At 55.0% G+C, this 113536-nt stretch carries 107 protein-coding genes and 2 tRNA genes (2 of these 109 cut by a window edge); 66 read left to right on the top strand and 43 right to left on the bottom strand.

Annotated elements, in window-relative coordinates; translation table 11 throughout:
- The 4 genes from aroQ to ACQG0S_RS20120 form a co-directional block, all read right to left on the bottom strand.
- Nucleotides 1-341, bottom strand: partial view of a type II 3-dehydroquinate dehydratase gene (gene aroQ, locus ACQG0S_RS20135; RefSeq protein WP_022649568.1) — the 5' portion only. It extends 112 nt beyond the left edge of the window; only the first 341 of its 453 coding nucleotides appear in the window; it begins with the start codon at nucleotides 339-341; its stop codon lies beyond the left edge, outside the window.
- A 234-nt stretch (nucleotides 342-575) separates the two neighbouring features.
- Nucleotides 576-1175, bottom strand: coding sequence for a protein-methionine-sulfoxide reductase heme-binding subunit MsrQ (gene msrQ / locus ACQG0S_RS20130; RefSeq protein ID WP_022649567.1), 600 nt, complete (start codon nucleotides 1173-1175; stop codon nucleotides 576-578).
- Nucleotides 1176-2177, bottom strand: a complete 1002-nt coding sequence (gene msrP, locus ACQG0S_RS20125; RefSeq protein ID WP_032626457.1) for a protein-methionine-sulfoxide reductase catalytic subunit MsrP — start codon at nucleotides 2175-2177, stop codon at nucleotides 1176-1178.
- Nucleotides 2178-2254: 77 nt separating this feature from the next.
- Nucleotides 2255-3229, bottom strand: coding sequence for an MDR family oxidoreductase (locus tag ACQG0S_RS20120; protein WP_023298743.1), 975 nt, complete (start codon nucleotides 3227-3229; stop codon nucleotides 2255-2257).
- Nucleotides 3230-3412: 183 nt separating this feature from the next.
- Between ACQG0S_RS20120 and csrD the strand changes: the two genes are divergently transcribed.
- The 8 genes from csrD to tldD all read left to right on the top strand — a co-directional run bounded on the left by csrD (nucleotide 3413) and on the right by tldD (nucleotide 15686).
- Entirely contained in the window at nucleotides 3413-5353 is a 1941-nt protein-coding gene (gene csrD / locus ACQG0S_RS20115; protein ID WP_022649564.1) for an RNase E specificity factor CsrD, read from the top strand.
- Nucleotides 5354-5635: 282 nt separating this feature from the next.
- Nucleotides 5636-6679 (top strand): rod shape-determining protein MreB, encoded by a 1044-nt coding sequence (gene mreB, locus ACQG0S_RS20110; RefSeq protein WP_000913396.1) that lies wholly within the window; start codon nucleotides 5636-5638, stop codon nucleotides 6677-6679.
- A 62-nt stretch (nucleotides 6680-6741) separates the two neighbouring features.
- On the top strand, nucleotides 6742-7758 hold the full coding sequence (mreC, locus tag ACQG0S_RS20105) for a rod shape-determining protein MreC (RefSeq protein WP_426750725.1): 1017 nt from the start codon (nucleotides 6742-6744) through the stop codon (nucleotides 7756-7758).
- The gene (gene mreD / locus ACQG0S_RS20100; protein WP_003860402.1) at nucleotides 7758-8246 is read left to right on the top strand and encodes a rod shape-determining protein MreD; all 489 of its coding nucleotides are present in this window, start codon (nucleotides 7758-7760) and stop codon (nucleotides 8244-8246) included. Before mreC ends, mreD begins: the two co-directional genes overlap by 1 nt.
- A 9-nt stretch (nucleotides 8247-8255) precedes the next feature.
- Nucleotides 8256-8849, top strand: coding sequence for a Maf family protein (locus ACQG0S_RS20095; RefSeq protein ID WP_003860403.1), 594 nt, complete (start codon nucleotides 8256-8258; stop codon nucleotides 8847-8849).
- Nucleotides 8839-10308, top strand: coding sequence for a ribonuclease G (gene rng / locus ACQG0S_RS20090; protein WP_003860405.1), 1470 nt, complete (start codon nucleotides 8839-8841; stop codon nucleotides 10306-10308). Before ACQG0S_RS20095 ends, rng begins: the two co-directional genes overlap by 11 nt.
- A 42-nt stretch (nucleotides 10309-10350) precedes the next feature.
- Nucleotides 10351-14157, top strand: coding sequence for an AsmA2 domain-containing protein YhdP (gene yhdP, locus ACQG0S_RS20085; RefSeq protein WP_048966787.1), 3807 nt, complete (start codon nucleotides 10351-10353; stop codon nucleotides 14155-14157).
- An 83-nt stretch (nucleotides 14158-14240) separates the two neighbouring features.
- Nucleotides 14241-15686, top strand: a complete 1446-nt coding sequence (tldD, locus tag ACQG0S_RS20080) for a metalloprotease TldD (RefSeq protein ID WP_426750723.1) — start codon at nucleotides 14241-14243, stop codon at nucleotides 15684-15686.
- A 113-nt stretch (nucleotides 15687-15799) separates the two neighbouring features.
- Here the strand turns inward: tldD and aaeR are convergent, their stop codons facing one another.
- Nucleotides 15800-16726, bottom strand: coding sequence for an HTH-type transcriptional activator AaeR (gene aaeR, locus ACQG0S_RS20075; RefSeq protein WP_022649561.1), 927 nt, complete (start codon nucleotides 16724-16726; stop codon nucleotides 15800-15802).
- Between the two features lie 178 nt (nucleotides 16727-16904).
- Between aaeR and aaeX the strand changes: the two genes are divergently transcribed.
- From aaeX to ACQG0S_RS20050, 5 genes are all read left to right on the top strand, one after another.
- The gene (gene aaeX / locus ACQG0S_RS20070; RefSeq protein ID WP_003860416.1) at nucleotides 16905-17108 is read left to right on the top strand and encodes a p-hydroxybenzoic acid efflux pump operon protein AaeX; all 204 of its coding nucleotides are present in this window, start codon (nucleotides 16905-16907) and stop codon (nucleotides 17106-17108) included.
- Between the two features lie 7 nt (nucleotides 17109-17115).
- On the top strand, nucleotides 17116-18048 hold the full coding sequence (aaeA, locus tag ACQG0S_RS20065) for a p-hydroxybenzoic acid efflux pump subunit AaeA (RefSeq protein ID WP_023298740.1): 933 nt from the start codon (nucleotides 17116-17118) through the stop codon (nucleotides 18046-18048).
- A 5-nt stretch (nucleotides 18049-18053) separates the two neighbouring features.
- On the top strand, nucleotides 18054-20021 hold the full coding sequence (aaeB, locus tag ACQG0S_RS20060; RefSeq protein WP_023298739.1) for a p-hydroxybenzoic acid efflux pump subunit AaeB: 1968 nt from the start codon (nucleotides 18054-18056) through the stop codon (nucleotides 20019-20021).
- An 86-nt stretch (nucleotides 20022-20107) separates the two neighbouring features.
- On the top strand, nucleotides 20108-21562 hold the full coding sequence (locus ACQG0S_RS20055; RefSeq protein WP_048966786.1) for an NAD-dependent succinate-semialdehyde dehydrogenase: 1455 nt from the start codon (nucleotides 20108-20110) through the stop codon (nucleotides 21560-21562).
- 45 nt (nucleotides 21563-21607) lie between these two features.
- The gene (locus tag ACQG0S_RS20050; protein ID WP_022649557.1) at nucleotides 21608-21880 is read left to right on the top strand and encodes a barstar family protein; all 273 of its coding nucleotides are present in this window, start codon (nucleotides 21608-21610) and stop codon (nucleotides 21878-21880) included.
- A 59-nt stretch (nucleotides 21881-21939) separates the two neighbouring features.
- Here the strand turns inward: ACQG0S_RS20050 and yhcN are convergent, their stop codons facing one another.
- Both yhcN and argR read right to left on the bottom strand, forming a co-directional pair.
- Nucleotides 21940-22203 (bottom strand): peroxide/acid stress response protein YhcN, encoded by a 264-nt coding sequence (yhcN, locus tag ACQG0S_RS20045; RefSeq protein ID WP_006812160.1) that lies wholly within the window; start codon nucleotides 22201-22203, stop codon nucleotides 21940-21942.
- A 378-nt stretch (nucleotides 22204-22581) separates the two neighbouring features.
- Nucleotides 22582-23052, bottom strand: a complete 471-nt coding sequence (argR, locus tag ACQG0S_RS20040) for a transcriptional regulator ArgR (protein WP_003860428.1) — start codon at nucleotides 23050-23052, stop codon at nucleotides 22582-22584.
- A 397-nt stretch (nucleotides 23053-23449) separates the two neighbouring features.
- Between argR and mdh the strand changes: the two genes are divergently transcribed.
- On the top strand, nucleotides 23450-24388 hold the full coding sequence (gene mdh / locus ACQG0S_RS20035) for a malate dehydrogenase (protein WP_023298737.1): 939 nt from the start codon (nucleotides 23450-23452) through the stop codon (nucleotides 24386-24388).
- A gap of 51 nt (nucleotides 24389-24439) precedes the next feature.
- Here mdh and degS read toward each other — a convergent pair whose 3' ends face one another.
- The 3 genes from degS to zapG all read right to left on the bottom strand — a co-directional run bounded on the left by degS (nucleotide 24440) and on the right by zapG (nucleotide 27536).
- Nucleotides 24440-25507 carry an outer membrane-stress sensor serine endopeptidase DegS gene (gene degS / locus ACQG0S_RS20030; RefSeq protein WP_003860430.1) on the bottom strand — a complete coding sequence of 356 codons (1068 nt, stop codon included), beginning with the start codon at nucleotides 25505-25507 and terminating at the stop codon, nucleotides 24440-24442.
- A 92-nt stretch (nucleotides 25508-25599) separates the two neighbouring features.
- Complete coding sequence (gene degQ, locus ACQG0S_RS20025; protein WP_022649555.1) at nucleotides 25600-26967, bottom strand: serine endoprotease DegQ; 1368 nt, start codon at nucleotides 26965-26967, stop codon at nucleotides 25600-25602.
- Between the two features lie 170 nt (nucleotides 26968-27137).
- The gene (zapG, locus tag ACQG0S_RS20020; RefSeq protein WP_022649554.1) at nucleotides 27138-27536 is read right to left on the bottom strand and encodes a Z-ring associated protein ZapG; all 399 of its coding nucleotides are present in this window, start codon (nucleotides 27534-27536) and stop codon (nucleotides 27138-27140) included.
- A 189-nt stretch (nucleotides 27537-27725) separates the two neighbouring features.
- On the opposite strand from zapG, the gene zapE reads away from it, so the two are divergent.
- The 11 genes from zapE (at nucleotide 27726) to ACQG0S_RS19965 (ending at nucleotide 37747) form a co-directional block, all read left to right on the top strand.
- Nucleotides 27726-28850, top strand: coding sequence for a cell division protein ZapE (gene zapE / locus ACQG0S_RS20015; protein WP_022649553.1), 1125 nt, complete (start codon nucleotides 27726-27728; stop codon nucleotides 28848-28850).
- Between the two features lie 346 nt (nucleotides 28851-29196).
- Nucleotides 29197-29625 (top strand): 50S ribosomal protein L13, encoded by a 429-nt coding sequence (gene rplM / locus ACQG0S_RS20010; protein WP_003860434.1) that lies wholly within the window; start codon nucleotides 29197-29199, stop codon nucleotides 29623-29625.
- Nucleotides 29626-29640: 15 nt separating this feature from the next.
- Nucleotides 29641-30033, top strand: a complete 393-nt coding sequence (gene rpsI / locus ACQG0S_RS20005) for a 30S ribosomal protein S9 (protein ID WP_003860436.1) — start codon at nucleotides 29641-29643, stop codon at nucleotides 30031-30033.
- A gap of 307 nt (nucleotides 30034-30340) precedes the next feature.
- A complete protein-coding gene (sspA, locus tag ACQG0S_RS20000; RefSeq protein WP_003860438.1) occupies nucleotides 30341-30979 on the top strand; it encodes a stringent starvation protein SspA in 639 nt (212 codons plus the stop codon).
- A 5-nt stretch (nucleotides 30980-30984) separates the two neighbouring features.
- Nucleotides 30985-31482 carry a ClpXP protease specificity-enhancing factor gene (sspB, locus tag ACQG0S_RS19995; RefSeq protein WP_032622090.1) on the top strand — a complete coding sequence of 166 codons (498 nt, stop codon included), beginning with the start codon at nucleotides 30985-30987 and terminating at the stop codon, nucleotides 31480-31482.
- A 269-nt stretch (nucleotides 31483-31751) separates the two neighbouring features.
- Nucleotides 31752-32492, top strand: coding sequence for a DUF1120 domain-containing protein (locus ACQG0S_RS19990; RefSeq protein ID WP_022649551.1), 741 nt, complete (start codon nucleotides 31752-31754; stop codon nucleotides 32490-32492).
- 49 nt (nucleotides 32493-32541) lie between these two features.
- Nucleotides 32542-33288 (top strand): DUF1120 domain-containing protein, encoded by a 747-nt coding sequence (locus tag ACQG0S_RS19985; RefSeq protein ID WP_022649550.1) that lies wholly within the window; start codon nucleotides 32542-32544, stop codon nucleotides 33286-33288.
- A gap of 147 nt (nucleotides 33289-33435) precedes the next feature.
- Complete coding sequence (locus ACQG0S_RS19980) at nucleotides 33436-34107, top strand: fimbria/pilus chaperone family protein (protein WP_022649549.1); 672 nt, start codon at nucleotides 33436-33438, stop codon at nucleotides 34105-34107.
- A gap of 24 nt (nucleotides 34108-34131) precedes the next feature.
- Nucleotides 34132-36519, top strand: coding sequence for a fimbrial biogenesis usher protein (locus ACQG0S_RS19975; RefSeq protein ID WP_023298733.1), 2388 nt, complete (start codon nucleotides 34132-34134; stop codon nucleotides 36517-36519).
- Complete coding sequence (locus ACQG0S_RS19970) at nucleotides 36516-37046, top strand: hypothetical protein (RefSeq protein ID WP_045308045.1); 531 nt, start codon at nucleotides 36516-36518, stop codon at nucleotides 37044-37046. The genes ACQG0S_RS19975 and ACQG0S_RS19970 overlap by 4 nt, the downstream gene beginning before the upstream one ends.
- Nucleotides 37043-37747, top strand: coding sequence for a DUF1120 domain-containing protein (locus tag ACQG0S_RS19965; RefSeq protein ID WP_022649546.1), 705 nt, complete (start codon nucleotides 37043-37045; stop codon nucleotides 37745-37747). The genes ACQG0S_RS19970 and ACQG0S_RS19965 overlap by 4 nt, the downstream gene beginning before the upstream one ends.
- A gap of 150 nt (nucleotides 37748-37897) precedes the next feature.
- Here the strand turns inward: ACQG0S_RS19965 and codA are convergent, their stop codons facing one another.
- The 4 genes from codA to gltB form a co-directional block, all read right to left on the bottom strand.
- The gene (gene codA, locus ACQG0S_RS19960) at nucleotides 37898-39178 is read right to left on the bottom strand and encodes a cytosine/isoguanine deaminase (RefSeq protein ID WP_038416801.1); all 1281 of its coding nucleotides are present in this window, start codon (nucleotides 39176-39178) and stop codon (nucleotides 37898-37900) included.
- A complete protein-coding gene (gene codB, locus ACQG0S_RS19955; protein WP_058677027.1) occupies nucleotides 39168-40418 on the bottom strand; it encodes a cytosine permease in 1251 nt (416 codons plus the stop codon). Before codB ends, codA begins: the two co-directional genes overlap by 11 nt.
- Before the next feature lie 187 nt (nucleotides 40419-40605).
- On the bottom strand, nucleotides 40606-42024 hold the full coding sequence (gene gltD / locus ACQG0S_RS19950) for a glutamate synthase subunit GltD (protein WP_032626441.1): 1419 nt from the start codon (nucleotides 42022-42024) through the stop codon (nucleotides 40606-40608).
- Between the two features lie 9 nt (nucleotides 42025-42033).
- Nucleotides 42034-46494, bottom strand: a complete 4461-nt coding sequence (gltB, locus tag ACQG0S_RS19945) for a glutamate synthase large subunit (RefSeq protein ID WP_046620899.1) — start codon at nucleotides 46492-46494, stop codon at nucleotides 42034-42036.
- A gap of 687 nt (nucleotides 46495-47181) precedes the next feature.
- Here gltB and ACQG0S_RS19940 point away from each other — a divergent pair.
- The gene (locus ACQG0S_RS19940) at nucleotides 47182-48123 is read left to right on the top strand and encodes a TIGR01212 family radical SAM protein (protein ID WP_096147825.1); all 942 of its coding nucleotides are present in this window, start codon (nucleotides 47182-47184) and stop codon (nucleotides 48121-48123) included.
- On the opposite strand, the gene ACQG0S_RS19935 is transcribed toward ACQG0S_RS19940, so the two are convergent.
- A complete protein-coding gene (locus ACQG0S_RS19935) occupies nucleotides 48103-49605 on the bottom strand; it encodes a helicase HerA-like C-terminal domain-containing protein (protein ID WP_022649540.1) in 1503 nt (500 codons plus the stop codon). The two genes, ACQG0S_RS19940 and ACQG0S_RS19935, sit on opposite strands and share 21 nt — an antisense overlap.
- A gap of 137 nt (nucleotides 49606-49742) precedes the next feature.
- Between ACQG0S_RS19935 and ACQG0S_RS19930 the strand changes: the two genes are divergently transcribed.
- Nucleotides 49743-51383: a dihydroxyacetone kinase subunit DhaK gene (locus ACQG0S_RS19930; RefSeq protein WP_045308041.1), complete on the top strand. Its 1641-nt coding sequence runs from the start codon at nucleotides 49743-49745 to the stop codon at nucleotides 51381-51383.
- 43 nt (nucleotides 51384-51426) lie between these two features.
- Here the strand turns inward: ACQG0S_RS19930 and ahr are convergent, their stop codons facing one another.
- The 5 genes from ahr to pepA form a co-directional block, all read right to left on the bottom strand.
- Entirely contained in the window at nucleotides 51427-52446 is a 1020-nt protein-coding gene (ahr, locus tag ACQG0S_RS19925) for an NADPH-dependent aldehyde reductase Ahr (protein ID WP_022649538.1), read from the bottom strand.
- Between the two features lie 83 nt (nucleotides 52447-52529).
- Nucleotides 52530-53033, bottom strand: a complete 504-nt coding sequence (locus ACQG0S_RS19920) for a GNAT family N-acetyltransferase (protein WP_048966236.1) — start codon at nucleotides 53031-53033, stop codon at nucleotides 52530-52532.
- A gap of 123 nt (nucleotides 53034-53156) precedes the next feature.
- A complete protein-coding gene (locus ACQG0S_RS19915; protein WP_023298725.1) occupies nucleotides 53157-56012 on the bottom strand; it encodes a valine--tRNA ligase in 2856 nt (951 codons plus the stop codon).
- Nucleotides 56012-56455 (bottom strand): DNA polymerase III subunit chi, encoded by a 444-nt coding sequence (gene holC / locus ACQG0S_RS19910; protein ID WP_003861884.1) that lies wholly within the window; start codon nucleotides 56453-56455, stop codon nucleotides 56012-56014. The genes ACQG0S_RS19915 and holC overlap by 1 nt, the downstream gene beginning before the upstream one ends.
- Nucleotides 56456-56573: 118 nt before the next feature.
- Nucleotides 56574-58085, bottom strand: coding sequence for a leucyl aminopeptidase (gene pepA / locus ACQG0S_RS19905; protein ID WP_003861882.1), 1512 nt, complete (start codon nucleotides 58083-58085; stop codon nucleotides 56574-56576).
- Between the two features lie 265 nt (nucleotides 58086-58350).
- Here pepA and lptF point away from each other — a divergent pair, with 265 nt between their 5' ends.
- The 5 genes from lptF (at nucleotide 58351) to mtgA (ending at nucleotide 64612) form a co-directional block, all read left to right on the top strand.
- Nucleotides 58351-59451 (top strand): LPS export ABC transporter permease LptF, encoded by a 1101-nt coding sequence (lptF, locus tag ACQG0S_RS19900; RefSeq protein WP_023307066.1) that lies wholly within the window; start codon nucleotides 58351-58353, stop codon nucleotides 59449-59451.
- The gene (gene lptG, locus ACQG0S_RS19895) at nucleotides 59451-60533 is read left to right on the top strand and encodes an LPS export ABC transporter permease LptG (RefSeq protein ID WP_022649534.1); all 1083 of its coding nucleotides are present in this window, start codon (nucleotides 59451-59453) and stop codon (nucleotides 60531-60533) included. The genes lptF and lptG overlap by 1 nt, the downstream gene beginning before the upstream one ends.
- Before the next feature lie 137 nt (nucleotides 60534-60670).
- Entirely contained in the window at nucleotides 60671-63004 is a 2334-nt protein-coding gene (arcB, locus tag ACQG0S_RS19890; RefSeq protein ID WP_048966237.1) for an aerobic respiration two-component sensor histidine kinase ArcB, read from the top strand.
- A 232-nt stretch (nucleotides 63005-63236) separates the two neighbouring features.
- Nucleotides 63237-63890: an isoprenoid biosynthesis glyoxalase ElbB gene (gene elbB, locus ACQG0S_RS19885; RefSeq protein ID WP_038416794.1), complete on the top strand. Its 654-nt coding sequence runs from the start codon at nucleotides 63237-63239 to the stop codon at nucleotides 63888-63890.
- On the top strand, nucleotides 63887-64612 hold the full coding sequence (gene mtgA, locus ACQG0S_RS19880; protein WP_048966238.1) for a monofunctional biosynthetic peptidoglycan transglycosylase: 726 nt from the start codon (nucleotides 63887-63889) through the stop codon (nucleotides 64610-64612). Before elbB ends, mtgA begins: the two co-directional genes overlap by 4 nt.
- 39 nt (nucleotides 64613-64651) lie before the next feature.
- On the opposite strand, the gene npr is transcribed toward mtgA, so the two are convergent.
- The 11 genes from npr to ACQG0S_RS19825 form a co-directional block, all read right to left on the bottom strand.
- Nucleotides 64652-64924, bottom strand: a complete 273-nt coding sequence (npr, locus tag ACQG0S_RS19875) for a PTS phosphocarrier protein NPr (RefSeq protein WP_003861872.1) — start codon at nucleotides 64922-64924, stop codon at nucleotides 64652-64654.
- Nucleotides 64921-65775 (bottom strand): RNase adapter RapZ, encoded by an 855-nt coding sequence (gene rapZ, locus ACQG0S_RS19870; protein WP_003861870.1) that lies wholly within the window; start codon nucleotides 65773-65775, stop codon nucleotides 64921-64923. The genes npr and rapZ overlap by 4 nt, the downstream gene beginning before the upstream one ends.
- Nucleotides 65776-65820: 45 nt before the next feature.
- Entirely contained in the window at nucleotides 65821-66312 is a 492-nt protein-coding gene (gene ptsN, locus ACQG0S_RS19865; RefSeq protein ID WP_003861869.1) for a PTS IIA-like nitrogen regulatory protein PtsN, read from the bottom strand.
- An 82-nt stretch (nucleotides 66313-66394) separates the two neighbouring features.
- Nucleotides 66395-66682 (bottom strand): ribosome hibernation promoting factor, encoded by a 288-nt coding sequence (gene hpf / locus ACQG0S_RS19860; protein ID WP_014171818.1) that lies wholly within the window; start codon nucleotides 66680-66682, stop codon nucleotides 66395-66397.
- Nucleotides 66683-66704: 22 nt separating this feature from the next.
- Nucleotides 66705-68138 (bottom strand): RNA polymerase factor sigma-54, encoded by a 1434-nt coding sequence (gene rpoN / locus ACQG0S_RS19855; protein ID WP_022649530.1) that lies wholly within the window; start codon nucleotides 68136-68138, stop codon nucleotides 66705-66707.
- Nucleotides 68139-68185: 47 nt separating this feature from the next.
- Nucleotides 68186-68911 carry an LPS export ABC transporter ATP-binding protein gene (gene lptB / locus ACQG0S_RS19850; RefSeq protein ID WP_003861862.1) on the bottom strand — a complete coding sequence of 242 codons (726 nt, stop codon included), beginning with the start codon at nucleotides 68909-68911 and terminating at the stop codon, nucleotides 68186-68188.
- A 6-nt stretch (nucleotides 68912-68917) separates the two neighbouring features.
- Nucleotides 68918-69472, bottom strand: a complete 555-nt coding sequence (gene lptA, locus ACQG0S_RS19845; RefSeq protein ID WP_006812136.1) for a lipopolysaccharide ABC transporter substrate-binding protein LptA — start codon at nucleotides 69470-69472, stop codon at nucleotides 68918-68920.
- Nucleotides 69441-70016 (bottom strand): LPS export ABC transporter periplasmic protein LptC, encoded by a 576-nt coding sequence (gene lptC / locus ACQG0S_RS19840; RefSeq protein ID WP_022649529.1) that lies wholly within the window; start codon nucleotides 70014-70016, stop codon nucleotides 69441-69443. The genes lptA and lptC overlap by 32 nt, the downstream gene beginning before the upstream one ends.
- Nucleotides 70013-70579, bottom strand: coding sequence for a 3-deoxy-manno-octulosonate-8-phosphatase KdsC (gene kdsC, locus ACQG0S_RS19835; protein WP_048966239.1), 567 nt, complete (start codon nucleotides 70577-70579; stop codon nucleotides 70013-70015). The genes lptC and kdsC overlap by 4 nt, the downstream gene beginning before the upstream one ends.
- 14 nt (nucleotides 70580-70593) lie before the next feature.
- Nucleotides 70594-71580 carry an arabinose-5-phosphate isomerase KdsD gene (gene kdsD / locus ACQG0S_RS19830; protein ID WP_003861853.1) on the bottom strand — a complete coding sequence of 329 codons (987 nt, stop codon included), beginning with the start codon at nucleotides 71578-71580 and terminating at the stop codon, nucleotides 70594-70596.
- A 13-nt stretch (nucleotides 71581-71593) separates the two neighbouring features.
- Nucleotides 71594-72571 carry a calcium/sodium antiporter gene (locus tag ACQG0S_RS19825; protein WP_003861852.1) on the bottom strand — a complete coding sequence of 326 codons (978 nt, stop codon included), beginning with the start codon at nucleotides 72569-72571 and terminating at the stop codon, nucleotides 71594-71596.
- 227 nt (nucleotides 72572-72798) lie between these two features.
- Between ACQG0S_RS19825 and mlaF the strand changes: the two genes are divergently transcribed.
- The 7 genes from mlaF (at nucleotide 72799) to murA (ending at nucleotide 77592) form a co-directional block, all read left to right on the top strand.
- Complete coding sequence (mlaF, locus tag ACQG0S_RS19820; protein ID WP_022649527.1) at nucleotides 72799-73611, top strand: phospholipid ABC transporter ATP-binding protein MlaF; 813 nt, start codon at nucleotides 72799-72801, stop codon at nucleotides 73609-73611.
- A 7-nt stretch (nucleotides 73612-73618) separates the two neighbouring features.
- Nucleotides 73619-74401, top strand: coding sequence for a lipid asymmetry maintenance ABC transporter permease subunit MlaE (gene mlaE / locus ACQG0S_RS19815; RefSeq protein ID WP_003861848.1), 783 nt, complete (start codon nucleotides 73619-73621; stop codon nucleotides 74399-74401).
- Between the two features lie 4 nt (nucleotides 74402-74405).
- Complete coding sequence (gene mlaD / locus ACQG0S_RS19810) at nucleotides 74406-74954, top strand: outer membrane lipid asymmetry maintenance protein MlaD (protein WP_022649526.1); 549 nt, start codon at nucleotides 74406-74408, stop codon at nucleotides 74952-74954.
- 18 nt (nucleotides 74955-74972) lie between these two features.
- The gene (gene mlaC / locus ACQG0S_RS19805; protein WP_006812130.1) at nucleotides 74973-75608 is read left to right on the top strand and encodes a phospholipid-binding protein MlaC; all 636 of its coding nucleotides are present in this window, start codon (nucleotides 74973-74975) and stop codon (nucleotides 75606-75608) included.
- The gene (gene mlaB, locus ACQG0S_RS19800) at nucleotides 75608-75901 is read left to right on the top strand and encodes a lipid asymmetry maintenance protein MlaB (RefSeq protein WP_022649525.1); all 294 of its coding nucleotides are present in this window, start codon (nucleotides 75608-75610) and stop codon (nucleotides 75899-75901) included. The genes mlaC and mlaB overlap by 1 nt, the downstream gene beginning before the upstream one ends.
- Nucleotides 75902-76027: 126 nt before the next feature.
- Nucleotides 76028-76282, top strand: a complete 255-nt coding sequence (ibaG, locus tag ACQG0S_RS19795) for a BolA family iron metabolism protein IbaG (protein WP_003861840.1) — start codon at nucleotides 76028-76030, stop codon at nucleotides 76280-76282.
- Between the two features lie 50 nt (nucleotides 76283-76332).
- Nucleotides 76333-77592 carry a UDP-N-acetylglucosamine 1-carboxyvinyltransferase gene (gene murA, locus ACQG0S_RS19790; RefSeq protein ID WP_006812128.1) on the top strand — a complete coding sequence of 420 codons (1260 nt, stop codon included), beginning with the start codon at nucleotides 76333-76335 and terminating at the stop codon, nucleotides 77590-77592.
- Nucleotides 77593-77655: 63 nt separating this feature from the next.
- Here the strand turns inward: murA and sfsB are convergent, their stop codons facing one another.
- Together sfsB and ispB are read right to left on the bottom strand one after the other, a co-directional pair.
- Nucleotides 77656-77943 carry a DNA-binding transcriptional regulator SfsB gene (gene sfsB / locus ACQG0S_RS19785; RefSeq protein WP_022649524.1) on the bottom strand — a complete coding sequence of 96 codons (288 nt, stop codon included), beginning with the start codon at nucleotides 77941-77943 and terminating at the stop codon, nucleotides 77656-77658.
- A 229-nt stretch (nucleotides 77944-78172) separates the two neighbouring features.
- Nucleotides 78173-79144 (bottom strand): octaprenyl diphosphate synthase, encoded by a 972-nt coding sequence (gene ispB / locus ACQG0S_RS19780; protein WP_006812126.1) that lies wholly within the window; start codon nucleotides 79142-79144, stop codon nucleotides 78173-78175.
- Nucleotides 79145-79401: 257 nt separating this feature from the next.
- Here ispB and rplU point away from each other — a divergent pair, with 257 nt between their 5' ends.
- The 4 genes from rplU to cgtA all read left to right on the top strand — a co-directional run bounded on the left by rplU (nucleotide 79402) and on the right by cgtA (nucleotide 82242).
- A complete protein-coding gene (gene rplU / locus ACQG0S_RS19775) occupies nucleotides 79402-79713 on the top strand; it encodes a 50S ribosomal protein L21 (protein ID WP_003025032.1) in 312 nt (103 codons plus the stop codon).
- A gap of 19 nt (nucleotides 79714-79732) precedes the next feature.
- Nucleotides 79733-79990, top strand: coding sequence for a 50S ribosomal protein L27 (gene rpmA, locus ACQG0S_RS19770; protein WP_003861831.1), 258 nt, complete (start codon nucleotides 79733-79735; stop codon nucleotides 79988-79990).
- A gap of 95 nt (nucleotides 79991-80085) precedes the next feature.
- Complete coding sequence (locus ACQG0S_RS19765; protein ID WP_003861826.1) at nucleotides 80086-81051, top strand: DMT family transporter; 966 nt, start codon at nucleotides 80086-80088, stop codon at nucleotides 81049-81051.
- A gap of 15 nt (nucleotides 81052-81066) precedes the next feature.
- On the top strand, nucleotides 81067-82242 hold the full coding sequence (gene cgtA / locus ACQG0S_RS19760) for an Obg family GTPase CgtA (protein WP_003861823.1): 1176 nt from the start codon (nucleotides 81067-81069) through the stop codon (nucleotides 82240-82242).
- 34 nt (nucleotides 82243-82276) lie between these two features.
- On the opposite strand, the gene pmrB is transcribed toward cgtA, so the two are convergent.
- From pmrB to dacB, 3 genes are read right to left on the bottom strand one after another with little or no spacing between them, the layout of a single operon-like run.
- Entirely contained in the window at nucleotides 82277-83320 is a 1044-nt protein-coding gene (gene pmrB / locus ACQG0S_RS19755; protein ID WP_063137987.1) for a two-component system sensor histidine kinase PmrB, read from the bottom strand.
- Nucleotides 83317-83979 (bottom strand): two-component system response regulator PmrA, encoded by a 663-nt coding sequence (pmrA, locus tag ACQG0S_RS19750; protein ID WP_046620875.1) that lies wholly within the window; start codon nucleotides 83977-83979, stop codon nucleotides 83317-83319. Before pmrA ends, pmrB begins: the two co-directional genes overlap by 4 nt.
- A 2-nt stretch (nucleotides 83980-83981) precedes the next feature.
- Nucleotides 83982-85415: a serine-type D-Ala-D-Ala carboxypeptidase gene (gene dacB, locus ACQG0S_RS19745; protein WP_003861817.1), complete on the bottom strand. Its 1434-nt coding sequence runs from the start codon at nucleotides 85413-85415 to the stop codon at nucleotides 83982-83984.
- A 228-nt stretch (nucleotides 85416-85643) separates the two neighbouring features.
- Here dacB and greA point away from each other — a divergent pair, with 228 nt between their 5' ends.
- Nucleotides 85644-86120, top strand: a complete 477-nt coding sequence (greA, locus tag ACQG0S_RS19740) for a transcription elongation factor GreA (RefSeq protein WP_014171793.1) — start codon at nucleotides 85644-85646, stop codon at nucleotides 86118-86120.
- A gap of 151 nt (nucleotides 86121-86271) precedes the next feature.
- Here greA and yhbY read toward each other — a convergent pair whose 3' ends face one another.
- Nucleotides 86272-86565: a ribosome assembly RNA-binding protein YhbY gene (gene yhbY / locus ACQG0S_RS19735; RefSeq protein WP_003861814.1), complete on the bottom strand. Its 294-nt coding sequence runs from the start codon at nucleotides 86563-86565 to the stop codon at nucleotides 86272-86274.
- A 127-nt stretch (nucleotides 86566-86692) separates the two neighbouring features.
- Between yhbY and rlmE the strand changes: the two genes are divergently transcribed.
- From rlmE to ACQG0S_RS19705, 6 genes are all read left to right on the top strand, one after another.
- Nucleotides 86693-87319 (top strand): 23S rRNA (uridine(2552)-2'-O)-methyltransferase RlmE, encoded by a 627-nt coding sequence (gene rlmE, locus ACQG0S_RS19730; RefSeq protein WP_003861812.1) that lies wholly within the window; start codon nucleotides 86693-86695, stop codon nucleotides 87317-87319.
- 102 nt (nucleotides 87320-87421) lie between these two features.
- A complete protein-coding gene (ftsH, locus tag ACQG0S_RS19725; protein ID WP_003861810.1) occupies nucleotides 87422-89356 on the top strand; it encodes an ATP-dependent zinc metalloprotease FtsH in 1935 nt (644 codons plus the stop codon).
- A 98-nt stretch (nucleotides 89357-89454) separates the two neighbouring features.
- Nucleotides 89455-90303, top strand: coding sequence for a dihydropteroate synthase (gene folP / locus ACQG0S_RS19720; RefSeq protein WP_022649520.1), 849 nt, complete (start codon nucleotides 89455-89457; stop codon nucleotides 90301-90303).
- The gene (glmM, locus tag ACQG0S_RS19715; RefSeq protein WP_003861804.1) at nucleotides 90296-91633 is read left to right on the top strand and encodes a phosphoglucosamine mutase; all 1338 of its coding nucleotides are present in this window, start codon (nucleotides 90296-90298) and stop codon (nucleotides 91631-91633) included. Before folP ends, glmM begins: the two co-directional genes overlap by 8 nt.
- 222 nt (nucleotides 91634-91855) lie before the next feature.
- A complete protein-coding gene (gene secG / locus ACQG0S_RS19710; protein WP_003861803.1) occupies nucleotides 91856-92188 on the top strand; it encodes a preprotein translocase subunit SecG in 333 nt (110 codons plus the stop codon).
- A gap of 9 nt (nucleotides 92189-92197) precedes the next feature.
- Nucleotides 92198-92284 (top strand) — tRNA-Leu (locus ACQG0S_RS19705).
- 187 nt (nucleotides 92285-92471) lie between these two features.
- Here ACQG0S_RS19705 and argG read toward each other — a convergent pair.
- The gene (argG, locus tag ACQG0S_RS19700; RefSeq protein WP_022649518.1) at nucleotides 92472-93818 is read right to left on the bottom strand and encodes an argininosuccinate synthase; all 1347 of its coding nucleotides are present in this window, start codon (nucleotides 93816-93818) and stop codon (nucleotides 92472-92474) included.
- A 287-nt stretch (nucleotides 93819-94105) separates the two neighbouring features.
- On the opposite strand from argG, the gene ACQG0S_RS19695 reads away from it, so the two are divergent.
- The 12 genes from ACQG0S_RS19695 (at nucleotide 94106) to mtr (ending at nucleotide 107809) form a co-directional block, all read left to right on the top strand.
- A tRNA-Met gene (locus ACQG0S_RS19695) sits at nucleotides 94106-94182 on the top strand.
- Nucleotides 94183-94389: 207 nt separating this feature from the next.
- On the top strand, nucleotides 94390-94842 hold the full coding sequence (gene rimP, locus ACQG0S_RS19690) for a ribosome maturation factor RimP (protein WP_014833432.1): 453 nt from the start codon (nucleotides 94390-94392) through the stop codon (nucleotides 94840-94842).
- A gap of 28 nt (nucleotides 94843-94870) precedes the next feature.
- The gene (gene nusA / locus ACQG0S_RS19685; RefSeq protein WP_003861798.1) at nucleotides 94871-96373 is read left to right on the top strand and encodes a transcription termination factor NusA; all 1503 of its coding nucleotides are present in this window, start codon (nucleotides 94871-94873) and stop codon (nucleotides 96371-96373) included.
- A 24-nt stretch (nucleotides 96374-96397) separates the two neighbouring features.
- Nucleotides 96398-99085 (top strand): translation initiation factor IF-2, encoded by a 2688-nt coding sequence (infB, locus tag ACQG0S_RS19680; protein ID WP_022649517.1) that lies wholly within the window; start codon nucleotides 96398-96400, stop codon nucleotides 99083-99085.
- 106 nt (nucleotides 99086-99191) lie between these two features.
- A complete protein-coding gene (rbfA, locus tag ACQG0S_RS19675) occupies nucleotides 99192-99596 on the top strand; it encodes a 30S ribosome-binding factor RbfA (protein WP_003861793.1) in 405 nt (134 codons plus the stop codon).
- On the top strand, nucleotides 99596-100546 hold the full coding sequence (gene truB, locus ACQG0S_RS19670; protein WP_023298718.1) for a tRNA pseudouridine(55) synthase TruB: 951 nt from the start codon (nucleotides 99596-99598) through the stop codon (nucleotides 100544-100546). The genes rbfA and truB overlap by 1 nt, the downstream gene beginning before the upstream one ends.
- A gap of 154 nt (nucleotides 100547-100700) precedes the next feature.
- The gene (gene rpsO, locus ACQG0S_RS19665; protein WP_003861789.1) at nucleotides 100701-100970 is read left to right on the top strand and encodes a 30S ribosomal protein S15; all 270 of its coding nucleotides are present in this window, start codon (nucleotides 100701-100703) and stop codon (nucleotides 100968-100970) included.
- A 242-nt stretch (nucleotides 100971-101212) separates the two neighbouring features.
- Nucleotides 101213-103351, top strand: a complete 2139-nt coding sequence (gene pnp / locus ACQG0S_RS19660; protein WP_022649515.1) for a polyribonucleotide nucleotidyltransferase — start codon at nucleotides 101213-101215, stop codon at nucleotides 103349-103351.
- Between the two features lie 110 nt (nucleotides 103352-103461).
- Nucleotides 103462-104346, top strand: coding sequence for a lipoprotein NlpI (gene nlpI, locus ACQG0S_RS19655; RefSeq protein WP_003861782.1), 885 nt, complete (start codon nucleotides 103462-103464; stop codon nucleotides 104344-104346).
- A gap of 107 nt (nucleotides 104347-104453) precedes the next feature.
- Nucleotides 104454-104534, top strand: a complete 81-nt coding sequence (yrbN, locus tag ACQG0S_RS19650; protein WP_097397692.1) for a protein YrbN — start codon at nucleotides 104454-104456, stop codon at nucleotides 104532-104534.
- Nucleotides 104527-106422 carry a DEAD/DEAH family ATP-dependent RNA helicase gene (locus ACQG0S_RS19645; protein WP_022649514.1) on the top strand — a complete coding sequence of 632 codons (1896 nt, stop codon included), beginning with the start codon at nucleotides 104527-104529 and terminating at the stop codon, nucleotides 106420-106422. Before yrbN ends, ACQG0S_RS19645 begins: the two co-directional genes overlap by 8 nt.
- 142 nt (nucleotides 106423-106564) lie before the next feature.
- Nucleotides 106565-107809 carry a tryptophan permease gene (mtr, locus tag ACQG0S_RS19640; RefSeq protein WP_048965975.1) on the top strand — a complete coding sequence of 415 codons (1245 nt, stop codon included), beginning with the start codon at nucleotides 106565-106567 and terminating at the stop codon, nucleotides 107807-107809.
- An 84-nt stretch (nucleotides 107810-107893) separates the two neighbouring features.
- Here mtr and ACQG0S_RS19635 read toward each other — a convergent pair whose 3' ends face one another.
- The 3 genes from ACQG0S_RS19635 to ubiU all read right to left on the bottom strand — a co-directional run bounded on the left by ACQG0S_RS19635 (nucleotide 107894) and on the right by ubiU (nucleotide 110860).
- Complete coding sequence (locus tag ACQG0S_RS19635) at nucleotides 107894-108901, bottom strand: luciferase-like monooxygenase (protein WP_022649512.1); 1008 nt, start codon at nucleotides 108899-108901, stop codon at nucleotides 107894-107896.
- Nucleotides 108902-108978: 77 nt separating this feature from the next.
- Nucleotides 108979-109857 carry a U32 family peptidase gene (locus ACQG0S_RS19630; protein ID WP_048965974.1) on the bottom strand — a complete coding sequence of 293 codons (879 nt, stop codon included), beginning with the start codon at nucleotides 109855-109857 and terminating at the stop codon, nucleotides 108979-108981.
- A 7-nt stretch (nucleotides 109858-109864) separates the two neighbouring features.
- A complete protein-coding gene (gene ubiU, locus ACQG0S_RS19625; protein WP_048965973.1) occupies nucleotides 109865-110860 on the bottom strand; it encodes a ubiquinone anaerobic biosynthesis protein UbiU in 996 nt (331 codons plus the stop codon).
- Nucleotides 110861-111081: 221 nt separating this feature from the next.
- On the opposite strand from ubiU, the gene ubiT reads away from it, so the two are divergent.
- Both ubiT and ACQG0S_RS19615 read left to right on the top strand, forming a co-directional pair.
- A complete protein-coding gene (gene ubiT, locus ACQG0S_RS19620) occupies nucleotides 111082-111606 on the top strand; it encodes a ubiquinone anaerobic biosynthesis accessory factor UbiT (protein WP_023307057.1) in 525 nt (174 codons plus the stop codon).
- Nucleotides 111600-112103: a GNAT family N-acetyltransferase gene (locus ACQG0S_RS19615; RefSeq protein ID WP_022649509.1), complete on the top strand. Its 504-nt coding sequence runs from the start codon at nucleotides 111600-111602 to the stop codon at nucleotides 112101-112103. Before ubiT ends, ACQG0S_RS19615 begins: the two co-directional genes overlap by 7 nt.
- Here ACQG0S_RS19615 and ACQG0S_RS19610 read toward each other — a convergent pair.
- The gene (locus tag ACQG0S_RS19610) at nucleotides 112090-112419 is read right to left on the bottom strand and encodes a GIY-YIG nuclease family protein (protein ID WP_003861768.1); all 330 of its coding nucleotides are present in this window, start codon (nucleotides 112417-112419) and stop codon (nucleotides 112090-112092) included. The two genes, ACQG0S_RS19615 and ACQG0S_RS19610, sit on opposite strands and share 14 nt — an antisense overlap.
- Nucleotides 112420-112433: 14 nt before the next feature.
- Between ACQG0S_RS19610 and ACQG0S_RS19605 the strand changes: the two genes are divergently transcribed.
- Nucleotides 112434-112868 (top strand): YhbP family protein, encoded by a 435-nt coding sequence (locus tag ACQG0S_RS19605; RefSeq protein WP_022649508.1) that lies wholly within the window; start codon nucleotides 112434-112436, stop codon nucleotides 112866-112868.
- Here ACQG0S_RS19605 and ACQG0S_RS19600 read toward each other — a convergent pair.
- Entirely contained in the window at nucleotides 112848-113366 is a 519-nt protein-coding gene (locus ACQG0S_RS19600; protein WP_015571965.1) for a type 1 glutamine amidotransferase domain-containing protein, read from the bottom strand. The genes ACQG0S_RS19605 and ACQG0S_RS19600 overlap by 21 nt on opposite strands.
- A gap of 128 nt (nucleotides 113367-113494) precedes the next feature.
- Between ACQG0S_RS19600 and ACQG0S_RS19595 the strand changes: the two genes are divergently transcribed.
- Nucleotides 113495-113536 carry the start of an NAD(P)H-binding protein gene (locus ACQG0S_RS19595; protein ID WP_022649507.1) on the top strand. Its footprint extends 603 nt past the window's final position, so the window shows 42 of its 645 coding nt (coding positions 1-42); it begins with the start codon at nucleotides 113495-113497; its stop codon lies beyond the right edge, outside the window.

Genomic DNA, 113536 nt, shown 5'->3' with positions numbered 1-113536 from the left:
CGGAACGGCTCTCGGGCGTGCACGTTACTCAGATGGATCTCGATAAACGGGATACTCACCGCGAGCAGTGCGTCGCGTATAGCAACACTGGTGTGCGTAAACGCGGCCGGATTGATCAGGATATAGTCCACAGTGTCTTTAGCCTGATGAATACGGTCGATGATTGCGTACTCCGCGTTTGACTGAAAATGGTCCAAATCCACATTCAGCGAGGCTGCTTCCGTACCCAGACGGTTAACAATTTCGCTCAATGTCAGCGTGCCGTACTTCTCTGGCTCACGGGTGCCGAGCATGTTCAGGTTCGGTCCGTTCAATACTAAAATTTGGAATTTGTCAGCCATTGTGCCGCTATCTCCTGCGATTTTCGGGTAAAAAACAACATATACCCTCAACACGCAATTGTCACCCTTTCAGAGGCCAAAAACCCCTGTCCGGAAAACCGAAGTCGCACATTATAACGATTTCGTAGCATTTGGCAGCTAAATACTGGTCTTATCAGGGAAGATTATCAACCGCTATCCGAAAAAGATTCGCGGCTGATAAATAATCTGCGGGAAAACGCACAGTTTCGTGGACTATCGTACCCACTGGCGGAACTTCTTGTAACGCCATGCTAAAAGGGCCAATGCCAGCAGGGCGTAGATGACCGGCTGAGGAGATAAAATCTTCACCGACCACAGGTAATGGATGGGCGCGAGGATCGCGACAAGATAGACGAAGTTGTGCAGCAGTTGCCAGCGCCGTCCCATTTTTCGCTGCGCGTACTGCGTGGATGTCAGCGTCAGCGCCAGCAAAACCAGCCAGCTTACGATACCCAGCGTCAGATAAGGACGCGTAACCAGTTCGCTACCAAGGAGTGCCAGGTTGTTAATGCCCAGTTCCAGCAGGGCGTAACTGGTGAGATGCAGCGTCGCCCAGGCAAAACACCATAGCCCCAAAAGCCGACGGGTACGTATTAGCAATGGCTGTTTAGCGTAGCGCGCAAGCGGTGAGACGAGCAAGGTCGCCAGCAAAAATTTCAGAGCCATCCGACCCGTAAAATGCTGAATATCTTTAGCCGGATCGGCACTGAACTGTCCCTGGCTGGCTGCCCAAAAGAGCCAGATAAAGGGGAGCAATCCGGCTAAATGCAGGAGTACCTTCAGCCAGGTTATCTGCTTTGCCGTTAAACGCACTTAGAAGTTCTCCCGTAAATTCAGCCCACGATAGAGGGATGCCACCTCATCTGCATAGCCGTTAAACAGCAGCGTTGGCTGGCGTTTAACATCCAGCGCGCCGCCGGAACCGATAAAACGTTCCGTCGCTTGCGACCAGCGTGGATGATCAACGTGCGGGTTAACGTTGGCAAAAAAACCATACTCATCTGGCGCTGCGAGGTTCCAGGTGGTGGGTGGGCGTTCACGGGTAAGCTTAATGCTGACGATCGATTTGATGCCCTTGAAACCGTATTTCCACGGTACGGTCAGGCGAATGGGCGCCCCGTTTTGCGGCGGCAGCGCTTTGCCGTAAACCCCGACGGTGAGCAGCGTAAGCGGATGCATGGCTTCGTCGAGACGTAAACCTTCAACGTAGGGATACTCCAGCCCGCCGCCGATAAACCGATCCTTCTGGCCTGGCATCTCGTCCGGGGCATAGCGCGTCTGGAAAGAAACATACTTCGCGTTGCTGGTGGGCTCAACCAGCGCCAGCAGTTTATGCAAAGGGAAACCTACCCACGGCACCACCATCGACCAGGCTTCCACACAGCGCATACGGTAAATGCGTTCTTCAAGTGGGAAGCGGGTGGTGAGGTCATGATGATCCAGCGTCAGCGGCTTTGCCACTTCGCCATCAATCTTCAGCGTCCAGGGATCGGTTTTCATGCTCCCGGCGTTGGCGGCAGGATCGGCCTTATCGAGCCCAAACTCATAGAAGTTGTTATAGCCGGTGACTTTATCTTCCGGCGTCAACGTCAGTTTATTCTGCCACTGCGCCGGTTTGGTGAAGTTAAGCGGTGCGCCAGAGGGGGCTTTCGGGCGGTCGTTGCCCTTAAACCAGTCGAGCAGATCGGCGTGGGCCGCAGGGGTGAGCGTCAGGGCAGTGGCGCTGATGCCAAGCATTTTCAGGATCTGGCGACGCTGTAGCATAAAGACAGACTCGGACGTTACGTCGGCTTCCGTCAGTTTTCGGGTTTTCATGGCATCCTCCGTCAGGCGTTTTTCTAAGCATGACGGAGGAGGAGGGTTAGCGCGAATATGTCACGAAAATTTGAAGATTAGGCGATTTTAACCAGCGCACGACCGTGGAACTGGTTGTCCATGATTTTATTGGCGTACTCTGGCGCCTGGCTCAGGGTAATCTCAGTGGCGCTCTGCTCATAGAATGAGGCTGGCAGATCCCGCGCCAGACGTTCCCAGGCCTCAGCCCGCCGCTCGGCTGGGGTCATGACCGAATCGACACCCTGAAGACGCACGTTACGCAGAATAAATGGCATCACCGTCGTCGGCAGGGCAAAACCACCCGCCAGACCACAGGCCGCCACGCAGCCACCGTAATTCATTTGCGCCAGCACCTTCGCCAGCACTTTGTCGCCGACGGTATCTACAGCGCCAGCCCAGACCTGTTTTTCCAGCGGACGGGTCTCGGCGAATTCGTCGCGGCTCAGAATACGGCTTGCGCCCAACTGACGTAGATAATCATGCGTACTTTCGCGGCCAGAGACGGCGGCGACCTGGTACCCCAGCTTGTGCAGCAGCGTGACGGCCGTGCTGCCCACGCCACCGCTGGCGCCGGTCACGACAATTTCGCCAGAGTCAGGACGGATCCCGGCCTCTTCCAGCGCCATCACGCAGAGCATGGCGGTGAAACCTGCCGTGCCGACGATCATCGCCTTACGGCCGTCCAGGCCTTTCGGCATCGGGACCAGCCAGTCACCTTTTACGCGCGCCTGCGCTGCCAGTCCTCCCCAGTGGTTTTCACCTACGCCCCAGCCGGTGAGCAGCACCTGCTGTCCGGCGTGAAAACGCGGATCTTCACTGGTATGCACGCGGCCAGCCAAGTCGATGCCTGGCACCATTGGGAAATTTCGGATGATTTTACCTTTTCCCGTAATGGCCAGTGCATCTTTATAGTTCAGGCTTGACCAGTCGATATCTACGGTCACGTCGCCCTCCGGCAGGCGGCTCTCGTCAATGGCTTGCACCGAGGCAACAGTTTTGCCGTCCTGCTGTTCTAAGATCAAAGCCTGCATACAGGGTCCTCACTAGGATTGATGATGGGAAAATATGTACTGAAGACTATACTCGCTCAATGAAACGCAGTGCCGATTTAACGCAATAAATTGCCAGATACACCAGGTTTGGTAGTATGCCGCATTTGAAATGCAAGTTAGCGCTCACTTGCGACCCCTTCAACCCACGGAGTAATCTCAAGGATGCGATTAACGACGAAGTTCTCAGCTTTTATCACCTTGCTGACGGGACTGACCATATTTGTCACGCTAATCGGCTGCTCGCTGAGCTTTTATAATGCCATCCAGGATAAGCTGGTTAACCGGGTAGAATCGGTTGCATCGGTTATCGACACTCGCCTGATTACAACCTCCTTCCCGGCACTTTCGCGTGAACTGGATGAGTTAATGGTGCCTGTGGATATCGTGCAGATCGACATTAAACAGGGGAAGCAGACCGTTTTCAGCCATACCCGTCAGGGCAGCTACCGTCCTGCCGGCACGGTAGATCAGTATCGGGACATAACGGTACGCTCACTTAAACATCCGGGTATGACAATCCATCTGATGTACCAGGATCCGATGAGCAACTATTTACGCTCGCTCATGACCACCGCGCCCTTAACCATCGCCGTTGCCTTGATCGTCCTGCTGATTTTCCTCGCCGTTCGCTGGCAGCGTCGTCAACTTTCCGGCCAGGAACTGCTGGAAACACGCTCGGTGCGAATACTGAATGGCGAGCGGGGTCCGCAGGTACGGGGATCGGTTTATGAATGGCCATCACGTACCAGTAGCGCCCTGGACGTGCTGCTCTCCGAAATCCAGTTTGCCAGCGATCAGCGTAGCCGTATGGACACGTTGATTCGCTCCTACGCCGCGCAGGATAACAAAACGGGCCTTAACAACCGTCTCTTCTTTGATAATCAGCTGGCTACGCTTCTTGATGACCCCGAAAAGGTGGGGACGCATGGCGTGGTAATGATGATTCGCCTGCCCGACTTCGATCTGCTCCGTGATACCTGGGGCCAGCGCGTGGCGGAAGAGAACCTCTTCACGCTGATTAACCTGCTGTCCACCTTTATTATGCGCTACCCCGGCGCGTTACTGGCACGCTACCACCGCAGCGACTTTGCCGTCTTGCTGCCGCATCGCACCTTAAAGGAGTCCGAGAGTATCGCCAGCCAGCTGTTGAAAGCCGTCGATGCGCTACCCCAGAGCAAAATGCTCGACCGCGACGACATGGTGCATATGGGCATCTGTGCCTGGCGCGGCGGTCAGTCGACGGAGCAGGTGATGGAACATGCAGAAGCGGCCACGCGCAACGCCGTATTGCAGGGGGCGAACGGCTGGGCGGTCTATGATGATACGCTACCGGAAAAAGGGCGCGGCAACGTACGCTGGCGAACCCTGATTGAACAGATGCTGAGCCGGGGTGGACCGCGCATCTATCAAAAACCGGCGGTCATAAAAAATGGTCATGTCCATCATCGTGAACTGATGTGCCGTATTTTTGATGGGACCGAGGAGGTTATCTCCGCAGAGTATTTGCCGATGGTGCTGCAATTCGGATTGTCCGAAGAGTATGACCGCCAGCAAATCACCCGCCTCATTCCGTTTTTATCGTACTGGCCTGAAGAAAATCTGGCTTTACAGGTGACCGTCGAATCGCTGATCCGTCCGCGTTTTCAGCGTTGGTTACGTGACACGTTAATGCAATGCGAAAAATCGCAACGCAAACGCATTATTTTTGAACTTGCAGAGGCAGATGTAGGTCAACACATCAGCCGGTTGCGCTCGGTTGTGCGTTTAATCAATGCGCTTGGGGCTCGCGTGGCGGTAACACAGGCGGGTCTTACCCTGGTCAGCACCAGCTGGATCAAAGAGCTGGATGTCGAATTATTGAAGCTGCATCCGGGTCTGGTAAGGAATATCGAAAAGCGCACGGAAAACCAGCTGCTGGTACAAAGCCTGGTGGAGGCGTGCAAAGGAACGCAAACGCAAGTATTTGCCGCAGGCGTACGTTCACGCAGTGAATGGCAGATGTTGACAGAGCGCGGCGTGACGGGCGGTCAGGGGGATTTTTTTGCCGCCTCTCAGCCGCTTGACACCAATGTGAAAAAATATTTGCAAAGATACTCTGTTTGACCTGCCGTTTACTTTGTTTTCACGTAGAATATCGCGCCTGTAGCTTTGAGTAAGACGAGCATAAAAGCCAGTGAACGACCTTTTATAGGTTACAAGTGAAAGTGAGGGACGCTGCTGTTTACTCAGCCCTGAGGGATTCAGGGGATGAATTTGTAACAAAGGAAACGTGCTGCACTAATTTTCACCGTAGCAGACGATTTTTGCGCCTTGTCGCTGCTGCGTGTGGTTGGTAAAGTAAGCGGATTTTGTTTTCCGCCCCAGCTTTCAGGATTATCCCTTAGTATGTTGAAAAAATTTCGTGGCATGTTTTCCAATGACCTGTCCATTGACCTGGGTACCGCGAATACCCTTATCTATGTAAAAGGACAAGGCATCGTATTGAATGAGCCTTCCGTTGTGGCCATTCGTCAGGATCGTGCTGGCTCGCCAAAAAGCGTGGCCGCAGTAGGCCATGATGCGAAGCAGATGCTGGGCCGTACGCCGGGCAACATTGCCGCGATCCGCCCAATGAAAGATGGCGTTATTGCTGACTTCTTCGTGACCGAAAAAATGCTTCAGCACTTCATCAAGCAGGTTCATAGCAACAGCTTTATGCGCCCAAGCCCGCGCGTACTGGTGTGTGTGCCGGTTGGCGCAACCCAGGTTGAACGCCGTGCAATCCGTGAATCCGCTCAGGGTGCCGGTGCGCGTGAAGTGTTCCTGATTGAAGAACCGATGGCTGCGGCAATTGGTGCGGGTCTGCCGGTTTCTGAAGCAACCGGTTCTATGGTGGTGGATATCGGTGGCGGTACCACTGAAGTGGCCGTTATCTCCCTGAACGGCGTGGTGTACTCCTCTTCCGTGCGTATCGGCGGCGACCGTTTCGACGAAGCCATCATCAATTACGTTCGCCGTAACTACGGCTCTCTGATCGGTGAAGCGACCGCAGAGCGCATCAAGCATGAAATTGGTTCTGCCTATCCGGGTGATGAAGTTCGCGAGATCGAAGTTCGCGGTCGTAACCTGGCAGAAGGCGTGCCACGCGGATTCACCCTGAACTCCAACGAAATCCTGGAAGCGTTGCAGGAGCCGCTGACCGGCATCGTGAGCGCGGTGATGGTTGCGCTGGAACAGTGCCCGCCAGAGCTGGCCTCCGATATCTCCGAGCGCGGTATGGTTCTGACCGGTGGTGGTGCGCTGCTGCGTAACCTCGACCGCCTGTTAATGGAAGAGACAGGTATTCCTGTCGTAGTTGCAGAAGATCCACTGACTTGCGTCGCCCGTGGTGGTGGCAAGGCGCTGGAAATGATCGACATGCACGGCGGCGACTTGTTTAGCGAAGAGTAGTCGGGTGTGAGAGGGTAGCAAATGGCTACCCTTTCTCTCTGACGCGAGAATACGCATAGCCTATGAAGCCAATTTTTAGCCGTGGCCCGTCGCTACAGTTTCGCCTGATCCTGGCGGTTCTGGTGGCGCTCGGGGTCATTATTGCCGATAGCCGCCTCGGTACGTTCGGCCAGATCCGAACGTACATGGATACCGCCGTCAGTCCTTTCTACTTTATTTCAAATGGTCCCCGTGAACTGCTCGACTCCGTGTCGCAAACGCTTTCATCGCGTGACCAGCTCGAACTCGAAAACCGTGCATTACGCCAGGAACTGCTGCTGAAAAACAGCGAGCTACTGATGCTGGGGCAATATAAGCAGGAAAACGCGCGTCTGCGGGAACTGCTTGGCTCGCCGCTGCGCCAGGATGAACAGAAAATGGTCACCCAGGTGATCTCCACCGTAAACGATCCATACAGCGATCAGGTGGTGATTGATAAAGGCAGCGTGAACGGCGTATACGAAGGTCAGCCTGTCATCAGCGATAAAGGCGTTGTGGGCCAGGTCGTGGCGGTTGCCAAACTGACCAGCCGTGTGCTGCTGATTTGCGATGCCACCCATGCACTGCCGATTCAGGTGCTGCGTAACGATATTCGCGTAATTGCCGCCGGTAATGGTTGTACGGACGATCTGCAACTGGAACACCTGCCCGCCAACACGGATATCCGCGTGGGTGACGTGCTGGTGACGTCTGGTCTGGGCGGTCGTTTCCCTGAAGGCTACCCGGTTGCGGTTGTCTCTTCCGTGAAGCTCGACACTCAACGTGCCTACACCGTGATCCAGGCGCGTCCAACGGCTGGCTTGCAGCGTTTACGCTACCTGCTGCTGCTATGGGGCGCCGATCGCAACGGCGCTAACCCGATGACGCCGGAAGATGTGCATCGCGTGGCCAATGAGCGCCTGATGCAGATGATGCCGCAGGTGCTGCCTGCGCCGGATGCAATGGGGCCACCTGCGCCCGTACCGGCTCCGGCGACGGGGTTAACGCAGCCGCTACCGGATGCGCCGCCACCGCCGCAAGTCTCGGGTGGAGGGCAGTAGTGGCCAGTTATCGTAGCCAGGGGCGCTGGGTAATCTGGCTCTCATTCCTCGTTGCATTGTTGCTGCAAATTATGCCCTGGCCGGACGACATTCTTGTTTTCCGGCCAAACTGGGTATTACTCATTTTGCTCTACTGGATCCTTGCCCTGCCGCACCGCGTAAATGTCGGCACAGGTTTTGTGATGGGTGCCATACTGGATCTTATCAGTGGCTCTACGCTTGGCGTCCGCGCCTTATCCATGAGCATTATTGCGTATCTCGTTGCACTCAAATTCCAGCTCTTTCGTAACCTTGCGCTCTGGCAACAGGCGCTGGTGGTGATGTTGTTGTCGCTCGCTGCGGATATCGTTGTTTTCTGGGCAGAGTTTTTAGTGATCAACGTCTCTTTCCGACCGGAAGTGTTCTGGAGTAGTGTAGTAAACGGTGTGCTCTGGCCGTGGCTGTTCCTGCTGATGCGTAAAATTCGCCAGCAGTTTGCCGTGCAATAAAAGGTTTCTATGACGTCTTTGTATCTTGCCTCCGGTTCTCCGCGTCGCCAGGAACTGCTCGCGCAGTTGGGTGTATCCTTCGAACGCATCGTTACCGGTATCGAAGAAAAACGTGCTGAGGGCGAAAGCGCTCAGCAGTATGTCTCCCGTCTGGCGCGTGAAAAAGCGCAGGCGGGCGTTGCATGCGTGCCGCGTGACTTACCGGTGCTGGGGGCCGATACCATCGTCATCCTCAATGGTGAGGTGCTTGAGAAACCCCGCGACGCAGACCATGCTGCGCGGATGCTGCGTAACATGTCCGGACAAACCCATCAGGTGATGACGGCGGTAGCGCTGGCAGACAGCCAGTACGTTCTGGATTGCCTTGTGGTAACGGAAGTGACGTTCAGAGTCCTCACCGACGAGGAGATCGCCGGCTATATCGCCAGCGGTGAACCTATGGATAAAGCAGGTGCATACGGTATTCAAGGGTTGGGTGGCTGTTTTGTCAGGAAGATAAATGGCAGCTATCACGCCGTAGTCGGCTTACCGCTGGTGGAAACGTATGAGTTGCTGAGCAATTTTAACTCACTGCGTGAGGGAAGGGATAATTATGACGGCTGAATTGTTGGTAAACGTAACGCCATCGGAAACCCGTGTGGCCTACATTGATGGTGGCATTCTTCAGGAAATTCATATTGAGCGTGAAGCGCGGCGCGGAATCGTAGGCAATATCTACAAAGGTCGTGTCAGTCGTGTACTGCCGGGTATGCAGGCGGCTTTTGTAGATATTGGGCTCGATAAAGCGGCGTTTTTGCACGCCTCCGACATCATGCCGCATACCGAATGCGTGGCAGGCGAAGAGCAAAAACAGTTTGCCGTGCGCGACATCTCTGAGCTGGTGCGTCAGGGCCAGGATCTGATGGTGCAGGTGGTAAAAGATCCGCTGGGCACCAAAGGCGCGCGTCTGACCACCGACATCACCCTTCCTTCACGTTATCTGGTCTTTATGCCGGGGGCGTCGCACGTCGGCGTGTCACAGCGTATTGAGAGCGAAAGCGAGCGTGAACGCCTGAAAAAGGTGGTCAGCGCCTACTGCGACGAGCAGGGCGGGTTTATTATCCGTACCGCAGCGGAAGGGATCAGCGAAGAAGACCTGGCCTCGGATGCGGCCTATCTGAAGCGCGTCTGGACCAAAGTGATGGAGCGTAAAAAACGCAACCAGACCCGCTACCGGCTGTACGGTGAGCTGGCGCTCGCTCAGCGCGTATTACGTGATTTCGCCGATGCGCAGCTCGACCGAATCCGCGTGGACTCCCGTCTGACGTACGAAGCCTTACTGGAGTTCACCGCCGAGTACATCCCGGAAATGCCGGGGCTGCTGGAGCATTACACCGGACGCCAGCCGATATTTGATCTCTATGACGTTGAAAACGAAATCCAGCGTGCGCTGGAGCGTAAGGTTGAGCTGAAATCGGGTGGCTATCTGATCATCGATCAAACCGAAGCGATGACCACCGTCGACATCAACACCGGCGCGTTTGTCGGCCATCGCAACCTCGATGACACCATCTTTAATACCAATATAGAAGCGACGCAGGCCATCGCACGCCAGCTTCGCCTGCGTAATCTGGGCGGTATTATCATCATCGACTTTATCGATATGAATAATGAAGACCATCGCCGTCGCGTGCTGCACTCCCTGGAGCAGGCGCTGAGTAAAGATCGCGTGAAAACCAGCATCAATGGCTTCTCGCAGCTCGGTCTGGTGGAAATGACCCGGAAACGGACCCGCGAAAGCGTGGAACATGTCCTGTGTAATGAGTGTCCAACCTGCCATGGACGCGGAACGGTAAAGACGGTGGAGACGGTCTGCTACGAGATCATGCGTGAGATTGTCCGTGTCCATCATGCCTACGACTCAGACCGTTTTCTGGTCTATGCTTCCCCTGCGGTGGCGGAGGCCCTGAAAGGGGAAGAGTCGCACGCGCTGGCGGAAGTGGAAATCTTTGTCGGCAAACAGGTAAAAGTGCAAATTGAGCCGCTCTATAACCAGGAGCAGTTTGACGTCGTCATGATGTAAACGCAGTTCGCTGCGAGATTTAAGGCTGACAAGGAGAGACGCGTGAGGCGATTGCCGGGGATTTTACTGCTTACAGGGGCAACGCTGGTCGTGATTGTCGCGTTGCTCGTGAGCGGGCTGCGTCTCGCCTTGCCGCATCTGGACAGCTGGCGGCCGCAGATCCTGGCAAAAATCGAATCTGCCACCGGTCTACCGGTGGACGTGAGCCATATCGAGGCAAGCTGGCAGAACTTTGGCCCGACGCTTGATGCGCGGGATATCAGCGCCAGCCTGAAAGATGGCGGCCATCTTAAAATCAAACGCGTCACTCTGGCGCTGGATGTCTGGCAAAGCCTGCTGCATCTGCGCTGGCAGTTTCGCGATCTCACCTTCTGGCAACTTCAGCTGATGACCAACACGCCGCTGCAAAGCGGCGACAGCGATCGTGGGCTGGAAACCAGCCGTATCAGCGATCTCTTCCTGCGTCAGTTCGATCATTTCGATCTCCGCGACAGCGAAGTGAGCTTTATAACCCTTTCCGGACAGCGCGCTGAGTTGGCGATCCCACAGCTGACCTGGCTAAACGGGAAAGATCGCCACCGCGCCGAGGGGCAGGTGAATCTCTCCAGCCTGAACGGGCAGCACGGCGTTATGCAGGTGCGGATGGATCTGCGCGACGACAATGGCCTGCTGAACAACGGCAGGGTGTGGCTACAGGCGGACGACGTGGACGTGAAGCCGTGGCTGGGTGAGTGGCTACAGCAGAACATGCAGCTGGAAACCGCGCGCTTCAGCCTGGAAGGCTGGATGACCCTGACGAACGGGGCGTTCGCCAGCGGCGATATCTGGCTTAAGCAGGGGGGCGCGAGCTGGAAGGGGGAAAACCATCAGCATCAGCTTTCCGTCGATAACCTCACCGCACACGTGACGCAGGATAAAGGCGGCTGGCAGTTCGCTATTCCGGATACGCGCATCTCCATGGATAACAAACCCTGGCCGCGCGGCGCACTGACGCTGGCGTGGATGCCGGAGCAGGACGTCGGCGGGATAAACGGTAAACGCAGCGATGAGCTGCGTATCCGCGCCAGTAACCTGGATCTGACGGCGATCGAAGGGCTGCGTTCAATGGCCGCAAAACTCTCCCCGGAGCTGGGCGAAATCTGGCTGGCGACGCAGCCGAGCGGGCAGATAAACCGGCTGGCGCTGGATATTCCGCTCCAGGCCACGGAAAAGACGCGTTTTCAGGCGGCATGGAAAAATCTCGCATGGAAACAGTGGAAGCTGCTGCCGGGTGCCGAGCACTTCAGCGGTAAACTGGAAGGAAGCGTGGAAAACGGCAGGCTGACGGCAGAAATGCAGGAAGCAAAAATGCCGTACGAAACGGTCTTCCGTGCGCCACTGGAGATCGAAAAGGGAAACGCCACCCTCAACTGGCTGAAGAATGACAAAGGTTTTCAGCTCGATGGTCGCGATATTGATGTAAAAGCCAAAGCGGTACATGCCCGCGGTAATTTCCGTTATCTACAGCCTGAAGGCGATGAGCCGTGGCTGGGCATTCTGGCGGGCATCAGCACGGATGACGGTTCGCAGGCGTGGCGCTACTTCCCGGAAAACCTGATGGGGAAAGCGCTGGTAGACTATCTCAGCGGCGCCATTCAGGGCGGTCAGGCGGATAACGCCACGCTGGTCTACGGCGGCAATCCGCACCTGTTCCCGTATAAGCATAACGAAGGCCAGTTCCAGGTTCTGGTGCCGCTACGCAACGCCACCTATGCCTTCCAGCCGGACTGGCCCGCGCTGAAGAATCTGAATATCGAACTCAACTTCCTGAATGACGGCTTGTGGATGAAGACGGACAGCGTTGCGCTGGGCGGCGTAACGGCAAGCAACCTGACGGCAAACATCCCGGATTACTCCAAAGAGAAACTGCTGATTGATGCGGATATTAATGGGCCGGGTAAAGCGGTTGGCCCATATTTTGAAGATACGCCGCTGGATGACTCCCTGGCGGCCACTCTCCAGCAGTTGCAGTTAGATGGTGATGTGAATGCTCGCTTACATCTGGATATCCCGCTCGACGGTGAAATGACCACCGCCAAAGGCGACGTTCGTCTGAACAATAACAGTCTCTATATCAAGCCGCTGGACAGCACGCTGAAAAACCTTAGCGGTCAGTTCAGCTTTGTTAACGGCAATCTGAAAAGTAAGCCGCTGAAAGCGACCTGGTTCAATCAACCCGTCAATATCGATTTCTCCACCACCGAGGGCGATAAAGCCTACCAGGTGGCGGTCAATATGGACGCGAACTGGCAGCCGTCACGCATGGATGTTCTGCCGAAGCCGATTGAGAATGCGGTGGACGGCGCGGTGTCATGGAATGGCAAGGTCGCCATCGACCTGCCTTATCATGCCGGTGCGCGCTATAACGTCGACATTACGGGCGATCTAAAAAACCTCAGTAGCCAGCTTCCCGCACCGCTGAACAAGAAAAGCGGTGAAGCACTGCCCGTCAACGTAAAGGTTGCGGGCAACCTCAACAGCTTCGATTTAACCGGAAACGCTGGCGGAACAAACCACTTCAACAGCCGCTGGCTGCTTAACCGCAAGCTGACGCTGGACAGGGCGATCTGGACGACGGACAGCCGTACCACGCCGCCGCTGCCGGAGCAGGCAGGCATTGAACTGAATCTCCCGCCGATGGATGGCGCAGAGTGGCTGGCACTGTTTCAGAAAGGTGTCGGGCAAAACGTCGATCAAACGGCGCAGTTCCCGCAGTCCATTACCTTGCGCACGCCTGCGCTGACGCTAGGTGGGCAGCAGTGGAACAACCTGAGTATTGTCTCCCGGCCGACGGTGAACGGCTCAAAGGTCGAGGCGCAGGGGCGTGAAATTAACGGTTCGTTGACGATGCGCGATAACGCGCCATGGCAGGCGGCTATCCGTTATCTCTATTACAACCCGACCTTTACGGCGTCTAAAACACAGTCGACAAGTACGTCTCCTTTCAGCAGCAGTGGAACGTCGCGCGTGGATTTCAGCAACTGGCCCGATCTCCAGCTGCGCTGTGCGGAGTGCTGGCTGTGGGGACAGAAATATGGCCGTATCGACGGTGATTTTGCTATTCAGGGCAATACGCTGAGCCTCTCTGGTGGGCTGGTGGATACCGGCTTTGGCCGCATGACTGCCGCTGGCGAGTGGGTGAACAAACCGGGTGAACAGCGCACCTCGCTGAAGGGCGATATTAAAGGCAACAAGCTGGACTCCGCGGCTAACTTCTTTGGGATCAGCACGCCGCTTCGCGGATCGTCCTTCGATGTGAATTACGATCTGCACTGGCGCGCGGCACCGTGGCAGCCGGACGTTGCCTCGCTGAACGGTATCCTCAGAACCCGTTTTGGTAAGGGACAAATTGCCGATGTTAGCACCGGTCATGCAGGGCAAATACTGCGCCTGCTGAGCTTTGACGCGCTGCTGCGCAAGCTGCGCTTCGATTTCAGCGATACCTTCAACGACGGTTTCTATTATGACTCCATTCGCGGAACGGCCTGGATCAAGGACGGCGTGATGCATACCGATGATACGCTGCTGGACGGCCTGGAAGCGGACATCGCCATGAAAGGATCAGTGAACCTCGTGCGCCGGGAGCTGGATATGGAAGCGGTTGTTGCCCCGGAAATCTCCGCTACAGTGGGTGTTGCTACCGCTTTTGTGGTCAATCCGATAATCGGCGCGGCGGTATTTGCCGCCAGCAAAGTGCTGGGGCCGCTCTGGAGCAAAGTCTCGATTCTGCGCTACCGCATTACGGGCCCAATCGATAAACCGCAGATTAATGAAGTGCTGCGCCAGCCGCGCAAAGAAGCACAGCAATGATTTGACGTGGGCAGGTAATTGCCTCACTCTCAATAATATTGATTTTATACCGCCACTGGCGGCAACGAACGAGTAGCAATACGATGAGTCTGAACCTGGTAAGTGAACATTTGCTCGCAGCGAACGGCCTGAGCCATCAGGACCTGTTCTCCATTCTTGGTCAACTGACCGAACGCCGCCTCGACTACGGCGATCTCTATTTCCAGTCGAGCTATCACGAATCCTGGGTTTTAGAAGACAGCATCATTAAAGATGGTTCTTATAACATTGACCAGGGCGTCGGCGTGCGCGCCGTCAGCGGCGAAAAAACCGGTTTTGCTTATGCAGACCAGATAAGCCTGGCCGCGCTGGAGCAGAGCGCGCAGGCGGCGCGAACCATTGTGCGTGATACCGGCGACGGTCGCGTGAAAACCCTGGGTGAAGTGCAGCACGCTGCGCTTTATACCAGCATCGACCCACTGCAAAGCATGAGCCGCGAAGAGAAGCTGGACATCCTGCGTCGCGTGGACAAAGTGGCTCGCGCGGCGGATAAACGCGTGCAGGAAGTTTCTGCCAGCCTGAGCGGTGTTTATGAACTGATCCTGGTGGCGGCGACGGACGGTACGCTGGCCGCCGACGTGCGTCCGCTTGTGCGCCTCTCTATCAGCGTGCAGGTGGAAGACGACGGCAAGCGCGAGCGCGGCTCAAGCGGTGGCGGCGGTCGTTTTGGCTACGACTGGTTCCTCGGCGACGTTGACGGCGAAGCGCGCGCGGATGCGTGGGCAAAAGAAGCCGTGCGCATGGCGCTGGTCAACCTGTCTGCCGTGGCGGCACCTGCCGGTACGCTGCCGGTGGTTCTGGGCGCAGGCTGGCCTGGCGTGCTGCTGCACGAAGCGGTCGGTCACGGCCTGGAGGGGGATTTCAACCGTCGCGGGACGTCCGTATTCAGCGGTCAGATGGGGCAGCTTGTCTCCTCCGAGCTGTGTACCGTGGTGGATGATGGCACCATGCTCGACCGTCGCGGCTCGATTTCTATCGACGATGAAGGCACGCCGGGCCAGTACAACGTGCTGATCGAAAATGGCGTACTGAAAGGTTACATGCAGGACAAGCTTAACGCGCGTCTGATGGGCGTTGCGCCAACGGGTAACGGTCGTCGCGAATCCTACGCGCACCTGCCGATGCCGCGCATGACCAACACCTACATGCTGCCGGGTAAATCCACGCCGCAGGAGATTATCGAATCCGTTGATTACGGGATCTTCGCGCCGAATTTTGGCGGCGGCCAGGTGGATATCACCTCCGGTAAATTTGTCTTCTCTACCTCAGAGGCGTATCTGATTGAGAAGGGCAAAGTGACCAAAGCGGTAAAAGGGGCGACGCTGATCGGATCCGGGATTGAAGCAATGCAGCAGATCTCCATGGTCGGTAACGATCTGAAGCTGGATAACGGCGTGGGCGTCTGCAGCAAAGAAGGTCAGAGCCTGCCGGTAGGCGTGGGCCAGCCAACCCTGAAGGTCGATAACCTGACGGTGGGCGGCACGGCGTAATTTTTTCATTTTCCCCTCACCCTAACCCTCTCCCCAACGGGGAGAGGGGACTGCTCCGTGCCGTCTTTTCTCCCTCGCACCTTTGGGGAGAGGGCCGGGGTGAGGGGGGAGGCCTACTCTTTCCTTCTTCCCCGCATCCCCTGAAACAGCTCTGCCACTTCCACAAAATAGTCCGTCAGATAGTTAATACAGACCTGCACCTTCAGCGGCAGCTTGTCCTTTTCGGTATAGAGCGCGTACACCGGGCGCGGATCCGACTGGTAGCGCGGGAAGAGGATCTCCAGTTCGCCGCTGTTGATCTCGTTGATCACCCACATCAGCGGCACGTAGGCGATCCCGGCCCCGGCCACCAGCCAGCGTGAGATGGTCATCGGATCGTTGGTCACGAAGCGGCCTTCAGGCAGCAGTTTGGTGGAAAGCCCTTCTGGCGCGATCAGTTCAAATTCGTTATCTGGGCGAACGCTGTATTCCAGCCACGAGTGGTTGCTCAGGTCGGCAGGTTTTTCCGGTACGCCATACTGTGCCAGATAGCTTTTCGAAGCGCAGACCACCATCGGCATGCTGCCCAGTCGACGCGAGAACAGGCTCGAGTCCTGCAATGCGCCAACGCGGATCACCACGTCTAACCCATCGGCAATCAGATCCGGTGCCGGAATACCCGTTACCAGATTAACGGTTAAACCGGGATACTCTTTCAGCATTTCCGCCGTCATGGCAGCGAGAACATTTTGTGCCATAGTTGAAGAACACCCGATACGCAGCGTGCCGATAGGCGTGTTGTTAAAGGCGTAGAGCTGCTCGTGAACATCCTGCACTTCATGCAGCATTCGACGGCAGCCCTGATAGTAAATTTTACCCGCTTCCGTCAGCCCAATGCTGCGGGTGCTGCGGTTGAGCAGCTTCACCTGGAGCTCATCTTCCAGTTTTGACACTGTCTGGCTAATGGATGAGACGCTCATTTGTAGCTGACGTGCTGCGGCGGTAAAAGAACCTTGCTCAACCACTTTCGCAAAGACGGACATGCGTTTTAGACGTTCCATTATTCACTCTGGCTTAAAAGTGATTTAGATCACATATGATAGATAACAGCATAACAGTTACGTTAATATATTATTAATTACATAACGGCTGCGCCACTCTCGCCCGGCAATTCATGCTCTCCTGCGGCGGCGTGAGCTTAATAATCCAGTAACCTGCATCTCTTTAATCAAGGTCAACATGAGTCTGTTTCCCGTTATCGTGGTGTTCGGTCTGTCGTTCCCACCGATATTTTTCGAGCTTCTTTTATCACTGGCGATCTTCTGGCTGGTGCGCAAGGTGCTGGTCCCTACCGGGATTTATGATTTCGTCTGGCATCCTGCATTGTTTAATACCGCGCTGTATTGCTGCCTGTTCTATTTAATATCGCGCATGTTTGTCTGAGGTTGATGTGAAAACGCTAACAAGAAAAATCTCCCGCACTGCCATCACTATGGCGCTGGTCATCCTGGCGTTCATCGCTATTTTTCGCGCCTGGGTTTATTACACCGAATCCCCGTGGACGCGCGATGCGCGTTTCAGCGCGGAGGTGGTCGCGATAGCGCCCGATGTCGCCGGTCTCATTACGGCGGTCAATGTCCACGATAACCAGCTGGTGAAAAAAGATCAGGTACTGTTCACTATCGACCAGCCGCGCTATCAAAAAGCGCTGGAAGAAGCGGAAGCCGACGTAGCGTATTACAACGCGCTGGCCGCTGAAAAACGCCGTGAAGCAGGACGTCGTAACAAGCTGGGCATCCAGGCCATGTCCCGGGAAGAGATTGATCAGTCCAATAACGTGCTGCAAACCGTGCTGCATCAGCTGGCAAAAGCGCAGGCGACGCGCGATCTGGCGAAGCTCGATCTGGAACGTACCGTTATCCGCGCCCCGTCCGATGGCTGGGTAACCAACCTCAACGTCTATGCGGGTGAGTTTATCACGCGCGGCTCTACGGCCGTGGCGCTGGTGAAACAGAACTCTTTCTACGTCCTCGCCTATATGGAAGAGACCAAGCTGGAAGGCGTGCGTCCGGGCTATCGCGCCGAAATCACGCCGCTCGGCAGCAACCGGGTCCTGAAAGGAACCGTGGACAGCGTGGCCGCGGGGGTGACCAACGCCAGCAGTACCAATGATTCAAAAGGGATGGCGACCGTCGATTCTAACCTCGAGTGGGTTCGTCTGGCGCAGCGCGTACCGGTACGCATTCGTCTGGATGAGCAGCAGAGCAACCTCTGGCCCGCAGGCACCACGGCGACGGTAGTGATCACCGGTGAAAAAGACCGTGATGCCAGCCAGGACTCTATCTTCCGTCAAATCGCCCATCGCCTGCGCGAGTTTGGTTGATCGCTATGGGCATTTTTTCCATCGCCAGCCAGCACATCCGCTTCGCCGTGAAGCTGGCATGCGCCATTGTGCTGGCGCTGTTTGTTGGCTTCCATTTCCAGCTTGAAACGCCGCGCTGGGCTGTTCTGACCGCCGCGATCGTCGCCGCCGGTCCTGCCTTCGCGGCGGGTGGCGAACCTTACTCCGGGGCAATTCGCTATCGCGGGATGCTGCGTATTATCGGTACCTTTATCGGCTGTATCGCCGCCCTGACCATTATCATCCTGATGATCCGCACGCCGCTGCTGATGCTGATTGTATGCTGTATCTGGGCGGGTTTTTGCACCTGGGTCTCTTCGCTGGTGAAGGTGGAGAACTCGTACGCCTGGGGCCTGGCGGGATATACCGCGCTGATTATTATCATCACCATTCAGAGTGAACCGCTGCTTGCTCCGCAGTTCGCCGTGGAACGTTGCAGCGAGATTGTCATTGGTATCGTCTGCGCGATTGTCGCCGATCTGCTCTTCTCTCCGCGATCCATCAAGCAGGAAGTCGATCGTGAGCTGGACGCGCTGATTGTTGCCCAGTACCAGCTCATGCAGCTGTGCATTAAGCACGGCGACAGCGAAGAGGTCGACAAGGCCTGGAGCGCGCTGGTGCGCCGCACGCAGGCGCTGGAAGGGATGCGCAGTAATCTCAATATGGAGTCTTCCCGCTGGGAGCGTGCCAATCGTCGTCTGAAAGCGATCAATACCGTCTCGTTAACGCTGATCACCCAGGCGTGTGAAACCTACCTGATTCAGAACACTCGCCCCGAAGTGGTAACGGATACCTTCCGCGAACTGTTTGATGAGCCTGTGGAGACGGTGCAGGACGTGCATCGACAGCTTAAACGCATGCGTCGTGTGATTGCCTGGACGGGCGAACGGGATACGCCAGTCACCATTTATACCTGGGTTGGCGCCGCAACGCGCTACCTGCTTCTGAAACGCGGCGTGATTAGCAACACCAAAATCAGTGCGGCGGAAGAAGAGGTGTTACAGGGCGAAGTGGTGATCAAACCGGAATCCGCCGAGCGTCATCATGCGATGGTTAACTTCTGGCGTACCACCCTGGCCTGTATACTCGGCACGCTGTTCTGGCTGTGGACCGGCTGGACGTCCGGCAGCGGCGCGATGGTGATGATTGCCGTCGTTACCGCGCTGGCGATGCGTCTGCCCAACCCGCGCATGGTCGCTATTGATTTTCTGTACGGCACCATTGCGGCGTTACCCATTGGCGCGCTCTACTTCCTGGTAATCATCCCCTCGACGCAGCAAAGCATGCTTTTGCTCTGTATCAGCCTGGCGGTGATGGCGTTCTTTATCGGGATTGAGGTACAAAAACGCCGTCTGGGATCGTTAGGTGCGCTGGCGAGTACGATTAACATCCTCGTGCTGGATAACCCGATGACCTTCCATTTCAGCCAGTTCCTGGATAGCGCATTAGGCCAGCTGGTGGGCTGTTTCCTGGCGATGATGGTGATCCTGCTGGTGCGGGATAACTCTCAGGCGCGGACAGGGCGCGTGCTGCTCAATCAGTTTGTGTCGGCCGCCGTATCGTCCTTGACCACCAACACCGCGCGGCGCAAGCAGAACCACCTTCCGGCCCTTTACCAGCAACTGTTCCTGCTGTTGAATAAATTCCCGGGCGATGTCGCTCGCTTCCGTCTGGCGTTAACCATGATTATCGCGCACCAGCGTCTGCGGAACGCGCCAGTGCCGATCAACGACGATTTGTCCGCTTTCCACCGCCAGCTACGGCGAACGGCGGACCATGTGATATCGGCATCCAGTGATGACAAACGTCGCCGCTACTTTAAGCAACTGCTGGAGGAGCTGGATATCTACCAGGAGAAACTGCGAGTCTGGGAAGCGCCGCCGCAGGTTACCGAGCCGGTAGAGCGGCTGGTGTTTATGCTGCACCGCTACCAGAATGCGCTGACAGACAGCTAACGAAGAGAAAACCGACGCCAAAAGCGTCGGTTTTTTTGTGGCTATACTTATTCTTGCAGGTTCAAACATTCAGGAAGGGAGGACACATGACAACCCAGGCTCTTCAGGACAGTATTCTTTTTCAGACCGGGTATCTGGTTAACGGTATCTGGAAAACACTCGACACCACGTTTGATGTGCTAAACCCGGCCACGGGCGAGGTGGTTGCGAAAGTGGCGAAAGCAGGGAAAGCCGAAACCGAAGAGGCCATTGCGGCCGCGACGAAAGCCTTTCCCGCATGGCGCGCAAAAACGGCAAAAGAGCGTTCCGCGATCCTCTATCGCTGGTATGAACTGATTATCGAGAACAAAAGCTGGCTCGGGCGGCTGATGACCACCGAGCAGGGCAAGCCGCTGAAAGAGGCTGAGGGCGAGGTGGACTACGCTGCCAGCTTTATTCAGTGGTTTGCGGAGCAGGCCAAGCGCGCTAACGGTGAAATCATTCCTCCGGTTAAACCCGGCTCCCGTATTCTGGCCACTCGTGAACCTGTTGGGGTGGTTGCTGCTATCACGCCATGGAATTTCCCGATGGCTATGCTCACCCGTAAGCTCGGCCCGGCGCTGGCAGCAGGATGTACCGGCGTCATCAAGCCTGCAAACAACACGCCGCTGAGCGCCTTTGCGCTGCTGACGCTGGCGAAGCAGGCCGGTGTGCCGGATGGTGTGCTGAATGCGGTCGCGGGGAGCACCTCAGAAATTAGCGACGCCATTATGGCCAGCCATGACGTGCGCAAAATCTCGTTTACGGGGTCAACCGCCGTCGGGAAAACGCTGGTTCGCAATTCCGCTGAGACCATGAAAAAGGTATCGATGGAGCTGGGCGGCAATGCGCCGTATATCGTTTTCGAGGACGCGGATATTGAGGCCGCCGTCAAAGGCGCCATCGGCAATAAATTCCGTAACGCCGGGCAGGTCTGCGTCAGCGTAAACCGTTTCTATATTCAGGAGACGGTCTATGACAAGTTTGTCAATCAGCTTGCCGATGCGGTGAAGGCGCTGAAGGTGGGTAACGGTCTGGACGAGGGCGTCGTTGTCGGCCCGCTGATTGAGCCTTCGGCTGTCGAGAAAGTCCGTGAGCACGTCGAAGATGCGGTAGCGAAGGGGGCCACGGTGCTGGCTGGGGGTAAACCGCACGAACTTGGCGGCAACTTCTGGATGCCAACCGTACTCGGTGACTGCCATGAAGGCATGAAGCTGGCAGAAGAGGAGACCTTTGGTCCCGTTGCCGCCTGCTTCCGCTTCACGTCGGAAGACGAAGTGGTTATGCGCGCTAACAATACGCCTTACGGGCTGGCGGCCTACTTTTATACCCAGAATCTCTCGCGCGTGTTCCGCGTCTCACAGGCCATTGAGAGCGGCATGATCGGAATTAATGAATGTGCGGTCTCGACCGAGCTGGGTCCGTTTGGGGGCGTAAAAGAGTCCGGGCTGGGACGCGAGGGGTCCGTGCTGGGGCTGGAGGAGTTTCTGGAAGTTAAAACCCTGCATATCGGGGGCTTATAATAGACAGGGCGGCATCTGCCGCCCGCCTGTACCGGGTGGCTGGCAATGAAAATTTATACCTTTGATTTTGACGAAATTGATAGTCAGGAAGACTTCTACCGCGAGTTTATCCGGGCGTTCGACCTGGAGCGGGGCAGCGTAAACAATCTTGATATGCTGTGGGATGTGGTTACCGGCGACAGGCTGCCGTTACCGCTGGAGATCGAATTTACCCATCTGCCTGAAAAACTGCGCAGACGCTTTGGCGCATTGATTTTATTGTTTGATGAAGCGGAGGAGGAGCTGGAAGGGCAACTGCGTTTCAACGTGCGCCAGTGATAAAAAAGCCCCTGACCGGGAGGTCAGGGGCAAGTCGTATGATGAGATACGACGAGGGTTTATTTGTACAGTTCTGCGGTAGCGTGCCAGTGGTCGCCACTGCGCGCTTCGATGATGCGATAAGATGACGCACCCTGTTCTTCCGCTTTTTTGTTCAGCATTTCGTGCATGTCCATCGGAGAAGTACCGATGGCACCAACAGAAACGGTCCCGATAGCCTGACGGGATTGTGCCTGTTCGGCGTTAATAGTGTCGGCTGCAAACGCACCGAATGACAGGACTGACAGTACGCTCAGGGCAGCTACAGTGGTTTTAATTTTCATGATTATTTACCTCGTCAATTATTTTACTGGGGTCTTTGTTCTGTGACCCTCATCACAAAATCAAGTATACACTAATCACGCAAAAAATTAATACCAGACTAATGGTTTCGCCTGTTATTACGTGTTAAAAACATCATTTTTTATAACGGGAATGAATAAAAAAGGGCGTTACTCTGCAGGTGTTATGATTTTTTCTTATGTAAATCAATTGGATAGGTGGCTTTGATTTTTAGTGCGATTTTACGGCAGATCATTCACTGAATGAATGTTAACAGGCGGTAAAAAGCACTATTTGCAAAAGCAGCAGGCAGAGAAAAGCAGGGTAAAACGAGGCGGCAGCAGAATAATCCCCGCAGCCAGGCGCTACGGGGCAGAAGATTACAGCTCCTGTTCGAACAGGACCAGAATCGCTTCGTAGAGGTCTTTCACCGAGAAACCATTTGCCGGGGTCGTAAAAATGGTGTCATCGCCGGCGATGGTCCCGAGGATCCCCTCTGCTTTACCCAGCGAGTCCAGCAGGCGGGCAATCAGCTGGGCTGCACCCGGGCTGGTGTGGATCACGACCACGGCATCATTATAGTCAATGTCCAGAACCAGGTTTTTCAGCGGGCTGGAGGTCGTTGGCACGCCAAGTTCAGCAGGCAGGCAATAAACCATCTCCATTTTGGCGTTGCGCGTACGCACTGCACCAAACTTGGTTAACATGCGGGAGACCTTCGACTGGTTGATGTTGTCGAAGCCTTGCTCCTGCAACGCCTGAACAATTTCTCCCTGAGAACTGAATTTCTCTTCTTTGAGTAGCGCTTTAAACGCTTTCACTAATTCTTCTTGCTTAGACGAGCTTCGCATAAGTCACCCGGAATATGACGATAGAAACAACATTATTATGCATGTGGATGAATTTTTATGCAAATTATCTACCTGGCACCAGGCTGAAATAATGTTATGAAAGGGAGAGATTTTATCAGATTTCGTTATCAGAAAACATGCCTGGGTCACGCCGCGCAAATAAGCTTAAAAGTAAATTAAATGTTATCAAAATGATGTTGTTTTGGTGGCGTGGCAGGGTGTATTGTAACCCCCTCTTAATTCGTTGTTGCCCACAGCCTGATAGCATTCGGGTGAAGGTCAAAGACGTGCGACCTCAAATTCTTTAGCGATGAAAATTGTAATTAATGACGTGCTGAATTATGGTCGCCGCAACGGAGTTACAGATACTTAAGTTAACCATAATAAGGAGTTTAGGATGAAAGTCGCAGTCCTCGGCGCTGCTGGTGGTATCGGCCAGGCGCTTGCCCTACTACTGAAAACCCAACTGCCTTCAGGCTCAGAACTCTCCCTGTACGATATTGCTCCGGTAACCCCAGGTGTGGCGGTTGACCTGAGCCACATCCCGACAGCTGTGAAAATCAAAGGCTTCTCCGGTGAAGATGCGCGTCCTGCGTTGCAGGGTGCCGATGTGGTGCTGATCTCCGCGGGTGTTGCACGTAAACCGGGTATGGATCGTTCAGACCTGTTCAACGTCAACGCGGGCATCGTGAAAAACCTGGTTCAGCAGATCGCTGAAACCTGCCCGAAAGCGTGCATCGGTATCATCACCAACCCGGTGAACACCACCGTTGCCATCGCAGCAGAAGTGCTGAAGAAAGCGGGCGTTTACGACAAGAACAAACTGTTCGGCGTAACTACGCTGGATATCATCCGTTCCAATACCTTCGTGGCTGAGCTGAAAGGCAAGCAGCCAACGGAAGTGGAAGTGCCGGTTATCGGCGGACACTCTGGCGTGACCATCCTGCCTCTGCTGTCGCAGATCCCGGGCGTGAGCTTCACCGAGCAGGAAGTGGCTGACCTGACCAAACGTATTCAGAATGCAGGCACCGAAGTGGTGGAAGCGAAGGCGGGTGGCGGTTCTGCAACCCTGTCTATGGGCCAGGCGGCGGCGCGTTTCGGCCTGTCTCTGGTTCGCGCGCTGCAGGGCGAGAAAAACGTGGTTGAATGCGCTTACGTAGAAGGCGACGGTGAACACGCGCGCTTCTTCTCTCAGCCGCTGCTGCTGGGTAAAAACGGCGTTGAAGAGCGTAAGTCTATCGGCACGCTGAGCGCGTTTGAGCAAAACGCGATGGAAGGCATGCTGGATACGCTGAAGAAAGACATCACGCTGGGCGAAGAGTTCGTTAACAAGTGATCTTGTCCCGGTAAAAAAAACGGAGCGCTAAGCTCCGTTTTTTTATGCCCGTCAGTTAGTGGCCGGGTATTCCTGGATGGTGACCTGAATCGTGAGCTTCTTGTCATTACGCATGACTTCTACGGGGATGATAGAGCCCGGTCGAATTTCCGCCACCTGGTCCATCGTTTCAAGCGCAGAGACCGCCGGCGTGCCGTTGACGGAAAGAATAACGTCGTTCACCTGGATACCTGCATTGGCCGCCGGGCCGCCAGGTGCCACTTCGTTGACCACAATCCCCTGGATCTGATCGATACCACCGCCCTGCGTATGCATCGGCGCGATTTCACGCCCGCCAATACCGATGTAGCCACGGATCACGCGGCCATCGCGGATCAGCTTGTCCATGATCTTGGTCGCCAGCTGGAACGGAATGGCAAAGCCAATCCCTTCCGGTGTTTCACCATCGTTGCTCTTGTCGAAGGAGAGGGTATTAATGCCCATCAGTTCGCCCAGAGAGTTCACCAGCGCACCGCCGGAGTTACCGTGGTTGATCGAGGCATCGGTTTGCAGGAAGTTCTGCCGCCCTGACGGGTTCAGTCCAATTCGACCTGTCGCGCTGATGATCCCCTGAGTGATGGTCTGGCCCAGGTTGTACGGGTTACCGATCGCCAGCACCACATCGCCGATATGCGGCGTTCGTTTGCGATTAATCGGGATAGTCGGCAGACCGCCCGTGGCGTTGATCTTCAGCACCGCCAGATCGGTCAGGCTGTCCGACCCCACCAGCAGGGCTTCAAACACGCGGCCATCCTGCAAGGCGACGATAATCTGGTCGGCATCGTTGATCACGTGTTTATTGGTGATGATGTAACCCCGGTCATCCATGATCACACCGGAACCGAGCGTGCGGATCTCCAGCTGGTTATGAGCGGAACTGTTAAGCCCGCGGTTATAGACGTTAACCACGGCGGGGGCGGCACGGCGTACCGCCTGATTGTACGTTGCAGGCGTTTCATCCGTGCTGTCGAACTGAGGAGCCGACAGTTTGTTGAACTGGCGTAAAGATGGCATAGCCACCAGCAGCAGACCGGCAACGATCAAACCAATGACAATTGAACGAAAGAGCTTTAAAAGCATGATGCGTGTGTCGTTAAAAAAGGAACGGTTTGCAGCATAACATGAGTTATCCGGACATCACACGCAGCGGCGATGCCCGGAGTCGCAAATGGTTAACGCAGTAAAATGTAGAGGGTGTCGTTGCCACGGATAATTTGCAGGGCAATGACCGCCGGTTTACTCTCCAGCACCTTGCGCATTTCGGCAATAGACTGCACGCGAGTGCGGTTCACGCCCACGATCACGTCGTCCTGATGTAAACCTGCCTGCGCGGCTGGACTGCTTTTCTCAACGGCAGTGACAGAAATGCCTTTCGTGCCGTCTTTAAGCTGACCGTCGCTCAGCGTTGCGCCCTGTAGCGCCGGGGAGATCTGTTCTGCACTGGCGGAAGAGGAAGTGCTCTTGTCCAGTGTCACTTCCACGGTCAGCGGTTTGCCCTCGCGGATCAGGCCCAGCTTCACTTTAGCGCCAGGCTCCGTGGTGGCAATACGCGAACGTAATTCAGCGAAGCTGCTCAGCGGTTTATCGTTCAGGCTGACAATAACGTCACCGGATTTCACGCCCGCTTTCGCAGATCCTGAGTTGGGCAGCACTTCGCTGACAAACGCCCCGCGCTGGACGTTGAGCTTAAAGGCTTTGGCGATATCAGCGCTCATCTCCATGCCTTTAATGCCCAGCAGCCCGCGCTTAACCTCGCCAAACTGTATCAGCTGTTGAGACAGGGTTTTCGCCATGTTACTCGGAATGGCAAAACCAATTCCGATGCTGCCGCCGCCTGGTGCGAGGATAGCGGTATTAATGCCGATCAGTTCGCCGTTCAGGTTAAGCAGCGCACCGCCGGAGTTGCCCCGGTTGATGGAGGCATCGGTCTGGATGAAATTTTCCAGCCCTTCGAGATTTAGGCCGCTGCGCCCCAGGGCAGAGACAATCCCGGAGGTGGCGGTCTGCCCTAAACCGAACGGATTACCGACCGCGACGGCAAAATCACCCACGCGCAGCTTATCGGAATCGGCGATGGCGATCTGGGTCAGGTTGCTGGGGTTTTGCACCTGTAGCAGGGCGATATCACTCTGATCGTCACCGCCGATCAGTTTGGCGTCAAACTCCCGGCCATCGTTCAGCTGAACGCTGATTTTATCAGCCTGGCTGATCACGTGGTTATTGGTCAGGATATAGCCTTTGGCCGCGTCGATAATCACGCCCGAACCAAGGCCTTCAAACGGCTGAGCCTGCTGATCCGGCGCCTCTTCGCCAAAATATTTCTTCAGCTCTTCGGGAATACGCTGGCTTTGGCGTGCCGTCCCTTCCACCTGAACGCTGACTACCGCAGGCAGGACTTTTTCAAGCATCGGCGCAAGGCTGGGAATGGCTTCTTGTCCTGGCACCTGCGAAGGTAGTGCCGCACTGGCGGGGAAGGACGCCGAGAGAGATAACCCGACACTTAACGCTAAGGCGCTCAACAGCTGGTTTTTTTTCTTCATCGATGCTGACTCTCGTATCCTGGAATGAAAAAGAACGGCCCCAAAAACATCTTGATGTTATTGAATTTTCAACCGCTGAACAATGAGGTGTTTGACTAAATAATAGCTGGGGACGGGAAGAAAGGACGGGCGCATAAGGTGCGCCCGTAAAATTTATTCAGGTTGTGCGATTAATCGCGTTTTACGCCACCGCGCAGCAGGCCGGACGCGCCGTCTGAATAGTCGCGTGGCATCTGAACCGGTGCCTGATCGTTACCGGCTTCAGAGTCCGCCAGACGATTGCGGAAGGGGTTGCTCTCCGCGGTCATTTCCGGCAGCAGGCTGCTGGAGCTTTTCGCCATGTGCTGGTAGAGCTGGCGATAATCTGTCGCCATGTTGTCCAGCAGCTCAGCGCTACGGGCAAAGTGGCTGACCAGCTCTTCGCGGTATTCTTCCAGTTCGGCTTTGTTCTTTTCCAGTTCGTATTGCAGTGACTGCTGCTGACGCAATTTGCGGTTACCGAAACGCATGGCCACAGCACCAATGATGATGCCGACGACTAAACCGATTAGCGCATATTCCCAGGTCATGAACTTCTCCCGTTGTCTTGTTGTTCCGTAGGGTGTTGGCTCGGCTCCTGCCTGTGCCTGATTATGCCACTATAACCGCTATTTCCGCAGAAGTGGAATCCTGACGTATCATCGCGTAGTGTAGAACGGCCTTTTTTTCATCAGCCACGGCCGCTGATGAGGTTTAACTAAAGGAATAACAATAACATCATGCAAAACCTGTCCCCATCGTCGCGTTACCAACTCGCCCTGAGTGAGGGCACACACCAGCCGGATGATGTCCAGCGTGAAGCGGTAAACCGCCTGGACACGATTTACCAGGAGCTTCTGGCGAAACCCGCCGATGCGGTGCAGAGCAGTGGGCTGAAGGCGGCATTCGGCCGTTTACTGGGCAAAAAAGAGCCCACGGTAAACGCACCGGTTCGTGGCTTATATATGTGGGGCGGCGTTGGGCGGGGTAAGACCTGGCTGATGGACATGTTCTACCAGAGCCTGCCCGGCACGCGTAAGCAGCGTCTGCACTTTCACCGTTTTATGCTGCGGGTTCATGAGGAGTTGACGGCGCTCCAGGGCGAAACCGACCCGCTGGAAATCGTGGCGGACCGCTTCAAGGCGGAAACGGACGTACTCTGCTTCGACGAATTCTTTGTTTCCGATATTACGGACGCGATGCTGCTGGGGGGGCTGATGAAAGCGCTGTTTGCGCGTGGGATCACCCTGGTGGCGACCTCAAATATCCCGCCGGATGAGCTTTATCGCAACGGTCTCCAGCGGGCGCGTTTCCTGCCAGCCATAGATGCCATTAAGCAGCACTGCGACATCATGAATGTCGACGCTGGCGTCGACTATCGTTTGCGCACGCTGACGCAGGCGCACCTGTGGCTTTCACCGCTGAACGCCGACACAGCCAGCGAGATGGATAAACTCTGGCTGGCGCTGGCAGGGGCGCCGCGGGATAACGCGCCAGCGCTGGAGATTAATCATCGTCCGTTGCCGACGCTTGGCGTAGAGAACCAGACGCTGGCCGTCTCGTTTGCAACGCTCTGCGTGGACGCCCGCAGCCAGCATGACTACATTGCGCTTTCGCGACTGTTCCATACCGTTATGTTATGGGATGTGCCCGTCATGACCCCTCTCATGGAGAGCGAAGCGCGCCGCTTCATCGCGCTGGTGGACGAGTTTTATGAGCGCCACGTCAAGCTGGTAGTCAGTGCCGAGGTGCCTTTATATGAGATCTATCAGGGCGAGCGCCTGAAGTTTGAGTTCCAGCGCTGCCTGTCGCGCCTGCAAGAGATGCAGAGCGAAGAGTACCTTAAGCGTGAGCATATGCCATAAATGCTACCCTCTCCCCGTGGGAGAGGGGCTGGGGGTGAGGGCACCAGGCCTTAACAAACGCTACCCTCTCCCTGTGGGAGAGGGGCTGGGGGTGAGGGCACCAGACCGCACAATACGCAACCCCGAAAAACCCATCCCAAATCACATTTAAGGGTCGATCTTTGACCTCAACTTCTCTATAATCTTGCGACCCCACGTTACGAGAAGGTTTTTTTCCCGAAACTTTCTATGTGTCGGCATGTGCTATTCGAAGGGGTAGGTTTGCCGGACTTTGTCGTGTGAACCTCAACTGACTAAACGTTTGGGTGTTCACCAACGTGTAACTTATTATTTGGGTAAGCTTTTAATGAAAACTTTTACAGCTAAACCAGAAACCGTACAGCGCGACTGGTATGTTGTTGACGCGACCGGTAAAACTCTGGGCCGTCTGGCTACTGAACTGGCTCGTCGCCTGCGCGGTAAGCATAAAGCGGAATATACTCCGCACGTTGATACCGGTGATTACATCATCGTTCTGAACGCTGACAAAGTTGCTGTTACCGGCAACAAGCGTACTGACAAAATGTACTACCACCACACCGGCCACATCGGTGGTATCAAAGAAGCGACCTTTGAAGAGATGATTGCCCGCCGTCCTGAGCGTGTGATTGAAATCGCGGTTAAAGGCATGCTGCCAAAAGGCCCGCTGGGTCGTGCTATGTTCCGTAAACTGAAAGTTTACGCAGGCAACGAGCACAACCACGCGGCACAGCAACCGCAAGTTCTTGACATCTAATCGGGATTATAGGCAATGGCTGAAAATCAATACTACGGCACTGGTCGCCGCAAAAGTTCCGCAGCTCGCGTTTTCATTAAACCGGGCAGTGGTAAAATCGTAATTAACCAGCGTTCTCTGGAACAATACTTCGGTCGCGAAACTGCCCGCATGGTAGTTCGCCAGCCGCTGGAACTGGTTGATATGGTAGAAAAACTGGATCTGTACATCACCGTTAAAGGTGGTGGTATCTCCGGTCAGGCAGGTGCGATCCGTCACGGTATCACCCGCGCGCTGATGGAGTACGACGAATCCCTGCGTTCTGAACTGCGTAAAGCTGGCTTCGTTACTCGTGACGCTCGTCAGGTTGAACGTAAGAAAGTGGGTCTGCGTAAAGCACGTCGTCGTCCACAGTTCTCCAAACGTTAATCTATTCTGCTTACGCAGAACGATTGGCGAAAAACCCGCTTCGGCGGGTTTTTTTATGGATAATGCGCAGGTTATCCACAGTAACATTTCATATATCTTCTCTTTTTCCACATTTCCGGCATCCCCTCACCACAAAGCCATCAAAATCTGGTAAACTATCATCCAATTTTATGCCCAAATATCGGTGAATACTCGATTTTTGTTCGATTCTTGAACAATGTGTTTTCTCTGGGATGGGCGATACATCATCTGGCTGGCCCCGTTGGGCTGGTAGCAGTAAAAATTCTGAATATACCTGGAGGTTTTCATGGCTGTCGCTGCCAACAAACGTTCGGTAATGACGCTGTTTTCTGGTCCTACTGACATTTATAGCCATCAGGTTCGTATCGTGCTGGCCGAGAAGGGTGTCAGTTTTGAGATCGAGCATGTGGAAAAGGATAACCCGCCTCAGGATCTGATCGATCTCAACCCGAGCCAAAGCGTACCGACGCTGGTGGATCGCGAGCTGACCCTGTGGGAATCCCGTATCATTATGGAATACCTGGATGAGCGTTTCCCGCATCCGCCGCTGATGCCTGTTTACCCTGTTGCGCGTGGTGAAAGCCGCCTGTACATGCAGCGTATCGAGAAAGACTGGTACTCGCTGATGAACGTTATCGTTAACGGTTCCTCTTCAGAAGCGGATGCTGCGCGTAAACAGCTGCGTGAAGAGCTGCTGGCGATTGCGCCGGTATTTGGTCAAAAACCTTTCTTCCTGAGCGATGAGTTCAGCCTGGTAGATTGCTACCTGGCACCGCTGCTGTGGCGCCTGCCAACCCTGGGCGTAGAATTCAGCGGTCCTGGCGCGAAAGAGCTGAAAGGCTACATGACTCGCGTATTCGAACGCGACTCTTTCCTGGCATCCTTAACTGAACCGGAGCGCGAAATGCGTCTCGGCCGAGGCTAATGACTGTGGAAATGTCACAACTTTCACCACGCCGTCCGTATCTGCTGCGCGCCTTCTATGAATGGCTGCTGGATAACCAGCTCACGCCGCACCTGGTTGTGGATGTGACGTTGCCGGGCGTGCAGGTTCCAATGGAATACGCACGCGACGGACAGATTGTACTGAATATTGCGCCACGTGCAGTGGGTAACCTGGAACTGGCGAACGACGAAGTGCGCTTTAATGCGCGTTTCGGCGGCGTGCCGCGTCAGGTTTCCGTTCCGCTGGCTGCGGTTCTGGCTATCTACGCCCGTGAAAACGGTGCAGGTACCATGTTCGAACCGGAAGCGGCTTATGATGAAGAGGTCGCCAGCCTGAACGATGATGGGACATCCGATGAACGTGAAAGCGACACGGTAATGTCTGTGATTGATGGCGATAAACCCGACCATCACGACGACAATGACCCTGATGACGATCCGCCTCCGCGCGGTGGTCGTCCGGCACTCCGTGTCGTCAAATAAACTTCATAAAGCACAATATTTTTTCCGAACCTGCACAACTGTGCAGGTTTTTTTATTTTCTGCATAAAATTACTCTCTAAAAAACTTGTGTCTTTGCAAAAGATATAGGTCTATTAATTGGCATGGGATTAATCTTGTTGGGTTATTTTCTGTAGGACAGTTAAATTTATCTTCAATAATGTTTTATTTTAATTTGATTGTATCCGATATCACCCTGTGAAAATATATATGTGCGTTAACAAAAACGGATTTTCTTTTAAGGACAAATTATGAATATCACTTTTAAAAAATTATTTTCATCTGCTGCTATTTGTGCAGCCCTCGCCATGTCAAATGCACACGCGGCTAATGATGTGACGTTGAAAGTTATTGGTAATATCGTTCCTGGTTCCTGCGTACCCTCACTGCCAAACGGTGGAGTGGTAGATTATGGCACAATGCCAGCTTCTACCATCAATCCAACTGGCACGGCGAATACACTGGTTCAGTTGGGGGCTAAAAGTATTACTCTCACTATTACCTGTGACAGCGATACCAGCGTTGGGGTGACTTCTACGGATAACCGCCATGATACTCGTGTGGGCCTGGGGAGCGCCGCTTATATTGAAAATGGGTTTTTCGATAATGTAAATGCTAACGCTTCAGGAAACGCCTATGGCTTGGGTAAAACGAGTGCGGGTGTGAATATTGGCTCCTATGTCATTGCAGCAGATCCCGTTAATACAACAACAGATGGTGTTGTCGCTGATCTCATTGCAGCCACAGGTACCGATACATCAAATTATACCTGGGTAAAATCCAGTACGGGTGCTTTTGCACCAGTTAACAGTGGCACAGGCCAGACACGTGTCTTTACGGCTGCTGCATCGGGAACCACCACACCAAAAGCTTTTAAAGTTATGAATATGCCGTTACGCATTACAACTGCGCTTCAGGACAACACTGTATTGGGTACAGGCGATACTATCACGCTTGACGGTAATGCCACGCTGAGCCTTGTTTATCTTTGATATTCGTTATTGCTAAATGCTGTAGAAAATAAATCGGGAAATGAAAATAATGGAATTTAAAAAAGTACTCTCGGCAGCAACCGTCGCCGTAGCCTTCGGTTTATCCGCTTTTGCTGCCCAGGCCGCTAACGATGTTACGCTGAAAGTTGTCGGTACGATTAACCCGGCTGCATGTACGCCGACCCTGCCTGATGGCGGCGTTGTAGATTATGGAACGGTACTGAACCAAAATATTGCACCGACCGGTGCGACAAACAAGCTGGTACAATTGGGGCAGAAAAGCATCACGCTAAATATCAGTTGCGAAAGCAACATGAGCGTTGCTTTTACCTCCACCGATAACCGCCTGGACAGTCGCGTTAACCTGTCTTCAACCGCGTTTATCGCAGGTAGCGGTACGGATAAATCAGACTTCAGCAACACCGCTGGTGCCTTTGGTCTGGGTAAAACCACCGCTGGCGTGAGCATTGGTGCTTACACCGTTGCCATCAATACTGAAGCGGTCACAGCGGATGGCGCGAATGTTGACACCCTGGTAACAGGGAGCATCACTGAAGGCCAGCGTTCCTGGGAGAAAGTTGCGCCAGGCCTGGGTTACCTCTGCTCGCTTAATGGCTGCACGGGCTACCAAAAAGCGAATACCGTAGCAACAGCCGGTACCACGCAGCCAAAAGCCTTCAAACAGCTTAGCGTGCCGTTGCTGGTTACCTCTGCAGTGCAGGATAACTCGGTATTAGGTACGACTGACGTAATTACGCTGGACGGTAACGCAACCATTAGTCTGGTATATCTCTAATAATTTAACGCTTAATTAACGTGGCAATGGTTAGAGTATTTAAAAGCCATTGTCACGCTTTTTTTGCATTAAAATAGCTTTCTCTGCCGCAAGAATAATAAAAATAATGCCGGTATGATTTTTATTTATTTATGTGAGTGGAAAGTCATGAAGAAAATTCTATATCTTGCGTTGTTGGCTGTAGCGACAAAGTGTTGTGCCACCGGTATGGTTCCAGAAACATCGGTTTTATTAGTCGATGCACAAAAAGGCGAAGCCAGTATGAATGTTAAAAATACGGATTCGCAACCTGCATTGCTTTATACAAACATTGTAGATTTACCTGATAGCGATAAATCTATTCGTTTAATCGTTTCTCAACCTGTAGTCCGTGTCGACGCCGGGGAAACACAGCGAATGCGTTTTCTGCTGCAAACCAGCAAACCCATGAAGTATGAAGAACTTAAACGCGTCACGTTCGAAGGCATTCCTCCAAAGGAGAAAGGAGAAGATAAAGTTGCGTTGACTATCCGCCAGGATCTTCCTGTTGTAATTCATCCTGCGGGTCTACCTGAGGAGACGCAGCCATGGAAATTTTTGACATGGAACAAAAAGGGTGATGGCCTGGTTATCAACAATCCCAGCGATTACGTTGTTCGTATAACGGCATCCTTTAAAACATTACCCTCAGGAAAAGCGGGTGTGCTGGATAAGACCTACATCCTTCCTCACACCTCGATAAAAACAACATTACCAAATTTCTCTGATAATAAAGTTGAATTCTATCCGGCGAGTCGTTACGGCTATAAAGGGGATCGCTTTACTACAGATTTGAAGTAAGCCTCTATAAGGACAGCAAAGGATATGCAGCAAAAAACGTTACTCGCCTGTCTCATTGGCCTGGTCTGTTCTGGCCAGGCGATGGCTCAGCAGATGGAGACTGCTGCCATTAATTTTGATCAGGAAACGCTTCGTTCACTGGGGATAAACCCGGACGTATCAAATTATTTCTCCCGCAAGACGAAGTATTTACCGGGTAGCGTTTCCGTCGCTCTGAAGGTGAATGGTGATAATAAAGGCAACGTTATTGCTCGTTTCGACAACAACGGCGATCTCTGTTTCGACAAACCTTTTATGGAGCAGGCAGGATTAAAAGTTCCCTCTGACTATGAGTCCGGCTGCTACGATTATACCGGTCATATCCCGAGCGCTATTGTGGAGGCTTCGCCTGCGCAAGAATCTCTAAGTCTGGTTGTACCGGCGGATCGGGTAGCAAACAGCGAATCGGATATCGGAGCTTATACTTCCGGTGGCACTGCTGCGCTGTTGAATTATTCTCTTCTCTCCTCGCGCAATGAGTTTGGTGACGGGCACTCTGACTATTCACAGGCCATGCTGGACGGTGGGGTCAATTTCGACGACTGGATCTTACGTACTCAGCAACTGCTGAGCCGGAGCGACGGAGAATTCGAGAGTAATAACTCGTCGACCTATTTGCAGCATACTTTTGTCCCCCTGAAAAGTACCCTAAGGGCGGGCGAGGTCAATATCAATAACTCCCTTCTTCAGGGAACGGGAATTTATGGTATCGAGCTTTCACCGGAGAGCGCCTTACAACAGGGCGGTAGCGGAGTGAGCGTGTCCGGTATCGCCAATACGCCTCAGGCCCGTATTGAAGTGCGTCAGCAAAATGTTCTGGTGTACAGCACACTGGTGCCGGTCGGGCCGTTTAATCTCACCGATGTGCCGGTACGTAACGGCGTTAGCGATCTGAACGTGACGGTAGTGGAAACCGATGGCAGCCAGCACAGCTATGTGGTGCCCGCAGCGCTGTATAACCAGAGCGCAGGGGCGCCTTCAGGATATCACTTCGCGCTGGGACGAGTGAGCGATAGCTATAGTGAAACGCCATGGGTAGCCAGCCTTTCTGGAGGCTGGAAACTAAGCGAACGGGTGAATGTCAACGCAGGCTCAATCGTAGGCGAAGATTACCAGGCTGTCGCCACCAGCCTTGATACAGTGCCGCTACCAGCCTGGCTTGTTTCACTCCAGGCGAACCAGTCCAACGATTCGAAAGATTCACTGAAAGGGCAGAGGTACACGCTATCGGCAACATGGAGTTCTGACCCCGCATTTGGCATGGGGGCTAACGCCTCTGTTACGCATAAATCGCAAGACTATCGCGAACTTTTTGAAGCACTGGATGATGATTTCGACAGCGGTAATAAAAATGAGTATTCCGCCGGGCTGACCTGGAGTGTGCCCTACTTAGGCACGCTTAGCACCAGCTACTACCAAACGCAGGGTTATGATAAGTCAGATGATTCCCGCTTCATCTCTGCGGGTTGGAACAAGTCATTCAAGTACGCCACGATTTCCATGAACTGGCAACATCAGTTGAGTGCAGATGAGGAGAATGAGGATGATGGCGATCTGTTCTACGTCAACCTCAGTATTCCTTTTGGTGCCAGCAATAGCGTAAGCCTGTACAGCCGTCATGATGACCATAAAACGCGGTATGGCGCCTCTGCGCTTGGCGTTGTAAGTGATACCACATCCTGGTCGCTGGGAGCTGAACACGATCAGGCCACGAATCGCGATAATGTAAACGGTGGGATAAGCAGCAACCTTCACTATACGCAGCTTGGCCTGAGCGCCAGTTCGGATAACGAGAATAGCCGCAGCTATTCAGGATCGCTACAGGGGGGCATCGCGGTTCATGGACAAGGCGTTACGTTCTCTCCATGGGCGATCCGCGACACGTTCGCGATCGCTGCTCTGGATAAACCCGTCTCCGGTGTGAGGATTGACACGCCCCAGGGGCCGGTATGGACCGACTTCCGTGGTCAGGCAGTGGTACCGTCAGTGGGAGCCTGGCGCCCAGCGCGGGTAGAAGTGGATACGGAAACATTGCCGAAAAATATGGATATCGGGAATGGAACCCGTGTCGTCACGCTTGGCAAAGGAGCGGTAGGGCATCTTGATTTTACTGCGTTAACCCAGCGACGTGCACTGGTGAACGTTACCCTGGCAAACGGTAAAAAGCTGCCGAAAGGGATCGCCCTTGAGGATTCGCACGGAAATTATCTTACGACCTCAGTGGATGACGGCGTGGTCTTTTTTAACGATGTTGAACCTGCTCAACAGGTGGTGGCAAAACTGGATAACGGCACCTGTGCATTTGGTCTGAAGCTTCCGAAAGAGGCAAATACCGATACATTCTATGAAACTGTCAATGAGGTGTGTAAATGAAGGCGCTTATTTTAGCCGTGTGCGCAATGGCGTTTTCTCTGCATGCTATGGCTGACTGCCAGTTAGTATCAAGCCAGCAAAAACTCAGCTATGGCCGTATGAGTGCCGCAGAGCGCCAGGCGGAAGGGAACACGTTGATTGAGATGCCGGAGAAACAGATTGTCCTGAACGTGATATGCGATGAACCGTCGCGTATTCGTCTCTTTCTGGGCAGTAACGTACCGAAAGGGCATGAATTTGGTTTTGGTGATAACGGCGTCATGCGCGTTACTGCCGCGCAGGCAACGGTGGACGATCGTACAGTCAATCTGGCGGCTATCCATGCCGGCGACCCGTGGGTTACCAATGGCGGCGTGAGAGAGATCGCGCCAGCGCTTAACGAAGGGATTGCGTTTATCAACGGTCAGGAGCTGCGGGGAAAAACGGCGTCTGTCACGCTTACCATCAAACCGCGCTTCAAAAGTAACCATATTACGGACAGAGAAGTGTGGCGCGGAAATTTACGCGTAAGGATGGATGTACAATGAAAAAGCGTATAGCGCTATTACTCTGCGGAATGTCTGCCGCTTCAGCGGTATGGGCAACTGATACGGTCAATATTGATGTGGATGTCACCGTTGACGCTGCCGCCTGTACACCGGCGTTGAGCAATGGCGGTGTGGCAGATTTCGGCACGCGCTATGCGGGGTCGCTCTCCTCCAGCGCATTCACACAGCTTGGTACTCGCGATCTTACACTATCGGTGACGTGTGAATCTTCTACGGGAGTTGCGATTACCGCGCGTGATACCCGCGCCAGTTCCGTGGTCGTTGGCAAAGATAAATCCGGGCAAGAAGGGGTAAAATTCCAGATAAATAACGGTGCCTATGTGCGTGATACGACCCGCCTGTTTGGTTTAGGATTGACCAGCGAGCAGAAGCCGATTGGCAGTTATGGGGTACAAATTAACGCGGCAGGCGTGACGGCAGCCGACGAAAGTGCCGCTGTTCAGGTGGAGATCGCCGGGGCCGCGACCAAAAATGGTCCATGGACGCGCACGACGCTATTGCCCTTGCCGACCCAGCAGGACTTTTTCTATACGTTTGTGCAAAAAGGCACGGATATTCCGCAGCCGATCTCATCGGCGGTTGTTCCGCTACAGGTGAGCGCCGCTGTCGCCAACGGGCTTGGCAGCGGGCAAGAGATCAAGCTGGACGGCGAGGCGGTGATTACGCTGGTCTATTTATAATCTCTTTTCTGTAAAAGAATATCGAAAATAGACGCGCCAGTTCACCACTGGCGCCGCGCTTACCAGGTCTGCAAAGAGGCTGCGATTTGTAGACCTGATAAAGCGTAAACAGGCTGATACGTCTCCGGATGAGATTTCCTGAAGCGATAATTACCGTTTAAAGGTCACCGCTTCCGGCTGCGTCAGATGCAGCGTTGTCTGGCTGGGTACCGTCTCGGCGATAACCCGCCCGTGACGAACAGAATAACGCGCAGGCGTCTGGCGACGAACCGCATCAAAGCCATTTTCGGCCGGTAAAACAACCAGGTTCGCAGAATTACCCACCTTCACGCCGTAGTCCTGCAGGTTGAGCGTTTTCGCGCTGTGGGTGGTGATCAGATTCAGCCCGTCGTTAATCTGCCCGTACCCCATCAGCTGGCAGACGTGTAAACCCATATGCAGCACCTGCAACATATTGGCGGTGCCCAGGGGATACCACGGATCGAAAACGTCATCATGCCCAAAGCAGACGTTGATCCCCGCCTCCAGCATCTCTTTCACGCGCGTTACGCCGCGGCGCTTAGGATAGGTGTCGAAACGGCCCTGAAGGTGGATGTTCACCAGCGGATTGGCGACGAAGTTGATGCCCGACATTTTCAGCAAACGAAACAGGCGGGACGCGTAGGCGCCATTATAGGAGTGCATCGCTGTGGTATGGCTGGCGGTAACGCGCGCGCCCATCCCATCACGGTGCGCCAGCGCGGCGACGGTTTCCACGAAGCGCGACTGTTCATCATCGATTTCGTCGCAGTGTACGTCGATCAGCCTGTCGTACTTCTGCGCCAGTGCGAAGGTTTTGTGCAACGACTCCACACCATACTCGCGGGTAAATTCAAAGTGCGGAATTGCGCCAATAACGTCCGCCCCCATACGCACCGCCTCTTCCAGCAACGCTTCACCGTTGGGATAAGAAAGAATGCCCTCCTGGGGGAACGCCACGATTTGCAGATCGACCCACGGGGCGACCTCCTGCTTCACTTCCAGCATCGCTTTCAGCGCCGTCAGCGTGGGATCGGAGACGTCAACGTGAGTACGCACATGCTGAATGCCGTTGGCCATCTGCCACTTCAGCGTCTGCATTGCGCGGGTCTTAACATCTTCGTGGGTGAGCAGCGCCTTACGTTCAGCCCAGCGCTCAATCCCCTCGAATAAGGTACCAGACTGGTTCCAGCTCGGTTCACCAGCCGTTTGAGTGGTATCCAGATGGATATGCGGCTCAACGAAAGGGGGAATGACCAGCCCGCCTTCAGCATCAAGCACCTGGCCCACAGGTGACGATGCCGCGTCCTGCGGTTCAATACGGCTAAAGCGCCCGTTTTCAATTGCGATCTGCCATAACCCCTCTTGCCCCTGTAAACGGGCCTGACGAATGGTGAGGGTATTATTCTGCATGTGGAGCCTCCGGGGCGGTAGCAAAGGTACGTCTGACTAAGGGGGTTAACAGAAGGTAGCTGAATACGCCGCCGAGGACCGCATTCACCGGCACTATACCGGGAATAATATTCCCGGCAGCCACGCCGAGCGCGACCGAAAGAATGGCTACCCAGTTGACCGGCACAAAGGTAGCGCTATGGAAGCTGGCGTAGCGGCGGCGGTTGATCAGATAGTCGGCGATAATCACCCCACCGACGGGAGGGATCGCCGCCGACAGAAAGGTGAGCCAGCCGACAAAGTTATTGTACAGCCACAGCGCGCAGAGCGTGCCGATAATACCGTTAACCACCGACAGCGTGCGGCTGGAAAGGCCGGTCACGTTGGCAAAGCCCAGACCCGACGCATAGAGCGCGTTGTCGTTGGTTGTCCAGATGTTCAGGCCGAGAACGATAATGGCGGGCAGCAGTAGCCCCTGAGCGATCATCACGTCCGAGATATCCGCCTGTCCAACTGCCGCGGCGCCTGCCGCACCGAAGATAAACATCAGCGAGTTGCCAAGGAAAAACGCCACCATTGCCACCACCACGGCGCCTTTCGCGTTACGCCCAAAGCGGACGAAGTCGGCGGTCAGCGTTCCGGCGCTGATGAAGGAGCCGACGACCAGCGCCAGCGCGCCTGAAAAATTGAGCGGGGTCTGTGGCACCATCGCTTTTAAATGATCCAGCCCGCCCACGCCGTGCACCGCCAGCCAGACGGAGTAGCTGCCGAGGATAACTATCGCGGGAACGGCGATGATCGACAGAATCGTCAGCGCTGAGATACCAAAGAAGATGGTCATGGTCATCAACAGACCGGATACCGCGATCAGGATATTGACGTCGATGCCCGTGGCTTTACTCACCGGGATGGCAAACATCGCTACGCCGACGCCAAACCATCCTACCTGCGTACCGCCTAAAAGCATGGAGGGAAGCCAGGAACCTTTTATACCGAACGAGTAACGCGCAAGAAGATGGGTTGAGAGGCCGGTTTTTGCGCCAATGTAGCCAAGAAAAGCAGTGTAAATACCGAGGAGGAGATTGCCGAAGAGAACTGCGAGGAAGAAATCATTATAGGAAAGACCAGTACCGAGCGTACCTCCGGTCCACATACTGGCGGAAAAAAAGGTTAACCCTAACATCACAAAAGTGAGTGGAATCACGCCTTTCCGCGCCGCCAGAGGGACGGGGCCCTGGCTATAATTGTTATCTTGCGACACAACGCCTCCTTGAATTTTGGCCAAAAAATCCGCCGCATAATATACAGTTTTTTCATGAAAGCAAACGTTTACGTCAGGATTTACGCTGCTTTTTTGCTTAAAAAGGTATTATTAACTTAAGGGCAGGCTACTGAAAACAGGCTCCCCAGCGTTCCGCTTTATGCTTCTGCCGGGGAGTCAGAGGGGCTTACACTTCCAGGAAGTTCATGATCCCGTCAGCCGCTTTACGGCCTTCGGCAATCGCCGTCACCACCAGGTCAGAGCCGCGAACGATGTCGCCACCGGCGAAGATTTTCGGGTTGCTGGTCTGGAACGCGTTGTCGCTGCCTTCCGGCGCAATTATGCGGCCCTGAGAGTCCAGCTCTACGCTGTGCTTCGCCAGCCACTCCATGCTGTGAGGACGGAAACCAAACGCCATCACCACGGCGTCAGCCGGGATCACGTGTTCAGAACCGGCCACGATCTCCGCGCGACGACGGCCTTTCGCATCCGGCGCGCCCATCTCCGTGCGCGCCATCTTCACGCCGCTCACTCTACCGTTGGCATTCACCTCAATACCCAGAGGCTGGATGTTGAACTGGAACTCCACGCCCTCTTCACGCGCGTTTTTCACTTCGCGCTTAGAGCCCGGCATGTTCTCTTCGTCACGACGGTAAGCACAGATGACGTGCGCCGCGTTCTGACGAATGGAGGTACGCACGCAGTCCATCGCGGTATCACCGCCGCCCAGCACCACCACGCGTTTGCCTTCCATGCTGACGAACGGCTCATCGGCGGTCTCACCGTAGCCCATGATCTGCCTGGTGTTGGCAATCAGGAACGGCAGCGCGTCGTACACGCCCGGCGCATCTTCGTTCTCCAGACCACCGCGCATGGACTGATAAGTACCCACGCCCAGGAACACGGCGTCGTAATCCTTCAGCAGGTCGTCGAGCTGCACGTCACGGCCCACTTCCACGTTCAGTTTGAACTCAATGCCCATGCCGGTGAAGATTTCGCGGCGGCGGGTCATCACCTCTTTCTCCAGCTTGAAGGCCGGGATACCGAAGGTCAGCAGGCCGCCAATCTCCGGGTGGCGATCAAAGACCACCGCTTTCACGCCGTTACGGGTCAGCACGTCCGCACAGGCAAGGCCTGCCGGGCCCGCGCCAATAATCGCCACGCGCTTGTCGGTTTGACGCACACCGGTCATATCCGGACGCCAGCCCATTTCGAACGCTTTATCGTTGATATAACGTTCGATGTTGCCGATGGTCACCGCGCCAAACTCGTCGTTCAGCGTACAGGAGCCTTCACACAGACGATCCTGAGGGCACACGCGGCCGCACACTTCCGGCAGGGTGTTGGTCTGATGAGACAGCTCGGCGGCTTCAAAAATACGCCCTTCGTTGGCCAGCTTCAGCCAGTTCGGGATGTAGTTATGGACCGGACACTTCCATTCGCAGTAAGGGTTACCGCAGGACAGGCAGCGGTCTGCCTGTGCTTTGGCCTGGCCTTCTGAAAACGGCTCGTAGATTTCAACAAATTCAATTTTACGGATCTTCAGCGGTTTCTTTGGCGGATCAACACGCTGAAGGTCGATAAACTGGTAAACGTTCTGGCTCATCTGAATTCCTTACTGCGCCTGCACGCGCAGCTCTGCTGCGCTACGACTACGGTGACCCAACAGGGCTTTAACATCGCTGGACTTCGGCTTAACCAGCGCAAATTTCGCAGAGAACGCCGGCCAGTTCGCCAGGATCTCTTCGCCGCGCGAAGAACCGGTATGCTGCACGTGTTCGGTAATTAAGCCGCGCAGGTGTTCTTCGTGGATGGCCAGCGTATCAACGTCCAGCACTTCCACCAGTTCCGGGTTCACGCGTTTGCGGAACTCACCGTCTTCATCCAGGACGTAGGCAAAACCGCCCGTCATGCCCGCGCCAAAGTTCACGCCGGTTTTACCCAGGACGCACACAATTCCGCCCGTCATGTATTCACAGCCGTTATCGCCGATGCCTTCCACCACGGTGATGGCACCGGAGTTACGCACCGCAAAACGCTCGCCCGCACGGCCCGCGGCAAACAGACGACCGCCGGTTGCACCGTACAGACAGGTATTGCCGATGATGCTTGCTTCATGGCTGCGGAAGGCTGAACCAACCGGAGGTCGCACCGCCAGCAGACCGCCCGCCATGCCTTTTCCGACGTAGTCGTTGGCATCACCGGTCAGGTATAACTCAACGCCGCCCGCGTTCCACACACCGAAGCTCTGACCCGCGGTACCGCTGAAGTGCGCGGTAATCGGATCCGACGCCAGGCCCTGGTCACCGTGCGTTTGCGCGATGTAACCGGAGAGGGATGCACCCACGGAACGATCGGTGTTGCGGATATCAAACCAGAACGTTTTGCTCTGCTTCTCATCCACGTACGGCTTCGCCTGTTGCAGCAGCTGCGCGTTCAGCACGCCGTTGTCGAACGGCGGGTTGTTCTCGGTGCAGTAAACCGCTTTGCCAGGATGCGGCTGAGCGGTTTCCAGCAGCTTAGACAGCTCCAGCTTCTGCTGCTTGGCCGTGAAGCCCTCAAGCTCTTTCAGCAGGTCGGTACGGCCAATCAGATCCACCAGACGCTTCACGCCCAGCTGCGCCATCAGCTCGCGGGTTTCACGGGCGATGAAGTCAAAGTAGTTAGTCACTTTGAACGGGAGGCCGTGATAGTGATTCTTACGCAGCTTTTCGTCCTGGGTAGCAACGCCCGTTGCGCAGTTGTTCAGGTGGCAAATACGCAGGTATTTACAGCCGAGCGCAACCATCGGGCCGGTACCGAAGCCGAAGCTTTCCGCACCCAGAATCGCCGCTTTGATGATGTCGAGGCCGGTTTTCAGCCCGCCGTCTACCTGCAAACGGATTTTGTGACGCAGGCCGTTGGCGACCAGCGCCTGCTGGGTTTCCACCAGGCCAAGCTCCCACGGACAACCCGCGTATTTTACGGAGGAGAGCGGGCTTGCGCCGGTGCCGCCGTCGTAGCCGGCGATGGTGATCAGATCCGCATAGGCTTTCGCCACGCCGGTGGCGATGGTGCCAACGCCCGGCTCGGAAACCAGCTTCACGGAGATCATCGCTTTCGGGTTGACCTGTTTCAGGTCGAAAATCAGCTGCGCCAGATCCTCGATAGAGTAAATATCGTGGTGCGGCGGCGGGGAGATCAGCGTCACGCCCGGCACCGAGTAGCGAAGCTTAGCGATGTACGGGGTGACTTTATCACCCGGCAGCTGACCGCCTTCACCCGGTTTTGCCCCCTGCGCGACCTTAATCTGGATCACGTCGGCGTTAACCAGGTACGCAGGCGTTACGCCGAAACGGCCGGACGCTACCTGCTTGATACGGGACACTTTATTGGTGCCGTAACGGGCAGGATCTTCACCGCCTTCGCCGGAGTTGGAGTTGCCGCCGATGCTGTTCATGGCTTCCGCCAGCGCTTCGTGGGCTTCCGGGCTCAGCGCGCCGATGGACATCGCCGCGGTATCGAAACGTTTGAACAGCTCAGATGCGGGTTCAACCTCGTCAATGCTGACCGCTTCCTCACCCGGATTGAGGGCAATGAGATCGCGCAGCGTCGCCGCCGGACGGTTGTTCACCAGATCAGCATACTGCTGATAATCGCTGTACTCGCCGCTTTGCACCGCCTGTTGCAGTGTGCGCACCACGTCCGGGTTATAAGCGTGATACTCACCCCCGTGAACGTATTTCAGCAGACCGCCCTGTTCCAGCGGCTTACGTGCCAGCCAGGCGCGTTTCGACAGGTTCACCAGATCCTGCTGGAAGTCAGCAAAGCCTGCGCCACCAATACGGCTGATCACGCCCTGGAAGCAGAGGTTGGCAACGTCGTCATGCAGACCGACCGCTTCAAACAGCTTCGAGCAGCGGTATGAGGCGATGGTCGAGATGCCCATTTTGGACATGATCTTGTACAGACCTTTGTTGATGCCGTTACGGTAGTTCAGCATCACAGCACGGTAGTCTTTGTCGATCGCGCGGGTATCCACCAGGCGGGCCAGTGTTTCGTAAGCCAGATACGGGTAGATCGCCGTGGCGCCAAAGCCTAACAGCACCGCAAAGTGGTGCGGGTCGCGCGCGCTCGCAGTTTCAACGATGATGTTGGCATCGCAGCGCAGGCTCTTGTCCACCAGACGCGTCTGGATAGCCCCCACCGCCATGGGTGCAGGCACCGGCAGACGGTTTTTCGCGATGTTGCGGTCAGACAGCACCAGCAGAACGGTGCCGTTACGCACCATCTGCTCGGCTTTGTCGCACAGCGCGTTCACCGTCTCTTCGAGGCTCGTTTCGGTCACGTCGAAGGTGATATCGAGCGTGTCGGCGCGATAGTGCTCCTCGGTCATGGTGGTGAGCTGTTTGAAATCGGAGTACAGCAGGATCGGTGATTTAAAGGTCAGACGGTGCGCCTGGCCTTCGGCTTCACAGAATACGTTCATCTCACGGCCGATGCTGGTGGCCAGCGACATGACGTGGGCTTCGCGCAGCGGATCGATTGGCGGGTTGGTTACCTGCGCAAACTGCTGACGGAAATAGTCGTAAATAATGCGTGGCTGGCTGGAGAGCACAGCAAACGGGGTATCGTCACCCATTGAGCCGACCGCTTCCTGGCCGTTTTCGCCGAGCACGCGAATAACCGAGTCCAGCTCTTCCGCGCTGTAGTTAAACTGCTTCTGGAAGCTCGCGAGGGTGTCATCGTCCAGCTCGCGGCTACCCACTTCTTCGTCTGACAGATCTTCAAACGGCACCAGACGACGCACGTTTTTCTCCATCCACTCTTTGTACGGATGGCGGCTCTTCAGATCGTTGTCGGTTTCAGCAGAGTGCAGAATACGCCCACCGCGGGTGTCAATCACCATCAGCTCGCCCGGTCCGACGCGGCCCTTCTCGACCACTTCGTCTGGCTGGTAATCCCAGATACCCACTTCAGAGGCACAGGTGATGAGCTTGTCTTTGGTAATGACATAGCGCGCCGGACGCAGACCGTTACGGTCCAGGTTACAGGCGGCAAAACGTCCGTCGGACATAACGATGCCTGCCGGGCCATCCCACGGCTCCATGTGCATGGAGTTAAAGTCAAAGAACGCGCGCAGCTCAGGGTCCATATCCGGGTTGTTCTGCCAGGCCGGCGGTACAAGCAGACGCATGGCGCGCACGATATCCATCCCGCCCGCCAGCAGCAGTTCCAGCATGTTATCCATTGAGCTGGAGTCCGAGCCGGTTTCGTTCACGAACGGCGCGGCATCGTGCAGGTCCGGGATCAGCGGGGTCTGGAACTTATAGGTACGGGCGCGGGCCCACTGGCGGTTACCGGTGATGGTGTTGATCTCACCGTTGTGCGCCAGGTAGCGGAACGGCTGAGCCAGCGGCCAGCGTGGAACGGTGTTGGTGGAGAAGCGCTGGTGGAACAGGCAAATGGCCGATTCCAGACGCAGATCCGCCAGGTCCAGGTAGAAGCGCGGCAGGTCAGCCGGCATGCACAGACCTTTATAGATGTTCACCAGGTTAGAGAGGCTACAGACGTAGAACTCTTTATCGTCCTGAAGACGTTTTTCAATGCGGCGGCGGGCAATAAACAGACGGCGTTCCATATCACGCGGACGCCAGCCCGCAGGCGCGTTGACGAAAATCTGTTCAATACGAGGCAGCGAGGAGAGGGCGATTTCACCGAGCACCCCTTCGTTGGTTGGCACATCGCGCCAGCCGACAATCGACAGGGTTTCACGCTGAAGTTCTTCTTCAACGATGCGGCGTGACGCGGCAGCTTTTTCAGGATCCTGATTCAGGAACAGCATACCGACAGCGTAGTTTTTAGCTAAACGCCAGCCGCGCTCTTCCGCCACGATGCGGAAGAAACGATCCGGTTTTTGCAGCAGCAGACCGCAACCGTCGCCGGTTTTACCATCGGCAAGGATGGCGCCACGGTGCTGCATACGGGCCAGTGCGTGAATAGCAGTACGCACTACCTTGTGGCTAGGTTCGCCTTCTATGTGGGCGATCAGGCCGAAACCACAGTTATCCTTCTCAAGGGATTTATCGTACAACATATCAGTGAACCTCCCCAGGCTCGTCGGGCTTCCCACTGAACTTTACCGTGGCGCACAGGCGCAGAAAGAGCATGGCGACGGGGTTAGCGTTTCATACGCGGACCTCGCATTCGCCCTCTTTTTCATCCTTTCGCGCAGGTAAACAAGTTTGAGGACTTGCTTCAGAGGGAATCTCAATTACTGCATAAATATGATGAGCAGGCCGCTCATCCAGAAAGCTTCCAGCGGATTTCCAACTTATCGGGAATTGGTACACAGGTCAAATGGCAATCTTATTTATACAAAAATGTGCTAAAGAGTGCTCATATTGTTGTTTTTATTGATTATTTCACTATTTTTACAACCACTTAAAGCGCCGGGAAGGTGCAGGGGAGTGTGATCTGACTCACTATATGAAAGCGGTATTATCAATGCAGCGTGCTGAAATGCAGATTTATAGCAGAATAATAATCTGGGGTGGCATTCAAACCCGCATAAAATCACTGTTTTTCAGACCTGGCGCTATAAATGAAAAAAACCATCAGAACATAAGGAAAAGTAATTACGTGCAGGGTGAATGAAATCTCGGTAATCGTGATTATTTATTCAAATAGATAAAGGCCGTCCAGGGCGATTGATCCAGGTCATCGCCGACAGAGGCTAAAAATGGCAGGCTTGTCCCCTTTCTTCGGGACGGTCTATCAGATTATGCAGTTACAGAAATTAGTCAATATGTTTGGTGGGGATCTTTTGCAGCGCTACGGACAAAAGGTTCACAAACTGACGCTGCACGGCGGCTTTAGCTGTCCGAACCGCGATGGCACCATCGGGCGTGGTGGCTGCACCTTCTGTAACGTGGCCTCGTTTGCTGATGAAGCTCAACAGCATAAATCTATCGCTGAACAGCTCGCCCATCAGGCGAGTCTGGTGAACCGCGCGAAGCAATATCTGGCCTATTTCCAGGCCTACACCAGCACGTGGGCGGAGGTGCAGGTGCTGCGCGCTATGTATCAACAGGCGGTTGCTCAAGCGAACATTGTCGGGCTGTGCGTGGGGACGCGTCCGGACTGCGTGCCGGACGCCGTGCTGGATTTACTTAGCGAGTACAAAGAGAAGGGCTACGAGATCTGGCTGGAGCTGGGCTTGCAGACCGCGCACGACAAAACCCTGCACCGTATCAATCGCGGGCATGATTTTGCCTGCTACCAGCGCACCACGCGTCTCGCCCGCGAGCGTGGATTAAAAGTCTGCTCGCATCTGATTGTCGGCTTGCCGGGAGAAGGGCAGCAGCATGGTCTTGAAACGCTGGAAAAAGTCGTCGAGACCGGCGTGGACGGCATTAAGCTGCACCCGCTGCATATTGTTACGGGAAGCATTATGGCGAAAGCCTGGGAAGCGGGGCGGTTAAGTGGTATCGAACTCGACGACTATACGGTGACGGCGGGGGAGATGATTCGCCACACGCCGCCGGAGATTGTTTACCACCGCATCTCGGCAAGCGCCCGCCGCCCAACGCTTCTGGCACCGCTCTGGTGTGAGAACCGCTGGACGGGGATGCTGGAAATCGACCGCTATCTACAGGAGAACGGCGTACAGGGGTCGGCGCTTGGCCGCCCGTGGGTTCCACCGCTACCGGCGACGGCCGCCTAACAGACTTCCCAGCATGCCGCGCACTATCTGGTTGGTAATCTGACGCGTCGCGCTTTTTGCCATGGTCTGCACCACGCCATCGCGTTTGCCGCCGCGCGGCCCGGTGCTGCCGAACAGAATATCTTTCAGCCCGCCGAGAATGCCGTCGTCCACGGCTACAGATTGCCCTTTGGCGGCAGGCGCATTCTGCGATTCGGCAGTCGCCTGCACCCCTTTTTGCAGCATCTCGAACGCGGATTCGCGATCCACCTCGTCTTCATACTTCCCGTACACCGGGGAGTGGTTGATCAGGCCGTTGCGTTCATCGTCCGTTACTGGCCCCATGCGCGAGCAGGGCGCAATCACCATCGCGCGCTCGACAACTGTCGGGCTGCCTTTTGCATCGAGGAACGAAATCAGCGCTTCACCGGTGCCCAGCGCCTGAATGGCGGTTTCGGTATCAAAGGCCGGATTGGCACGCATGGTTTGCGCCGCGGCTTTCACCGCTTTTTGATCTTTCGGCGTAAAGGCGCGCAGGGCGTGCTGCACGCGGTTACCCAGTTGCCCCAGTACGTTGTCCGGAATATCCGACGGGTTTTGCGACACAAACCAGACCCCGACGCCTTTGGAGCGGATCAGGCGGATAACCTGTTCAATTTTATCCAGCAGCACCTGCGGCGCGTCGTTAAACAACAGGTGCGCTTCGTCAAAGAAGAACACCAGTTTGGGTTTTTCCAGATCGCCTGCTTCCGGCAGTTGTTCGTAGAGTTCAGAGAGCATCCACAGCAGGCTGGCGGCGTAGAGCTTCGGCATCTGGTAGAGCTTCTCTGCGCTCAGAATGTTGATGATGCCTTTGCCGCTGCTGTCGGTGCGCATCCAGTCTTTGATATCCAGCATTGGCTCGCCGAAGAAATGCTCGGCGCCCTGTTGCTCCAGCGTCAGGAGCCCGCGCTGAATGGCGCCCACCGAGGCGCTGCTGATATTGCCGTACTGGTTCTGGAAGGATTTGGCGTTATCGCCAATGTACTGGGTGATGGCGCGCAGATCTTTGAAGTCGAGCAGCAGTAAGCCCTGATCGTCGGCGATACGGAAAATAATGTTCAGCACCCCGGACTGCACGTCGTTAAGATTAAGCAGACGGGCCAGCAGCAAAGGGCCGAGGTCGGAGACGGTGGCGCGCACCGGATGCCCTTTTTCGCCGAAGATATCCCAGACCACCACTGGATTACCGTGCGGCGTCCAGTCCGTGATGCCGATATTTTTCAGGCGCTCGAGCAGTTTTTCTGACGCCGTGCCTTCCTGAGCCACCCCGGTTAAATCGCCCTTCACGTCAGCCATAAAAACCGGCACGCCAGCCTCGGACAACGACTCAGCCAGCTTTTGCAGGGTGACGGTTTTTCCCGTCCCGGTCGCGCCGGTGATCAGGCCATGACGGTTCGCCATCGCGGGCAGTAAAAACAGCTCTTTTTCCAGCGTCCTGGCGATTAACAATGGTGTACTCATGATGCACGTCCTCTCGTAGTCCTGGGTGGAGTATAGGCAACCTGACGGCAAAACGTCTGCGTAAATTCCTCACTTTGCGGCGCATTATCCAGTGCGGACTATGCTTTTGCATACGGTAAACAAAATTTTGGGAAACTATGTCCAGATTCTTTTTTAACGACCGCAAACAGCTTGTCAACGATGCCATTGAAGGCATACTTCTCTCCGCGCCGCACGGTAATCTCGTCAAACTGGATATCGATCCGGCCATCCGCGTGGTGGCACGCGGCGACTGGGATAAAAGCCGCGTGGCGGTGATCTCCGGTGGCGGCTCCGGCCATGAACCGGCACATGCCGGGTTCGTCGGTAAAGGCATGCTTACCGCAGCGGTGTGTGGCGATTTGTTCGCCTCCCCAAGCGTGGATGCGGTCCTCAATGCCATTGTGGCGGTGACGGGCGATCGTGGCTGCCTGCTAATTGTGAAAAACTACACCGGCGACCGGCTTAACTTTGGCCTGGCAGCGGAAAAAGCCAAACGCTACGGCCTGAAGGTGGAGATGGTTATCGTCGCGGATGATATTGCCCTGCCGGATAACAAGCAGCCGCGTGGTATCGCGGGAACGGCGCTGGTGCATAAGATTGCGGGATATGCGGCAGAGCAGGGGAAATCGCTAAACGACGTGCGGGATATAGCGCAACAGGCCTGCGATAACCTCTGGAGCCTGGGCGTGGCGATGCAAACGTGCAACCTGCCGGGCAGCGATGATGAAGAGGGGCGCATAAAACAAGGCCATGTCGAGCTGGGTTTGGGCATTCACGGCGAGCCGGGAGCTTCCGTCGTGGATACGCAAAACAGCAAAGCCATTATCGACACGCTGGTGACGCCGTTACGCGCGCAGGCGGGGGACGGGCGCTTTGCGGTGCTGATCAACAACCTCGGCGGCGTGTCAGCGCTGGAGATGGCTCTGCTCACCAAAGAGCTGGCGCATTCGGCGCTGAAAGAGAACATTGCGTATCTGATTGGCCCGGCGCCGCTGGTGAGTGCGCTGGATATGAAAGGGTTTTCGCTAACGCTGCTGAAGCTCAACGATTTCTTCGAGAAGGCGATTCACGCCGAGGTCGAGACGCTGGGCTGGCAGAAGCCCGTCGCGTTCGCGCCCCTGCGTACCGTCCCCCATAGCGCCCTTCGTGACCGCGTGGAATATACCCCATCGGACAATCCGCAGGTGAGCGAGGCCGTCGCTTCGGTAACGAAGACATTGATCCAGCTGGAAAACCGCCTCAACGCGCTGGATGCCAAAGTAGGCGATGGCGATACGGGCTCCACCTTTGCGCAAGGGGCGCGGGATATTGCGCAGCGACTTGAGGAGAACAACCTGCCCCTTAACGACGTGCCGACATTACTCCTGCTGGTGGGGGAGCGGCTGGCTACGGTAATGGGCGGGTCGAGCGGGGTGCTGATGTCGATCTTCTTCACGGCGGCAGGACAAAAGCTTCACGATGGACAGCCGCTACCAGAAGCATTGTTGAGCGGACTGGCGCAGATGAAGCAGTATGGCGGGGCCGATCTTGGGGATCGCACGCTGATCGACGCCCTGCAACCGGCGCTGGAGGCGTTAAGGGATGGCGATCTGCGGACGGCGGCGCAGGCTGCGCAGCAGGGCGCCGAAGCAACGGCAAAAATGGCGAAAGCCGGCGCGGGACGCTCGTCGTATGTCAATAAAGAGAACCTGGATGGGGTGATGGATCCGGGAGCGGTCGCGGTGGCAGAAGTACTTAACGTATTGGCGCGGCAGTGAAAGTAGGCCGGGTCAGGCGAAGCCGCCACCCGGCAAACTCACATCAGAAATCCGCTTTCAACACCACGCGGTAGCGGGCTTTGCCGTCGCGCACGTGCTGGATTGCTTCGTTGATTTTTGACATCGGATACAGTTCGGTGGTCGGCGCCACTTTTGTGCGTCCGGCAAACTTCATCAGCTTGCGTAACTCATATGGCGTGCCGGTAGCAGATCCGGATACGCTGCGATCGCCGCCGATCAGGGTAAACGCCGGAACCGGCAGCGGCTTCATCACCGCACCCACGGTGTGGAAGTTACCGCCGTAGGCCAGGGCCTCAAAGTATGGCTGCCAGTCGAGATCGACGTTGACGGTGTTGATGATCAGGTCAAACTGACCTGCCAGAGCGGTGAGCGCCTCGGGATCGCGACTGTTCACCACTTTATCCGCACCCATCGCCAGCACTTCCTGCTCTTTCGCCGGGTTCGAGCTGAACGCCGTCACTTCACAGCCCATCGCGTGCAGCAGTTTGATGGCAATATGCCCCAGCCCGCCAATACCGATCACGCCCACGCGGCTGGTGGCAGTTACGTGATGCATCAGCAGCGGTTTAAATACGGTGATACCGCCACACAGCAGCGGACCTGCTGATTCAATATCAATGCTGTCCGGCAGCGGGATAACCCATTGCCAGTCGGCGCGTAGTTTATCGGCGAAACCACCCTTGTTCAGGATGGTCGGCGTAGCGCCCTCAAGGCAGTTGATCTGGTTACCGCTAATACAGGCGTCGCAGTGGCCGCAGCTGCGTGCCGTCCAGCCGATACCCACGCGCTGGCCCACTTTCAGCCCTTTGTCCTGCGCGGCGCTGCCGAGCGCCACGACGCGGCCAATGACTTCGTGCCCGGCAACCAGCGGATAGCTGGAAAAGCCCCATTCATTGTCGATCATCGAGAGATCCGAGTGGCAGATCCCGCAGTAATCCACCTGTACTTCGACGTCTTCCGCTTTTAGTTCGCCCGCATCGTACTCGTACAGCTCAAGTTCTGCACCCGCCTGCGGTGCGGCGTAGCTTTTTATCTTCGACATCGCGTTTCCCCTGTTTTGGTGTGAACTGTGAGTGTAGAGCATTCAGTTTACAGACGCTTAACAGAAGACGGCAGGAACAAAACTTACAGACTTTTCAGCATCCTGACTTCGCAGTCCACGTGGCCCGTGCAGCCCAGTGGCGCATCGATATGCTTAAAGCCCAGATGTTCATAAAGGCCAATGGCCTCTTTAAGGAAAGCGGTGGTTTCAAGGTAGCAACGTTTAAAGCCCTGTGAACGTGCATGTTCCAGGGCGACCAGCGCCAGCTTTTTCGCCAGGCCTTGTCCGCGTATCGTTGGCAGGAAATACATTTTCTGGAGTTCACAGATATCCGGCTCGCTGCAGAGCAGGGGGGCAATGCCGCCGCCGCCCACGACCTGGCCGTCCTGCTCGATGACCCAATAGGCATGGCCCGGCTGGCTGTACAGCTGAAAAAGTTCGTCCAGATTGGGATCGGCCACGGTGTAGCCTTTGTCGGCGGTCAGGCCATATTCGGCCGATACCGTGCGGATAACGGCGGCGATAGCCGGGTTGTCCTGCTCAGTGATCCGACGCATTGTCGTCGCGACGGGGGTAATCACGCTCATAGCATTACTCATGACAAAAATTGACACACAACTGCTGTTAATAGCACCGCAGAAAGGGGAGTGCAAGCGAGGAGTTTTCAGGAAGGATACCCCTTACGCCCTGAAGCGTAAGGGGTAAAAGCATTACAGGGCTGCAATAACCGCCTGCTGCTCGATCAGTTTGGTCTTCGCATCGGCGAAGGCAACCAGACGCTCACGCTCTTTGGCGATGACCGCTTCCGGCGCGCGGGCCACAAAGCCCTCGTTCGCCAGTTTGCTTTCGATTTTGCCAATTTCCACGTCGACTTTCGCCACTTCTTTCGCCAGACGAGCCAGCTCAGCGTCTTTGTCGATCAGGCCCGCCATCGGGATCAACAGCTCCGCGCCGTCGATAATTTTGGTCACGGAAACCGGACCTTTATCATCGGCAGGCAGCACGGTGATGCTTTCCAGACGCGCCATGGTTTTCAGGAAGGTGTTGTTCTCGGTGACGCGACGAACGGCAGCTTCGCTGCAACCGCGCAGCAGCAGCTCCAGTGGTTTACCCGGAGCGATATTCATTTCTGCACGAATGTTACGTACCGCAACGATCGCCTGTTTCAGCCACTCGGTATCCGCAGACGCGGCTTCATCCACTTTCGCGGCATCGAATGCCGGGAACGGCTGGAGCATGATGGTATCGGCGTTTATACCGGCAATCACCTTCACGCGCTGCCAGATGGTTTCGGTGATGAACGGAATGATCGGGTGCGCAAGGCGCAGCAGACCTTCCAGGACGGTAATCAGCGTATTACGCGTACCGCGCAGCTCCGCCTCAGTGCCGCCGTTCATGACCGGCTTCGCCAGCTCCAGATACCAGTCACAGAACTGGTTCCAGGTGAATTCGTACAGGATGCCTGCCGCGATGTCGAAGCGGTAACTGTCCAGCGCGTCGCGGAACGATTTCACCGTCTGGTTAAATTCCGCCAGGATCCAGCGGTCTGCCAGAGACAGGGTCATTTCGCCGCCGTTAAAGCCGCAATCCTGATCTTCGGTGTTCATCAGCACGAAGCGGCTGGCGTTCCACAGCTTGTTACAGAAGTTACGGTAACCTTCGAGACGCTTCATATCCCAGTTGATGTCACGACCGGTGGAGGCCAGCGCCGCCAGGGTGAAGCGCAGGGCGTCGGTACCGTGAGATTCGATCCCGTTCGGGAACTGCTTCTCGGTACGCTTGCGGATTTTCTCCGCCAGCTGCGGCTGCATCATGTTGCCGGTACGTTTTTCCAGCAGCTCTTCCAGAGAGATACCATCAACCATGTCCAGCGGGTCGATAACGTTACCCTTGGATTTGGACATCTTCTGGCCTTCGTCGTCGCGGATCAGGCCGGTCATGTAGACGGTATGGAACGGAACCTGCGGCTTGCCATCTTCGTCTTTGATGAAGTGCATGGTCATCATGATCATGCGGGCGATCCAGAAGAAGATGATGTCGAAGCCGGAGACCATCACGCTGGTTGGGTGGAACTGACGCAGCGCGTCGGTGTTTTCCGGCCAGCCGAGGGTCGAGAAGGTCCACAGCGCGGAAGAGAACCAGGTATCCAGCACGTCTTCGTCCTGGCGCAGCGCAACGTCAGCGCCCAGGTTGTTTTCCTGACGCACTTCCTCTTCGGTGCGGCCAACGTAGACGTTGCCTTCATTGTCGTACCACGCCGGGATACGGTGACCCCACCACAGCTGACGGGAGATACACCAGTCCTGAATATCGCGCATCCAGGAGAAGTACATGTTTTCGTACTGCTTCGGCACGAACTGAATGCTGCCGTTCTCAACCGCTTCCACAGCCGGTTTCGCCAGCACGTCGGCACGCACGTACCACTGGTCGGTCAGCATTGGCTCGATAACCACGCCGCCACGGTCGCCGTACGGCACGGTCAGATCGTGAGGTTTAATCTCTTCCAGCAGGCCGAGCGCGTCCACGGCGGCTACGACGGCTTTACGCGCGGCAAAGCGCTCCAGCTTCTGGAACTCAGCCGGGATGTCGCTGGAATAAACGTCGGATTCGTTGCCTTTGGTATCGTACACTTCTGCGCTTTCGCGGATATCGCCGTCGAAGGTCAGAATGTTGATCATCGGAAGTTGATGACGACGACCGACTTCATAGTCGTTAAAGTCGTGCGCCGGGGTAATTTTCACGCAGCCGGTGCCTTTTTCCATGTCGGCGTGTTCGTCGCCCACAATCGGAATACGGCGGTTCACCAGCGGCAGCACCACAAATTTGCCGATCAGATCTTTATAGCGCGGATCTTCCGGGTTAACGGCCACGCCGGTATCGCCCAGCAGGGTTTCCGGACGGGTGGTCGCCACCACCAGGTAATCTTTACCGTCGGCGGTTTTCGCGCCGTCGGCCAGCGGATAGCGGATGTGCCACATGGAGCCTTTAGACTCGCGGTTTTCCACTTCCAGGTCAGAGATGGCGGTACGCAGTTTCGGGTCCCAGTTGACCAGGCGTTTGCCACGGTAAATCAGGTCTTCTTTGTACAGGCGCACGAAGACTTCTTTCACGGCGTTGGACAGGCCTTCATCCATGGTGAAGCGCTCACGCTCCCAGTCCACGGAGTTGCCGAGACGGCGCATCTGACGGGTAATAGTGCCGCCGGATTCCGCTTTCCACTGCCAGATTTTGTCGATAAACGCGTCGCGACCGTAGTCGTGGCGGGTTTTACCCTCTTCAGCGGCAATTTTACGCTCAACCACCATCTGGGTCGCGATACCCGCGTGGTCAGTCCCCGCCTGCCACAGGGTGTTTTTACCCTGCATACGCTGGTAGCGGATCATGGTATCCATGATGGTCTGCTGGAAAGCATGCCCCATATGCAAACTGCCGGTGACGTTCGGCGGCGGGATCATGATGCAGAAGGACTCTTTGCTTTCGTCGCCGTTAGGCTTGAAATAGCCCTGCTGTTCCCAGTGCTCGTAAAGCGGCTGTTCGATATCGCGTGGGTTATATGTCTTTTCCATTATTTCCAGGTTGCCGTATTCAGGTTAAAACCGGCCAGGCGGTACGCTTTGTAGCGTTCGCGCGCCAGCTGTTTCAAAGATTCTTCGTAAGGGACAAAGTCTACCACTTCTGTGAAAGCGGTGGCAAAATCTGCAAAGTCTGTCCGCAGGCTAATGAGAATGTCGCGCGCGCTGCTGTTGCGTTTTTGCGGCCAGGCAATCTCCACCGGTGCCCCGCCGCGTGGACCTTCGCCCGACAGGTTATGCGGAACAAAACTCTCCGGCGGGCGCGCCCATAGCGCTTCATCCAGACGAATCGCCTGCTGCTCATCTTCACAGGCAATCAGGACGCGTTTACCTGCGCGCCAACGTTCTGCGGCAATTTCACACACCAGTTGTTCAACGGCGCTGAGGCCATCCTGATGGGTGTCATTGTCCAGAAGGTAGAACGTTGCATTCTTCATATATGGGGTTTCTTGTCGTGGATTTAAATGCAAAGCCGGGTGGCGCTACGCTTACCCGGCCTACGGTTGAGTGACGTTGTAGGCCGGGTAAGGCGAAGCCGCTACCCGGCGTTTTTCATCACTCGTCGCCGTTAAAACCCGCGCGATTGAGCAGGAACTGCGACAGCAGCGCCACCGGACGTCCGGTCGCGCCTTTGGCTTTACCGGAGCGCCATGCGGTCCCCGCGATGTCCAGGTGCGCCCAGTTGTACTTGCGGGTGAAGCGCGCCAGGAAGCAGCCTGCGGTAATTGCGCCGCCAGGACGACCACCAATGTTCGCCATATCCGCGAAGTTAGACTCCAGCTGTTCCTGGAACTCGTCCCCCAGCGGCAGACGCCACGCGCGGTCGCCAGCCTGTTCGGACGCGCCGATCAGCTCATGCGCCAGCGGATTGTGGTTCGACATCAGGCCGGTGATGTGATGCCCCAGCGCAATCACGCAGGCGCCGGTCAGGGTAGCTACGTCGATAACCGCTTCAGGTTCGAAACGCTCAACGTAGGTCAGCACGTCGCACAGCACCAGACGGCCTTCGGCGTCGGTGTTCAGCACTTCAACGGTCTGGCCGGACATGGTAGTCAGCACATCACCCGGGCGATAAGCGCGGCCGCCAGGCATGTTTTCGCAGCCCGCCAGCACGCCGATCACGTTGATGGGCAACTGAAGTTCCGCGACCATGCGCATGACGCCGTAAACCGCCGCCGCGCCACACATGTCGTACTTCATCTCATCCATGCCTTCTGAAGGCTTGATGGAGATACCGCCGGAGTCGAAGGTCAGCCCTTTGCCAACGAGCACGATCGGACGCGCGTCTTCAGACGGATTGCCTTTGTATTCGATGACCGACATCAGGGATTCGTTCTGGGAGCCGTTACCGACCGCCAGATAAGAGTGCATCCCCAGCTCTTTCATCTGCTGTTCGCCGATAACGCGGGTGATGACGTTCTTGCTGTAGGCGTCAGCCAGCTGGCGCGCCTGTGACGCCAGGTACGCGGCGTTACAGATGTTTGGCGGCATATTGCCAAGATCTTTTGCCGCTTTAATACCGGCAGCAATCGCCAGACCGTGCTGAATGGCGCGCTCGCCGCTGGTCAGCTCGCGACGGGTCGGCACGTTAAAGACCATTTTACGCAGCGGGCGACGCGGCTCGCTTTTGGTGGTCTTCAACTGATCAAAGCTGTAGAGGCTCTCTTTTGCGGTTTCGACGGCCTGGCGTACTTTCCAGTACGTGTTGCGGCCCTTAACGTGCAGCTCTGTGAGGAAGCAGACGGCTTCCATCGAACCAGTATCATTCAGTGTATTAATGGTTTTCTGAATAACCTGCTTGTACTGGCGCTCATCAAGCTCACGTTCTTTACCGCAGCCAATCAGCAGAATACGCTCGGACAGGACGTTTGGAACGTGGTGCAGCAACAGGGTCTGCCCTGGTTTGCCTTCCAGTTCGCCACGGCGCAGCAGGGCGCTGATATAGCCGTCGCTGATTTTATCGAGTTGCTCGGCGATCGGGGAGAGTCGGCGTGGTTCAAAGACGCCCACAACGATGCAGGCACTCCGCTGTTTCTCCGGGCTACCGCTTTTTACACTGAACTCCATGCACTACGCTCCTGAATCTTAAAGACAACGGCGGCGGCTACGGATAGAATTGAAACCTTTCGTAACTCATGTCCGCCGTTGTGGTGACTTCGTGTTAATCTTACGTTACTACGGTTTCGACACGTCAATAAATGTCATGAAGCGCGAATCCGCCGGGTTTTTTAATCTTAGCGATGATTTCGACGACTCAAGAGAATAAATGACGTTTAAGCCATGAAACAAGCTAAATTCCTGCATAAGACGAGTTTTAACGGGCGTATTTAAAGTGATAATCATAAGATATCTGGTTCGGGAGACGCTGAAGAGCCAACTGGCGATCCTCTTTATCCTCCTTCTGATCTTTTTCTGTCAGAAGCTGGTCAGGATCCTCGGCGCGGCAGTTGATGGCGAAATCCCAACGAATCTGGTGCTTTCCCTGCTCGGGCTTGGCGTGCCGGAAATGGCGCAGCTTATCCTGCCGTTAAGCCTGTTCCTTGGTCTGCTGATGACCCTGGGTAAGCTCTATACCGAAAGTGAAATCACCGTGATGCATGCCTGCGGCCTCAGTAAGGCCGTACTGGTAAAGGCAGCCATGGTGCTGGCGCTGTTTACGGGCATTGTTGCCGCGGTTAACGTCATGTGGGCGGGGCCGACCTCGTCCCGTCATCAGGATGAGGTGCTGGCGGAAGCAAAAGCTAACCCGGGGCTGGCGGCGCTGGCGCAGGGGCAGTTCCAGCAGGCGACCGACGGTAACTCCGTGCTGTTTATCGAAAGCGTCGATGGCAGCCGCTTCAATGACGTGTTTCTTGCTCAACTGCGCCCGAAAGGTAACGCTCGCCCTTCTGTGGTAGTGGCGGATTCCGGTCAGCTGGCGCAGCGTAAAGACGGCTCTCAGGTTGTCACGCTGAACAAAGGAACGCGTTTCGAAGGCACGGCTATGCTGCGTGACTTCCGTATCACCGATTTCCAGAACTACCAGGCCATTATTGGTCACCAGGCCGTCGCGCTCGATCCAACGGATACCGAGCAGATGGATATGCGCACCTTAATGAATACTGATACCGATCGTGCGCGTGCTGAACTGCACTGGCGTATCACGCTGGTATTCACCGTATTTATGATGGCGCTGATGGTGGTTCCGTTGAGCGTGGTAAACCCGCGCCAGGGCCGCGTGCTGTCGATGCTGCCAGCGATGCTGCTGTATCTGGTGTTCTTCCTGCTGCAAACCTCAATCAAGTCTAACGGCGGGAAAGGAAAAATTGACCCGATGATCTGGACCTGGGTCGTGAATGGTTTGTATCTGCTGCTGGCAGTCGGACTCAACTTGTGGGACACGGTGCCTGTGCGTCGTCTTCGTGCCCGGTTTACGCGTAAAGGAGCCATCTAATGCAGGCGTTTGGCGTACTTGACCGCTATATCGGTAAAACAATTTTTACCACCATCATGATGACCCTGTTCATGCTGGTGTCGCTCTCGGGCATTATCAAATTTGTCGACCAGCTGAAAAAAGCCGGGCAGGGGAGTTACGACGCGTTGGGCGCCGGGATGTACACCCTGCTCAGCGTACCAAAAGATGTGCAGATCTTCTTCCCGATGGCGGCCCTGCTGGGTGCGCTGCTGGGCCTGGGGATGCTGGCTCAGCGTAGCGAACTGGTGGTGATGCAGGCATCGGGCTTTACCCGTATGCAGGTTGCGCTGTCGGTGATGAAAACCGCGATCCCGCTGGTGCTGCTGACCATGGCGATCGGCGAATGGGTCGCGCCGCAGGGCGAACAGATGGCGCGTAACTACCGTGCTCAGGCGATGTACGGCGGTTCTCTGCTCTCCACGCAGCAGGGATTATGGGCGAAAGATGGCCAGAACTTCGTCTATATCGAACGCGTGAAAGGGGATGACGAGCTGGGTGGCGTGAGTATCTATGCTTTCAATAACGATCGTCGTTTGCAGTCAGTGCGTTATGCCGCCTCTGCTAAATTTGATGCAAACAACAAGCTGTGGCGGTTATCCCAGGTTGATGAATCTGACCTGACTAACCCGAAACAGATCACCGGTTCGCAGACCGTTAGCGGTACCTGGAAAACCGACCTGACGCCGGACAAGCTCGGCGTCGTGGCGCTTGATCCCGATGCGCTCTCCATCAGCGGTCTGCATAACTACGTGAAGTATCTGAAATCGAGCGGGCAGGATGCGGGGCGTTACCAGCTCAACATGTGGAGCAAAATCTTCCAGCCGCTGTCCGTGGCGGTGATGATGCTGATGGCGCTGTCGTTCATCTTTGGACCGCTACGTAGCGTGCCGATGGGGGTTCGCGTGGTAACCGGTATCAGCTTTGGTTTCGTGTTCTATGTCCTCGATCAGATTTTTGGTCCGCTGACGCTGGTGTATGGCATTCCGCCAATTATCGGCGCGCTGTTGCCGAGCGCCAGTTTCTTCCTGATCAGCCTCTGGATGCTGCTAAAACGCTCCTGATAAACCTTCTTCCTCGCTCCCGCTTGCCCGGGGGCGAGGCTAATCTCCTGTTTCACCCCGCACTTTTTCTCACAACCTTCAACGCCTCGCCGTGAATTTGAGTATTATTGAGCGATAAAGTCGTGAAGGGATCCTCTATGAAGCAAATTCGAATGCTGGCCCAGTACTACGTCGACCTGATGATGAAGCTCGGGCTGGTGCGTTTTTCCATGCTGCTGGCGCTGGCGCTGGTCGTTCTGGCCATCGTCGTGCAAATGGCCGTGACCATGGTTCTGCATGGTCAGGTCGAGAGCATCGACGTGATCCGCTCTATTTTCTTTGGCCTGCTGATCACCCCATGGGCGGTCTATTTCCTCTCCGTGGTGGTTGAGCAGCTAGAAGAGTCCCGACAGCGTTTATCGAAACTGGTGGATAAGCTGGAAGAGATGCGCGAGCGCGATCTTAAACTCAACGTTCAGCTCAAGGACAACATTGCCCAGCTGAATCAGGAAATTTCAGACCGTGAGAAGGCGGAAGCCGAGCGTCAGACCACGCTGGAGCAGCTGAAAATTGAGATGAAAGAGCGTGAGGTCACGCAGATCCAGCTTGAACAGCAATCCTCTTTCCTGCGCTCGTTCCTCGATGCGTCGCCGGATCTGGTGTTCTACCGTAATGAAGATAAAGAGTTCTCCGGCTGTAACCGGGCCATGGAACTGTTGACCGGGAAAAGCGAAAAGCAGCTGATACACCTGAAACCTCAGGATGTCTATTCCGAAGAGGCGGCGGCAAAAGTGATGGAGACGGATGAAAAGGTCTTCCGCCATAACGTCTCGTTGACCTATGAGCAGTGGCTGGATTATCCCGACGGGCGCAAAGCCTGCTTTGAAATCCGCAAAGTGCCTTATTACGACCGGGTGGGTAAACGTCATGGTCTGATGGGCTTTGGCCGTGATATCACCGAGCGTAAGCGATATCAGGATGCGCTGGAGCGCGCCAGTCGTGACAAGACCACCTTCATCTCCACCATCAGCCATGAGCTTCGTACGCCGCTAAACGGTATCGTGGGGCTGAGCCGTATTCTGCTGGATACCGACCTGACCAGTGAGCAGGAAAAATACCTCAAAACGATCCACGTTTCGGCGGTCACGCTTGGCAATATCTTCAATGATATTATCGACATGGATAAGATGGAGCGCCGTAAAGTTCAGCTCGACAACCAGCCGGTTGATTTTACCGGCTTCCTCGCAGACCTGGAGAACCTGTCAGGTTTGCAGGCCCAGCAGAAAGGGTTGAGCTTCGTGATGGAACCGACGCTGCCGCTGCCGCATAAAGTGGTGACGGACGGCACGCGTCTGCGTCAGATCCTGTGGAATCTCATCAGCAACGCCGTGAAGTTTACCCAGAAGGGACAGGTTGCGGTGCGCATTCGCTATGATGAGGGGGACATGCTGCACTTTGAAGTTGAGGACTCGGGTATCGGCATTCCTCAGGATGAGCAGGATAAGATCTTCGCCATGTATTATCAGGTTAAAGACAGCCACGGCGGTAAACCGGCGACCGGCACGGGCATTGGCCTGGCGGTGTCGAAACGTCTGGCGAAAAGTATGGGTGGGGATATCACCGTTGCCAGCCAGCCGGGTAAAGGCTCCACCTTTACGCTTACCGTCCACGCCCCTGCTGTTGCTGAAGAAGTGGAAGATACGTTTGAGAACGACGATATGCCGCTTCCAGCCCTGCACGTCCTGCTGGTTGAAGATATTGAGCTGAACGTCATTGTCGCCCGGTCGGTACTGGAAAAACTCGGTAACAGCGTGGATGTCGCGATGACCGGCAAAGCCGCGCTGGAGATGTTCACGCCGGGCGAGTACGACCTGGTGCTGCTCGATATTCAGCTACCGGACATGACCGGGCTGGATATCTCCCGCGAGCTGACGCACAAATATGCTCCTGACGAGCTGCCGCCTCTGGTTGCGTTGACCGCAAACGTGTTGAAAGATAAAAAAGAGTACCTCGAGGCCGGTATGGACGACGTGCTCAGCAAGCCGCTGGCGGTACCTGCCCTGACGGCGATGATCAAGAAGTTCTGGGATACCTGTGATGAAGAGGAGAGCACCATGACGTCTGTTGATAGCGCCAAAACCCAAACGATACTGGATACCGCCATGCTGGAGCAGTATATCGATCTGGTGGGACCCAAACTGATCACCGATGGCCTGGCCGTGTTCGAAAAAATGATGCCGGGCTATCTGAACGTGCTCGAATCCAACCTGACGGCGCGTGACCAGAAGGGCATCGTCGAAGAGGGACATAAAATCAAAGGCGCAGCTGGTTCAGTCGGGTTACGCCATCTCCAGCAACTGGGCCAACAGATTCAGTCGCCTGATTTACCTGCCTGGGAAGATAACGTAGGTGATTGGGTTGAAGAGATGAAACAAGAGTGGCAAAACGATGTGGCAGTGCTGAAAGCCTGGGTAGAATCCCGAAAAAAATGACCCCGGCTATACCGGGGTGCGCGAATACTGCGCCAACACCAGGGAAATCGTGGCTGCGCCTGATTTTTATGGGTTGTTTTCGCATGGACGCCGCCTGAAAATTAAGGCCGCACGCAGATAAGATAGCAAATCTTAAACAGTTTGTTACATGAATCAGTGAAATGTGTGAAGCATAGCGTTTTAATCAGAATTTTTAATGTGCTTCAGCGAGTTGCATAGAAGGATCGTCAGAATGAAGAAAGTGGGTGTCGTGCTGAGCGGATGTGGCGTTTACGATGGTTCAGAGATACATGAAACCGTGTTAACGCTGCTGGCATTATCGCGCCAGGGGGCCGACGTTATCTGCTTCGCTCCGGATAAAACGCAGGCAGACGTGGTTAATCATCTTACCGGCGAGCCAATGGCGGAAAGCCGTAACGTGCTGATTGAAGCGGCGCGTATTGTGCGCGGGGATATTCATCCGCTGGTACAGGCCGATGCGGCTGAGCTAGATGCGCTCATCGTGCCGGGCGGCTTTGGCGCGGCGAAAAACCTGAGCACGTTTGCAACGCAAGGCGCGGCGTGTCAGGTCGAGCCCGACTTAAAAGCGCTATCGCTGGCGATGCATGCGGCGGGTAAGCCGCAGGGCTTTATCTGCATTGCGCCAGCCATGCTGCCGAAAATTTTTGATTTCCCGCTGCGGCTCACGATCGGAACCGACATTGATACTGCTGAAATTGTCGAAGATATGGGCGGCGAACACGTGCCATGTCCGGTAGACGACATTGTGGTGGATGAGGACAATAAAATCGTCACCACGCCGGCGTATATGCTGGCGCAGAACATTGCCGAGGCTGCTGCAGGCATTGAAAAGCTGGTGGACAGAGTGCTGGTTCTTACCGAATGAGTCGTAAATTATCCCCTGGCGGGTGGTTAAAACGGATCCTGCTGCGTATTGTGCTGGTCCTGGCCGTTTTTTGGGGCGGAGGCATTGCGCTGTTCAGCATCCTGCCCGTCCCGTTCTCGGCCGTGATGGCAGAGCGGCAGATTAGCGCCTGGCTCTCGGGTGATTTTGGCTATGTTGCCCACTTAGACTGGGTCGGCATGGATGAAATCTCCCCGTGGATGGGGCTGGCGGTCATTGCGTCAGAAGATCAGAAATTCCCGGAGCACTGGGGTTTTGACGTGGCGGCTATCGAGAAGGCGCTGGATCATAATGAACGTCATGAAAACCGCGTCCGCGGTGCGTCGACGCTTTCTCAGCAGACGGTAAAAAATCTGTTCTTATGGGACGGTCGCAGCTGGGTGAGAAAAGGGCTGGAGGCCGGGCTGACGCTGGGCGTCGAGACGGTGTGGAGCAAAAAACGCATTTTGACCGTCTACCTGAATATCGCGGAGTTTGGTGACGGCGTGTTTGGCGTCGAATCGGCATCGCAGCGCTATTTTGGCAAGCCCGCCAGCAGGCTGACTATGTCCGAAGCGGCACTGCTTGCCGCCGTGCTGCCGAACCCGCTGCGTTTTAAGGCCAGCGCGCCGTCAGGCTACGTGCGAAGCCGCCAGGCGTGGATTATGCGCCAGATGCGTCAGCTGGGTGGGGAAGGGTTTATGGAGCGAAATAATCTTATGTAAAGCGGGTAAGCGCAGCGCTACCCGCCGACGTGGCGAACGTTAATCTTCGTCAAACCCGGCGTTAAACAGGGCAATCACTGCCGCCAGCGCTTCTTCTTCCTGCGGGCCGGTGGCTTCAACTTCAATCTGGCGGCCTTTGGCAGAATCCAGCATCAGCAGCGCAATCACGCTGTTGGCTTCTGCCTCGGTTCCCTCATCGTTGCGCAGCAGCACCTCAGCATCAAAACCCTGCATCAGTTCAAACAGCTTCATCGCCGGGCGCGCATGCATGCCCAGCTTATTGGTGATTTCGACGGTCTGTTTTACGGTCATGTTTTGCGTTTTTCCAGCGTGCGATGACGGGACTGAACGTTCTTCCCGCGTGAGCGGAAGTAATCGGCCAGCTGTTCGGCAATGTAGACCGAACGATGTTTACCGCCGGTACAGCCAATCGCCACCGTCAGGTAGCTACGATTGTTTGTCTCCAGCATAGGTAACCATAGCTCAAGGTAGCTTCGCGTCTGGTAGATAAAATTGTGTACTTCTGTGTGTCGGTCGAGGAACGCCGCCACCGGCTTATCCAGACCGGTCATCGGACGCAGTTTCGGATCCCAGTGTGGGTTCGGCAGGAAACGCACATCAAAAACGTAATCCGCATCGATAGGGATACCGTGCTTAAAGCCGAAGGATTCAAACACCATCGTCAGTTCGCGCTCGCGCTTGCCGAGTAAGCGAGTACGCAGCATTTCCGCCAGCTCGTGGACGGACATTTCTGAAGTGTCGACAATCAGGTCGGCCCGGGAACGCAGCGGCTCAAGCAGATCGCTCTCTTTATCAATGGCGCTTTCCAGCGAAAGATTTTTACTCGAGAGCGGATGCAAACGACGTGTATCGCTGTAACGGCGGATCAGCGTGTTGCGGTCAGCATCCAGGAACAAGAGCTGAGGCGAGAAGCACTCCGGCAGACTGTTCATTGCCTGCTCGAAGATTTCCGGCGATTCCGGCATGTTACGCACGTCAATACTGACGGCGGCAGAGATTTGCCTGTCCGCCAGCGTCCGCGCCAGATCGGGTAACAGCACTACCGGCAGGTTATCTACGCAGTAAAATCCCATGTCTTCCAGCGCGCGCAGGGCCACGGACTTCCCGGACCCCGAACGACCGCTGACGATCATCAGCACCATGTTCCGTTTCTCCTCAGGGCAGCCGTTCTGAAGGCCCTTTCCCGATTATGCCTCATCCTGATTGCCTTCTGCTTCAGTGATAATTTGATAAAGCTCTTCATCACTTTGAGCTGAGCGCAGTCGACGACAAATGGTTTTATCCGCCAGACGTTTGGCAACCAGCGACAGCGTGTGCAGGTGGGTTTTGGTCTGATCGGCAGGAACCAGCAGCGCGAAGAGCAGATCCACAGGCTGGTTATCGATGGCGTCAAAAGCGATAGGCGTTTCCAGTTGCACAAACACCCCCACGGCACGCAGCGTATCTTCTTCCAGCTTGCCATGCGGGATCGCAATGCCATTGCCGATGCCGGTACTGCCCATTTTTTCACGGGTCAGAATGGCTTCAAACACGATCTGCGGCGGCAGACCCAGCTGTTTTGCGGCCAGCTCACTGATGATTTCCAGCGCACGTTTTTTGCTCTGGCAGTGAACGCCACTGCGGGTACAATCCTGGTTAAGGACATTGCTCAGTTGAAGAGCGGAATCGTTGTTTATCATAATTTCACCTAAGCGCTAACTGTACAAATGGCCTGTTGTGTTTCACAACAGGCCGTCCTGCACCCGTTAACTGCCCGGACAATTAGTGTTGTTTCAGTTTATCTTTATGTTTATTGAGCTGTCTCGCAAGCTTATCAATCAAGCCGTCGATAGCCGCGTACATGTCTTGCCCTTCCGCACTGGCATGAAGTTCCCCTCCGTTGACGTGCAGGGTCGCATCCGAGATATGCGTCACTTTCTCCACTTTCAACACAACATAGACCTGGTTGATCCTCTCGAAATACTGCTCGAGTTTCGCGAACTTAGCGTTTACAAAATCGCGTAAAGCCTCAGTAATTTCGACGTTATGTCCGGTGATATTGAGCTGCATAGTGTCTTCCTTATCGGTTGTGTCAAACCAGTTGTTTACGCTGGTTAGACGGCGGAATGGATAAAGACTCTCGATACTTCGCGACAGTACGGCGTGCCACCATAATACCCTGATCGGACAGCATGGTGGTTAACTTACTGTCACTGAGTGGCTTCGCGGGGTTCTCCGCGGCGATCAACTTCTTCACCAGGGCGCGAATAGCCGTTGACGAGGCTTCGCCGCCGCCTTCGGTGTTCACGTGGCTGGAGAAGAAATACTTAAGCTCAAAAATACCGCGTGGGCTGTGCAGATACTTCTGCGTGGTCACGCGGGAAATGGTTGATTCATGCATCTCGACGGCCTGGGCGATGTCCGCCAGCACCATCGGTTTCATAAACTCTTCGCCCTGCTCAAAGAATGCCTGCTGCTGTTCGACAATACAGCGGCTGACGCGCAGCAGCGTGTCATTACGGCTTTCCAGACTCTTAATCAACCAGCGTGCTTCCTGAAGGTTGCTGCGAATGTATTGATTATCAGCGTCGTTACGGGCGCTGGTGCACATGGAGGCGTATTGCTGGTTGATTTGCAGGCGAGGAATGCTGTCGGCGTTCAGTTCAACGACCCAGCGGCCATTGTGTTTTCTCACCAGCACATCAGGAATAACGTATTCCGGTTCGCTGGTCTGGATCGATTGCCCCGGACGCGGATCGAGTGACTGGATCAGATTTACCGCTTCCTTCAGCACCTCTTCTTTGAGGCGCGTGACGCGCATCAGGGTGCGGAAGTCGTGATTTGCCAGCAAATCCAGATGCTCGCTGATGATGAGCCGGGCTTCATCAATCCACGGTGTCTCTTTGGCAAACTGCGAAAGCTGGATCAGAAGGCAGTCGCGCAGATCTTTCGCGGCGACGCCAATCGGGTCGAAACGCTGAACGCGTTTCAGGACGGCTTCGATCTCTTCCAGTTCAATCTCGTCATCGCCGATGCTTTCCAGAATCTCGTCCAGCGTCACGGTCAAATAGCCCGTGTCGTCAACGGCATCGACAATCGAGGTGGCAATGGCGCGATCGGTATCGGAGAAAGGCGTCAGCTCCACCTGCCACATCAGGTAGTCCTGAAGCGACTGGGTAGTTTCGCCCTGGTAGACCGGGAGTTCATCGTCCTGGTAATCTGCACGCGTCCCGGAAGGGGTACCCGCGGTGTAGATTTCATCCCAGCTGGCATCCAGCGGCAGTTCCTCCGGCATCTCTTTCTGTTCGAGCGCATCTACGGAGTCGAGCGTTTCTGTGTCCTGCGTCTGCTGAGCGTCTACCTCGTCATGAAGATCGGTTTGCTCCAGCAGCGGATTGCTGTCCAGCGCCTGCTGGAGCTCCTGCTGGAGTTCTAACGTGGACAGCTGCAACAGACGGATTGCCTGTTGTAGCTGCGGCGTCATGGCCAGTTGCTGGCTGAGCCGTAATTGCAAACCTTGCTTCATGTTCAGAGCGTTTTTCTCCGGTTCGGCGTGACTTAACCTCTACCCTATCAGAGTCTGAAGTCTTCCCCAAGGTACACGCGCTTAACATGCTCATCTTCGAGGATTTGCTGCGGCGTACCGTGGGCAATCAGATGGCCCTGGCTCACTATGTAGGCGCGCTCACACACGGCCAGCGTTTCGCGAACGTTGTGGTCCGTGATCAGTACGCCAAGCCCGCTGTCGCGCAGGTGCTCAATAATACGTTTGATATCGATAACGGAGATGGGGTCAACGCCCGCAAACGGTTCATCCAGGAGGATAAATTTCGGGTTTGCTGCCAGCGCGCGCGCAATCTCAACGCGGCGGCGTTCACCACCGGACAGCGCCTGACCGAGGCTGTCACGCAGATGTTCAATATGAAACTCTTCCATCAGCTCGTTCGCACGGTCAGTGCGCTGCTCGCTGGTCAGATCGTCACGGATCTGGAGCACGGCCATCAGGTTGTCGAACACGCTTAAGCGGCGGAAGATAGAGGCTTCCTGCGGCAGATAGCCGATGCCACGACGCGCGCGGGCATGCAGTGGCAGCAGACTGATATCTTCATCATCGATGATGATGTTGCCGGCGTCACGCGGGACGATGCCCACCACCATGTAGAAAGTCGTGGTTTTACCCGCCCCGTTAGGGCCAAGCAAACCCACGATTTCGCCGGAGTTGACGGTCAGACTGACATCTTCGACGACGCGGCGGCCCTTATACGCTTTCGCGAGGTTTTTTGCAGTTAAAGTTGCCATAACGAATTAGTTACTCTTTTTCTGTGCCGGAGCCTGGCCGTTGTTCTTGTCCTGCAATTGCGAAGGCACAAGAACGGTCGTGACGCGTTTGCCTTTTTCACTGGAGGCCTGCATTTTCTGCTCTTTCACCAGATAAGTGATCTTGTCGCCTTTGATATTGCTGTCCAGCTGTTCCAGGTAAGCATTACCGGTCAGGATGACCAGATCCTTCGCCAGTTCATAGTGCATATGCGAGGCATGGCCTTTCACCGGCTTGCCGTTGTCCTGCATCTGGTAGAAGGTGGCCGGGTTGCCATAACCATCGATAATCTCTTTGCCCTGCTCGCCGCCCGGTCGGGTAACGACCACTTTGTCGGCGTTGATTTTGATGGTGCCCTGGGTCATGACCACGTTGCCGGTAAAGGTGACGACGTTACCCTGCATATCCAGAGACTGGGTATCGGATTCAATATGAATCGGCTGTTCGGTGTCGCCAGTCACAGCAAGCGCGGGAAGACTGGCCGCCAGCAGCGCGCTGGCGATAACAACTTTAAGGCTGAGTTTGTTTGTTTTGAATTTCATAGGAGGTTCTAACCTTTTCAATCAGCTCGGCGTTTTTGCTGCGTAAGTTCCCGCGCATTCTTAAACCGCTGGAATTAAATGTTGTGCCATACAGGGTGACTAAATCCTGCGACGTGACATCCTGGGTGACCAGGTTGATCTGGGCGTTATCCGTCGTAATTTTTCGCAGTTGCGCGTCAGCGGTCAGGGCGTTGACTTCAACGTGACCATACAGGTAAAGCATACGGTCATTTGTCAGTTTTGCCCGGTCAGACTTGATAGACCACGTCGGCACTTTGTCCGTATCAAAGGTGGTCATGACCGGTTGGGTAAACCACGAAGTACCGTCATCTGAAAAATATTCTACATGCTGAGCAACGAGGCGATAGTTCAGCGCGCCTTCCGGGCTATAGACCACGGTGTCGCTGTGATCGCTTTTATAGGTCGGGTCGCTCGTGTTAACCACTTCCGCTTGCGTATCTTCGCGGTCAGCGAGGTTTACGCCAATCAGTACCAGGGCGACAAGCGCAAGCAGAATGATAACCCAACGTCTGGTTTTACTCATATCGATTGCCCTTTCGCCTCATCAAGCTTGCCCTGCGCCAGCAGAAGCAGATCGCAGACTTCGCGGACGGCGCCGCGGCCACCGTGAATATGGGTAACATAATCAGCACGCGGGATCAGCAGCGGGTGCGCGTCAGCCACGGCGATGCTCAGACCCACCTCCGCCATGACTGGCCAGTCGATCAAATCATCCCCGACGTATGCCACATTCTCTGGTGCAATGGCCAGTTTTCCCAACAGATCCCGGAAGGCTACCATCTTATCAGACTGCCCCTGATAGAGATGGGTAATGCCCAGCGTTTCACACCGATCTTCTACCAGTTTAGCTTTCCGCCCGGTGATGATTGCAACTTCAATACCGGACGTGAGCACACAGCGGATACCGTAACCGTCGCGAACGTTAAAGGCTTTCAGCTCTTCGCCGTTATTGCCCATATAAATCAGACCGTCGGAGAGCACACCATCCACATCGAGGATCAGCAGGCGGATATTTTCCGCCTTTGCCATCATGTGGGCGCTCACCGGGCCATAACAGGTTGCAAGGGATGCACCCGCATTACTCATTGTCTTATCCTTCATTACACTACGCCAGCGCGCAGCAGATCATGCATATGTACCACACCCAGCAGTTGGTCGCCATCGGCAACCATCACTGAGGTAATATGACGGGACTGCATCAGGTTCAGTACATCTACCGCCAGCGTGCCCGGACGGACGCGGATCCCGCCGGGTGTCATTACATCAGCGATGCCCAGCGTTCGGACATCCACACCCATATCGAATACCCGGCGCAGGTCGCCGTCGGTGAAAATGCCCTGAATCTTCATCAGATCGTCGCAGATAACCGTCATGCCCAGGTTTTTACGGGTGATCTCCAGTAACGCGTCGCGCAAAGAGGCCTCTTTGCTGACGTGCGGGATCTCATCCCCGGTGTGCATAATATCGTTGACCCGCAGCAGCAGTTTGCGCCCGAGCGCGCCGCCGGGGTGAGACAGAGCGAAATCTTCAGGCGTAAAACCGCGGGCTTCCAGCAGCGCAACGGCAAGGGCATCGCCCATCACCAGCGCGGCGGTTGTGCTGGAGGTCGGCGCCAGCCCCAGCGGACAGGCTTCTTTCGGCACCTTCACGCACAGGTGAATATCTGCCGCACGCGCCATGCTGCTTTCCGGGCGGCTGGTCATGCAAATCAGCGGTACGTGCAGACGCTTCAGCACCGGGATCAACGCCAGGATTTCATTCGATTCCCCGGAGTTGGACAGCGCAATAACCACGTCCTGCGGCGTAACCATGCCGAGGTCACCGTGCGCGGCTTCACCGGGATGAACGAAGAATGACGACGTGCCGGTACTGGCAAAGGTCGCCGCCATTTTGCGCCCGATATGGCCGGATTTGCCCATCCCCATCACCACGACTTTACCGGCGCAGTAGAACATCTTCTCACAGGCCAGACTAAAATCCTGATTAATGTACTGATCTAACTGCGCCAGACCTTCACGTTCAATCTCCAGAACGTCTTTGCCTGCTTTCTGAAAGTCAAAACCCGGCTGCAATTCTATTTGCGACATAATGCGTTTCCGTTTACCCAGAGAGAAGTGGCGAGAGCCAGTACAGCATCGCCAGCCATACGATAAATCCACCCGTCAGCAGCGCGCCCGCGCCTTTGCCGATCTGCTCTTTTCGCCGCCAGCAGAGCAGGGCGAAAATTACGCTGACCAGTAGCATCACACCGTAATCGCGCGTGAAGACCATAGGGTTAAACGGCCCCGGTGAGATTAATGCCGGCAGCCCCGTCACGATCGCGATATTGAAAATATTCGAGCCAATGATATTGCCGATGGCGATATCATCTTCCCCTTTACGTGCCCCGGCGATGGCGGTAGCCAGCTCTGGCAGGCTGGTGCCGATGGCGATGACCGTCAGACCGATTGTCAGTTCGCTCATCGCAAACGCGTTCGCCAGCACCGTCGCGTTATCGACCACCATCCGCGTGGCCATTGGCATTATAATCAGCGCGACGCCCAGCCACAGCAGGGCGACGGGTAAGGTCCCTTCCCGTGGCAGTTCGGCGAGATGCTCACGCGTGAGGCTATCGTTACCCTGTTTTTCCGCCAGACGTGCGATCTTCACGCTGTAAAGCAACCAGATCACGGCCAGGGCGAGCAGGAATATACCGTCACCGACGCTCAGCACCCCGTCATAAAGCACATAGCCTGCCAGCAGACTGACGACTAACATTAGCGGCAATTCACGACGCAAAACATCGGAATGTACGCGAAATGGATGCAGTAATGCGGCTAAGCCTAAAATCAGCAAGATATTGACGATGTTAGAGCCAATCGCAGTGCCAATAGCGAGGTCGACCTGGCCATGCAACGAGGCTGAAACAGAAACGATGATTTCAGGAAGCGATGTGCCTACACTGACCACCGTCATCCCAATAATGATGGGCGGCATGCCAATGAGTCGACAGAGAATGGATGCGGCAAAGACCAAACGGTCAGCACTGTAGACCACCAATAGTAAACCAATTATTAACAGTGCTGTTGCTAAAAGCATCAAAAGTCCTTTCTTCAGGTATACTCGCTGGTCCACTGCGCACGAATTTTAGCGCCAGATGAAGTCTGAGACGTGACGAATTCCTAATTTTGACTTTATGCGCCGGAAAAGTAAAACAAATGCCAGCTTTCGCTAACCCCAATAGTGAATATTCTGTAAAAATGCGGGGTTTAGGGCTGATTTACGCTTCATGCCAGCAGTGAAGCAAGGTAAGTAAGGAACCATAAATGAGCCAAACGATGGCGAATATAGTCGATGTCCGGGGCGTCAGTTTTTCTCGCGGCAACCGGGTGATATTTGATGATATTTCGCTGACCGTGCCGCGCGGTAAAATCACCGCCATCATGGGGCCGTCAGGGATCGGTAAAACGACGTTGCTGCGTCTTATCGGCGGGCAAATCCCCCCTGATAGCGGCGAAATTCTCTTCGACGGTGAAAACGTCCCGGAGATGTCTCGCTCGCGCCTCTACACGGTTCGCAAACGAATGAGCATGCTCTTTCAGTCGGGTGCGCTATTCACCGATATGAACGTATTTGACAATGTGGCCTATCCGCTGCGTGAGCATACCCATCTTCCTCCTGCGCTGTTGCACAGCACGGTGATGATGAAGCTCGAAGCCGTGGGGTTGCGGGGGGCTGCGAAACTTATGCCGTCCGAACTCTCGGGTGGGATGGCGCGCCGCGCCGCGCTGGCGCGTGCTATTGCCCTGGAACCCGATTTAATCATGTTCGATGAACCGTTCGTCGGGCAGGACCCTATCACCATGGGCGTGCTGGTGAAGTTAATCTCGGAGCTGAACAGCGCCCTTGGCGTCACCTGCGTGGTGGTTTCCCACGACGTGCCGGAAGTGCTGAGTATTGCTGATTACGCCTATATTGTGGCTGACAAAAAGATCGTCGCCCACGGCAGCGCTCAGGCGTTGCAGGAGAATGGCGATCCGCGCGTGCGGCAGTTCCTGGACGGTATCGCAGATGGGCCGGTGCCTTTCCGCTATCCGGCGGGCGACTATCATGACGATTTACTGGGAATAGGGAGTTAATCCACTCATGCTGTTAAATGCGTTGGCGGGTCTTGGACACCGTGGCCTAAAAACCATCAGTACGTTCGGGCGTGCCGGATTAATGTTGTTCAACGCGCTGGTTGGCAAACCGGAGTTCCGCAAGCATGCGCCGTTACTGGTGCGGCAGCTTTATAACGTCGGCGTGCTGTCGATGCTTATCATCATCGTGTCGGGTCTGTTTATTGGCATGGTGCTGGGGTTGCAGGGGTATCTGGTGCTGACAACCTACAGCGCGGAAACCAGCCTTGGCATGCTGGTGGCGCTCTCGCTGCTGCGTGAACTCGGGCCGGTTGTAGCAGCGCTGCTGTTCGCCGGGCGTGCCGGATCAGCGCTGACGGCTGAAATAGGCCTGATGCGCGCCACAGAGCAGCTCTCCAGTATGGAGATGATGGCGGTCGATCCGCTGCGCCGGGTGATCTCGCCGCGCTTCTGGGCCGGGGTTATCTCCTTACCGTTACTGACTATCCTCTTTGTGGCGGTAGGTATCTGGGGAGGCGCGCTGGTTGGCGTCAACTGGAAAGGCATTGATGCCGGGTTCTTCTGGTCTGCCATGCAGGACGCCATCGATCTGCGGATGGATCTGGTGAACTGTCTGATCAAGAGCGTGGTTTTCGCTGTGACGGTTACCTGGATTGCGTTGTTTAATGGTTACGATGCCATTCCGACGTCGGCGGGCATTAGCCGTGCAACGACGCGTACTGTCGTACATTCGTCGCTGGCCGTTTTAGGTCTGGATTTTGTGCTCACCGCACTGATGTTTGGGAATTGAGTTCATGCAAACGAGAAAAAATGAAATTTGGGTTGGCGTGTTTTTGCTTCTGGCGCTGCTGGCCGCGCTGTTTATCTGCCTGCGCGCGGCGGACATCACCTCTGTTCGCACCGAGCCGACGTATCGCGTCTACGCGACTTTCGATAATATCGGCGGCCTGAAGGCGCGCTCACCGGTCCGTATTGGTGGCGTCGTTATTGGACGTGTCGCTGACATTACGCTTGATGAGAAAACCTATCTGCCGCGCGTCGCAATGGATATCGAAGAACGCTATAACCACATTCCGGACACCAGCTCGCTCTCTATCCGCACCTCTGGCCTGCTGGGGGAGCAATATCTGGCCCTTAACGTTGGTTTTGAAGATCCTGAGCTGGGAACGTCTATCCTTAAAGACGGTAGCGTAATCCAGGATACCAAGTCAGCGATGGTGCTGGAAGATATGATTGGTCAGTTCCTTTACAACAGTAAAGGGGATGATAAAAAGTCTGACGATGCCCCTGCGCAGAGTGAAGACCACACCAACGTCGAACCGACGCCAGGCGCGACGAATTAATTTCAGGAGAAGTCATTCATGTTTAAACGACTGTTAATGGTTGCCATGCTGGTCATTGCCCCTCTAACCGCGGCGCACGCTGCGGATCAGAGTAACCCGTACAAACTGATGGATGAGGCCGCGAAGAAAACCTTCGACCGTCTTAAAAACGAACAGCCCAAAATCCGTTCTAACCCTGATTATCTGCGTGATGTGGTGGATCAGGAGCTGCTGCCGTATGTGCAGATCAAGTACGCGGGCGCACTGGTGCTGGGCCGTTACTACAAAGACGCGACCCCGGCGCAGCGCGAGGCTTACTTTGCGGCGTTCCGTGAATACCTGAAACAGGCTTACGGCCAGGCGCTGGCGATGTACCACGGGCAGACCTATCAGATTGCCCCTGAACAGCCGCTGGGCGATGCCACCATCATTCCTATCCGCGTGACGATTATCGATCCAAACGGTCGTCCACCGGTACGCCTGGACTTCCAGTGGCGTAAAAACAGCCAGACCGGAAACTGGCAGGCGTACGACATGATCGCTGAAGGCGTCAGCATGATCACCACTAAACAGAACGAGTGGAGCGATCTGCTGCGCACCAAAGGCATCGATGGCCTGACGGCTCAGCTTCAGTCCATCTCTCGTCAGAAAATTACCCTGGACGAGAAGAAGTAATGTCACAGCAGCTTAGCTGGGCGCGTGACGGCGAGACGTTGACGCTGACGGGAGAGCTGGATCAGGATCTGCTTAACCCGCTGTGGGACGCTCGCCATAACGCGATGCAGGGCGTGACGTTGATTGATCTCCATGGCGTCACGCGGGTAGATACCGCCGGTATCGCCCTGCTGGCGCACCTGGTGGCCACGGGCAAAAAGCAGGGGAGTAGCGTCACCCTGACGGGGGTAAGCGATAATGTCGTAACCCTTGCACAGCTTTACAATTTGCCTGAAGACGTATTACCTCGCTAACTTTTTCAGTACGTTACTTCCGAAAGCCCCGACAGTTTACGCGTCGGGGCTTTTTGCTTGTTTAAGACCGCGCCACTTTGCTCTAAGATGTTGAGCTTGTTTTCACTATCAGATGATGTAGACCCCATGGAAAATAATGAAATCCAGACAGTGCTGATGAATGCACTCTCCCTTCAGGAAGCCCACGTCTCTGGCGATGGCAGTCACTTCCAGGTTATTGCTGTGGGTGAGATGTTCGACGGAATGAGTCGCGTGAAGAAACAGCAGGCTGTGTACGCGCCGCTGATGGAATACATTGCGGATAACCGCATCCACGCCCTGTCGATTAAAGCGTTCACCCCACAGGAGTGGGCACGCGATCGCAAACTAAACGGTTTTTGAGCTGAGGGCGAAGCGCCCGCAGCACGGTTGAATTTATAAGAGAGCAAACGATGGATAAATTTCGTGTACAGGGACCCACGCGTCTCCAGGGCGAAGTCACAATTTCTGGCGCTAAAAACGCCGCGCTGCCCATTCTTTTCGCTGCGCTGCTCGCAGAAGAGCCGGTAGAGATCCAGAACGTACCGAAGCTGAAAGATATCGACACGACCATGAAGTTGCTCGGCCAGTTGGGCACCAAAGTGGAGCGTAACGGTTCCGTCTGGATCGATGCCAGCAACGTGAACAACTTCTCAGCGCCGTATGAGCTGGTGAAAACCATGCGTGCTTCCATCTGGGCGCTTGGCCCGCTGGTGGCGCGTTTCGGTCAGGGACAGGTTTCACTGCCGGGCGGATGCGCTATCGGCGCCCGTCCAGTCGACCTGCATATCTTCGGTCTGGAAAAGCTGGGCGCGGAGATCAAGCTGGAAGAGGGGTACGTTAAAGCGTCCGTCAATGGTCGCCTGAAAGGCGCGCACATTGTCATGGACAAAGTGAGCGTGGGCGCAACGGTAACCATCATGTCGGCTGCTACGCTGGCAGAAGGCACTACCATCATCGAAAACGCCGCCCGAGAGCCGGAAATCGTGGATACCGCGAACTTCCTGGTCGCGCTGGGGGCGAAGATCAGCGGGCAGGGCACAGACCGTATCACCATCGAAGGCGTTGAACGTCTGGGTGGTGGTGTGTACCGCGTACTGCCAGACCGTATCGAAACCGGTACTTTCCTGGTAGCGGCTGCCATTTCTGGCGGTAAGATTGTTTGTCGTAACGCACAACCGGATACCCTGGATGCGGTGCTGGCGAAACTGCGCGATGCGGGTGCGGACATTGAAATTGGTGAAGACTGGATCAGCCTCGATATGCACGGGCAGCGTCCTAAAGCCGTTAACGTGCGCACTGCGCCACATCCGGCATTCCCGACGGATATGCAGGCACAGTTCACCCTGTTGAACCTGGTGGCCGAAGGCACAGGCTTCATCACGGAAACTATCTTCGAAAACCGTTTCATGCACGTACCGGAACTGATCCGTATGGGTGCGCATGCTGAGATTGAAAGCAACACGGTCATTTGCCACGGCGTTGAAAAACTGTCCGGTGCGCAGGTGATGGCGACCGATCTGCGCGCGTCTGCGAGCCTCGTACTGGCAGGTTGTATTGCAGAAGGGACTACCGTTGTCGATCGTATCTACCACATCGATCGTGGTTACGAGCGTATTGAAGACAAACTGCGCGCGCTGGGTGCGAATATCGAGCGTGTGAAGGGCGAGTAATCGTTCCGGCACCCCCCTGCCAGAACAGGCTGGGGGATTGCTGTTCCTGTAAATCCGGGTGCATCAGTCCTGATGTGCTTTCTTCGCTTTGCTCTGGCGCATCATGCGCGTTCTGTCGATAAATTCATGAGTAATGGGATCGTGATAGCGTGACGGCCATATCACCCACGGATGCGTATCCAGCGCCGTCGCAATAATCAGTTCCCCCTTCGGCCATGGGCGGGTCAGGGCGTTTGCCAGCGTCGACGAGCTCAGCCCATGACGACGTGATTCGGCAGCCAGCGATGTCCCTTTTTTACGCAGTGCCGCAATAATGTCAGCAGAATGCCAGTCGATGAATTTTGTATCCATAATGCTGTCCTTGTGTTCGTTATCGTCCACGTCGTTTCGTGTGAAAAGACAGCATTACTATACTCACTTCGAACATCTGTTCTAAAAAGTTCATGTTACGAGAAGCAATATTCAGAATAAGGCACGGCTTTATACATACGGCCTGTAACCAGATGAGCTTACGCGTAAATGTAATTTATTGGTGCGTACTGGAACCTCCCTGCGAGATCGCAGGGAGATGAGGAGGGGATTAACGGTCGCGCTGGACGGCGATGTGCGCGAGGCCGATTAGCGCATCACGCCATGGGCTGTCGGGAATGACCTGAATTGCGGCGATGGCTTTGTCTGCTTCTTCTTCAGCACGCTGACGCGTCCATTCAAGGGAACCACAGATGGCCATTGTTTCCAGTACCGGTTCCAGAAGATGGCGACCATTTCCCTGCTCGATAGCCTCCCGGATCATTTTCGCCTGCTCTGGTGTGCCATTGCGCATCGCGTGGAGCAGCGGCAGCGTTGGCTTGCCTTCGTTCAGGTCATCGCCAACGTTTTTACCGAGCGTTTCGCCATCCGCGCTGTAGTCCAGCAAATCATCAATCAGCTGGAACGCGGTGCCGAGGTAACGGCCGTAGTCCTGAAGCCCTTTTTCCTGAGCTTCGCTACAGCCTGCCAGAATGCCGGAGCACTGCGCGGCGGCTTCAAACAGACGTGCGGTCTTGCTGTAAATCACCCGCATATAGTTTTCTTCGGTGATATCCGGGTCGTTGACGTTCATCAACTGTAGGACTTCGCCTTCAGCGATAACGTTTACGGCTTCTGACATCACTTCCAGCACCTTCAGCGAGCCAAGGCTGGTCATCATCTGGAAGGCTCGGGTATAGATAAAATCCCCTACCAGAACGCTTGCCGCATTACCAAACGCGGCATTGGCGGTGGCTTTGCCACGACGCATGTCTGATTCATCCACAACATCGTCATGAAGCAGGGTGGCGGTGTGGATAAATTCGATCAGCGCCGCGATCGTGACGTGGGCATTTCCCTGATAGCCAACCGCGCGTGCGGCCAGAATGGCAATCATCGGACGAATACGTTTACCGCCGCCGCTGACGATGTAATAGCCCAACTGATTGATCAGCTGAACGTCAGAGTTGAGTTGCTCCAGGATTGCTGCATTCACACCCGCCATATCTTGCGCGGTTAACTCATTGATTTTTTCTAAATTCATCGCAAAAGCCGGGCTTTTTATCCTGTTTATCCCACACGAGATGGGTACACAAAGGGTTTCGGTTTATAAATAGTATTGCTGATTGTACTGAAAAAATGGCTCAGATAAACGTTACCGTACGTGTTGTGTTTTTTTTCTTCATGTATTGATGGTAGCACTTGTCAAAGGCTCGCGTTTTGCGTAATATTCGCGCCCTATTGTGAATATTTATAGCGCACTCTGAATCATACGAGGATGTGCGCGGAAGCGGAGTTTATATGTACGCGGTTTTCCAAAGTGGTGGTAAACAACACCGAGTAAGCGAAGGTCAGACCGTTCGCCTGGAAAAGCTGGACATCGCAACTGGCGAATCTGTTGAGTTCGCTGAAGTTCTGATGATCGCAAACGGTGAAGAAGTCAAAATCGGCGTTCCTTTCGTTGATGGCGGCGTTATCAAAGCTGAAGTTGTTGCTCACGGTCGTGGCGAGAAAGTTAAAATCGTTAAGTTTCGTCGTCGTAAACACTATCGTAAGCAGCAGGGCCACCGTCAGTGGTTCACTGATGTGAAAATTACTGGCATCAGCGCCTAAGACCTGAGGAGAGATTTAAATGGCACATAAAAAGGCTGGCGGCTCCACACGTAACGGTCGCGATTCAGAAGCTAAACGCCTGGGCGTTAAGCGTTTCGGTGGCGAATCCGTTCTGGCGGGTAGCATCATCGTTCGTCAGCGTGGCACCAAGTTCCACGCGGGTACCAACGTAGGTTGCGGTCGTGACCACACTCTGTTTGCTAAAGCAGACGGTAAAGTGAAATTTGAAGTTAAAGGCCCGAACAACCGTAAATACATCAGCATCGTTGCTGAGTAAGGTTTTCTCGGTCCGGTAACGGATTAAAGCCCCGCAACGTGTTGCGGGGCTTTTTACATTGGAAACCCGGAAAATTTTCTGTAGGGAAAACGGGCATGAAGCAGCAGGCCGGCATTGGTATTCTTTTGGCGCTCACTACCGCGATGTGCTGGGGGGCGCTGCCAATTGCAATGAAGCAGGTACTGGAAGTGATGGAACCGCCCACGGTGGTGTTTTATCGCTTCCTGATGGCAAGTATAGGCCTGGGCGCCATTCTGGCCGTCAAAGGTAAGCTGCCGCCGCTGCGCATCTTCCGAAAACCGCGCTGGCTGGTGTTACTGGCTATCGCGACGGGCGGTCTGTTCGGTAACTTCATTCTGTTCAGCTCTTCCCTGCAATATCTTAGCCCTACAGCGTCGCAGGTGATTGGTCAGCTATCACCGGTCGGCATGATGGTCGCCAGCGTATTCATCCTCAAGGAGAAGATGCGCGGTACGCAGATCATCGGGGCAAGCATGCTGCTTTGCGGTCTGGTGATGTTCTTTAACACCAGTCTGATCGAGATTTTTACCCGCCTGACGGATTACACCTGGGGTGTCATTTTTGGGGTGGGTGCAGCAACGGTCTGGGTGAGTTATGGCGTCGCGCAAAAGGTGTTATTGCGTCGTCTTGCCTCACAGCAGATCCTCTTTTTGCTGTACACTTTGTGTACACTGGCATTATTGCCGTTAGCTAAGCCGGGGGTGATTACCCAGCTCAGCGACTGGCAACTGGCGTGCCTCATTTTTTGTGGGCTGAACACGCTGGTCGGTTATGGCGCGCTGGCTGAAGCCATGGCGCGCTGGCAGGCAGCACAGGTGAGCGCCTTAATCACGCTTACCCCGCTGTTTACGCTGTTATTTTCAGATTTGTTATCAATGGCCTGGCCCGATGTCTTCGTCAAGCCGATGCTCAACCTGTTGGGTTATCTCGGTGCGTTTGTCGTGGTTGCGGGCGCGATGTATTCCGCCATTGGTCATCGTCTCTGGGGGCGTTGGCGCAAAAATGAAGCGGTTGTAATAGTCCCCCGCTCAGGCGAATGAGTTACGGAGAGTAAAATGAAGTTTGTTGATGAAGCGACGATTCTGGTCGTGGCAGGTGATGGCGGTAACGGTTGTGTAAGCTTCCGCCGTGAAAAATATATTCCTCGTGGCGGTCCTGACGGCGGTGACGGTGGGGACGGTGGCGACGTGTGGCTGGAGGCGGATGAAAACCTCAACACGCTGATCGACTACCGTTTCGAAAAATCTTTCCGCGCCGAACGTGGGCAGAACGGCCAGAGCCGCGACTGTACCGGTAAACGCGGTAAAGACGTGACGATCAAAGTGCCGGTAGGTACGCGTGTCATCGATCAGGGCACGGGCGAAACCATGGGTGATATGACCAAACACGGTCAGCGCCTGATGGTGGCGAAAGGCGGCTGGCACGGTCTGGGTAACAGCCGTTTCAAATCTTCCGTTAACCGTACCCCGCGTCAGAAAACCATGGGTACCCCGGGTGATAAGCGCGACCTGCAACTGGAACTGATGCTGCTGGCGGATGTGGGGATGCTGGGTATGCCAAACGCCGGTAAATCGACGTTTATCCGTGCGGTCTCTGCGGCGAAACCAAAAGTGGCGGATTATCCGTTTACGACACTGGTACCGAGCCTGGGCGTTGTCCGTATGGATAACGAGAAGAGCTTCGTGGTCGCTGACATCCCGGGTCTGATTGAAGGGGCAGCAGAAGGCGCCGGTCTGGGGATTCGCTTCCTGAAGCACCTTGAGCGTTGTCGCGTACTGTTGCACCTCATCGACATCGATCCAATCGACGGTTCCGATCCGGTTGAAAACGCCCGTATCATTATCGGTGAGCTGGAGAAATACAGTGAAAAACTGGCGCAAAAACCGCGCTGGCTGGTATTTAACAAGATCGACCTGATGGATAAAGCGGAAGCTGAAGCGAAAGCTAAAGCGATTGCCGAAGCGATGGGTTGGGAAGATAAGTACTACCTGATCTCTGCCGCCAGCCAGGTTGGCGTGAAAGATCTCTGCTGGGATGTGATGACCTTTATCATCGAGAATCCGGTTGTTCAGGCAGAAGAGGCGAAACAGCCTGAAAAAGTCGAATTCATGTGGGATGACTACCACCGCCAGCAGCTCGAAGAGCTGGAAGCGGAAGAAGATGATGAAGACTGGGACGATGACTGGGATGAAGACGACGAAGAAGGCGTCGAGTTCATCTACAAGCACTAACCTCAGTATAAAGCCCCTTAACGGGGCTTTTTTTTTATCCTATTTTCGCCGGTAACCAACAGCTGGCGATGAGGCCGCCCGCAGCGCCGTTCTCCAGCGTTAAATAGCCATGATGGAGCTGTACGATACGCTGTACGATGCTCAGCCCAAGGCCGCTGCCGCCGTAGCGCTGGTCGAGACGTCGGAAAGGTTCGGTGATCGACTGGCGGTGTGCCTCATCAATACCCGGCCCCTGATCGATAACGCTCACCCGGGTACCGCTCTCCGTCGCTGTTAATGCCACTTCAATGGTTGTGCCTGCCGGGCTGTAGCGGGCGGCATTCTCCAGAAGGTTCCTTAGCATCAGACGTAACAGGACGGCGTCCCCCTGTACCGTCAGCGCGCTGTGGGCCGGCCATATCACCGTATGCTCTTTGGCTTCATGCTCCAGGCTAAGCGGAGCAATGATCGTCTCAGTCCAGTTCACGGTATCGTAATGGCCGCTGGCCATCGCCTGTCCGGCACGCGCCAGCATCAGCAGCTGTTCCACCGTGTGCATCAACTGATCGATCCGGTTTATCAGTGGTGTGGCCTGCGGGGAACCGGACTGAGCCATCAGTTCCAGATGGAGCCTGATCCCCGCAAGCGGCGTACGTAACTCGTGTGCCGCATCGGCGGTAAACAGGCGTTCCTGTTGAATAGTGTGAGCCAGCCGGGCGAGGAGTAGATTGAGCGATGTGGTCACAGCGCCTATCTCTTCCATATCAGAATACATCGGCAGGGGAGTCAGATTATCCGCCGAACGGTTCGCAAGGCTGACGCGAAGTTTGTTGAGTGGACGGGTGATCCAGGTTACTGCCCAGAATGAGAAGAGCAGGGTAAAACCGACCATCACCAGAGAAGGGACCAGCAGGGAGGCAATGGCTTCGCGGATCTCTTTTTCGACATGGTTGTTGCGCGCTTTCGCAGACAACGTTTCATTTACCAGAAAACCGATTTGCTCGCGGCTCTCATGCCACAGCCAGACTACGCTAACCAGTTGAAAAAATAGCAGTATAACCGCCAGCAACACCATTAATCGCCGGCGCATACTGTTCATTTCTGGCTCTCCAGACGGTAACCCACGCCACGTACGGTTTTGATGCGATCTTTACCGAGCTTGCGGCGCAGATTATGAATGTGAACTTCAAGCGTGTTTGATCCTGGATCGTCCTGCCAGGAGTAGATGTCCTGTTGCAGCGTTTCACGGTGCACGGTCTGCCCGCTGCGCATGATCAGACGCGTCAGCAGAGCGAACTCTTTTGGGGTCACTTCCACAGGCTGAGACTGGCGCAGCACCTGCTGAGTTTGCAGATTGAGGGTGATATCCCCGTCCGTCAGCATGTTGTCGCTGTGGCCCTGATAGCGGCGGATTAACGCCCGTACGCGAGCCTGTAGCTCGGCAAGGGCGAAGGGTTTTACCAGATAATCGTCAGCGCCAGAATCCAGCCCGTTAATTCTGTCTTCAATGGCATCGCGGGCGGTGAGAATCAATACGGGATTCTCCACTCCGCGACGACGCCACTGGCAGAGCAGCGTCGCGCCGTCTTTATCCGGCAGTCCCAAATCCAGAATCACAAGGCTGTATTCTCCGCTCTGGATCAAGGCATCTGCTTCAGCCGCCGTGGCGGCACAATCCAGGGCGTAGCCCTCATTCCCCAGTGCCAGCGCTAACCCTTCCTGTAATAACAGATCGTCTTCAACTATAAGTAGTTTCATCGCTAGTTATTCTGGTAGATGTCCTTATAGAGCCTGCTTTCGAAACGCACCAGTGGAATACGACGATTGCGCTGGTCAGCCGGTTCGACGGCATAGCCGGACAGATACTGCACAAAGGCCATGCGTTGCCCGCTGGCTGTCGTGATAAAACCGGCAAGGTTGTAAACGCCCTGCAGGGAACCCGTTTTGGCTGACACTTTGCCATCCACGCCTGCAGCGTGAAGGCCCGCACGGTACTGAAGTGACCCATCGTGTCCGGCGAGCGGCAGCATTGTAATAAAGTTTAGCTCAGCGTCATGCTGAGCGATGTACTGCAACACCTGCATCATGGTGGCCGGTGAGATCAGGTTATGGCGCGATAAACCGGAACCGTCGACAGCGATCGTATTGCCCAGATCGATACCCGCCTGCTGGCGCAGGATCTGACGTACGGCATCAGAACCGGCCCGCCAGGTTCCTGGCACACCAAAGCGCGCGTGCCCGATCATACGGAACACCGTGTCGGCAATCATGTTATCCGACTTTTTCAGCATAATCTTAAGCAAATCATGCAGTGGCGCGGACTGTTTGCTGGCAATCACCGTGCCTGGTTCATTCACCTGCGTCTGGCGCAGCAGCGTTCCGGTGTAGGTTATGCCCGCCTGCTTCAGTTCATCTTTAAAAATGGCACCGGCATAGCCTGCGCCATCCTGAATGGCAAAGGCCAGCGGGAGGGGATCGGCCCGCTGGGTCAGGCAGCCGGTGAGCGTATAGCGATTGAGATCGCCCGGTACCACGTCGAGCTCACAATACTGCGCCTCCGGGGAGCCTTTCGCCAGCGTCCGCACCTGGCTGAACATCGTGACCGGGTAGTAAGACGCCACGCGGATAAACGCTAAGTCATTGGGTTTTGGCGCGCTGTAAAGCGATACGGAGAAGCAGTTACGGTCAACGATGGCGGCGGCTGGCGGGGCGCTAAAGCACTGCGTCATGTCGTTCCATGGCCAGCCAGGCGCTTTATCGTGGCTGGCGAAAATGGAGGTGTCGATCAGCACGTTGCCATCAATTTTTGTTACGCCGGATTTTTTCAGTACCGCCACCATGTTGCGGACATCCTGGCGCTTAAAGGTGGGATCGCCACCAAAACGGGCGATAAGATCGCCTTTCAGTTCGCCACCCTCAACGTTACCTCTGGTTTCAAGGGTGGTAGTAAAACGGAAGTCAGGCCCGAGCTGGAGCAGGGCGGCGAGGGCAGTGATCACCTTCTGGGTACTGGCAGGCAGCGCCATCTGTTGACTGTGATAGTCAATCTCGGGAGCCTGCGCGCCAACCTTCTGCACCATCAGGGCAAGGTTCGCGCCGGCGGGCAGTTGATTAATGTACTCATCAACATTCGCGGCCTGAACGGTGAACGTTATACTGGTAGTCAATCCGATGATAAAACTGGAAAATCGCATAATCTCGCGCTAACAACCCGAAAACAAACCGTCATACTACGGTGCATGGCACTGTAAAGTAAACGATGACCCATAGTGAACTTCGCGGTAAAATGCGTATCAAATTGAAAAATTGCTGCTGACCTGGGGCGTTGCTCCCGGGTCGGTTTTCTTTTTGCTTCTGGCCTGTTCAGGTGGGCTGGAGCAGGGAACACTGCTCCCAACAGGAATGTTTAAGAGGTATAACAAATGCAAGCTATTCCGATGACCTTACGTGGTGCCGAAAAACTGCGCGAAGAGCTGGATTTTCTGAAATCCGTACGTCGCCCTGAAATCATCGCCGCTATCGCGGATGCGCGTGAGCATGGCGACCTGAAAGAGAATGCTGAATACCACGCGGCGCGTGAGCAGCAGGGTTTCTGCGAGGGGCGCATCAAAGATATCGAAGCGAAACTGTCCAACGCGCAGGTTATCGATATCACTAAAATGCCAAACAACGGTCGCGTGATCTTCGGCTCTACCGTCACCGTCCTGAATCTGGACAACGACGAAGAGCAAACCTATCGCATCGTGGGTGATGATGAAGCGGACTTCAAACAGAACCTGATTTCGGTGAACTCCCCGATTGCTCGCGGCCTGATTGGCAAAGAGCAGGATGATGTTGTGACTATCCGCACCCCGGGTGGCGAAGTGGAATACGAAATTATTAAGGTTGAATACCTGTAATTCGCTTCTCTTCTAAGATGTTGATACATTGTAAAGAAAAGAAAAAGGCCGCATAGCGGCCTTTTATCAACTCAAGGAGCATGGCATTTTGCTCGCCTGCTGAAAGAAATCCCTCGTTTCACACAGAAAATGTGTTTGATTCAGGATATCCTTAACGTGGCAGCGAGATTTTGCGCTCTTTAGATGGGCGATAGAGCACCAGCGTTTTACCGATGACCTGTACATTACAGGCGCCGGTTTCGCGCACGATGGCTTCCACGATCAGGTTTTTAGTGTCTCTGTCTTCAGAGGCGATTTTCACCTTGATCAGCTCGTGGTGTTCCAGCGCTTGTTCAATCTCGGCAAGCACCCCTTCGGTCAAACCATTGTTGCCAAGCATCACTACAGGCTTGAGCGGATGTGCCAGACCTTTAAGGTGCTGTTTTTGTTTAGTACTCAGATTCATCGTATATTTTTGCTTACGTTGGGATTGAAAACGGTTCATTCTACCGCCATCTCCCTAATATCGCCAAATAGCTGCGTAGAAATTTACGTCACAGGCAAGTAACGATGAACCAGGACGGAAATGTTAAATGACAGGTAAAAAGCGTTCTGCCAGCTCCAGCCGCTGGCTTCAGGAACACTTTAGCGATAAATATGTTCAACAGGCGCAGAAAAAGGGGTTACGTTCCCGCGCCTGGTTTAAACTTGATGAAATACAGCAAAGTGACAAACTTTTTAAACCGGGAATGACGGTGGTCGACCTCGGTGCGGCACCTGGCGGATGGTCCCAGTATGCGGTTACGCAGATCGGCGGAACGGGCCGTATCATCGCATGCGATCTTTTACCAATGGATCCCATCGTCGGTGTCGACTTCCTTCAGGGCGACTTTCGTGATGAATTAGTGCTTAAAGCATTACTTGATCGTGTAGGTGACAGTAAGGTCCAGGTTGTCATGTCGGATATGGCACCAAATATGTGTGGAACACCGGCGGTGGATATCCCCCGCGCCATGTATCTGGTGGAACTAGCGTTAGAAATGTGTCGTGATGTACTAGCGCCTGGTGGTAGTTTTGTTGTGAAGGTGTTTCAGGGCGAAGGTTTCGAGGAGTATCTTAAGGAAATTCGCTCCCTGTTTGCGAAGGTCAAAGTTCGTAAGCCGGACTCTTCCCGGGCCCGTTCCCGTGAAGTGTATATTGTAGCGACCGGGCGAAAATGATAACCGGTAGATTTCAGGCGAAAGTTTGAATGAAACTGGATATAGAGTATCCTGACGCTGTTTTTAACACAGTTGTAATATGAGGTTAATCCCTTGAGTGACATGGCGAAAAACCTAATACTCTGGCTGGTCATTGCCGTTGTGCTGATGTCAGTTTTCCAGAGCTTTGGGCCCAGCGAGTCGAATGGCCGCAAGGTGGATTATTCTACCTTCCTGCAAGAGGTCAATCAGGACCAGGTTCGCGAAGCGCGTATCAACGGACGTGAGATCAACGTTACCAAGAAAGATAGTAACCGTTACACGACTTACATCCCGGTGAACGATCCTAAGCTGCTTGATAACCTTCTGACCAAAAACGTCAAAGTGGTAGGCGAGCCGCCGGAAGAACCAAGCCTGTTGGCTTCTATCTTCATTTCCTGGTTCCCGATGCTGCTTCTTATCGGTGTCTGGATCTTCTTTATGCGCCAGATGCAGGGCGGTGGTGGCAAAGGTGCCATGTCGTTCGGTAAGAGCAAGGCGCGTATGCTGACGGAAGACCAGATCAAGACCACCTTTGCTGACGTAGCAGGTTGTGACGAAGCAAAAGAAGAGGTGGGTGAACTGGTTGAATACCTGCGCGAGCCGAGCCGTTTCCAGAAACTGGGCGGTAAGATCCCGAAAGGCGTCCTGATGGTCGGCCCTCCGGGTACCGGTAAAACCCTGCTGGCAAAAGCCATCGCGGGTGAAGCGAAGGTCCCGTTCTTTACTATTTCAGGTTCTGACTTCGTTGAAATGTTCGTGGGTGTCGGTGCATCTCGTGTGCGTGACATGTTCGAGCAGGCTAAGAAGGCAGCACCGTGCATCATCTTCATCGATGAAATCGACGCCGTTGGCCGCCAGCGTGGCGCAGGCCTGGGCGGTGGTCACGATGAACGTGAGCAGACCCTGAACCAGATGCTGGTTGAAATGGACGGCTTTGAAGGTAACGAAGGTATCATCGTTATCGCGGCAACTAACCGTCCAGACGTACTCGACCCTGCGCTGCTGCGTCCAGGCCGTTTCGACCGTCAGGTTGTGGTCGGTCTGCCGGATGTTCGTGGTCGTGAACAGATTCTGAAAGTGCATATGCGACGCGTACCGCTGGCGCCAGATATCGACGCGGCAATCATCGCGCGTGGTACTCCAGGCTTCTCCGGTGCGGATCTGGCTAACCTGGTCAACGAGGCAGCACTGTTTGCCGCTCGCGGTAACAAGCGTGTAGTGTCCATGGTGGAATTCGAGAAAGCGAAAGACAAAATCATGATGGGTGCGGAACGTCGCTCCATGGTGATGACGGAAGCGCAGAAAGAGTCCACGGCATATCACGAAGCGGGCCACGCGATTATCGGTCGTCTGGTGCCGGAACACGATCCCGTACACAAGGTGACGATTATTCCGCGCGGTCGTGCGCTGGGTGTGACCTTCTTCCTGCCTGAAGGCGACGCGATCAGCGCCAGCCGTCAGAAGCTGGAAAGCCAGATTTCAACCCTGTACGGCGGTCGTCTGGCTGAAGAGATTATCTACGGTGCGGAACATGTTTCCACCGGTGCGTCGAACGATATTAAAGTGGCGACAAACCTGGCGCGTAACATGGTGACTCAGTGGGGCTTCTCCGACAAACTCGGTCCGCTGCTGTATGCAGAGGAAGAGGGCGAAGTATTCCTGGGCCGCTCTGTGGCAAAAGCGAAACATATGTCCGATGAAACGGCACGTATCATCGATCAGGAAGTGAAAGCGCTGATTGAACGTAACTACGCTCGCGCCCGTCAGATCCTGAACGACAATATGGACATCCTGCATTCGATGAAAGATGCGCTCATGAAATATGAGACCATCGATGCACCGCAGATTGACGACCTGATGGCGCGCCGCGAAGTGCGTCCGCCAGCAGGCTGGGAAGACCCAGGCGCGTCTAACAATTCTGACAACAATGGCACCCCGCGTGCACCGCGTCCGGTCGATGAACCGCGTACGCCAAACCCGGGCAACACCATGTCAGAGCAGTTGGGCGACAAGTAAGTCACTGCTGTTGAAGCGTTTGTCTGTACATCAAACCCTGGAGCGTGCTCCGGGGTTTTTCTTTTTTATATAACCATGCAAATAACAGGGATTTAGCCATGAAACTCTTCGCCCAGGACTCGCATCTCGACCTTTCACATCCGCATGTGATGGGGATCCTGAATGTCACGCCTGATTCCTTCTCTGACGGCGGCACGCATAACTCGCTTATCGACGCGGTTAAACACGCGAATTTAATGATCAACGCGGGTGCCACCATCATTGACGTTGGAGGGGAGTCAACGCGGCCTGGCGCGGCGGAGGTTTCGGTGGAAGAAGAGCTGGCGCGCGTGGTGCCGGTGGTGGAGGCTATCGCCCGGCGCTTTGAAGTGTGGATCTCCGTTGATACCTCCAAACCCGAAGTGATCCGTGAAGTGGCGAGAGTGGGTGCTCACATTATTAATGATATCCGCTCGCTGACCGAGCCGGGCGCAATTGAAGCCGCCGCTGAAACCGGGCTACCGGTGTGTCTGATGCATATGCAGGGCCAGCCTAAGACAATGCAGGAGGCGCCAAAATATGAAGATGTGTTTGCCGACGTCACCCGCTTCTTTATTGAGCATATCGAACGCTGTGAACGTGCGGGTATCGCAAAAGAGAAATTGCTGCTCGACCCGGGCTTCGGTTTCGGTAAAAATCTCTCACACAATTACGCGTTGCTTGCGCGCTTATCAGAGTTTCATCAGTTCGGCCTGCCACTGCTGGTGGGAATGTCGAGAAAATCGATGATTGGTCAGTTGTTGAATGTCGGGCCGAACGAACGTCTGAGCGGCAGTCTGGCCTGCGCGGTGATTGCCGCGATGCAAGGTGCACACATCATTCGCGTCCATGACGTAAAAGAAACAGTAGAAGCCATGCGTGTGGTGGAAGCCACACTGGCAGCGAAGGAAAACAAACGCTATGAGTAATCGTAAATATTTTGGTACCGATGGCATCCGTGGGCGCGTAGGCGATGCGCCAATTACCCCTGACTTTGTCCTGAAGCTGGGTTGGGCGGCGGGTAAGGTACTGGCGCGTCATGGCTCCCGTAAGATCATTATTGGTAAAGATACCCGTATTTCGGGTTATATGCTGGAGTCCGCGCTGGAAGCCGGGCTGGCGGCGGCGGGGCTTTCAGCTTCCTTTACGGGGCCAATGCCGACCCCTGCTGTTGCCTATCTGACTCGTACCTTCCGTGCGGAAGCGGGCATCGTCATTTCAGCTTCTCATAATCCGTTCTATGACAACGGTATCAAATTCTTCTCCATCGACGGCACTAAACTGCCGGATGACGTGGAAGAGGCGATTGAAGCGGAAATGGAGAAAGAGATCACCTGTGTCGACTCCGCTGAGCTGGGTAAAGCCAACCGTATTGTCGATGCCGCAGGCCGCTACATTGAATTCTGCAAAGGCACGTTCCCGAATGAACTGAGCCTGGCACACCTCAAAATTGTGGTGGACTGTGCAAACGGTGCGACCTATCACATTGCGCCGAATGTTTTCCGCGAGCTGGGTGCGAAAGTGATCACCATCGGCTGCGAGCCGGACGGTCTGAACATCAATGAAGAAGTCGGCGCGACAGACGTGCGTGCCTTGCAGGCGCGTGTACTGGCTGAAAAAGCCGATCTGGGTATTGCCCTGGATGGCGATGGCGATCGTGTGATCATGGTTGACCACGAAGGTAACAAGGTCGACGGGGATCAGATCCTCTACATCATTGCGCGTGAAGGCCTGCGTCAGGGGCAACTGCGCGGTGGCGCGGTGGGCACGCTGATGAGCAATATGGGTCTGGAGCTGGCGCTGAAACAGCTGGGCATCCCGTTTGTTCGCGCGAAAGTGGGTGACCGCTACGTGCTGGAAAAACTTCAGGAAAAAGGCTGGCGCATTGGCGCGGAAAACTCCGGCCACGTGATCCTGCTCGATAAAACCACCACCGGTGACGGCATTGTGGCGGCGCTTCAGGTTGTTGCCGCGATGGCGCGTAACCATATGAGCCTGCACGATCTGTGCAGCGGCATGAAAATGTTCCCGCAGATCCTGGTGAACGTGCGTTTCACCGCTGGTAAAGGCGACCCGCTGGAAAATGATAACGTGAAAGCGGTGATGGCAGAGGTGGAAGCGACGCTTGGCAGCCGTGGACGCGTCCTGCTGCGTAAGTCGGGTACCGAGCCGCTGATCCGCGTGATGGTGGAAGGTGAAGACGAAGCGCAGGTAACTGAATTTGCGCACCGCATTGCGGATGCAGTGAAAGCTGCATAATCTTTCAGAATAAGTGTTTAAAAAGGCGGCGTTTGCCGCCTTTGTTTTAAGCAATTAATGGCTTTTTGCTGTTTTTTTCCGCAGTTGATACAATGCCTCGAAAATGCCCTTGCGAAGGTGATTCGCTTTGGTTAGTATTCACACCCGCTTCAGTGGGAAACAAAATCCTGCTAATTGGTCGAAGCATTGGTATGCGGCAAATCCGCAAGGAACAGGTTGATTATGTACGAAGCTCTTTTAGTTATTTTCCTTATTGTAGCCATCGCTCTCGTAGCGCTGATTATGCTGCAGCAAGGTAAAGGCGCTGATATGGGAGCCTCCTTCGGAGCAGGCGCTTCCGGTACGCTGTTCGGTTCAAGTGGTTCTGCGAACTTCATGACCCGTACGACGGCGATTCTGGCTACGCTGTTCTTCATCATCAGTCTGGTGCTGGGCAATATCAATAGCAACAAGACCAGTAAAGGAAGCGAGTGGGAAAACCTGAGCGCGCCAGCAAAAACTGAGCAAACTCAGCCAGCTGCACCGGCTAAGCCAACCAGCGATATCCCGCAGTAAGTATTCAGTACCGAGGTGGTGGAATTGGTAGACACGCTACCTTGAGGTGGTAGTGCCCTAACGGGCTTGTGGGTTCGAGTCCCATCCTCGGTACCAATATTCCAGAAGAAAGACGTCGCGAGACGTCTTTTTTTTCGTCTGTACATTCTGTGTTTCCGATCTATTGTAGGGCGGGTAAGCGCAGCGCCGCCCGCCGTTTTGCCCGGTGGCGCTGCGCTTACCGGGCCTACGAAGACCACAAAAAAGGCGCCCATTGGGCGCCTTTTGCATGTCTTGCTGTCGATCACTTCTTATCGCTGTGTTCCAGGTTCTCAACCTGCGGCAGACCATTACCGGAATTCGCGGAGAGCAGGCCATTCTCAACATAGTTGAACAGCTTCTCACGGGTATCGGTGATGTCCAGGTTACGCATGGTCAGTTGACCGATACGGTCATCCGGAGAGAATACTGACTCACCTTTCTCCATGGTAAGACGCTCTGCTTTATAGGTCAGGTTGTCAGACACGGTATTGAGGATGGAGTAATCATTGCCGCGACGCAGTTCCAGCGTCACTTCGCCGGTGATTGCGCTCGCCACCCAACGTTGCAGGGCGTCACGCAGCATCAGCGCCTGTGGATCAAACCAGCGACCCTGATACAGCAGTTTGCCCAGCTGACGGCCATGAGCGTGATACTGCTCAATGGTGTCTTCGTTGTGAATACCGGTCAGCAGACGCTCGTAAGCGATGTGCAGCAGCGCCATCCCCGGAGCTTCGTAAATGCCACGGCTTTTCGCTTCGATGATACGGTTTTCGATCTGATCGCTCATACCCAGACCGTGACGACCGCCGATGCGGTTTGCTTCCAGCATCAGTTCAACATCGTCTGAGAAGGTTTTACCGTTCAGGGCAACCGGATGGCCGCGTTCGAAACGCACGGTCACTTCTTCCGCCGGGATCTTCACGTTCTCATCCCAGAATTTTACGCCCATGATCGGGTTAACAATTTTTACGCTGGAGTTCAGGAATTCCAGGTCTTTCGCTTCGTGCGTCGCACCCAGCATGTTGGAGTCGGTTGAGTAGGCTTTCTCAACGGACATCTTATAGTCAAAGCCGCAGGCAATCATAAACTCAGACATTTCATGACGGCCACCCAGTTCGTCGATGAAGTCGGTATCCAGCCACGGTTTGTAGATCTGCAACTCGGCGTTGGTCAGCAGACCGTAACGATAGAAACGTTCAATATCGTTGCCTTTATAGGTACTGCCATCACCCCAGATGTTCACGCCATCTTCTTTCATGGCGGCGACCAGCATGGTGCCGGTGACAGCACGACCCAGCGGAGTGGTATTAAAATAGGTCAGGCCGCCGGTAGTGTTATGAAAAGCACCGCACTGGATAGCGGCAATGCCTTCAGCGACCAGTTGCTTACGGCAGTCAATCAGACGTGCGTTCTCTGCGCCATACTCCATGGCACGACGAGGGATCGCGTCATAATCTTCCTCGTCCGGCTGACCCAGGTTCGCAGTATATGCATACGGAACCGCTCCCTTCTGGCGCATCCACAGCAGTGCAGCGCTGGTATCCAGGCCGCCTGAGAAAGCGATGCCAATACGTTGTCCTACCGGAAGATGCTTGAGAATCGTCGTCATAGAATAAAACCCTGCTTGATTGACTGATTAGAGACCGCTTTCGCTCTCTTGTGCATTTTTATGCAAAATAAGTGAGTATTCATTTAATCATCTTTTGTCGAAGACCGGAAGAGACTCGTGCGTTTTTTGTAAAAAAATTGGTCTGTTCTGTCTGGCAGAAGCTGGGTTGACAGGTGGGGTCAACTATCAATATACTAAACGCCGATTTTACGTCCCGTCTTCGGTACCAAATCCCAGCATTATTTGCAAATTCTGTCCAAAACGCGTAGAATTTGCCACGTTTCAGGCGCGGGGTGGAGCAGCCTGGTAGCTCGTCGGGCTCATAACCCGAAGGTCGTCGGTTCAAATCCGGCCCCCGCAACCACTTTCCTATAAAGTTCTTTTTCAAATATACTGTGAAGACTTAGAGCCTTCGTAGCTGGATTTGAAAAAATTCTTTCGGAAAGTGCTCCAGGCCACAGTTGTGGCTATAGGGTTCAGTTATCTAAAGCCCCGATTTATCGGGGTTTTTTGTTATCTGACTACAGAATAACTGGGCTTTACGCCCTTTTTTTATGTCTTGGGGGTGGGCTTGTCCACATTAGAGCAAAAATTAACAGAGATGATTACTGCACCGGTCGAAGCACTGGGCTACGAACTGGTCGGCATCGAATTCGTTCGCGGCCGCACATCGACGCTGCGCATCTATATTGATAGTGAAGATGGCATCAATGTTGATGATTGTGCTGATGTCAGCCACCAGGTGAGTGCGGTTCTTGATGTTGAAGATCCGATTACCGTTGCGTACAACCTGGAAGTTTCCTCACCTGGCCTCGATCGTCCGATGTTCACGGCCGAGCACTATGTGCGCTTTACCGGTGAAGAAGTGGCTCTCGTTCTGCGTATGGCCGTACAGAACCGCCGTAAATGGCAGGGAATTATCAAAGCCGTTGATGGTGAAATGATCACGGTGACAGTCGAAGGCAAAGATGAAGTGTTCGCGCTGAGTAATATCCAGAAGGCGAACCTGGTTCCCCACTTTTAACAGTCTGGATTGAGGTGAAAAGCCCGCGATGAACAAAGAAATTTTGGCTGTTGTTGAAGCCGTCTCCAACGAGAAATCACTGCCGCGTGAGAAGATTTTCGAAGCGCTGGAAAGTGCACTGGCTACAGCAACCAAGAAAAAATACGAACAAGAGATCGATGTTCGCGTAGAAATCGATCGTAAAAGCGGTGACTTCGATACATTCCGTCGTTGGGTAATCGTTGAAGAAGTGACCCAACCGACCAAAGAGATCACCCTGGAAGCGGCACGTTTTGAAGACGAAAGTCTGAACGTGGGTGACTACGTTGAAGATCAGATTGAATCTGTCACCTTCGACCGTATCACCACCCAGACCGCGAAGCAGGTTATCGTGCAGAAAGTTCGCGAAGCCGAGCGCGCGCTGGTTGTCGATCAGTTCCGCGATCAGGAAGGCGAAATCATCACTGGCGTGGTGAAGAAAGTGAACCGCGATAACATCTCTCTGGAGATCAAATCCGAAGGGCTGCCGGGTAACGCTGAAGCCGTTATCCTGCGTGAAGACATGCTGCCGCGTGAAAACTTCCGCCCAGGCGACCGTATTCGTGGTGTGCTGTATGCCGTACGTCCTGAAGCACGTGGTGCACAGCTGTTCGTGACGCGTTCTAAACCAGAAATGCTGGTTGAACTGTTCCGTATCGAAGTGCCGGAAATCGGCGAAGAAGTTATCGAAATCAAAGCGGCGGCCCGCGATCCGGGTTCCCGTGCGAAAATTGCGGTGAAAACCAACGACAAGCGTATCGACCCGGTCGGTGCTTGCGTCGGTATGCGTGGCGCACGTGTTCAGGCGGTTTCTACCGAACTGGGCGGCGAGCGTATTGATATCGTTCTGTGGGACGACAATCCGGCGCAGTTCGTGATCAACGCAATGGCACCGGCTGATGTGGCGTCTATCGTTGTTGACGAAGACAAACACACCATGGATATCGCTGTAGAAGCGGGCAACCTGGCGCAGGCGATTGGCCGTAACGGTCAGAACGTACGTCTGGCGTCACAGCTGAGCGGCTGGGAACTCAACGTGATGACCGTTGATGACCTTCAGGCCAAGCATCAGGCTGAAGCCCACGCGGCGATCGATACCTTCACCAAATACCTGGACATTGACGAAGACTTCGCCACTGTGCTGGTTGAAGAAGGTTTCTCTACGCTGGAAGAACTGGCCTACGTGCCAATGAAAGAGCTGCTGGAAATTGACGGTCTGGATGAACCAACCGTTGAAGCCCTGCGTGAACGCGCTAAAAACGCACTGACCACCCTGGCGCTGGCTCAGGAAGAAAGCCTTGGCGATAAGAAGCCGGCTGATGACCTGCTGAATCTGGAAGGTCTTGATCGTGCGATTGCGTTCAAGCTGGCTGCCCGTGGTGTTTGTACGCTGGAAGATCTCGCTGAGCAAGGCGTTGATGACCTGGCTGATATCGAAGGTTTAACCGACGAGAAAGCCGGCGAACTCATCATGGCCGCACGTAATATTTGCTGGTTCGGCGACGAAGCGTAATAAACTGTAGCAGGAAGGAACAGCATGACTGATGTAACTGTAAAATCGCTGGCTGCTGAGATTCAGACCTCCGTGGACCGCCTGGTACAGCAATTTGCTGATGCAGGGATCCCGAAGGCCGCTGATGACTCGGTGACCGCGCAAGAAAAACAAACCTTGTTAGCGCACCTGAACCGTGAACACGGCTCTACGCCTGACAAGTTAACGCTGCAGCGCAAAACGCGTAGCACGTTGAACATCCCTGGTACCGGTGGCAAAAGCAAATCGGTACAAATTGAAGTCCGCAAGACGCGCACCTTTGTAAAACGTGATCCGCAAGAGGCAGAACGCCTTGCTGCGGAAGAGCAGGCACAGCGTGAAGCGGAAGAACAAGCTCAGCGTGAGGCAGAAGCCACTGCTAAACGCGAAGCAGAATTAAAAGCTGAACGTGAGGCCGCAGAAAAAGCGAAACGCGACGCCGGTGAAAAAGCGAAGCGTGACGCTGCGGAAAAAGACAAAGTGAGCAATCAACAGACCGACGAAATGACCAAAACTGCCCAGGCTGAAAAAGCCCGCCGTGAAAATGAAGCTGCCGAGCTGAAGCGTAAAGCGGAAGAAGAAGCCCGCCGCAAGCTTGAAGAAGAAGCTCGCCGCGTCGCCGAAGAAGCGCGTCGCATGGCAGAAGAAAACGAGAAGAACGGTGTGAATACCGCTGAACCAACTGAAGACAACAGCGATTATCACGTAACCACTTCTCAGCATGCGCGCCAGGCAGAAGACGATAACGACCGTGAAGTTGAAGGTGGTCGTGGCCGTACTCGCAGTACAAAAGCGGCGCGTCCTGCGAAAAAAGGTAACAAGCACGCTGAATCTAAAGCTGACCGTGAAGAAGCACGTGCAGCGGTTCGCGGTGGTAAAGGCGGTAAGCGTAAAGGTTCCGCTCTGCAGCAGGGCTTCCAGAAGCCAGCTCAGGCCGTTAACCGTGACGTTGTGATCGGCGAAACCATCACCGTTGGCGAACTGGCTAACAAGATGGCGGTGAAAGGCTCTCAGGTCATCAAAGCGATGATGAAGCTGGGCGCAATGGCCACCATCAACCAGGTCATCGACCAGGAAACCGCACAGCTGGTTGCCGAGGAGATGGGCCACAAAGTTATCCTGCGTCGTGAAAACGAGCTGGAAGAAGCAGTAATGAGCGACCGTGATACGGGCGCAGCGGCTGAACCGCGTGCCCCGGTTGTGACCATCATGGGTCACGTTGACCACGGTAAAACCTCTCTGCTTGACTACATTCGTTCTACTAAGGTTGCCTCCGGCGAAGCGGGTGGTATTACCCAGCATATCGGTGCTTACCACGTAGAAACCGAAAACGGCATGATCACCTTCCTGGATACCCCAGGCCACGCAGCGTTTACCTCAATGCGTGCTCGTGGTGCTCAGGCAACGGATATCGTTGTTCTGGTTGTTGCTGCCGATGATGGCGTGATGCCACAGACCATTGAAGCTATCCAGCACGCGAAAGCGGCGCAGGTGCCTTTGGTTGTTGCAGTCAACAAAATCGATAAGCCAGAAGCCGATATGGATCGCGTTAAGAACGAACTGTCACAGTACGGCGTTATGCCGGAAGAGTGGGGCGGTGAAGCGCAGTTCATCCCTGTATCTGCAAAAGCAGGTACCGGTATCGACGACCTGCTGAACGCTATCCTGCTTCAGGCTGAAGTTCTGGAGCTGAAAGCGGTTCGTAAAGGTATGGCGAGCGGCGCGGTAATCGAATCCTTCCTGGATAAAGGTCGTGGTCCGGTTGCAACCGTTCTGGTTCGCGAAGGTACTCTGCACAAGGGCGACATCGTTCTGTGTGGTTTCGAATACGGTCGCGTTCGTGCGATGCGTAACGAACTGGGTCAGGAAGTGCTGGAAGCGGGTCCGTCCATCCCAGTGGAAATCCTCGGCCTGTCCGGTGTTCCGGCTGCCGGTGACGAAGTAACCGTGGTACGTGACGAGAAGAAAGCACGTGAAGTGGCGCTGTATCGTCAGGGTAAATTCCGTGAGGTGAAACTGGCTCGCCAGCAGAAATCTAAACTCGAGAACATGTTCGCCAACATGACTGAAGGCGAAGTTCACGAAGTGAACATCGTTCTGAAAGCGGACGTACAGGGTTCTGTGGAAGCGATCTCCGACTCCTTGCTGAAACTGTCTACCGACGAAGTGAAAGTGAAGATCATCGGTTCTGGCGTAGGTGGTATCACCGAAACTGACGCAACCCTGGCAGCCGCGTCCAACGCTATCCTGGTTGGCTTCAACGTTCGTGCTGACGCATCTGCGCGTAAAGTTATCGATGCTGAAAGCCTGGATCTGCGTTACTACTCCGTCATCTATAACCTGATTGACGAAGTGAAAGCAGCGATGAGCGGCATGCTGTCTCCTGAGCTGAAACAGCAGATCATCGGTCTGGCTGAAGTACGTGACGTGTTCAAATCACCGAAATTCGGTGCGATCGCGGGCTGTATGGTTACCGAAGGGACCATTAAGCGTCACAACCCAATCCGCGTACTGCGCGACAACGTGGTTATCTACGAAGGTGAGCTGGAATCCCTGCGCCGCTTCAAAGATGACGTTAACGAAGTTCGTAACGGCATGGAATGTGGTATCGGTGTTAAGAACTACAACGACGTTCGCGTTGGCGATATGATCGAAGTGTTCGAGATCATCGAAATTCAGCGTACCATCGCGTAATCTTCGTCAACTGAAGATTAATTAGCGTAGGCCGGGTAAGCGAAGCGCCACCCGGCAGTAATTTTAAAAAGGGGCTTAAGCCCCTTTTTTGTCTGGAGAATTTATTATGGCGAAAGAATTTGGTCGCCCACAGCGCGTCGCGCAGGAGATGCAGAAAGAGATCGCTCTCATTCTGCAACGTGAAATCAAAGATCCACGCGTGGGGATGATGACCACCGTGTCTGGCGTGGAAATGTCCCGCGACCTGGCGTACGCCAAAGTGTTTGTGACATTCCTGAATGACCAGGATGAAGACGCCGTGAAGAACGGCATTAAAGCGCTGCAGGAAGCCTCTGGTTTCATCCGCTCTCTGCTTGGCAAAGCGATGCGTCTGCGTATTGTGCCGGAGCTGACCTTCTTCTACGACAACTCGCTGGTTGAGGGTATGCGTATGTCCAACCTGGTGACCAGCGTGGTGAAACATGACGATGAGCGTCGTGTTAACCCGGCGGACGACAGCAAGGAGGACTGATGAGTCGTCCTCGTCGTCGCGGTCGTGACGTGCATGGCGTGCTGTTGCTGGATAAACCACAGGGCGCATCCAGCAACGACGTGCTGCAAAAAGTAAAGCGTATTTATAACGCCAATCGCGCGGGGCACACCGGCGCGCTGGATCCGCTGGCAACCGGGATGCTCCCGATCTGCCTGGGTGAAGCGACAAAGTTTTCCCAGTATCTGCTGGATTCCGATAAGCGCTACCGCGTGATTGCCAAACTGGGCCAGCGCACGGACACTTCCGATGCGGATGGTCAGGTCGTTGAAGAGCGTCCGGTAACCTTCAGCGCAGAGCAACTTGATGCGGCGCTGGAGAGCTTCCGGGGCGACACAATGCAGGTGCCGTCGATGTATTCGGCGTTGAAATATCAGGGCAAGAAGCTTTACGAATATGCGCGTCAGGGCATTGACGTTCCGCGTGAAGCCCGTCCGATTACCGTGTATGAGCTGCTGTTCATTCGCCACGAAGGTGATGAGCTGGAGCTGGAAGTACACTGTTCGAAAGGGACCTACATCCGCACCATCATTGACGACCTCGGTGAAAAGCTGGGCTGCGGCGCGCATGTGATTTATCTGCGTCGTCTGGCGGTCAGCAAGTATCCGGTCGAACGTATGGTAACGCTTGAGCATCTGCACGCCCTGGCTGAACAGGCGCAAGCGCAGGGAATTGCGCCGGCCGATCTGCTGGACCCGCTGCTGATGCCAATGGACAGTCCGGCAGCAGATTTCCCGGTTGTTAATCTTCCTTTAACATCGTCCGTTTACTTTAAGAACGGAAACCCGGTCCGCACAACGGGGGCGCCGCTTGAGGGCCTGGTCCGTGTGACGGAAGGGGAGGAAGGCAAGTTTATCGGGATGGGCGAAATGGACGGTGAAGGGCGCGTTGCCCCGCGTCGTCTGGTCGTCGAATACCCGGTCGAAGCGTGACGGTGATAACGCCTCACCTTGCGATAAGCAGGGGAGACGAGTAGAATATCGCCGCTTAACGCCTGGTAAATTGTTTAACAATCTGCGGGGCGTACATGGGATAGCTGAATTAGAGATCGGCATCCTTACATTCTTTATACTTTGGAGTTTGAAAATGTCTCTAAGCGTTGAAGCTAAAGCTAAAATCGTTTCTGAGTTTGGTCGTGGTACTAACGACAGCGGTTCTACCGAAGTTCAGGTTGCACTGCTGACTGCACAGATTAACCACCTGCAGGGTCACTTTGCAGAGCACAAAAAAGATCACCACAGCCGTCGTGGTCTGCTGCGTATGGTTTCTCAGCGTCGTAAACTGCTCGACTACCTGAAGCGTAAAGATGTTGCACGCTACACCGCGCTGATCGAGCGTCTGGGTCTGCGTCGCTAATTCTTGCGAGTTTCAGAAAAGGGGGCCTGATGGCCCCTTTTTTCAACCAGACGGCAGCAATTCAGGGGAAACTATTGTATTGTTGCTATAAATGATCTTCATTGCAGAGGTTCGCGCGGCTAATGAGAGGCTTCACCCATGGGGGTGTCGGTTGTCATTAGTCGCGAGGATGCGAAGAAGGTCGGGTTAAATCGTCAGCACACCTGAGGTGTGCTTTCAAACATTTAAGAAAGGACAGAATTTTGCTGAATCCGATCGTTCGTAAATTCCAGTATGGTCAGCATACCGTCACGCTGGAAACCGGCATGATGGCTCGTCAGGCTACTGCTGCCGTAATGGTAAGCATGGATGACACTGCTGTATTCGTTACCGTAGTTGGCCAGAAAAAAGCTAAACCAGGTCAGGACTTCTTCCCACTGACCGTGAACTACCAGGAGCGTACCTACGCTGCCGGTAAAATCCCGGGTGGCTTCTTCCGTCGTGAAGGCCGTCCAAGCGAAGGCGAAACCCTGATCGCGCGTCTGATTGACCGCCCGGTTCGTCCGCTGTTCCCGGAAGGTTTCGTCAATGAAGTGCAGGTTATCGCAACCGTTGTTTCCGTTAACCCACAGGTTAACCCGGACATCGTAGCGATGATCGGTGCGTCTGCTGCCCTGTCACTGTCTGGTATCCCATTCAATGGCCCAATCGGTGCCGCGCGCGTCGGTTACATCAACGACCAGTACGTGCTGAACCCAACTCAGGAAGAGCTGAAAGAGAGTAAGCTGGACCTGGTTGTTGCCGGTACTGAAGCAGCAGTTCTGATGGTTGAATCTGAAGCAGAACTGCTGAGTGAAGACCAGATGCTGGGCGCAGTGGTCTTCGGCCACGACCAGCAGCAGATTGTTATCCAGAACATCAACGACCTGGTGAAAGAAGCTGGTAAACCACGTTGGGACTGGCAGCCAGAAGCGGTAAACGACGCGCTGAACGCACGCGTAGCTGCACTGGCAGAATCTCGTCTGAGCGATGCATATCGCATTACAGACAAACAGGAGCGTTATGCTCAGGTTGACGTGATCAAAGATGAAACCATCGCAACCCTGATCGCGGAAGACGAAACGCTGGACGCTAACGAGCTGAGCGAAATCCTGCACGCTATCGAGAAAAACGTTGTTCGTAGTCGCGTACTGGCAGGCGAGCCGCGTATTGATGGCCGTGAAAAGGACATGATCCGTGGTCTGGATGTGCGTACTGGCGTGCTGCCACGTACTCACGGTTCCGCGCTGTTCACCCGTGGTGAAACCCAGGCGCTGGTTACCGCTACCCTGGGTACTGCACGTGACGCACAGAACATCGATGAACTGATGGGCGAGCGCACTGACAGCTTCCTGTTCCACTACAACTTCCCTCCGTACTCTGTGGGCGAGACCGGTATGGTTGGCTCACCGAAGCGTCGTGAAATTGGTCACGGTCGTCTGGCGAAGCGCGGCGTGCTGGCAGTAATGCCAGAAGCAGACAAATTCCCGTACACCGTACGTGTCGTGTCTGAAATCACTGAATCCAACGGTTCTTCTTCCATGGCTTCCGTGTGTGGTGCCTCTCTGGCGCTGATGGATGCAGGCGTGCCGATCAAAGCCGCCGTTGCGGGTATCGCAATGGGTCTGGTGAAAGAAGGCGACAACTTCGTTGTTCTGTCTGACATTCTGGGTGACGAAGATCACCTGGGTGATATGGACTTCAAAGTGGCGGGTTCCCGCGACGGTATCTCTGCCCTGCAGATGGATATCAAAATTGAAGGTATTACCAAAGAGATCATGCAGGTTGCTCTGAACCAGGCTAAAGGTGCGCGTCTGCACATTCTGGGCGTGATGGAACAGGCTATCAACGCACCACGCGGTGATATCTCTGAATTCGCTCCGCGTATTCACACCATCAAGATCAATCCAGACAAGATCAAAGATGTTATCGGTAAGGGCGGTTCTGTTATCCGTGCACTGACCGAAGAAACGGGCACCACCATCGAAATCGAAGATGACGGTACTGTGAAAATCGCAGCAACCGACGGTGAGAAAGCGAAATATGCTATCCGCCGTATCGAAGAGATTACAGCAGAAATCGAAGTGGGCCGTATCTACAATGGTAAAGTGACCCGTATCGTTGACTTTGGCGCATTCGTTGCCATCGGTGGCGGTAAAGAAGGTCTGGTACATATCTCTCAGATCGCTGACAAGCGCGTTGAGAAAGTGACCGATTACCTGCAAATGGGTCAGGAAGTACCGGTGAAAGTTCTGGAAGTAGACCGCCAGGGCCGTATCCGTCTGAGCATTAAAGAAGCAACCGAGCAGTCTCAGCCTGCTGCGGCGCCGGAAGCTCCGGCTGCTGAACAGCAGGGCGAGTAAGGTTGCCATTTGCCCTCCGCGCAGGCGGAGGGCTTATTATCAGGCAGGACGCCTTGTTAAGCCGCCGGGGGACAGGACGTTCATCCAATAGTTGTCTTCGGGAGTGGGAAATGAAGCCTTTTTTGCGCTGGTGTTTCGTTGCGACAGCTTTAACGCTGGCAGGATGCAGCAACTCTGCCTGGCGTAAGAGCGAAGTCCTCGCAGTGCCATTGCAACCGACTTTGCAGCAGGAAGTGATTCTGGCACGCATGGAACAAATACTTGCCAGTCGGGCTTTAACCGATGACGAACGCGCACAGCTTTTATATGAGCGCGGAGTGTTGTATGATAGTCTCGGTCTGAGGGCATTAGCGCGAAATGATTTTTCACAAGCGCTGGCAATTCGACCTGATATGCCTGAAGTATTCAATTACTTAGGCATTTATTTAACGCAGGCAGGCAATTTTGATGCTGCCTATGAAGCGTTTGATTCTGTACTTGAGCTTGATCCAACTTACAACTACGCGCACTTGAATCGCGGTATCGCATTGTATTACGGCGGTCGTGATAAGTTAGCGCAAGATGATCTGCTGGCGTTTTATCAAGACGATCCTAATGATCCTTTCCGCAGCCTGTGGCTTTACATCGTTGAGCAGAAGCTCGATGAGAAGCAGGCCAAAGAAGCACTGAAACAGCGCTTCGAGAAATCGGACAAGGAACAGTGGGGATGGAACATTGTCGAGTTCTACCTGGGCAACATTAGCGAAGCAACGCTGATGGAACGCCTCAAGGCGGACGCAACGGATAACACCTCGCTCGCTGAGCATCTCAGTGAAACCAACTTCTATTTAGGTAAGTACTACCTAAGTCTGGGGGATATGGACAGCGCTACGGCACTGTTCAAATTAGCGGTTGCTAACAACGTACATAACTTCGTTGAGCACCGTTATGCATTGTTGGAATTATCGCTCTTGGGCCAGGAGCAAGACGACCTGGCAGAATCGGACCAGCAATAGCTGACGACATAAACATCAGCCCGTAATCTTTTGATTGCCATCACCTTCACTGGTGAGGGCGTTGTTGTTCGTCAATACACCTAATTTGAGCCGGTTCACACTTTTCAATGAAAATTGCTAATCATTTTCACGATGAGCTAAGTAGACTGGCCGCCATTAATATCGAGGCACTTGTACTACATGGCTGAATTCGAAACCACTTTTGCAGATCTGGGCCTGAAGGCTCCTATCCTTGAAGCCCTTAACGATCTGGGTTACGAAAAACCATCTCCGATCCAGGCTGAGTGTATCCCACACCTGCTTTCTGGTCGTGACGTGCTGGGCATGGCCCAGACCGGTAGCGGTAAAACCGCAGCATTCTCGCTGCCGCTGCTGAACAACATTGATCCGGACCTGCGTGCACCGCAGATCCTCGTCCTGGCTCCAACCCGTGAACTGGCTGTTCAGGTTGCTGAAGCAATGACGGAATTCTCTAAACATATGCGCGGCGTAAACGTGGTAGCCCTGTACGGCGGCCAGCGTTATGACGTGCAGTTACGCGCCCTGCGCCAGGGCCCACAGATTGTTGTCGGTACGCCGGGCCGTCTGCTGGATCACCTGAAGCGCGGTACCCTGGACCTCTCTAAGCTGAGCGGCCTGGTACTGGATGAAGCAGATGAAATGCTGCGTATGGGCTTCATCGAAGACGTTGAAACCATCATGGCGCAGATCCCGGAAGGTCATCAGACCGCTCTGTTCTCTGCAACCATGCCAGAAGCGATCCGTCGCATTACCCGCCGCTTCATGAAAGAGCCGCAGGAAGTGCGTATTCAGTCCAGCGTGACCACTCGCCCGGACATCAGCCAGAGCTACTGGTCTGTATACGGCATGCGCAAAAACGAAGCGCTGGTCCGTTTCCTGGAAGCGGAAGATTTTGATGCGGCGATTATCTTCGTACGTACCAAAAACGCGACCCTGGAAGTGGCTGAAGCGCTGGAGCGTAGCGGCTATAACAGCGCAGCGCTGAACGGCGACATGAACCAGGCGCTGCGTGAGCAGACTCTGGAGCGTCTGAAAGACGGTCGTCTGGATATCCTGATTGCAACCGACGTGGCAGCACGTGGTCTGGACGTTGAGCGTATCAGCCTGGTTGTAAACTACGATATCCCAATGGACTCCGAGTCTTACGTTCACCGTATCGGCCGTACCGGTCGTGCGGGTCGTGCGGGCCGTGCGCTGCTGTTCGTTGAGAACCGCGAGCGTCGTCTGCTGCGTAACATTGAACGCACCATGAAGCTGACCATTCCAGAAGCTGAGCTGCCAAACGCAGAACTGCTGGGCAAACGCCGTCTGGAAAAATTCGCCGCGAAAGTACAGCAGCAGCTGGAAAGCAGCGATCTGGATCAGTACCGTGCGCTGCTGTCCCAGATCCAGCCTGTCGCTGAAGGCGAAGAGCTGGATATGGAAACTCTGGCCGCAGCACTGCTGAAAATGGCGCAGGGCGAACGTAGCCTGATCGTGCCACCTGATGCACCGATGCGTCCTAAGCGTGAGTTCCGTGACCGTGACGATCGTTTCGAACGTCGTGGCGACCGTAACGACCGTGGTCCACGCGGTGACCGTCCAGAGCGTGGTGGTGAAGACCGTCCACGTCGCGAGCGTCGTGACGCTGGCGAAATGGAACTGTATCGCATTGAAGTGGGCCGTGATGATGGTGTTGAAGTTCGTCACATCGTTGGCGCGATCGCTAATGAAGGCGACATCAGCAGCCGTTACATCGGTAACATCAAGCTGTTCGGTTCACACTCAACGATCGAGCTGCCAAAAGGCATGCCGGGCGAAGTACTGCAGCACTTTACTCGCACCCGCATTCTGAACAAGCCAATGAACATGCAACTGATGGGTGATGCACAGCCTCGCTCTGACCGCGGTGGCGAACGCCGTGGCGGTGGTCGCAGCTTCGGTGGCGAGCGTCGTGAAGGCGGTCGTAGCGAAGGACGCACTGGCGAACCTCGTCGTTTCTCCGGCGAGCGCCGTGAAAATCGTGGCCCACGCCGCGAAGAAGGCACCAGCCGTCGTCGTTTCGGTGACGCGTAAGCCTTTTCGCTTTTGACGTAAAGTAAAATATACAGCCCCGATAGTTGTTATCGGGGCTTTTTTTATTCCTTTTGTACTCTTGTACTGGTACAGTGCATCACATTAAAATGCACACCACATTTTTGACTGGAGATAAGGCCGCATGGCAACACTAACCACCACCCAAACGTCACCTTCGCTGCTTGGCGGCGTGGTGATCATCGGCGGAACCATTATTGGTGCCGGGATGTTCTCCCTGCCAGTGGTTATGTCCGGTGCGTGGTTCTTCTGGTCGCTGGCGGCGCTGGTTTTCACCTGGTTCTGCATGCTCCATTCCGGGCTGATGATCCTTGAAGCAAACCTGAACTACCGCATTGGCTCCAGCTTCGACACCATCACCCGAGATCTGCTGGGCAAAGGCTGGAACCTGGTGAACGGGTTGTCCATCGCGTTTGTACTCTATATCCTGACCTACGCGTACATTTCAGCGAGCGGGTCGATTCTGCATCACACCTTCTCCGAGATGTCGCTGAACGTTCCGGCGGGTCTGGCGGGTCTCTGCTTCGCGCTGGGCGTGGCGTTTATCGTCTGGATGAGTACCAAAGCGGTCAGCCGCATGACGGCGATCGTGCTGGGCGCCAAGGTCATCACCTTCTTCCTGACCTTCGGCAGCCTGCTGGGGCACGTCACGCCGGCCACGCTGTTTAACGTTGCGGAAGTGAACACTTCCTACACGCCATACCTGCTTATGACGTTGCCATTCTGTCTGGCGTCGTTCGGCTACCACGGCAACGTACCGAGCCTGATGAAGTACTACGGCAAGGATCCGCGCACCATCGTGAAATGCCTGATTTACGGCACGCTGCTGGCGCTGGGGCTGTATGTGATCTGGCTGCTGGGGACGATGGGTAACATCCCGCGTCCAGAATTTATCGGCATTGCGCAGAAGGGCGGTAACATTGATGTGCTGGTACAGGCGCTGAGTGGCGTGCTGAACAGTCGCAGTCTGGATCTGCTTCTGGTGGTCTTCTCTAACTTTGCGGTGGCGAGCTCATTTCTCGGCGTGACGCTGGGCCTGTTTGACTACCTGGCAGATCTGTTTGGTTTTGATGACTCTGCGATGGGGCGCTTCAAAACGGCGCTGTTGACCTTCCTGCCGCCGATTGTGGGCGGCCTGCTGTGGCCGAACGGTTTCCTGTACGCCATCGGCTATGCAGGACTGGCGGCTACCATCTGGGCGGCGATTGTACCGGCGCTGCTGGCGCGTAAATCACGTAAGCGCTTCGGCAGCCCGAAATTCCGCGTCTGGGGCGGAAAACCGATGATTGCGCTGATCCTGGTATTTGGTCTCGGCAATGCGGTGGTGCACATGCTGTCGAGTTTTAACCTGTTGCCTGTGTATCAGTAAACAGAAAGCCCGGTGGCGCTACGCTTACCGGGCCTACAGGGATCGCGTAGGCCGGATAAGGCGAAGCCGCCATCCGGCAAAAAACTACCCCACCAACTCCTCTTTCACCTGCATCGCCAGATCAAATGAATGCAAACGCGCCTGATGATCGAAAATCTGGCCGTTGACCATAATTTCATCCGCCTGCGTTTCTCGTAGCACTGCCTCCAGACCGTGACGCACCTTCGCCTTATCACCCACCAGCGACATGCTCAGGGCCTGCTGCACGCCATACTGCTCGGAGGCCGACCACAGCTGATGCATATTTTCTACCGGTGGTGGCAACTGGCCCGTCTCGCCGCGACGCAGCTTCACAAACGCCTGCTGCATGGAGGTAAACAGGAATTCCGCGTCGCGGTTGCTGTCGGCGGCAATGATATTGATGCACACCATCGCATACGGCTTCTCAAGACGCTCGGAAGGCTTGAAGTTTGTGCGGTAGAGATGCAGAGCCTGATGCAGCATATCCGGTGCGAAGTGGGAAGCGAACGCGAACGGCAGCCCCAGCTGTGCGGCAAGCTGTGCGCTGTACAGACTTGAGCCTAACAGCCACACCGGGATTTTCTCGCCGTAGCCCGGCACCGGGCGCACGTGCGGGTTAGGATCGCTCGCATCGAACCAGTCTACCAGCTCCGCTACATCACGCGGGAAGTTGTCGATATCGCCGCTCATATGGCGACGCAGGGCGCGCATGGTCGGCTGGTCGCTGCCCGGCGCGCGGCCAAGACCCAAATCAATGCGACCGGGGTAGAGTGTATTCAGGGTGCCAAACTGCTCGGCAATCACCAGCGGGGCATGGTTCGGCAGCATCACGCCACCGGAGCCAAGGTGCAAAGTAGTGGTATTCGCCGCCAGATAGCCAATCAGTACTGAGGTGGCGGCGCTGGCGATGCCCACCATGTTATGGTGCTCCGCCAGCCAGTAGCGGTGATAGCCACGTTTTTCGGCAAGCTGAGCCAGATCCAGAGAGTGCGAAAAGGCTTCTCTTGCCGAGGAGCCTTGTGGAATCGGTGCCAGATCCAGCACCGAAAACGGAATGGTTTTGTCAGTCATAACAGCTCACTTTGTCGACGGTCAATCTTTAATACTGCATTAAAAAATGATAACCGTTGTTAACAAAGTGAGCTTTTTTACCCCTGCAATTCCAGCCCGGCGAGACGTTTCCAGTAACCGTTGCAGTCGCTGTTTGCCGTCAGCGGCAGCGGCGAGGCGCCGTTTTCGTTGGCACGGAAGGCGTCCAGCATGGCGAACACGCCGGTATCGAGCGGCGAAAGACGCACCATATCCACCAGCCCATGCATTGACGCCAGCTCGTTGCCGAGGTTATAGACGTAACCGCTCATAGTCTGAATGCCGTTGAGGACAAACACCTGCTGATTCTCCTGCGACAGCATGCTGCGTCCGTTCGGGTACTTAATGCAGCAGGTTTCACACTCGTCTTTCGGGCGATCTTCGGAACGCGCGGTGAAGCAGCGGGCAGAGTAGGCCAGCGGCAGATGGCCGTAGCTCAGCACTTCGACTTCAAACTGATTGCGAATGCCCAGCTCGTCACACTGATTTAGCAGGTTGACCAGCCAGTCGCGGGAGAGCTCAACCGGCATGCACCAGCGTGTCATCCCTTGTTTGAGCAGCAGGCGCAGGGTCACCGCGTTATAGCAGTTCAGCGCATGTCCGGCGACAAACGGCAGCTTACGCTCGGCGCACATGTTCACCACGCCCAGGTCGCTCGCCTCCAGCAGGAACTCACCGTTTTCGACGTAGCGCTTCAGCTCGCCCAGTTCAGAGGACGCCTGCACCAGCGCCAGCGTCGAGAGCACCACCTGCTTGCCGCTGCCGGCCAGGCTTTTCGCCATATCCAGCCAGTCGCCCACTTTGGTGGCGCGGCGCTTGCTGCACACCGCTTCGCCGAGGTAAATCACATCGGCGCTGCTGTTAGCCGCCTGCTGGTAAAAATCTTCCAGCGTCTCTTTTGGCCAGTAGTAAAGCACCGGCCCTAATGAATATTTCATGATTATCTCACTGCCATTTACGGTGATACGCGCCGAGCGTGGTTTGCGTGCCTTCGGACATCGCGCCGAGCGTCTCCATCCAGGCCGCCTGCGGGGCGTAGTTTTGCGGGTCCGCCATGCAGCGGTCGATGGCCTGACGCCACACCTTCGCCACCTGGCTCACGTAGGCCGGGCTACGCTGGCGGCCTTCGATTTTCACCGAGGCAATGTTGGCGGCCAGCAGTTCCGGCAGCAGCTCCAGCGTGTTGAGGCTGGTGGGCTCCTCCAGCGCGTGGTAGCGCTCGCCGTCCACCAGATAGCGGCCTTTGCACAGCGTCGGGTAGCCCGCGTTTTCACCGTCCTGATAGCGGTCGATTAACACATCATTCAGGCGCGACTCCAGCCCCTGCGGCGTTTGCTGCCAGCGAACGAAGCGGGCAGGCGAGCAGGCACCGACGGTGTTTGGCGATTCCCCGGTAAGATAGGAAGAAAGATAGCAGCGGCCTTCGGCCATGATGCACAGGCTGCCGAAGGCAAAAACCTCCAGCGGCACTGGCGTGACGCGCGCCAGTTGCTTAACCTGATGAATAGAGAGCACGCGCGGCAGCACCACGCGGGCTACGTCAAAGTATCGATGATAAAAACGCACGGCCTCTTCATTGGTGGCCGATGCCTGAACAGAGACGTGGCGCTCAATATGCGGATAACGTTCTGCCGCATACTCAAGCATAGCGAGGTCGGCCAGGATCAACGCATCGGCGCCCAGCTGGGCCGCCATATCCACGGCGCGCTGCCAGCGGGCGTAGCCATCAGGATGGGCAAAGGTATTGATGGCGATGTGCAGTTTGCGCCGGTGCTGGTGAACGAAGTTAACGGCTTCCTGAAGCTTTTTCTCCGTAAAGTTAAGACCCGCAAAATGGCGGGCATTGGTATCATCTTTCAGCCCGATATAGACCGCATCGGCCCCATTTTCGATGGCCGCCTTAAGCGCCGGAAGGTTTCCGGCAGGGCAGAGCAGCTCCATAATTTATCCCGATGTTGTCGATCGCAGGGATCGTAAAAAATGTTAACGAGCTGGGATTTTAATTAACCCATACGCGACAATTTTTGATTTAAGGCAGCTAATGGCGTATTGATGGCACCAATAATGAGGTATACCGGACAACGGTTTGTTGATTTACGCCGCTATCTTCTTGTCGGGATATGGCAAAATAGCAGGACTATAGCTATCAGGGAGTAAAGCTCGTGCTGGATAAACTGCGTTCACGTCTCGTACAATTTGGCCCATCAATGCTGAGCGTGCCGGTAAAACTGGCGCCGTTCGCGCTTAAACGCCAGGTGCTGGAACAGGTACTGAGCTGGCAGTTCCGCCAGGCGCTACAGGACGGTGAGCTTGAGTTTCTGGAAGGCCGCTGGTTAAAGATTGAAGTACGCGATATCGGGTTGCGCTGGTTTACTTCCGTAGAGAACGATCGGCTTATCGTCCGTGAAACCGCCGAGGCGGATGTCAGCTTTAGCGCGGATGCCAGCGATCTGCTGATGATCGCCGCGCGCAAACAGGATCCGGACACCCTTTTCTTCCAGCGTCGTCTGGTGATTGAAGGCGACACGGAGCTCGGTCTGTACGTCAAAAATTTAATGGATGCCATTGAGCTGGAGCAGATGCCGAACGCACTGCGTATGATGTTGATGCAAATGGCAGATTTCGTTGAGGCCGGGCTAAAAACCCCGCCGGACAGTAAACACACTTCAGTAGGTGAACCATGCTGATTCGAGTCGAAATTGGGATTGATGCGCCGGGTATCGATGCGTTGTTACGCCGCTCTTTTGCAGGCGACGCCGAAGCTCAACTGGTTCACGATCTTCGCGAAGATGGCCTGATTACGCTGGGCCTGGTTGCCACCGACGATGAAGGGCAGGTAGTCGGCTACGTGGCGTTCAGCCCGGTGATTGTGCAGGGTGAAGAGTTGCAGTGGGTCGGCATGGCGCCGCTGGCGGTGGATGAAAACTACCGTGGACAGGGCCTGGCACGCCAGCTGGTCTATGAAGGGCTGGATTCCCTGAATGAATTCGGCTATGCCGCTGTCGTCGTTCTGGGCGATCCGGCGTTCTACGAGCGTTTAGGCTTTGAGCCAGCGTCCAGATACGATCTGCGCTGCCACTGGCCAGGCACGGAAACATCTTTCCTGGTACATCCTCTGGCGGACGATTCGCTCGACGGCGTTACCGGTCTGGTGGAGTACCACGATCATTTCAATCGTTTTTAAGCAGGCTTTCGCGTAGCGCCTCGAAAGAGCCGTCCCCGTTGACGAGACGCTCTTTCTGGCGCTTCGTCAGCTGCTTGATGCGGTACTCCAGCCTGAGCGCCAGGGATCTGTCGCCCACGGCGGCTGAAAACGCCAGCTGAAGTTCACCTTTCCCCCGCAGTGCTTTCGCCCCTTTTCCCGTTTGATGTTGTAAAAAACGCCGTGCCACATCGGTAGTGATCCCGGTGTAGAGTGCGTTATCAGCGGTTCGGACAAGATAGAGAAACCAGCACACGGTAAACAGATTCAGTATGTTAAGGTGAACGCACCATAGCATGAGAGAGAGCGAAAATGGAAACACTGGCCGCCATTAACCGCTGGCTGGCAAAGCAGCATGTTGTGACCTGGTGCGTCTGTAAAGACGAGGAGATGTGGTGCGCAAATGCCTTTTATTACTACGATCCCGAGCGCGTGGCCTTTTACGTGATGAGCGAAGACAAAACGCGGCATGCGCAGATGACGGGCCAACAGGCAAAAGTGGCGGGCACGGTAAATGGTCAGCCTAAAACCGTTGCGCTGATCCGCGGGGTCCAGTTCAAAGGCGAAATTCGTCGCCTGGAAGGTGAGGAAAGCGACGCCCAGCGTAAACGCTATACGCGCCGCTTCCCGGTGGCCGCAGCGCTAAAAGCCCCGGTGTGGGAAATCCGCCTCGATGAGCTGAAATTTACCGACAACACCCTGGGCTTTGGCAAGAAGCTGCACTGGTTACGCACCGAGCAGGCGTAGCGCTTCGCGGTTAAAAGCTGGAAGATCGTCCGGCGTACGGCTGGTGATCAGCTGATCGTTATCGTTCACCACTTCCTGATCGTAGAACTCGGCGCCGGCGTTTTTCAGATCGATAACGATCGGTTTCACCGCGGTGAGCTTACGCCCGCGTACCACCTCGGCGCTGATCAGCAGCTGCGGACCGTGGCAAATGGCAAACACCGGTTTACCGGTGCCGACGAAGTCACGGGTAAAGGTGACGAAACGCTCGTCCCCGCGCAGGGAATCCGGTGAATGGCCGCCCGGTAACAGCAGGGCGTCGAAATCCGACGGGCTGACGTTATCAATGGATTCGTCAATGGTCACGCTGGCTTCACCCTTGTGGCCCTTCACGGTTTTACCCGCTTCTTTTTCGATGGTGACCACCTCGTGGCCCGCCTTGCGGAATGCCTCTGCTGGCGACGTAAATTCTGAATCTTCAAACTCGTCGGTAATCAAGACTGCGATTTTTTTACCCATGCTTCCTCCGTTGTTTTCGCTTCAGACTGTTTTTTTCCCGTTTGTGGTAAATACTTACCGGTAACAGACTTTTAAGTGTGGTAGAGCAGGCCCAGATCGCAAACGGACAATTCTGTAAAGGGGACAAGATGAGTCAGGTACTGATTACCGGCGCAACCGGGCTGGTGGGT

Origin of the sequence: Enterobacter cloacae complex sp. 418I7, from assembly GCF_050030705.1 — a bacterium.
Lineage (GTDB): Bacteria > Pseudomonadota > Gammaproteobacteria > Enterobacterales > Enterobacteriaceae > Enterobacter > Enterobacter intestinihominis.
This window is presented reverse-complemented; position numbering and strand designations above follow the sequence as displayed.

What these genes read in the sequence shown, in the direction of transcription:
- pepA (WP_003861882.1), bottom strand. Translation starts at nt 58,085, where the DNA reads ATGGAGTTCAGTGTAAAAAGCGGTAGCCCGGAGAAACAGCGGAGTGCC.
- ACQG0S_RS19985 (WP_022649550.1), top strand. Translation starts at nt 32,542, where the DNA reads ATGGAATTTAAAAAAGTACTCTCGGCAGCAACCGTCGCCGTAGCCTTC.
- rapZ (WP_003861870.1), bottom strand. Translation starts at nt 65,775, where the DNA reads ATGGTGCTGATGATCGTCAGCGGTCGTTCGGGGTCCGGGAAGTCCGTG.
- ACQG0S_RS19940 (WP_096147825.1), top strand. Translation starts at nt 47,182, where the DNA reads ATGCAGTTACAGAAATTAGTCAATATGTTTGGTGGGGATCTTTTGCAG.
- gltD (WP_032626441.1), bottom strand. Translation starts at nt 42,024, where the DNA reads ATGAGCCAGAACGTTTACCAGTTTATCGACCTTCAGCGTGTTGATCCG.
- ACQG0S_RS19990 (WP_022649551.1), top strand. Translation starts at nt 31,752, where the DNA reads ATGAATATCACTTTTAAAAAATTATTTTCATCTGCTGCTATTTGTGCA.
- tldD (WP_426750723.1), top strand. Translation starts at nt 14,241, where the DNA reads ATGAGTCTGAACCTGGTAAGTGAACATTTGCTCGCAGCGAACGGCCTG.
- ACQG0S_RS20055 (WP_048966786.1), top strand. Translation starts at nt 20,108, where the DNA reads ATGACAACCCAGGCTCTTCAGGACAGTATTCTTTTTCAGACCGGGTAT.
- ACQG0S_RS19635 (WP_022649512.1), bottom strand. Translation starts at nt 108,901, where the DNA reads ATGACTGACAAAACCATTCCGTTTTCGGTGCTGGATCTGGCACCGATT.
- kdsC (WP_048966239.1), bottom strand. Translation starts at nt 70,579, where the DNA reads ATGAGTAATGCGGGTGCATCCCTTGCAACCTGTTATGGCCCGGTGAGC.
- nusA (WP_003861798.1), top strand. Translation starts at nt 94,871, where the DNA reads ATGAACAAAGAAATTTTGGCTGTTGTTGAAGCCGTCTCCAACGAGAAA.
- hpf (WP_014171818.1), bottom strand. Translation starts at nt 66,682, where the DNA reads ATGCAGCTCAATATCACCGGACATAACGTCGAAATTACTGAGGCTTTA.
- zapG (WP_022649554.1), bottom strand. Translation starts at nt 27,536, where the DNA reads ATGACCTGGGAATATGCGCTAATCGGTTTAGTCGTCGGCATCATCATT.
- csrD (WP_022649564.1), top strand. Translation starts at nt 3,413, where the DNA reads ATGCGATTAACGACGAAGTTCTCAGCTTTTATCACCTTGCTGACGGGA.
- ACQG0S_RS19965 (WP_022649546.1), top strand. Translation starts at nt 37,043, where the DNA reads ATGAAAAAGCGTATAGCGCTATTACTCTGCGGAATGTCTGCCGCTTCA.
- npr (WP_003861872.1), bottom strand. Translation starts at nt 64,924, where the DNA reads ATGACCGTAAAACAGACCGTCGAAATCACCAATAAGCTGGGCATGCAT.
- ACQG0S_RS19610 (WP_003861768.1), bottom strand. Translation starts at nt 112,419, where the DNA reads ATGCTATGGTGCGTTCACCTTAACATACTGAATCTGTTTACCGTGTGC.
- nlpI (WP_003861782.1), top strand. Translation starts at nt 103,462, where the DNA reads ATGAAGCCTTTTTTGCGCTGGTGTTTCGTTGCGACAGCTTTAACGCTG.
- ACQG0S_RS19975 (WP_023298733.1), top strand. Translation starts at nt 34,132, where the DNA reads ATGCAGCAAAAAACGTTACTCGCCTGTCTCATTGGCCTGGTCTGTTCT.
- ubiU (WP_048965973.1), bottom strand. Translation starts at nt 110,860, where the DNA reads ATGGAGCTGCTCTGCCCTGCCGGAAACCTTCCGGCGCTTAAGGCGGCC.
- cgtA (WP_003861823.1), top strand. Translation starts at nt 81,067, where the DNA reads ATGAAGTTTGTTGATGAAGCGACGATTCTGGTCGTGGCAGGTGATGGC.
- mtr (WP_048965975.1), top strand. Translation starts at nt 106,565, where the DNA reads ATGGCAACACTAACCACCACCCAAACGTCACCTTCGCTGCTTGGCGGC.
- pmrA (WP_046620875.1), bottom strand. Translation starts at nt 83,979, where the DNA reads ATGAAACTACTTATAGTTGAAGACGATCTGTTATTACAGGAAGGGTTA.
- mreC (WP_426750725.1), top strand. Translation starts at nt 6,742, where the DNA reads ATGAAGCCAATTTTTAGCCGTGGCCCGTCGCTACAGTTTCGCCTGATC.
- yrbN (WP_097397692.1), top strand. Translation starts at nt 104,454, where the DNA reads ATGAAAATTGCTAATCATTTTCACGATGAGCTAAGTAGACTGGCCGCC.
- aaeB (WP_023298739.1), top strand. Translation starts at nt 18,054, where the DNA reads ATGGGCATTTTTTCCATCGCCAGCCAGCACATCCGCTTCGCCGTGAAG.
- elbB (WP_038416794.1), top strand. Translation starts at nt 63,237, where the DNA reads ATGAAGAAAGTGGGTGTCGTGCTGAGCGGATGTGGCGTTTACGATGGT.
- ACQG0S_RS19600 (WP_015571965.1), bottom strand. Translation starts at nt 113,366, where the DNA reads ATGGGTAAAAAAATCGCAGTCTTGATTACCGACGAGTTTGAAGATTCA.
- ACQG0S_RS19915 (WP_023298725.1), bottom strand. Translation starts at nt 56,012, where the DNA reads ATGGAAAAGACATATAACCCACGCGATATCGAACAGCCGCTTTACGAG.
- lptG (WP_022649534.1), top strand. Translation starts at nt 59,451, where the DNA reads ATGCAGGCGTTTGGCGTACTTGACCGCTATATCGGTAAAACAATTTTT.
- mlaB (WP_022649525.1), top strand. Translation starts at nt 75,608, where the DNA reads ATGTCACAGCAGCTTAGCTGGGCGCGTGACGGCGAGACGTTGACGCTG.
- gltB (WP_046620899.1), bottom strand. Translation starts at nt 46,494, where the DNA reads ATGTTGTACGATAAATCCCTTGAGAAGGATAACTGTGGTTTCGGCCTG.
- ACQG0S_RS19605 (WP_022649508.1), top strand. Translation starts at nt 112,434, where the DNA reads ATGGAAACACTGGCCGCCATTAACCGCTGGCTGGCAAAGCAGCATGTT.
- pmrB (WP_063137987.1), bottom strand. Translation starts at nt 83,320, where the DNA reads ATGAACAGTATGCGCCGGCGATTAATGGTGTTGCTGGCGGTTATACTG.
- codA (WP_038416801.1), bottom strand. Translation starts at nt 39,178, where the DNA reads ATGCAGAATAATACCCTCACCATTCGTCAGGCCCGTTTACAGGGGCAA.
- sspA (WP_003860438.1), top strand. Translation starts at nt 30,341, where the DNA reads ATGGCTGTCGCTGCCAACAAACGTTCGGTAATGACGCTGTTTTCTGGT.
- ACQG0S_RS19630 (WP_048965974.1), bottom strand. Translation starts at nt 109,857, where the DNA reads ATGAAATATTCATTAGGGCCGGTGCTTTACTACTGGCCAAAAGAGACG.
- kdsD (WP_003861853.1), bottom strand. Translation starts at nt 71,580, where the DNA reads ATGTCGCAAATAGAATTGCAGCCGGGTTTTGACTTTCAGAAAGCAGGC.
- rlmE (WP_003861812.1), top strand. Translation starts at nt 86,693, where the DNA reads ATGACAGGTAAAAAGCGTTCTGCCAGCTCCAGCCGCTGGCTTCAGGAA.
- ahr (WP_022649538.1), bottom strand. Translation starts at nt 52,446, where the DNA reads ATGTCGAAGATAAAAAGCTACGCCGCACCGCAGGCGGGTGCAGAACTT.
- ACQG0S_RS19980 (WP_022649549.1), top strand. Translation starts at nt 33,436, where the DNA reads ATGAAGAAAATTCTATATCTTGCGTTGTTGGCTGTAGCGACAAAGTGT.
- murA (WP_006812128.1), top strand. Translation starts at nt 76,333, where the DNA reads ATGGATAAATTTCGTGTACAGGGACCCACGCGTCTCCAGGGCGAAGTC.
- yhbY (WP_003861814.1), bottom strand. Translation starts at nt 86,565, where the DNA reads ATGAATCTGAGTACTAAACAAAAACAGCACCTTAAAGGTCTGGCACAT.
- rng (WP_003860405.1), top strand. Translation starts at nt 8,839, where the DNA reads ATGACGGCTGAATTGTTGGTAAACGTAACGCCATCGGAAACCCGTGTG.
- truB (WP_023298718.1), top strand. Translation starts at nt 99,596, where the DNA reads ATGAGTCGTCCTCGTCGTCGCGGTCGTGACGTGCATGGCGTGCTGTTG.
- ACQG0S_RS19825 (WP_003861852.1), bottom strand. Translation starts at nt 72,571, where the DNA reads ATGCTTTTAGCAACAGCACTGTTAATAATTGGTTTACTATTGGTGGTC.
- glmM (WP_003861804.1), top strand. Translation starts at nt 90,296, where the DNA reads ATGAGTAATCGTAAATATTTTGGTACCGATGGCATCCGTGGGCGCGTA.
- rbfA (WP_003861793.1), top strand. Translation starts at nt 99,192, where the DNA reads ATGGCGAAAGAATTTGGTCGCCCACAGCGCGTCGCGCAGGAGATGCAG.
- ACQG0S_RS19645 (WP_022649514.1), top strand. Translation starts at nt 104,527, where the DNA reads ATGGCTGAATTCGAAACCACTTTTGCAGATCTGGGCCTGAAGGCTCCT.
- ACQG0S_RS19930 (WP_045308041.1), top strand. Translation starts at nt 49,743, where the DNA reads ATGTCCAGATTCTTTTTTAACGACCGCAAACAGCTTGTCAACGATGCC.
- ACQG0S_RS19935 (WP_022649540.1), bottom strand. Translation starts at nt 49,605, where the DNA reads ATGAGTACACCATTGTTAATCGCCAGGACGCTGGAAAAAGAGCTGTTT.
- ACQG0S_RS19920 (WP_048966236.1), bottom strand. Translation starts at nt 53,033, where the DNA reads ATGAGCGTGATTACCCCCGTCGCGACGACAATGCGTCGGATCACTGAG.
- degQ (WP_022649555.1), bottom strand. Translation starts at nt 26,967, where the DNA reads ATGAAGAAAAAAAACCAGCTGTTGAGCGCCTTAGCGTTAAGTGTCGGG.
- lptB (WP_003861862.1), bottom strand. Translation starts at nt 68,911, where the DNA reads ATGGCAACTTTAACTGCAAAAAACCTCGCGAAAGCGTATAAGGGCCGC.
- mlaE (WP_003861848.1), top strand. Translation starts at nt 73,619, where the DNA reads ATGCTGTTAAATGCGTTGGCGGGTCTTGGACACCGTGGCCTAAAAACC.
- sfsB (WP_022649524.1), bottom strand. Translation starts at nt 77,943, where the DNA reads ATGGATACAAAATTCATCGACTGGCATTCTGCTGACATTATTGCGGCA.
- ibaG (WP_003861840.1), top strand. Translation starts at nt 76,028, where the DNA reads ATGGAAAATAATGAAATCCAGACAGTGCTGATGAATGCACTCTCCCTT.
- degS (WP_003860430.1), bottom strand. Translation starts at nt 25,507, where the DNA reads ATGCTTTTAAAGCTCTTTCGTTCAATTGTCATTGGTTTGATCGTTGCC.
- rpmA (WP_003861831.1), top strand. Translation starts at nt 79,733, where the DNA reads ATGGCACATAAAAAGGCTGGCGGCTCCACACGTAACGGTCGCGATTCA.
- ACQG0S_RS20050 (WP_022649557.1), top strand. Translation starts at nt 21,608, where the DNA reads ATGAAAATTTATACCTTTGATTTTGACGAAATTGATAGTCAGGAAGAC.
- ACQG0S_RS20120 (WP_023298743.1), bottom strand. Translation starts at nt 3,229, where the DNA reads ATGCAGGCTTTGATCTTAGAACAGCAGGACGGCAAAACTGTTGCCTCG.
- aaeR (WP_022649561.1), bottom strand. Translation starts at nt 16,726, where the DNA reads ATGGAACGTCTAAAACGCATGTCCGTCTTTGCGAAAGTGGTTGAGCAA.
- msrP (WP_032626457.1), bottom strand. Translation starts at nt 2,177, where the DNA reads ATGAAAACCCGAAAACTGACGGAAGCCGACGTAACGTCCGAGTCTGTC.
- mreB (WP_000913396.1), top strand. Translation starts at nt 5,636, where the DNA reads ATGTTGAAAAAATTTCGTGGCATGTTTTCCAATGACCTGTCCATTGAC.
- rplM (WP_003860434.1), top strand. Translation starts at nt 29,197, where the DNA reads ATGAAAACTTTTACAGCTAAACCAGAAACCGTACAGCGCGACTGGTAT.
- mtgA (WP_048966238.1), top strand. Translation starts at nt 63,887, where the DNA reads ATGAGTCGTAAATTATCCCCTGGCGGGTGGTTAAAACGGATCCTGCTG.
- argR (WP_003860428.1), bottom strand. Translation starts at nt 23,052, where the DNA reads ATGCGAAGCTCGTCTAAGCAAGAAGAATTAGTGAAAGCGTTTAAAGCG.
- rpoN (WP_022649530.1), bottom strand. Translation starts at nt 68,138, where the DNA reads ATGAAGCAAGGTTTGCAATTACGGCTCAGCCAGCAACTGGCCATGACG.
- ACQG0S_RS19615 (WP_022649509.1), top strand. Translation starts at nt 111,600, where the DNA reads ATGCTGATTCGAGTCGAAATTGGGATTGATGCGCCGGGTATCGATGCG.
- rpsO (WP_003861789.1), top strand. Translation starts at nt 100,701, where the DNA reads ATGTCTCTAAGCGTTGAAGCTAAAGCTAAAATCGTTTCTGAGTTTGGT.
- lptA (WP_006812136.1), bottom strand. Translation starts at nt 69,472, where the DNA reads ATGAAATTCAAAACAAACAAACTCAGCCTTAAAGTTGTTATCGCCAGC.
- arcB (WP_048966237.1), top strand. Translation starts at nt 60,671, where the DNA reads ATGAAGCAAATTCGAATGCTGGCCCAGTACTACGTCGACCTGATGATG.
- dacB (WP_003861817.1), bottom strand. Translation starts at nt 85,415, where the DNA reads ATGCGATTTTCCAGTTTTATCATCGGATTGACTACCAGTATAACGTTC.
- ptsN (WP_003861869.1), bottom strand. Translation starts at nt 66,312, where the DNA reads ATGATAAACAACGATTCCGCTCTTCAACTGAGCAATGTCCTTAACCAG.
- rplU (WP_003025032.1), top strand. Translation starts at nt 79,402, where the DNA reads ATGTACGCGGTTTTCCAAAGTGGTGGTAAACAACACCGAGTAAGCGAA.
- ispB (WP_006812126.1), bottom strand. Translation starts at nt 79,144, where the DNA reads ATGAATTTAGAAAAAATCAATGAGTTAACCGCGCAAGATATGGCGGGT.
- lptC (WP_022649529.1), bottom strand. Translation starts at nt 70,016, where the DNA reads ATGAGTAAAACCAGACGTTGGGTTATCATTCTGCTTGCGCTTGTCGCC.
- mlaF (WP_022649527.1), top strand. Translation starts at nt 72,799, where the DNA reads ATGAGCCAAACGATGGCGAATATAGTCGATGTCCGGGGCGTCAGTTTT.
- greA (WP_014171793.1), top strand. Translation starts at nt 85,644, where the DNA reads ATGCAAGCTATTCCGATGACCTTACGTGGTGCCGAAAAACTGCGCGAA.
- argG (WP_022649518.1), bottom strand. Translation starts at nt 93,818, where the DNA reads ATGACGACGATTCTCAAGCATCTTCCGGTAGGACAACGTATTGGCATC.
- yhcN (WP_006812160.1), bottom strand. Translation starts at nt 22,203, where the DNA reads ATGAAAATTAAAACCACTGTAGCTGCCCTGAGCGTACTGTCAGTCCTG.
- mdh (WP_023298737.1), top strand. Translation starts at nt 23,450, where the DNA reads ATGAAAGTCGCAGTCCTCGGCGCTGCTGGTGGTATCGGCCAGGCGCTT.
- infB (WP_022649517.1), top strand. Translation starts at nt 96,398, where the DNA reads ATGACTGATGTAACTGTAAAATCGCTGGCTGCTGAGATTCAGACCTCC.
- ftsH (WP_003861810.1), top strand. Translation starts at nt 87,422, where the DNA reads ATGGCGAAAAACCTAATACTCTGGCTGGTCATTGCCGTTGTGCTGATG.
- ACQG0S_RS20095 (WP_003860403.1), top strand. Translation starts at nt 8,256, where the DNA reads ATGACGTCTTTGTATCTTGCCTCCGGTTCTCCGCGTCGCCAGGAACTG.
- aaeX (WP_003860416.1), top strand. Translation starts at nt 16,905, where the DNA reads ATGAGTCTGTTTCCCGTTATCGTGGTGTTCGGTCTGTCGTTCCCACCG.
- folP (WP_022649520.1), top strand. Translation starts at nt 89,455, where the DNA reads ATGAAACTCTTCGCCCAGGACTCGCATCTCGACCTTTCACATCCGCAT.
- ACQG0S_RS19970 (WP_045308045.1), top strand. Translation starts at nt 36,516, where the DNA reads ATGAAGGCGCTTATTTTAGCCGTGTGCGCAATGGCGTTTTCTCTGCAT.
- rpsI (WP_003860436.1), top strand. Translation starts at nt 29,641, where the DNA reads ATGGCTGAAAATCAATACTACGGCACTGGTCGCCGCAAAAGTTCCGCA.
- secG (WP_003861803.1), top strand. Translation starts at nt 91,856, where the DNA reads ATGTACGAAGCTCTTTTAGTTATTTTCCTTATTGTAGCCATCGCTCTC.
- mlaC (WP_006812130.1), top strand. Translation starts at nt 74,973, where the DNA reads ATGTTTAAACGACTGTTAATGGTTGCCATGCTGGTCATTGCCCCTCTA.
- ACQG0S_RS19765 (WP_003861826.1), top strand. Translation starts at nt 80,086, where the DNA reads ATGAAGCAGCAGGCCGGCATTGGTATTCTTTTGGCGCTCACTACCGCG.
- mlaD (WP_022649526.1), top strand. Translation starts at nt 74,406, where the DNA reads ATGCAAACGAGAAAAAATGAAATTTGGGTTGGCGTGTTTTTGCTTCTG.
- zapE (WP_022649553.1), top strand. Translation starts at nt 27,726, where the DNA reads ATGCAAAACCTGTCCCCATCGTCGCGTTACCAACTCGCCCTGAGTGAG.
- holC (WP_003861884.1), bottom strand. Translation starts at nt 56,455, where the DNA reads ATGAAGAATGCAACGTTCTACCTTCTGGACAATGACACCCATCAGGAT.